The following is a 115,343-nucleotide window of genomic DNA, read 5'->3' as shown; positions in this document are numbered from 1 at the left end:
CAGCATGCGTTCGAGTATCCGTTTCAGGTCCGGCATCTGCAGCGGTTTGGCGAGGTAGGCATTCATGCCCAGGGCCAGACAGCGTTCGCCCTCGCCCAGCAGGGCGTTCGCGGTGATCGCAACGATGTTCAAAGGCGGGCGTCCGCCGGTGGCTTCGGCGTGGCGAATGCGTTCGGTCAGGGCATAGCCGTCCAGGCGCGGCATGTGGCAGTCGGTCAGCAACAGGCGATAACGCTCGGGCTGGGCCTGCAGGAGTTCCCAGGCCTGTTCGCCGTCGATCGCCACATCGCAGCCATAGCCGAGGCGCTGCAGCTGACGGGTGATCACGTCGCGGTTGGTGGCATTGTCCTCGGCAAGGAGGATCTGCGCTTCGGCGTGGTCGCTGCCGGGTATTGCCATGTCCGCGCTGGGCTCGGCCGCGACGGCAGGCACGATCGGGCTGGCCAGACCCAGCGCCTCCTGCATGCCGCGCAACAACGCGCCGCTGGTCAGCGGACTGCCGGTAACCACGGTAATCCCGGGCTCGTCGATGGGTGTCTTTCGTTGGAAATCGGCCCGCACCACGATGAGCGGCAGGCGCGCCGCCGAGGACTGCTGACGCAGCGGGCGCAGCAGCGTGTCGAGGTCTTCGGCGTAGCCTTTGTCGAGCAGGATCAGGCGACGTCGAGAGGGTTCGTCCCCGGCGGTCTCGGCCAGATCGATCCGGCCAAGCAGCTCGCCGAGCGAAGCGATGACGTCGATCCGCACGCCGATATCGGCGCACAGATTTGCCAGCAACATGGCTCGCTCGGCCGATTCGCATAGCGCGAGCGCATGTACATCAGGCAACACGTGTTCCTTGGCTTCGAGGTGCGCCATCGCTTCCATCGGAATGATGGCGCTGAAACGGCTGCCCGACGCGACCGCGCTGTCGCATTCGATCCTGCCGCCCATCAGGGTCGCCAGGTGTTGCACGATCGTCAGGCCCAGGCCGGTGCCGCCGAAGTGGCGGGTCGTGCTTGCGTCGGCTTGCTGGAAGGGCTGGAACAAACTGTCCAGCGTGCGGCGGTCCATGCCGATACCGGTGTCGATGATGTCGAAGCGGATCAGGTAGTGCCCACCGTTTCCGTTGCCGGCGTGCGAGGCGCTCACATACACCCGCACGCCTCCCGTCTCGGTGAACTTGACCGCGTTGCCGATCAAGTTGGTGAGGATTTGACGGACGCGTACGCGGTCGCCAAGCACTCGGCGCGGCACGTCCGCGGCGACGAACACATCGAGATCGGTGCCTTTCTGGGCGGCCTGGCCGCGCAGCGATTCGGCCACGGATTCGGTCAGGCGGCGCAACGACAACGGAGTGTAATCGAGCTTGAGTTTGTGGGCTTCGATCTTCGAAAAGTCGAGGATGTCGTTGATGATGGTCAGCAGCACATAGGCGGAATCCTTGCAGACCCCAAGCAACTGCTGTTGCTCCTGGTTCAACGGGGTTTCGAACAACAGCTCGACCATGCCGATCACGCCGTTAATGGGCGTGCGGATCTCGTGGCTCATCATCGCCAGGAAGCGGCCCTTCGCCTCGGTCGCGAGTTGGGCGTCGTGCCTGGACTGCTCCAGCTCGATCAGCTCGCGCTTTCGTTGTGTCGCGTCGCGGTTCACGCCGATCACATACGCGGATTTCCCGGGCCGCCGGTAGGGGACGGCATGGCCTTCTATCCAGCGCCATTGGTGCTCGTCATCGGTATCGGCCAGACGGAATTCGAAAGCGACGGGGGCATCGTCGCGCAATGCGCCGGCGATGACATCGCGGACGTGATTCAAATCGTCCGGATGTAAGCGCGCAAGCACGGTCTCGGCGGATTGGGCGCCGGCCGGGACGCCCAGGATCTTCGACGCGTGCACATCGAGCTCGGCGTCGTCCGTGGTTACGTCCCAGGCCCAGGTCCCAAAACCGGCTGCATGCAGGGCGACGGACAGACGAGCATTGCTTTCCTTGAGCTGCTCGCGCAAGGCGCGGTGCCGCCAAGCGACGAACGCACGCCCGATGCCGACCAGCAATGCGATGGCCGCGATGGAATAGAGCAGGTAGGCCCAGGCCGTGCGCCAAAGCGGCGGCGTGATTTCGATCGGCAGCGAGAGTTCGGGGCGACCCCAGCGGCCGTCTCGTTGCAACTGGCGGATTTGCAGCGAATAGTGGCCCGGCGGCAGCCGGTAAAAGCTGACCCTGAGGTCGCTGGGCATGTCGTGCCAGCCGTCTTCGAGGCCGTCGAGGCGATAAGACAGGCGACGCGCGTCGCCGAGCACAGCGATGCGGAAGGCCACGTGGCTGTCGCTGTACTGGGCCTTGATCGGCGACAAGCCCTTGCCCTGAAGGTTGATGGTGGAACGCCCGCCGACCTCGTAGCTGCTCAGCACGACCGGCACCGGGGCCGCAAGGCGTATCGTCTGCGGATCGATCCGCCACAGGCCCGTCCAGGTGCCCAGGTACAGGCTCCCATCCACGCTGCGCAGCATCGCCTTGGGATAGATGTCGCTGTCGGGAATGCCGTCCGCGGGCAGGTAACTCTGAAACCGATCGGCCTTCGGGTCCCAGCGCGCGATGCCGCGATAGGTGCCGACCCATAGCCCGCCTTGAGCGTCGTTGGCGACCGCCGAGGCGGTGATGTCGGGCAGCCCTTCGGCGAGGCCGTAACGCTTGAACGCCGGGCGACCGTCGGGGCCGGTGATCAGCCGATTCAGGCCCGCGCGAGTCGCGACCCACAAGCGGCCGTCCTTGTCGGTGTAGGCCTGCACCACATCGTTGTCCGACAGCGTGCTGGGATCGTTGGGCTTGTGCTCGAAGCGGCGCATCCGACCCGTATCGGGCTGGAAGTTGACCAGGCCGTTGACGGTGCCGAGCCAGAGCGACCCGTTCGGCCCTCCGGAAACGTCGTTGACGATGTAGAACCGGTCGCCTCCGACACTGCGCAGCTCTTGCGCTTCGCGATCGAGCAGCGCGAGCCCGCGCAGATGCGAAACCCAGACACGTTTGCGGTCGTCGATATAGATGCCGCTGATGAATAAATGCCGGTTTTCCCTGCCCTTGAGGAAGTAGCGGCTGGTGGATCCATCGGGGCGCCAATGGAGCAAGCCTTCGCGAAGGCTGCTGATCCACAAGCCGCCTTCGTTGTCGCCGATGATGGCGCGCGACCGCTCCGGCAACGGGGTCGAAGCCGTCAGCGGCCGTTGCTCTCCGGTTTGCCGGTCTACCTCGACGATGCCTCCCGGGCAAAGCCCCATGACCAATCTGCGCCGGTCGATCTCGCCCAGCGAGCAGATCTTCAGACCGCCCTTGATGCGGTAGTGGGCGGGGGGCGTCTGGCTCAGACGCAGGCGCGCCAGCCCGGCGCCGCCCATCGCGACCCACAGGTTGTTGCTTCGATCCAGGGTGATTCCGGTGATCGAGCCCGGACGCAGACTGCGCAGGTCGTTCGGGTCGTGGCGCGCGACCGACAGGGTGCCTCGCGCCGGATCGTAGCGATACAGTCCGCTGTCGTAGCCGCCGAACCAGAGTGCGCCGTCGTTCGCGCGGACCAGCCCCGTGGTGAGGGACATCGGCACCGGCATCTGCACGAACTGCGCGGAGCCCGATGCCCAGTGGATGCGCCAGATGCCGCGGTCGACCGCGACCCACAGGCCGTCCGCGTCGGCGGTCATCGCATTGACCGGGCCCTGAAACTGTTCGGGCAGCGCGAGCGACTGCGCGATCTTCGAAGGGGCCGCGGTGTCGATCGCGATCGCGCGCTCGGGGTAGATCACGAACGCTCGCGATCGGTCGGGATTGAGCGCCATCGCCAAGCCGGGTGGCCCGATGCGCGTGGCGACGCCGGTCCGCTCCACGCGCACCACTCCGTCCGGGTTGAGGTACCAGAATCGGCCTTGCGCGTCGGCTTCCAGCCATTCGATGTCGTTCAGCCGGGCGCCGCGCACGGCGAGCTTGGTCAGCTTGCCGGTGCTCGCATCGAGAACCTGCAGCGTGGTGTTGGGCGCAACGATCCACACCGCGTCCCTGGAGGGCGCCAGCAGGTAGTTGAAGCGACTCTCGAGAGTGTCCGGACGAGTGGGGTCGCGATCGAGATCGAAGAAGGTGTGACCGTCGAAGCGATGAATGCCGCGATCGCCTCCGAGCCAGATGAAGCCGTGCGGATCGCTGCGTATGTCGAACAGCTGCGTGCTCTGCAGGCCGTGGGTACGGTCGAAGTACTCGAATTCCGGCTCGCCGGCCGACACCATCTTGACCGGAGGGAGCTGTGCGCCGTTCGATGCCAGGCCCAGGCCGGGCATTGCCCCTGCCATGCACAGCGCGATGATCGGACCGAGCAGGAACCGTCGCATTCAACCTTCCAAGGCAACGCGGGCGACCCGCTCCACGTCGTCTGTTCGCTAGTTCGAGTGAGCCATCCCGGGCTCGCATCGCCGTCGCCAGATTGCGGGGTGGTTCGAGCCGATGTCAAGGTTAAAAGCACGAACAGGCCTTGATTTCAAGGCGTTTTCTGGTTGTTCGTCGCGACTCGGGAAGCTGCCTGCGGTGGCGTTGGATCGAAGCGGCGCCATGCGGATGGTCGGCGAGACCAGACGGCTAGTCGCCCGGGCCGGTGCGGCACAGGCAATCCGGCCGATGAGGGGCTGATGGAGAGGGTGCGCAGGTTTCGACGCCGATCGGGATCAAGGCTACGGCCTGTCCATCCGCCGCGAGATCCTCGGTGTTCGCCTGATCGGAACCACGAGGGGGCATGGAACAACCGATACGGTCGCATGCGAGCTGTGCGAGCTGTGCGAGCGCATATCGCGAATTCCGCGAACGCGAAATTGCCTTTGCAAATGCGTCGAATGGCACGAAAGGCGCCGCTCGTCGGAAACTTCATGCGGGCCTTATGAGCTGTCGGGTCGTGAAGCGTCGCTCGGTCGGCCGCGTACGGTTTGAAGGGCGGCGCAACGTGCAATCGCGCCTTGGCATTACTCGGGTCAGCCATCTCGCTTTGGCCATTGCCGGAGTTGGTGGTGCGAGCGCTTGCATTGGATAGCGATGGCAGGCCGGTCCATCGGCATCTTCTCTATGCCCTGCGCGCGAAACGCGAAGCGAAGTCTTCGCCATCGAGTCCCGCACAGCCCGGGCTGTGCGGAAGACTTCACCAGCGGCCGGCTGAACCGGCCGCGTCGAGATCGGCGGCCTTCGTGTACTCGCTAAGTCCGGAAGTACACGAAGGCGGCATGGCGCCGGTTACCAGATCTTGATGCGCTCGGCCGGCGCCAGGTACAGCTGCTCGCCCGGCTTTGCGCCCCAGGCGTCGTACCACGCGTCGATATTGCGCACGGTCTGTGCGCGCTGTGCCGCCGGCGCGTGGCCGTCGGTGAGCAGGCGCTGGCGCAACGCGGCGTCGCGGATCTTGCCGCGCCAGGTCTGGGCGTAGGCAAGGAAGAAGCGCTGGTCGCCGCTCAGGCCGTCGATCACCGGCGCGGGCTTGTCGCCGAGCGATTTGCGGTAGGCCATGTAGGCGATGGTCAGGCCCGACACGTCGGCGATGTTTTCGCCGGAGGTCTGCTTGCCGTTGACGTGTAGGCCGGGCAGCGGCTCATAGGCGCTGTACTGGGCGGCAAGCTTCTTGGTCGCTTCCTGGAAATGTTGCGTGTCCGACGGGGTCCACCAGTTGGCCAGGCGGCCCTGGGCGTCGAATTCCGCGCCGGTGTCGTCGAAGCCGTGGCTGATCTCGTGGCCGATGACCGCGCCGATCGAGCCGTAGTTCGCGGCCGGGTCGGCCTCGGGATCGAAGAACGGCTTGTCGAGGATCGCCGCGGGGAAGTTCATCGCGTTCTGCAGCGGCAACTGCACTGCGTTGACCGTCTGCGGCGTCATCCACCATTCGCCGCTGTCGACCGGTTGGCCGAGCTTGCCGAGTTGGTGTCGATACTCGTGCAGCTCCGCGCGCAGGCGGTTGCCCAGGGCATCGTCGGCGCGGACCTCGAGCTTGGCGTAGTCGCGCCAGCGCTCCGGGTAGCCGACGCTGACGCGCATCGACTTCGCCTTCTCGCGGGCCTTGGCCTTGGTCTGCGGCGTCATCCAGGCGAGCGAGTCTACCCGTTCGTCGAATGCGGCGAGGATGTTGTTCACCATTTCCTCGACCTTCGCCTTCGACGAGGCCGGGAAGTATTTCTCGGCGTACAGCTTGCCTACCGCGTCGCCGAGCGAGTGGCTGGTCGCGTCGAGCGCGCGCTTGCCGCGCGCGCGCGCCTGCGGCGTGCCCGCGAGGGTGGTGCCGTGGAAGCCGAAGGCGAGGTCGATGTAAGCCTTGGGCAGCTCGCCGGGGCCGCGCAGGGCCTCGTTCCAGGCGGCATGATTCAGGGCGTGGAAAGCGAGGTAGTCCTTCCATGCCGGCAAGGGTTCGCTGCCCACCAGGGCGGCGATGCCGGCGATCGCGCCCGGCTGCCAGACCACGATCTTCGGCTGCGCATCCAAGCCGGCCGCGGCGAAGAACGCGTTCCAGTCCATGCCCGGGGCGCGTTGCGCGAAGGCCACGGTTTCCCAGGGATTATTGGCCTTGTGCACGTTCTGCGAATCGATCAGCGGCGCATGCGCCTTCGCGATCTTCGTCTCCAGTGCGAGGATCGACTTCGCCTTGGTCTCGGCATCGGCGATGCCCGCCTGCTTCAGCAGCGCGGCCACGTAGGTTTCGTAGGCTTTGCGTGCGTCTGCCATCTCTTTGTCGGCAGACAGGTAATACTCGCGGTCGGGCATGCCCAGGCCGCCCTGCATCAGGGTGGCGACATAAGCCCGCTCCTGCAGGCCCTGGGCGACGAACACGCCGAACAGATTGGCGGTGTGGAAGTTGGTGGCGTTGAGCGGGTCGGTATCGGCACGCACGCTGGCGCCGAGCACGCGAGACAGGTCGCCGCGCGAGGCGATCGCCGCTACCGCATCCAACTGCGGTTGCAGCGCCTGCAGGCCGCGCTTCTCGATGCCGGCTTCGTCCAGATAGGCGGCGTGGAAATCGGCGATGCGGCGCGCGTCGCTGCCGGGTGCCGGTTTGGCGGCGGCCAGTTCTGCGATCAGCGCGGCGTTGCGTCGTTCGGCGGTCTCCAGCAGCACGGTGAACGCGCCGTAGTTGGAGCGGTCCGCGGGGATCTCGAAGGTCTTGCGCCAACCGCCGTTGGCGAACGCGTCGAAGTCGTCGCCCGGCTTCACCGCCTTGTCCAGGCCGGTCAGGTCGATGCCGGATTTCGCCGCCGCGGCCGCGGTCTTTGCCGGGGCAGGAGCGGAAGTGGTGTCGGTCGGGGCCGGTTTGCATGCGGTAAGGCTGGCGGCCAATGCGAGGGTCAATCCGAGGCACAGAACGTTCGGTCGGTAGGGCATCGTCGTTTTCCGAGGCGGAAGCTTGGAGGGATGGCCGACGTCATCGCCGGAACCCTAGTCGCCGCTCGCGGGGCGGCAGGTTCCGGCCGGCGATCGGCTGACGGTCGGCCGGCGATCCGGGATCGACGGCCGGCGGCCTTCGAATAGCGGCCCATTGTGCTTCAGCTTGTCCTCGGCTTGGAAGTGCGCGGATATTCATAACCGAGCGGAAGCCTCTGATGAGGTTCCACCCGAGCGCGCAAGCGCCGCATCCGGGCGATGAGCCCGTATGCCGGAATGCGCGAGCCGGCTTCGTCGCCCGACTTGCGCAGCGATCTATGAGCCTCGTCGAGTGCGGGCGGATCAGCCCGATTCAGGCCACGCCTCGACTACCATCGGGCATTCGGCGCAGAGCTCAGGTCTTCGTATAGCCCAAGCACGTCGTTGTCATCCACGCCCGGATCGCCGATGGCGTACAGCGTTCCGAAAACCGCCTCGTAGGTGGCGCTGCGATAGAGCAGGCACAGGTCGGCGGCCGAAACGCCGGCCGCCAGCGCCCGCTCGATGGCCGGGCCGACCTCGCCGAAGCTGCTATCGGGGCGACGCCTGCAGTTGGCGATGATGGTGTCGAGCCTGGAGGGATCTCCCCGCGGATTGATGATCTCCCGCCAAAGATGCTCGATCAGTTCTTCTCTCGTAGGCATGGGGAACTCCCGTCCGCGATCGGCCCAGGATGAATCATGGATGGGAGGGCGCACAGGACGCCCTCCTGCTATGTGCGAGCTCAGGGTGCGAACTCACGAGCGAGTTGATTGAGCCGCTGCGTTGAAGCTCGCGAGCGCGTCCACTACGGCGAGTGCATCAGCGGCGGCCAGGCGGTGTCGCTGCCGACGCCGCGCTGGTTCCATCAGCACGATTGCGTAGCCGCGGAAGTTCGGCGGCTACGGCTGTCATGGCGCCGTTCTTCGGATTGCCTGCCCGAAGAGGCGGTGCTGCACTACGACGCTGGCCTCAAGCCTTCGCTTCGACGTAGCGCCCGAAGTTGTCGAGGATGGCCTGCCAGCCGGCGCGTTGCATCTCGGCCGGGTTTTCCGACTCCGCATCGAAGGTGGACTTCACCCGGACGCCGTCGGGGCCGTCGATGAATTCGGATTGGACTTCGCGCCCGTCGTCCATGCGATAGGCGATGGTCCGGTAAGGCTCGATACGGGTGTAGGTGCCCTCGAAGTCGAAGCCGAAACTACCGTCCTTGGCTTCCATGCGCGACAGGAATCGACCGCCTTCGCGCAGGTCGACGGTGCTGCGCGTGGTGTGCCAGTCCTCCTGGGCGGTATTCCACTGTTTGATGTCTTCGGGGGTGTTCCAGGCGGTCCAGACCTGGTCCAGCTTTGCGTTCACGAGGGTCTCGATGGTGATCTTCATTGCATTCTCCTTTGATGCCCGGGGTGGGCTTTCATTACTACGTCGAACAGGGAAGGGTCAAAACGACACGCGCCCGAAAATTTTTTTCGGTCTCGATGAGGTGAGCCCCGACCCGTCGTCCCAGGGGTGAGCCCCTGTCGGCTTGATGTCCCGAGGCGCCGGATGGTTTATCCCGATGCAGGCCGCTTCCGGTTCGGTTCCACTCGGCCATCGACGGGTATCCGCCGGGGCAACGGCGGACGTCGGCCTGACTTGGATCGGGTGCTGCCATGCCTCGCCGGTCGTGGGCGGGCGGATACCATCCCGATCTCAGTCGAGTAGCATGGGCGCAACTACTCATTCGAGCCGAAGCCGCTTGCTGTCTCGGCTTAATTACGGAACTGGCGAGCATGGAAAGCGTTTGGCGCCCGGCAATGTGGGTCTTGGCCAGCATGCTGCTGGCGGGCTGCACCGATGAGGTAATGGATGCCGGTTACCCGGCGACCTCGGATGCGGTAGCGAGCGGTGCGGTAAGAAGGGGCTGGGTTCCTGCGTGGGTGCCGGCCTCGGCCAGGAACCTCCAGGAAGTCCATGACGTGGACACCAACCAAAGCGCGCTTTCGTTCACCCTGGAACGCTCCGGGTGGCGACCGCCCGCGCCGTGTCGACGGGCGGAAGCTGATGAGTTTTCGGAGCCCGCGTTCGATCGTTCCTGGATTCCCTCCGGGCAGGACCTCACCGCCGCCTATGACCTTTACGGCTGTCCGTCTGGTCATGATGAGCCCATGCTGGAGGCCGTGGCTGTGCAAAGGGAGGGGACGCATGTGCTGCACTGGCGCGTGTTTTCCCGCTAGCGATTCATCCAAGCCGATGCCGCCTCGCGGCTCGGCTGAACTCAGGCAGTAGCCTGCAGGAGACCATCATGCGCAGCTTATGTCCGACAGTCTTCTTATGCCTTGTCGCCGCATCGGCACTCGCGCAGGCGCGCGAGCCGATCGTTGGCCTGCCCTGCGAAGGCTGCGATGCGGTCTTCGACGGTTTGCCCGACCAGTTCGGTTCACGCGCTCGTATCGCGCCGATTTCGGAACCGGGCCAGCCGATGCTGGTCACAGGACGCGTGCTCGATCAAGGGGGCAAGCCGCAGCCTGGCGTCATTGTTTACGCCTACCAGACCAACAGCGGCGGGATCTACCCGGAGCCATCGGGCGCTCGCGCATCGCATCGGCATGGTGCGCTCCGTGCCTGGGTATCGAGCGACGCGCAAGGCCGCTACGCATTCGACACCATCCGTCCCGGCAGTTATCCAAGCAGGGACACTCCACAGCATATCCATATGCATGTGCTCGAGCGTGGCTGCGCCACCTACTACATCGATGACATCATGTTTCTGGACGATCCGCTTCTGGCCAAGGCGGAGGTCGCCGGCCGGCCCAAGCGCGGCGGAGCCGGCATCGGCGCGCCGCTGCGCCACAAAGGCGTCTGGCACATCACGCGCGACATCCATCTGGGCCAGAATATTCCGGGTTACGGGTCGTGTCGCAGCGGCCGTGAGGCCTGACAATCCATTCAAGCCGAAGCGCGTCCCGGCTCGACCTGACTCAGGTGTTCCGAGTCAGGCGCTGGTTGGAACGCTAACTTTCAAGGATGACTCGTATGCAAGTGCCGTACTTGATTGCAGCAATTCTTGCCGCGGTAACCGGCGTGGTGCACTCGGTGCTGGGCGAGATTCTCATCTTTCGACATCTCCGCGACGGCACTTTGGTACCGGCACTGCCTGCGCCACCGCTACGTGTGCGCAATGTCCGAATCATCTGGGCCACGTGGCACCTCGCCACCTTGTTCGGCTGGGCGTTCGCGGGCGTTCTGTTGCAGTTGGCGCTCGGTCATCCCATGTCCGCGCAGCTCGCCATCAGCGCGATCGTGTTCGCCTATCTTGGTGGAGCGGTCCTGGTGCTGGTCGGCACGAAAGGGCGGCATCCCGGCTGGGTGGCGCTTGCGGCTGTGGCGGCATTGACGGCCGCAGGTTCCACCTGAGCATCGATGGCTCCTCCCGCAGGCGCCCTGACCGATCGTGGGCTCCGCCAGCGGCATAGATTCGTCGATGTGCTTGCGATGCCAGGGGCCAGGCACTCGATCGCGCTGGCGCATTGCTCACGGGCAGGCGAAGGCCACGCTGTGGACGAGTTGTTGCGTTGGGTCGGGTTCGATCTGCAAAAAGCAGGCATCCTCGTCGACGCCATAGTGCCAGGTGCCTTTGTCGTCGCCTTGGTAGATTTCGCCCTCGCCCCAACGTTTGCGCGCTTCCGCCAGTGGCTGGCCCGGGCACAAGCCCGAAGGCGTGCAATAGTCCGGCGATGTGGATTCCAGCATGAGAACTCGACCGGGCTCGATCATCTCGATACGCAAGCCACGATAGATCAGTTGATAATCATGATCGCCGGAGGCGCCTATCGTGCTCTGGGGCTTGCCGAGCTTTTTGCGGACCAGGGCCAGAGAATCGCCCAGCTTCAAACCGGCCAAGCTCAGCTCGCCACGGGATGGCGCGGCGGGCGGTGTGCCGCAGGCGGGTCCGGCGAACAGCAACGACATCAGAACGATGGCGCGCCAGTTATGAATCTGCATGGTGTCTCCAGGTCGCGGGTTCATGATCGCCCTTGCTTCGGCGTGCAGTTCATTGAAGCCGGCTTAGCCGAACCCCGCGCGCAACCTTGAGCGGGTCGTACCCATCCTCGCCGAAAGTTATCCGATTTGCACGCCGGCCCAGGGCGTTTGTTCCAAGGAGCGATGCGCGGTCTCTCGCCATCCGATGCGGAAGTTCGTGCCCGCGCTGGCGTCCTGGCTGTCGTCGAGGCGCTTGCGGCCCGGGGGCTATCTTGGGGAGGCGGCGTTACGAGTAGCCATCCTGATGGCGGTGCCAGGGAATTTCGCCGCTCTACAGCACGGCCGCAGTATGTTTCAGAAAAGAATCGTCGGATTTGTAGTTGCGAATTCGCGATGCCGGACACGGCCCACCGCGGCCCTCGCTGTATCTTGCCCCTGCGGCAATCTGTCGCAAGCCAAGGAGAGGATGACGATGCGCAACATCAAGTTGATCGTGTTGGGAGCCCTGTTGGCGGTCTCCGCCGGTACCGGCGCGGCAACCGCTTCCGCCGGCTGTTACTGCTCCGTCGTCTACTACGACGCAGCCGGTACCGTCGTCGGCATACGGCAGCCGGCCGGATGCGGCGATCCGGGCTGGGGCATCATGACGATCCGATCGAAGGCCTACGCTGGCTGCATCATGTAGCGCGTAACGCTCGCGATACTGCGAAGCCGCCCAGCGCTTCCGGGCGGCTTCGCATCCCTTGAGTCGAGCGCTCGCCGCTGTGCATCAAGTCGTCGCGAGCGAGTCGTCGAAGTCCGTCTTTGACGGAGAAGCAGGTTGTCCGGCGCGGCTGGATCATCCGCTATGCCGGCCCTAATGCACCGGCCTGCGTTTTGCGCTGTTCCTGTTGAGGCTTGGGAAACATTGCCGGCAGGGCGCCGCGCTCACTTCGCATCCGGTCCTGAGCGGATGACTTGTCGGCTCAGCCCAATGACGTCGGCCACGGACCGAAAAAACGGGACCCGTGCAGGGCCCCGCCTGGAATCGCATCGTACGTAGGCGGCTGCGAATCCCTACATCTCCACGATCGGTCCACCCGGATCCGGTGCCGGTGGGCAACCCCGGTCAGGGCTGCACAGTCCGATCAAACGCCATGCGGCGCCGCGGCACTGATACAGCGAGCCGGGATCGTACGGATGATCGTACGCCACCTGGAATAACTCGCCCTCCCGTTCCACGGTGCAGGCGTAGGTCGGTTCCGCTGCCACGGGCGCAGCCGAGCCGATCAGTCCTGCGAAGAGAGCGAGCGCGGCTCCTTTGGCAATCCATCCCTTCATGCGGTGTTCCTCCATTGAAAGCCGCCTCGCTTGATTCCTCTCTGGGTTTGGGCGGTGACTGTAAGCACGGCCCATCGCGATGACGCGAGCTCCCCGGAAGCGGCGGCGGCCTCCGGAATTCCCTGGAAACGACGCTAGCACAGGGCGTTTCGCCAGTCGGTGCGCAGATGCCGGTACCGGCGAGTTCGAGCAGATCGGCCGTGCTGTCGCCTGGGGGCGCTTGAACGACGTTGCGGGCCGCCGGGCCCTTGGGGCGGGCGGTGGATGCGCTCGGTTGCTGCGCGTCCGATCCGCAAGCATTCGCGGGAGCGAACAGGCGATCGCGTTGCGCTACCCGACCACGCATGCGGTCCGGCGCGGGTGCTGGAGCGGGATGCGACTGTCGGCATGCAGCGACGATGCGGGTGCCGCGGCCGCGTGCTGTTTCGCGATGCGATGTCGGCGACCGCCCGCATCGAGCTCTGCTGGCCGAGGCCTTAGCGCATCAGCCGCAATGGACATCGTCGGCCGATAGCGCGGTTGCCGGTCTATCGAGCCGGGCCGGGTGTCGGTGGGGATGGCCGTGGCGGACCCGGCGGCAGCGGCACAAAGCATGCAGATAGGGACGGGCTGATCCGGCCTGCGGAGAGGCCCATGGACGCTGCATCACGCGCTCTGCCGCCCAGCATCAGGGTGTGCCAGGAAGGGCAATTAGTGACCAAGAATGAGGCCAAAAAGGTCACCTTTGCGGACTGTTAATGGAATTTAGCTAAATTTTGGAGAACTTAGCCGAATTTGCCATTACTTAGGCGCTGCCGACGACTGGCATGATTTTTGTGACGTAAGTCACATAAACTAGATTTGTCGTCCGCCGCCCCCCTCCGGCCGGACGTGACCCAGTTCTCCGCGATTACGGATGGCTGGGCGATGCAGTTTTGCTTTGCGACCTGAGCAAGGTCTGCGGGCACAAGTCTGAACGGGCAGGAAGCCCCGATAGCTTTAGGGGGAGGCTATGTCGACCATCCAGTCCGAGATCCTGCGTTGCCGATTCGTAATGCGGCTGACGCTGTCTACGCGATCCAGCTCGTTAAGCCCAAGTGTCGCGACGGCGGGCCGCAGGACGCAAGCTGCCGGTTCGCATGACGTTGCAGTGGCGCGTCGCACACGGCGCGCGTTCCCTTTACCGCCCTGGGCGGCCGGATTGGCGCTGATACTGGGCGCAGGCCAGGCATTGGCGGCCACGTATACGGTCACGATGCCGTCCACCGATATCGCCGGCGCGTGCACGGCCGTAGTGGCGGGCGCATCCACCTGCACCTCGCTGCGCGCCGCCATCACCGCAGCGAACCTGACCACGACGGTGGACGACACCATAGCGTTCAGCGCAGGCGGCAGCATCGCCATTGCCTCGGCGCTACCGCTCATCACCGATACCACCACGGTCAATGGCAGCGGCATCACCTTGAACGGCGGTGGCGGGGCGTATTCGGCCATCCAGTTCAGCGGTGCCGGTGCGATCAACAGCCAACTGCAAAGCATCTCGATCGCGAACTTCAATCAGTCGGCAGTCACGATCGGCAATGCGCCTAACGTCTTGTTGAACAACAACACGATCAGCATGCCCAGCGACAGTTCCGATGCCATTCGCTGCTTCAACAGCGACAACTGCAGCATCACCGGCAATAACATAAGCAACGGCTTTTATGGCATCAGCGTGTTCAACGGCACCGCGATCGCCGGCTACAACGCCACGGTCACCGGCAACATCATCACCGGCACGAACTACGGCGTCGGTGTGGCCAGCGTAGGCAACGTTACCGTCGGCAACAATACGATCACTAGCACCAATTTCGCCGGCATCCGCCTGGTGCCGCAGTTCAACCTCAGCAATACCGACAACAACAGCATCACCAACAACAGCCTGACCGGAGGCGCCGGCGCAGGCATCGTGTTCCAGGGGTTCGGCGGGATGGTCGGGCTGAGCACCCTCAGCAACAACCTGATCCAGGGCAACACGATCACCGGCAATAGCGGAGCAGGCATCAGCTTCCAGAGTTCGCCTGGGGTGCTGGCCATCGATGCCAATACCATCACCGGCAACACCGTCACCGGCAACGGCGGCGACGGTGTCGAGATCTCCGGCGCCAATGCCGCCAACAATGCGATCTACGCCAACCTCAATATTTCCGCCAATGCCGGCCTGGGCATCGACCTCAATGCCGACGGCGTGACCTTGAACGATGCGAGCGACGGCGACGCCGGCCCCAACGGCCTGCAGAACTTCCCGGTGGTGACCAGCATTGCCGGCAATACGGTCGGCTTCACCCTCGACACCAGCGCCAATGCGAGCGGCTATCGCATCGATTTCTACAACAATCCCGGCGGCCTGGACCCGACCGGTTACGGCGAAGGCCAGATCTGGCTGGGCAGTTGCATCGTCGCCAGCCCCAGCGCCGTTACCCCAAGCACCTGCACGATCGCCGGGGTCAGCACCACCACCTTGCGCATGACGGCGACACGATGCCTGACCGGGGCCTGCACCTCGGGCGCGACCTCCGAGTTCAACACCATCGTCCCCACGGTGACGCTGACCAAGGGCCTGAGCGGCAATCGCCTGAGCGACAGCGACCAATTCACGGTGCAGATCAAGAACGGTGCGAGCGTACTCACGACCCCGGGCAACGATACCTCCGCGGGCAACGGCAGCTCGGTGACCGCCGGTTCCGGCACCACCGGGGCCACCGCGGTCGCCATAGGCACCGCCTACACCCTGACCGAAATCGCTGCCGGCACGGCCAACCTGGCCGACTACGCACAAAGCATCGCCTGCACCAACGCCAACACCGGCTCGACCACGACGCTGCCGAGCGGCAGCGCCCAGCCGTTTACGGTCAACCCGACCAGCGCCGCCGACAACATCAGCTGCACGCTGACCAATGCGTCTCTTTCGAGGGTGACGGTGACGAAGGTGTCCAACGGCGGCACCGGCACGTTCGCGTTCTCGGGCAGCAACGGGGTGGCGAACCACAGCATCGTCACTGCCAGTCCAGGCTTGGGCGTGGCCGGCGCGACGCAGACGCTGACCACGGCCGGCGCCGCGACGACGATCACCGAGGCCGCGCCGCCGGCCGGGTTCGTACTGAGCGCGATCAGTTGCACGGGTTTGGGGGCGGGCGGCACGGCGACGCCCACCATCAATGGCGCCTCGGGCGGCAATATCGTGCTCGATGCGGCGGCGACCGCGGCGGGCAGCAACATCGCTTGCACCTTCACCAACACCAAGCTGGCGACCTTGCGCATCCAGAAGACCCGCATAGGCACCGTCGGCGGCCCGGTTGTCTTCAATTTCAGCGGCGACGGCCCCGGCACCGGCCTGCCCAACGACGACAGTTTCTTCTTCAGCCTCAGCACCACCAGCAGCCAGACCCACGACTACGGCACCGTCAACAGCACGCCCTCGCCGGGCACCAGCGCGCTGAACAATTTGGTGCCAGGCACCTACACCGTCGGCGAGAGCTTTACCGACGGCAACAACAACGACTTCGAATTGACCAACGTCAGTTGCATCAACCAGGCCGGCGGGATCACCGGCAGCACCGTCACGCCGACTTACGGGGCCAACGGCGGCAGTGCCGCGATCAACCTGGTGGCCGGCGCGAACTACTTGTGCACCTTCATCAACACCCGCGATCCGCACATCGTGCTGACCAAGGAAGTGCAGGGCGTCGGCGCGACCTTCGGCTACAGCATCACCGCGACCGGCAACGGTTCGATCACGCCGGCCGCTCCGGCCCTGTCGCCGGTCAGCAACAGCACGGCCTCGGTCGATGTGGATGTTTCGGTGCAGAACAACAACTCGCGCGACGTGACGATCACCGAGAACGCGCCGCCGGCCGGGTACGTGCTGGTCAGCGTGTCCTGCACCAAGATCAGGACCGCCGCCAACGGGTCGATGACGTCCACCACCTACACCGGCAACATCGCGACCCGCGCGGTCACGATCCTGGATTTCACCCCGGACGACACCGGCTCGTGCAACTTCGTCAACGCCCAGCAGTCGACCGTGACGATCCGCAAGCTGAGCACCGGCGGCGCCGGTACGTTCGCGTTCACCGGCGGCACCAATGGCCTGCCCGCCAGCTTGAGCCTGAATACCGCCACGTCCAATCCGCAGACCTCGGCCGTATTCGCGCTGTCCACACCCGGCCAGTCGGCGAGCCTGACCGAAACCGTGCCGGCGGGTTGGACTCTGACCGGCGTCGCCTGCGTGGATGCGAGCAACAACGGCGTGCCCGTCACGTTGACCGGCAGCACCTTGACCATTCCAGGCGGCTCGACCGGAGGCGGCGAAGCCCTTACCTGCACCTTCAGCAACAGCAAGGCGCCGCGCCTGCGCCTGCAGAAACAATTGCCGCTGGGCCGCTTTACGGGCACCGACCAGTTCACTCTGAACATCGGCAGCAGCGCCGTCACCACCACCGGCACGACCAACGCACCGACCGAAACGGCGACGGTGGACCCGGCCGCGATCGGCACCAGTTACACGTTCGCGGAAGCCGCGGCCGCAGGCGCGGACCTGGCGAAGTACGCCGTTACCTACGCCTGCAGCAACGCGCTCGGCGGAGGGCAGGCACCGAGCGGCAGCGTCGGCAGTTTCAGCCTGACCCCGGTCGCCGGCGACGACCTGCTGTGCACCTTCGTCAACACCCGCAATCCGATCGCCGACCTGAGCATCACCAAGACCAATACGCCGGGTTCGGGGCCGAGCGATCTGGCCAACGACAGCCTGAGCCGGGGTGCGAGCACCACCTACACGATCGTGGTCACCAACAACGGCCCGGATGGCGTCACCGGGGCGAACCTGCGGGACCTGGCTTCGGATCGCAGCAATCTGGATTGCACCGCGCCCGCGACGTGCAGCGGCACGGCTTGTCCCTCGGGAACGCTTACGCCGGCGCAACTGGATGCCGGTGTCGTGCTGGGCGCGATGGCGATGGGAAGTACGGTAACGGTTGCGCTGACCTGTGTCGTGCAATGAGAGCGGCCGGCCACTGGCCGCTCTCTACCCGATGCTCCGGGCCTCCGACCCCCGGAACTGCACGATGTCCGCGTGCTTCCGGGGAGTGTCGACTCGATGCGGCAGCGAGCGAGCGGAGCTGAGACTTCTACGGAACCTTCCGGCCGATAGCCCAGGCCGGAAGGTCGAACCTGCTGGAGCCGTCATCCATTCGGCTCTACCGGCCGGCGAAGATCGAATCGGCAATGAAGACAGAAATCGGTTTGATAGTCGGTGTACGCACGGTCGTCGGACGGATTGTCCGCCACCCACTGATGCGGGATCTTGGCGCAGGACGGGCAACGGAACTGATCGGCTTTGTCGAGCCGCTTGACCGTGCGCACTGCCAAGACGATCAGGATGAGGACGGAAGCGGCTATCGTAGCGACGGCGACCGTGGTCGAGTGCGCAAGGGAGCCGAGGAGCCCGAAGGCGATGGCGCCATAGGAAAACAGCAGGGTGGTATCGGAGGGCGCCCTCAGTCGGTTGTACTCGTCTAACGTCATGCTTCTAAGGCCCCGTTCCTTCGCGATCTGAGGGCTAAACGATAGCAGTGTCAGTGCCTCCCGGCCGGCGATCGGTGCGAGGGCTTCATACTGCATCGGCCGAGCCTTCGCCGATTCGCATTCCCGGCTCGGGTCGGAGTTGCTAGCGGCTCCCGACTTCACTGCTTGAATAACAACAGAGGAAAGCCATGCGTTACTTGATGTATGCGGCAGTACTGGTGTTGCTTGCTGTCGGCGATGCGAAGGCGGAGCCGGTGGCAACCGACATCGTCGTTCGGGCGAAGGCCCGGGACGGAAAGTTCATCGGCTCGTCGATCGGAGGCGCCTGGGTTCGCATCAAGGACGCGGACAGCGACAAAGTGCTGGCGGAAGGCTTGACCGAAGGCGGCACCGGCGACACCGAAGCCATCATGAGTACGCCCCGAACGCGTTACGGCGCGATAGCGGGGAACGCCGCCGCATTCAAGGCCAGGTTGTTACTCGACAGGCCGGTGTTTGCGACCGTGGAAGTGCTGGCGCCTTACATCAAGAAGCAGGCCAGGACCGTATCGCAGACGCAGCTCTGGCTCGTCCCCGGAAAGCCCATCGCGGGCGATGGCTTGATCGTCGAGGTGCCGGGCATGATCGTCGACATACTGAGCCCGGGCACCCACCTGTACACGCCGCTCAGCCAGGCGCCCTACGAGCTCAAGGCGAATGTGGTCATGATGTGCGGCTGCATCCTCACCGAAGGCGGCACCTGGGACGGCAAGAGCATGGACGTGGCTGCGATCGTCGAGAAGGATGGCCATCCCTATAAAACGATACCGCTGCAGATGCAGGCGACGATGAACACCTTCCGGGCGCTGTTGGAGCCCGATGCCCCCGGCAACTATCGCATCACCGTCTATGCCTACGATCCGAAGACCGGCAACACGGGGGTCGACCAAACCAGCTTCGTGGTAACGAAATAAGCGGAGTCGGCCTCCGCTCGCTAGCGACTCATCCCGTGCCGCGCGATAGACCCAGTCGCGCCATCGCGGCGCGTGGGTATGGCAAACTCGGTCGGCTATGGCGCCGGTCGCCTTCGAGCGACGACCGTACGGCAAGCGACATCGGTTGCGGGTAACGCCGCGGATTGCGAGAGGCCTGGGTGGGTATGGAGCGACACGCAAGGGATGGCTGGCGGGGCAAGGTCCTGATGGGAGCCTTGGTAGCGCTCGTGGCCGGGGTGGCGGCCTGGTGGGGATTGGGGCGCGACCGGCCGACGGACGACGAGCACCGCTCGGCCTCGCAAGCGACACCGGCCGATGCGCCGGGACGGAACTCCGTGCCTGCCGCTGCGCCGCTGCCCCAAGGCTCGTTTCTCGATACCCACCAAGAACTCGAAGTCCGCGCGCGCGCAGGCGACGTGCGGGCCGCCTATCGCTTGGGTCAGGTCATCAGCCGATGTCGTGAGTACCAGCCGATTCCCGGTGGCGCCTTTACCGAGATGCTGGCGCAAGCGATCGCCAAGGCCGGCAGCAGCATGCGCTTGGGCGGACGCAGAATGGACGATCCGGACGTGCTGGATGCGTTGCTGTACGGCAAAGACAGAATGGACGCGATCTGCGGCGATGTAGGGGACTTGCCGGCCTCGGTAAGCAAGGGCGATGCGCGCGCCTGGTTCGAACTGGCTGCGGAAGGCGGCCATACGAAAGCGATGGTCGACTATGCCGCTTTCGCGTTCGAGGAATTCCCCTCCGAGGCGGACCTGCTGGACAACGCCGCGGAGGTGGTCGCACGGCGCGAGCGGGCCCGTGGATACCTGCGCCGTGCGTTCGAGGCGGGCGAGCCCGAGGCGCTGCTGGCATTGGCCGCGTCCCATGGGCATAACGCGTATCTGGGCCGCAACATGACCGACGCGCTCGCGTACTGGAAAGCGTATCGACGTACGGGCGAAGGCAGCCAGCTGCCACAAGGGCTTGCGAGGATGATGGAATCGCAATTGCTGGAGCATGCGAACCCCCGGCAGATACGCGATTCCGAGCGACGCTCGCTCGAAATCCAGCAGGCATTTCAGCAAAGGAGGGCACCGCGATGAAACGAGGGGTCGGGTTGGGAGTGTTGGCATTGGCCCTGGGCGGGCTGGCCGCGTGGTTCTATGTGGGCCGAGCCACGTCAACGCAGGGCGGCGTTACAGCGCAGGTCGTGAGCGCCGAAGCGAAAACTTCCGAGAAGCGCGCAGCGCCGGCTGGGCAAGATGCCGCCGCCGTGCTTCGGCAACGCCTGTCGCAATTTCCTCAAGAGTCGGCCGCGGATCGCGCAGCCAGCAAGCGCTTCCTCGAGCAGATGTGGAGCAAGCATCCATCCGGTAAGTGGTGGCTCCCTCCGCTCGACGAAGTCTATGCCGAACTGCGCGCGGCAGCGGAACGAGGCGACGTCCAAGCCGCCTATATTTTGGGAAGCCGATCGGACCAGTGCCGCAAGACGGCGATGGAAGGCACGCCGGACAAACTGCTGGCCCGGCTGGAAGATGAGATGGAGTCCTCGGGGGCCGCCGAATATGCACAAGCGCGCATGACGACCGTCAACGATCGATTCACCAGGGAACTCGAGCAGTACGAGTCCTGTTCGCGGGTGGGCCAGGCCGCCCTGGACGAATCGTTGCTGTGGTTGGAGCGGGCAGGTCGGGGCGACGCGAAGGATGCGAGGCTCGCCTATGTGGCCACCTGGTCCGAACAAGCGGGTCGCGACCGGGGTGGATTGATCGCCGACATCGAGCGCGCGGCGCAGCAGCGGACATTGGCGCACGAGTGGCTGGCTCAAGGCCTGGCCGCCGGCGAGGACCGCGCTTTGGATATCTACATCGATGCGTATTCCGGGACCGGCGGACTATTCCCGCGCGACCGGGTGCAGGAGCTGGCGTATGGCTATGCCCGCGACCTGGTCCGGGGCCGCCGCGGTACGGGGTTCGAGGCGCTCTGGGCGAATGGCCCGACTCGCTTCGGCGACCTGTCATCGCAGCAATGGGACGCGATCGAGGCGCAAGGGCGGGAGATTTTCAAGGCTCACTACGAATCGCGCCCGGTGGGGCCGAATGGAGCGCCGTCTTCGCCGTTGCGGAAGCTCCAGCAACAGCGGCAGGAGCGCGCAGGGGCTGTCGATGACGAGCGCAAATAAGGGCGCAGATAAACTAGCCTGGTTTGCGTTCGGCGGCGCGGCCTTTGCGGCGAAGGCTCCAGGCATGTCCCTTGCGAAGGCCGCCGAGGCCGAGTGAAACGCGCCGGTGTTCATCGACGGCGAGAACCGGCTTGATGAACGAGGCGACGGAAGCGAGCGGTCGCTTCCGTTGTTGCCCGAATGCCTGCATTCGGGGCGAGGCTGCCGACCGGAGCGGGGCCAGCTCAGGTCAGCAGCTTGAGTTTGTCGCGATAGCTGCGCGACAGCTTCAGCTCGTGTCCGGAGTCGAGCAGAAGAAAGTACTCGCCATTGAGGTGGGGGCGCATTTCCTTGACGCGCGCCAGGTTGACGATGGCCGAACGGTGGATACGCGCGAACTTATGCGGATCGAGGCGGCGCTCCAGTTGTTGCATCGTGCCGCGCAGGACGTGGGTTTCGTCGTTGGCGTGGATGCACATGTAGTCGCCGGCGGCATCGATCCAGCGGATCGAGTCGGCATCGATGCGCAGCAGGCGATGGCCGTCCTTGATCGTCAGCTTGGAGCCGGCGCGCGGATCCTCGTCGCCCAGCAGGCCGTCGACCTTCGATCGATGCGTTCCGGGCAGGGTTGCGATGAACTTGAGCAGGCGCTCGTAGTGATCCTCGGTCTTGCGCGCGGCCAGGCGCGAACGCGCGCGCTCGACCGATTCGTCCAGGCGCGCGTCGTCGACCGGCTTGAGCAGGTAGTCGAGCGCGCTCGCGGCGAACGCGGCGATGGCGTAGTGGTCGTAGGCGGTGACGAAAACCGTCAGCGGGATTTGCGCCGCCGGCAGCATGCGCAACAGCTCGAAGCCGTCGATCCCGGGCATTTGCACGTCCAGGAACATCAACTGCGGACGCAAGGCGGAAATGGCGTGGAATGCTTCGCGGCCATTGCCGGCTTCACCGACGATCTCGATGTCCTCGTGGCGGCCCAGCCGCAGCTCCAGCCCCCGCCGCGCCAAGGCTTCATCGTCGACGATCAGGGTGCGGATCTTCTTCATGTCAGGGCTTCTTCATCTCATGGCTACTGCGCGGTCGCGAACGGCAGCCGGATATGCACGTCCACGCCGCGAGGTTCGCGGTTGCGGATGTCCAGTCGTTGGCGCTCGCCGTACAGCACGCGCAGGCGTTCGCGGGTGTTGGCCAGCCCGACGGGGGCATGCCCGCCGGCCATGGGATCGGCCTCGACGAAGCCGGGGCCGTCGTCGCGAAGATGCAGGTCGAGCATGTCGCCGTCGAGCCGAGCGACCAGTTCGATACGTCCGCCTTCCTCGCGTTTCGATACCGCGTACTTGATCGCGTTCTCGATCAGCGGTTGCAGGATCAGGCTCGGCACCAGCGCATTGCGTACGGCCGGTTCGATATCGACGGCCATCTGCAGGCGATCGCCGAAACGCACTTGTTCGATGCCCAGGTAAAGATCGAGCGCATCGACCTCTTGCGCCAGCGCGACCGGCTGCTCGGGATCGGAATCGAGGGAGCGACGCAGAAACGCCGACAGGCTTGCGACCATGCGATAGGCCGTATCCCGCTGGTCGTCGAGGACCAGGGTGGAGATGGCATTGAGCGTATTGAACAGAAAATGCGGATTGAGCTGGTAGCGCAGCATCTTGATCTGCGCCGCGTGCGCGGCGTTCTGCGCACGCAATGCGGTTTCCTTCTGTTGTTGCAGCTGCAGCGCGAACTTGATTCCGAAGTACAGCCCGCTCCACGACAGAAGGATGTAGAGGGTCGAGGTGAAGTACCACAGATAACCGAAGATGCTGCGGATCTCGCAGTTGTCGCAATAGCGGAACGCGATGGTCACGTAAAGCTTCATCTGCACCAGCGTGGCGAGCACGAGCAGCGCGATCGCGGCGGCGGTCATCTGCGGCACCGACAAGCCCCACAGGCGCCGATAGCCCAGGCGCAGCAGGCTGGTGACGGCGAAGCCGCAGACGGCTACGGAAAGCGAGGCGGACACATAGTGCAGCGGCTTGCCGTCGCCCATCGCGGTGGTGAAGTGGAGTATGAAATAGCCGAACCAGCCGATGCTCTGCAAAGGCCAGAACAAACGCTTCGAGGCTGCCGACATCGAATCGGGCAAGACGATGGAGCTCATATGGGGATTCTTCGTGGCAGGCGGCCACTATGAATTACTCGATGCCCAGTGTGAAGGAGGCCCCTTGGGTCCAACGCCTCGTCGCATCTTAGCAACGCTCTGCCGCACGGCAGGCAGACTTCCGCTTTCGGGTCCTGCCTAATGGCCGAATCGATCCGACTCGGCGACAGAGACAACCATGCTGACATTTTCCTTGATCATGGCGGCGGCAGGCGCAGCGGCGCCCGCCCCGGCGAACGTCGATCCGGCGACGGTCGCGGCTATCGAAGCGACCTGCTTCGATTATGTGGACGGCCAGCTCGAGGCCGATCCGGATCGCGTCGCGCGCGCATTGCACCCGGACCTGGCCAAGCGCGCGGTGATCGGGGACACGCCTTACGAGCGGCTCGGCTTGCGGCGCATGTCCAAGGAAGAGCTGGTGGCGTTGACCAAGAAAGGGGGGTTGAAGACGCCGAAGGAACAGTGGAAGCGCAGCTGCCGTGTGCTCGACGTGGTCGGCAACGCCGCGTCGGTGCGCCTGGAAACCCAGTGGTTCGTCGATTATTTCCATATGGGGAAATTCGACGGTCGGTGGATCATCGTCAATGCCTTGTGGTACAGCAAGCCGAAGTGAGTCGCGCGCCGTCGATAAGGCCGTTGTCGCGAAATCCATAGGGGATATGTAATGAGAAATACGGTCCTAATGGCGCTCTGCGTGCTGGCGCCGGCCTGCACGCCGATGAATCCTGCCGAACCTGCGGCAGCTTCAGCCCAACCCTCGGTGGCCGTGCAGAAGCCGGGTGCCGCGCTGGGCGGCCAGCGTCAGCTGGTTTCGCCGCAGGCCGATGCCCCGCGCCTGCTCGGTGCGGATTGGTTGTCGGGCATGCGCAACGATTACAACCTCAGCACCGATTCCGTGCAGCGCGCGATGGTGTTCGCGCGTTCGGCGGCGAACTTCAAGGACAGTCGGATCTGGTTTGCGCGACGGGACGGCAGCGGCTGGGGAGAGGCTGCCGAGGCGCCGTTCACCGACCCGCGCTACCGCGACTCCGATCCCTGGTTGACGCCCGACGGTCGAACGCTCTATTTCGTTTCCAACCGTCCGCTCAGCGGCGAGGTGCCTAATGCCAGCCTGGACATCTGGCGCGTAGGCCTGGAGGACGGAAGTTTCGGCGTGCCCGAACGCCTCGCTACGCTGGCCAGCGATGGCGAGGAACTCGGTCCGGAGTTGCACGATGGTTGGCTGTACTTCAACAGCTCGCGCAAGGGCGGGCCGGCGAAACTGGCGCTCTACCGAGCGCGCGTGAACGGTAGTGGCTTCGATGCGCCGCAGCCATTGGGTGCCCCGTTCAACGACGGCGCGATTCAAGGCGACTTCACCCTTTCGTCGGATGGCGGCCTGGCCGTGTTCTGGAGCCAGCGCGGCGGCTCCGCCGATGCGGATCTGTTCGCCGCCTGTCGAACGAACGACGGCTGGTCGGCGGCGGTGCGCTTGCCGTCACCGATCAACGCAGCCGGCATGGACTTCACCCCGTCCCTCACCGCCGACGGCAAGGAACTGCGTTTCGCCAGCATGCGCACCTCGGCGCACGCCGACGATGCCGCTCAGGTGTTGAACGGACAAGCCAATATCTATGTGGTCCCGACGGCATTGGCGACTCAGGCACTCGCCGGAGAACTGAGCCAGGCAGGCTGCAGTCCGGCGGCCGCGCGCGAATTCTCCGCGGCGGCGCGGCCCGTCGGGGCAGGGCGTCGCTCGTAAGCAGCGCCTGCCCGGGCGGTTTCGCCCCTGCGCCCTCGTGCCGCCGAGCCCCGGAGCCACCGCCGCGGAGATCGGCCCGTCTCGTGGAGCCTCAGCCGCGCCGAGCCGCCTCGATCGTCGCGATGTCGATCTTGGTCATTTCCATCATGGCGTCGAACGCCCGCTTGGCGGCCGCCGGGTCGGGATCGGTGATCGCCGCGGTCAGGGCGCGCGGCGTGATCTGCCAGTTCAGCCCCCACTTGTCCTTGCACCAACCGCAGGCGCTGGTCTGGCCGCCGTTATCGACGATCGCATTCCACAGACGGTCGGTCTCGGCCTGGTCGTCGGTTGCGACCTGAAACGAGAAGGCCTCGTTGTGCTTGAAGGCTGGCCCGCCGTTCAAGCCGAGGCAGGGGATGCCCATCACCGTGAACTCGACGGTCAGCACATCGCCTTGCTTGCCGGACGGAAAGTCGCCGGGCGCGCGATGGACGGCTCCCACCGCACTGTCGGGAAACGTCTCGGCATAGAACTTCGCGGCGTCCAGTGCGGTGCCGTCGTACCACAGGCAGATCGTGTTTTTGTTGGCCATTCCGATTCTCCTAAGTTCAGTGGCATGCATCGTTCAACGGTGTGCATCGGGTTGCGCGGGAACTCGAACTGCGTCGTCGTCTTATCGGCCCGGGGCGCACGCGATCGTGGCGCACCTCAAGAGGCCGGGCAGGGATCGGCCCGGGGCAGCCGTTCGAGGATCGTACTCTTGTGGGGGAAGCATCCGCTGGTCGGACGCCAATGATCGATCCCGGGATATTCCGGCGCTCTGAAACGCTCGTTAAAAAAGCATGGAGCCGCAGCGCCAGGCACCCGAGGCAGCCGCGTGAGCGCCTCGTAACGCCGTCCTTTCGATTACCCTGTCGCCCTTCAAGGAGGAATGCGATGAAGCTTTATCACCGGATCAGTCTCGTCATCAGTCTGCTGTGCCTGGGGGCTTGGGTTTACGCCCACCTGGGCTATCGCTCGCCCGGGGCTCACGACGGCCAGGGCCCCGATCCACTGGGCATACTGCTGTACCTCGCGGTGTGGGTGGTGGGCGGCTTGCTGCTGCATTCGACCCTGGTCTCGACGTGGTTGGCGACGAGCAAGCGCAACGCGGAGCGGGTGCGCGAAGGTCGCATCGGCCTGTGGATCCAGGCGGCGGCATGGGCGGTGCTGGCGTTCTGCGTCTGGCCTTGGGTGTCGCAGTAAGTCCCGCTGCAGGCCCCGACCATGCGTGCCAAGACCGCATTCTCCACTGCCTTCCTTGCGACGATCTTCATCGCGTTCCTGGCCAATGCGGTTCCTTATTTCCTGACCCGTCGCGCCTATCAACGCGATGGCCAGGAAGTGGCCGGCTTTCCCTTCCTGTTCCGCAAGGTCGGAGGGGACTGCGGCGTATCGGCCTGCGACAGCTACGGCTTTCATGTCCTTCATTTCGCTGCCGACGCGGGGCTTGCGCTGGTCTGCGCCCTGTTTGCCGGATACATTGCGCTGCGATGGGCCCGGCGCGTTCGCGCAGGGGCTTAGCGATTCATTCAAGCCGTAGCCGTTTCGCTGTTGGCTTCAATCCGGGCGTTGGGGGCGCTGAAATCCGCATGGCCAAGCTCAAGATCACCTCCGTGCCTCCGGGCGAAGCGCCCGATTGGGTGCGGCAGCATTGGGTGGGGCTCGCTTTGCCGCTGCCCGACGGTTGCGAAGCGCCGGTGACGCTGCCCACCTTCGGCGTGCTTAGCGCTCCCAAGACTCGGATCGGTCAATACCTGGCTCGCTTCCTCGGCCGGGCTCGCACCGAGACCGGATACTTGGTCGAATCTCTTCCCGCGTTCGACCTGCTGGCTCAATCCAGTCGCGAAGCCGCCGACTGGTGGCGCGCCCATACGCCGGAGCTGGCGCAGCCCGGACAGTATTTGTTGTTCCAAATCGGCGTCGGCCATGTGCAGCCTTCGGATGCGTCCGAGCAGTCCATTCAAGCCGAATCGGTTCCACAAGCCAGCCTTACTCGGGCGTAACGCCAGAGGCGGACGACTTCATGGCAATCGCGCTTAGGCCAACCCATATTTTGCTGTGGTCTGCGGCGATCGCCGGATCGGCAGTGCTGGGCATTGCTCTGCTCATGCAAGACGCGAGACCACTTCAAGTCGTGGCTGAACCGTCGTGCCTGGCGCTACCGTCCAACCTCAGGAGGCTTGGGCCGGCTTTGGCGTCGAAGGAGATCGTCCGCGCTCACGTAAACCCGGAGTGGGAGGCGCTCAAGGCCGGGATGCATCCCGGAGATACCGTTCACGAGTTCGAGACTGGAGTGACAGGCGGCTTGCTCATCTTGCGGGGTAATTGCTACCTCGGGCAGACCGTGGACTCGATACGCTGATCTCCGGTATGCGGAACTGCGGTAAGCTTGCCCCAGGCCTCAGATAGCCGAACGCAATGTCCTTACCCAGGATCTACGCCGACTTCAATGGACTCGTACGCGGCGTCAGGAATTCGAAACGAACCGCTGTGGTGCTCGACACCTTCGGTTCTCTCCGGGATCTGGCCAATGCCGGCATCGTGCTGCGCGAAGGACTGCCGCTTGTCGTATTCGATGAGTCCGACGATGAGGAAGACCTCGAAGGTCACGGAACGGCGCAGTACGACCTGGCCAGAGGCTGGTGGGTGGTAGAGTTCGATGAGCTGGGCGTCAGGTATGTGCCCGCCGGTGACAGGCACCAAGTAGATCATTTCATGTGCGTGGTCTGTCGAGAAGATCTGCCCCAATGGAACAGTGTGCCGGCGGTTTTCACGAAAGGCGCTGCTTGTTCGAGGTGCGGTGCAAAGGTGACGCTTCCAGTGGCCCCTCCCGGATCGGCCACCTGACAATCGATTCGAGCCGAGGCAGCTTCGCGGCCCGACCTAACTCAAGCCCTGGATCCCGCCACCACTTCTACAGCGCTTACGAGTAAAGCCATGGTCAATGCACTTTCCTTGATCGTTGCTGCGATCATCCTGGCCACGTTCCTGTTTCTGGTCGTGTATGTAACCCGGCTCTTCATAATCCGCCTTCGTTCCAAAGAGTCCCGGCCAAAATCGCTGCTGCGCTGGCTGAGGGATCTTTTCGATCTGGCGCAGGGGCTGTAGGCCGCGGCCATGTTGCAGTAGCCGCGGGCTAGGTCTTGGCCATTGGGCTTAAGAGAGAGCAGGTCTGATGATTCGCTCGGGCCGGGCCGCTTCGGGGTTCGGCTTAATCAATTCTCGAATCGTAGGAGCATTCTATGAAGCGCACCTGGACCATCATCGGCGTCGCCGACGTCGCTCGCAGTTTCGGCTGGTATCAGTCCTTGTTCGGCCATGCCAAGACCGCTCCCGCTCACGACTTCTTCGGGCAAATCCGCGATGCGGACGGAACGGTCCTGATTTGTCTGCACCGATGGGGCGCTCACGACCATCCGTCCCTGGCCAGTCCCGAGCATGCCCAGCCCGGTAACGGGCTGCTGCTGTTCTTCCGTGTCGACGATTTCGACGAGACCTTGACCAGGGCGCGTGCGCTCGTCGCGACGCTGGAGGAAGAGCCCGGTCTCAATCCCAGCACCGGAACGCAAGAGTTCGCGTTGCGCGACCCCGATGGGTACTACGTGATGGTCAGCGCGCTTTCGGCCGATTGACACCCGCAGTCGCCAAGTTTCGCCGGCCTGTTTATCGAGCCGGCGAATCTCATGCCTCCGGCCGTATCCGTTGAAGGCGCCCTTCGATCCCGCCGACACAGGAGCGCCAGCGCATCTTGCAATGAAGCAGGGATACGGACTGGTTCGCGGTGGTGCCGAATCAAACGGCGATCGCAGCGGGGGACCAAACGGTCGGGCTGCGACGACTGTGATTTCTTTACTTCAGTTCTTAATTTCATAAGCAAGAATCAGGATCCGGCATGCATTTCTGAGTAGCCTGGGTTTGCCGTTGGCGTCGATGCCGATGCGGTCGAAGACAGATCGCCGAGGCCGGGAAATCGGGCGTCCGGGCGAACTTCGACCGGCGTAATCCACTGCCGGCACGGACCGTGACAGGTGCGCTTGCAGGAAAGAAGCCGCCGCGAGCGGTTCCTAACAGGATGAACAGTATGAAACGAACCCTATTGGGCTTGGCTCTGGCGATGCTCGCGTTCGGCGCGAACGCGCAGGGACGAACCGCAAACATGGCGGCGGCCGCCTACGTCTCGCCTTACGCACCGGTGGATCCGTCCAAGATGAGCGACGCCGCGATGCGAGTCGCCGCCTCGATCGACCGGGGCGGCATGGCCGACATGTGGGATGGCGCCTCGAAAGCGATGCAAAGCCGGGTCAAGAAGAAGGACTTCGTCGAGCGGATCGGCGAACTGCGAAAGAAGCTTGGGCCGGTCGTCGGCCGGTCGTGGATCGTCGTGCATCGGGAAAAGGGGGGCGCCGGCACGACGCTGCCCGCAGGTCAGTATGCCAGCGTGGAATTCGAGTTGGCCGCCGCCAGCGGGGTAAAAGCCAAGGAGCTGGTGTCCTTTACGTTGGATGCCGATGGGGTGTGGCGCGTGGTGGGCTACACGCTCAGATAAGCATGCGCAGGGCGGCGGCGCGCGCGAACCTGCGTAGCGCCGATCGTCGAACCTCACGGGTCGGCCTACGGTCGGGATCGGCCGCAGTCGCGCACGAAATCGACGATCAGCTCCGCGCCAGCTTCGGCGCGGGTCTCGAGTAGGAAATGCGGGCCGTCGAGCACGTGCGCTTGCATGCGCGGCAGGTCGCGCAATCAGGACAGAACTTCGGCGCGGTCGAAGACGCTGTCGTGCCGCCGTTACAGCATGGGCGCGGGCGGCCGCATGGCCTGGCGAAGATCGCTCGCCGACGATGCGGCCGCAAGCCGAAGCGGTCAGTGCTTGGTCGAGTCCGCAGGGCTTTCCGTGTGCATCACGCAACGCCACTGGTCGCCTACCTTGACCCAGGTCGAGGTGTCGTAGACATCCATCTCCGTGGTTTTGCCTTCCATCTCCACCTTCTGGAGCACGCGATAGCTGGCGACGGCCACATCGTCCGTAGGCAACAGGACGTCCATCGCGGATATCTTGTAGTCGAGCAGCTTGACTCGGTCGTCGCTCGCCATCTTGGTGTAGGTGGCATGGTCGAACTTGTGCGCACCATGCCCGCTGACCATGAGGGCCGGCTCGGTCAGCATTCCGGTGGCCACTTGCGGCGATCCCTCCAGTATCGACTGCCAGAACGCTTTCTCCAGCCGCTCGATCTCGCCTTTCTGTTTCGTCGTGCTCATGGCATTGCTCCCTAGTCGGGCCAGGAGTGCACAGGGATAAGTGCGAGCGCGTTATCCCGTCGTGAGAGGGATGCGGTCGCCGTATAACAATTCGTTCCAACCGCATCGCGGCTTGCTGGCTTTGGACAATGAATGCGCCGGTCCGAGCGCCGCCAAACCAGAGGGGCGTCACGTTTCTGGCCGGCTCATGGCGTCGAGCAGTGCGAGCGATATGGCGCGAACGCTCTTGTTGCCGCCGGGCCGAGTCGCTACACGACCCAGCATGCGCCATGCATGACGGATGGAACTGGCGCTGCGGCTTGGGCATGCGGATCTTCGGATGAACCGGGGCGGTCGACCTGCCGCAACCTTCGACGTCCATCAGAGGAGATCCTTATGAAAGCCGGTATTTTATTTCTGGCCTTGACCGGCCTGTCGATCGGCTGCGCCGTAGCGGCACCGCCGGCCGTCAAGGGCGACGCGGAGCCCTTGCGTTCCCGGCTCGTCGGTACCTGGCAAGTCATGGAAGTGGTCGATACCGATCCCGCCGGAAAGATCCAGCATCCTTATGGCGAGCGCCCCACGGGATACATCGTCTACGACCCGACCGGCCATCTGCATGTGCAGCTCATGCGCACGCCGGCGACGACGCCGTTCGCCGAGGGCGACCAGAAAGGCAGCGACCGCGAAGTCCGCGCCGCTTACGACGGCTATGTGGCCTACTTCGGCACTTACCGGGTCGACGAAGCGCAGAGCAGGGTGATCCATGAGGTGCAGGGCAGCCTGATGCCGAGCTACACCGGCACCGACCAGCCCCGTCCATTCAAGCTGAGCGGGGATGATCTGATCATCGAAGGGAAAACCCAGGAAGGCGGTTTCTACCGGCGGTTCCGCAGAGTCAAATAGGTCGCAGGTCCGGCCGAGTCTGCAGCGAATGCGGCGCCGGGCGGGACCGGTGCCGTAGCGGGTGTCATGCCGAATCGTGATTGCCTGCGTGCTTTTTCGAAGGCGCCGTGGATTCATGGGGTAGGGGGTAGGCGAAAAGCCGGGCTTGGTTGCCAAAGCCGCCTGCGCGGGGCAACGTATGCGCCGTTTGCATGCGTATCGATCGTGCATCGACGCGGCGCGCTCCCCTCCACCGTCAAGAAGTAAGTAGTAGGCGCCATGAAAAATCACTGTTTTGCAATGCTCCTCGCGGCAGCGGCACTGTCTCCCGTCACGGCAATCGCCGCATCGCGCAGCTACACCTATCTGGATGCGGGCTATGGAAAGCAGACGATCGAGTCGGCCGACTCCGATCCCTTGCTGCGCCTGGACGATATCGATGCCGACGGCGGCTATGTCGGCGGCTCGGTCGAGCTGGGGCGCGGGATGTTTCTGACCGGCGCCTTCCACCGGGGCAATGGCGATGTCGACGTGAGCTCCGGATCGCAGGTGCTGACCCGGTTGGACGTGGACGTGCAGCAAGTCGCGCTCGGCCTGGGCTACCACTACGAGATCAACGAGCGCCTCGATTGGACCGCGGAGCTGGGTTATCTCAACACCCGCTTCGAGTACGAGAACCGCGCCCTGTCGTTCACCGAGAAGCAGGATGGCGACGATGCCCGCGCATCGGTCGGACTGCGCGGCAACCTGAGCGAGCGCCTGGAGGCCTGGGGCAAGCTCAGGTACACCGACGGCGATACCTACGACGGCGAAGTCAGCGGCGCGGTAGGCGCTTTGCTGAAGTTCAACGAGCTGTGGGGCCTGACGGCCGAAGCCGGGGCGGGCGCGGGCAATCGCCAGTACACGCTCGGCGTTCGCGCTTCGTTCTAAGCCAGGCCTTGAATGCTGGGCGAGTATCCAAGCGGTGCCGCAAAGTATCTCGGCCTATTCAGCAAGCAGCGGGTCAGTCTGGCGGTGGGGCGCGTTGGTATCTGCTCCAGGCTCAGGCGTTCGTCCCGAGGCGGACGCTTGAGCGAGTAGTCGGAGGCGGGAGTCCATGATTCCTTGTCTGTTGCGGTTATCGGCTGCGGTGGAACCGGGCCCTGTTCGTATCGCCGGTTCTGGGGGTTCTGGTCGATAGTGCCTGCCGGTAGGATGTAGATGGTGCGAGCACTGTACGAAGTGCTTGCTGCCTCGGAGGCATTAATCCGCCAGACAATTCGATAGGGTCGTTACTGTGGGAGCGGTTCTGAAGCGAATGCCCGCGGTCTTCTGGATGGTCATCATCTGGTGGGCGGGCTACGCAATTGCGTTTGCCGCCCAGATCGTTCGCATGGGCGGTCCAGAAGGCATGCCGATGTCCTGGCCGCAGGCGCTTCGCTTCAGCTTCGGCAGTTGGATGATGTGGGTGCCGGTAACCTTGGGATTGTACTGGCTGGTGCGGCGCAGTCCGATTGAGCGCGGCCGGATACTGCGATCCTTGGCGATCCTGCTCGGTGCGTCCGTTCTGACGGTGTTGCTCCGGGGGGGCTATATCTATGCGACAAGCTCCGTCTTCCAGTGGTTCGGTCATCACCCGCGTCCAGGATTCACCGAGGTTTTGACGAGCAGCTTGAGTTACAACTTTATGCTCGCATGGGTCGTGATCGGATTAGCGCACGCGCTCGTCTTCTATCAGAGGAGCATGGAGAGGGGGCAGCAGATCGCGAGGTTGCAAGCGGGCCTGACCACGGCAAAGCTGGAAGCGCTGCGCGCGCAAATGAACCCCCACTTCCTTTTCAATACATTGAACTCCGTCGCCGAAATGGTTCATCAGGATGCGGAACTGGCTGACCGAATGCTGGTTTCGCTCTCGGTCCTGCTTCAAGCGGGGCTGTCCGTCGATAGCGTTCAATTTCGGACCCTCGGTGATGAGATCGAGCTGGTCAATAGCTACTTGATGATCGAGAAGGTTCGTTTGAACGATCGGCTAAGGGTCGAATGGAGCGTCGAGGCGGAAGCCTTGGGCGTTTCAGTGCCGGCGTTGATCCTGCAACCCTTGGTCGAGAATGCCGTAGTGCACGGTATTTCGCGACGGCGAGCGCCGGGCGTGCTGAGCATCAGCTGTGAATTGCGTGGCGAGACCTTGGTCGTCGAAGTGTCTAACTGTGTCTCCCCCGAGGGAGCGGCGCCTCATGGTTCGGGCATCGGCTTGGGAAGTGCGCGCAGCCGTCTGCAGCTCTTGTATGGAGCGCGAGCGGCCATCCAGCAATGCGCGACGGAATCCGGGAGATACCTCGTTCGAGTAACCATGCCGGTGGAAAAGCATGGGGCTGCCAGTCTTCCGGGCAGGTCTGCGGCATGACCTTGATGCGCGCGGCCATCGTCGATGACGAGCCTATGGCACGGGTCAGGTTGCGTCGTCTGTTGGACAGAGTCGGTCGGGACCTGGTATCTGTCGTGGCCGAGTGTGTCGACATCGGGGAGCTATCGGCAGTGGCGGTAAATCTGGACATCGATGTTCTCTTTCTGGACATCGAGATGCCGGGTGGAGATGGATTCCAGGCTCTGGCCCGGTGGCCTGGGCCCCGGCCGCAAGTGGTGTTCGTGACGGCATACCCGCAGCACGGCGCCCGCGCCTTCGACGTGCGTGCCGTCGATTACCTGATAAAGCCGGTATCGGGCGAGCGTTTGCGAGATACGCTGGAAAGACTGAGTGGGACTCGGCCGAAAGATGGCGTTGTCAACGAAGTCGTCGGCGACGCCGATCGCATTCCGTTGAAGGTAGGAAGCCGAGTTCATCTGGTGCAAGCCAACAAGATCGATCTTGTCGTTTCGATAGGAAATTATCTCGAAGTTCATGCGGACGGGGCGGTCTACACCGTGCGTGGAACCTTGACGGATTTTCACTCGCGGCTCGGTCATGTCGAGTTCGCCCGGTTGCACCGCTCGGCCGTTGTACGCATAGCGGCCATTCGCCAGATCGTCCCCGCCGGTTCGGCCAGGTTCCGGATCGTGCTCCTCTCGGGGCAGCATCTGTTCTCCGGACGTCAGTTCCGCAGCAAGGTGGACGAGCTGCTGGTATAGCGCGAGCCCAGGAAGTCTGCCTGCAAAGAGCCGGCCGAGTCGACGATCAGGCACCTATTCGTGTCGTTCGTCCGATGGCGCTTCACCGGGTAACTTCGAGTCGACGCCATGGCTCGGCCACAACGTCGTCGATGATGGCGATGGCACCCTCAGGCGAGCCGTGCGTCGTCGGGGGGGATAAGGTGTGCGGATGCGCATGAATATTTGGCGCTGTCACACCCCTCCATGGAGGACTACCGATGCCCTTCCGAACCCGTCGAGTGATCCTGTTCGGCGATTGCGACCCGGGTGGGGTCGTGTACACGCCGCGCATCGCCCACTTCGTCGTCGAGGCGGGGCTCGATTTTCTGTCCCACGCGCTCGGCGGACCTGCGGCCAGGCGCTTGTTCGCCATGGGCATCCTGCCGCCCGCGCGCGCCCTGTCGATCGAATTTCTGCATCCGATGGCCTGGGACGATGCGATCGATATCGAGGTCTCGGTCGACAAGATCGGCGAGCATTCATTCGCTCTCTTGGTCAGCGCGTTCAACGCCGCAGGCGACAATACTTTCCGCGCCACGATCACGCAGGTCACCATATCGCCCGAGACGCGACGGCCGGTGCCGCTGCCGGCTGAACTGAAGGCCGCGCTCGATGGGGCGCGCGACGGCTGACGGGTCCGATGTCAGCTGGATGACGCCATCAAGACGGGTTGTACGCAACCCAGCCCTTGAAGGTAAAGCCGGCGTAGAACAACTCGACCTCGTCGAAGCCCGCCTCTTGCAGCAAGGCCAGGTCCTGTTCGGGTGAAAGCGCCGGCAGTCGGCTGCCGATCGCGGCGATGGCATTGCCCGCATCCGCGGCGGGAATCCCGGACGCCACCGCGAAGGCCGCGTAGCGATTCAGCCAGCGCGCCTTTTGCTGTTCGTCTTGGGGAAAGCTGTGGTGCGCCACGATCAACGGCGCGCCGGGCTTCAGGCGTCGCCTGAGTTCGATCAAGGTATGCAGGCGTTGCTCGGCCGGAAGAAAATGCAAGGTCAGCAGGCAGGCGGCGCCGTCGTAAGGCCCCTCGGGGGCGGTGTCGATGTAACCCTCGACGAGGTCGGCGCGCGAGGCGAGCGGCCCCAAGGTGGCGCTTGCGAGTTTCAGCATCTCGGACGACGGGTCCACGCCGACGAAACGCCACTGAGGCTGCGCTTCGGCAAACACCTTCAACTCCAGGCCGCCGCCGGCGCCGAGGACGAGTACCCGGCCATCGTGGGGTACGCTCTCGGCGAGTAGCAGTCTGGCCATCTGTTGCAGCGCATGAAAGCCCGGCACCTGTCTGACCGGGCCGAGCGCGTAGCGGGCAACCGCCTGGGGGTCGGAGAACGACAAGGCAAGGCTCCTGCGCGGATGATGGCGACTGATGCTACTGCAGATGCCCCCCGACCCGACCTGGAGGCAGACCGAGGCAGCCGCCTTCGATGAGGCGTGGCGCTTCTGGCTGCGTCCCATAGCCGTCATAGTCAGACCTTGAGGCATGGAGAGCCGGGTGTCGCACTGCTGCGGTGCACGGAATCGATGCGACAAACGATAATGCGAAGCCGCTTTGCGCAGCGGATCGACCGAAAACGTTGGACTTCATTGGAGAGTTTTATGCGATGGATCGTTGTCTTCGCCGCCGCCGGCCTGCTCGCTGGCTGCGCGACCAACCGCCTCGCCGGGCTCAGCAGCCAGTCTTTGGCAGGCACCTGGCGCTGTGGGCCGATCGCGATACCCGACCCGAATTACGACTTGGTCGTCAGCACGGAGACGATCAATCGGGCCGATGGCCGTTACACCAGCCTGACCACCTCGGTGATCACGCCGCATGGCAAGTCGCCGGTCGTCATCCAGGACCGGGCATCGGGCACCTGGCTGCTCGAGGGCGACATCCTCGTCTCCAAGATAGAGGAGGTGAAGTTCCTGTCGTCGTCCGATTCGTGGATCAGCAACGAGCGCGGGCAGAAAGTACAAGACGACATGCTCAAGAAGAAGTCGGTGTACCGGTCGCGCATACTGAAGTTCACCGGGCGGACGCTCCGCATCGTTCCGGTGGAACCGACGTACAAGGAGGCCGAGGTCGAGTCGCTCTGCAAGCGGGTTTGAGGATGCAGATTCGTTGCTCGCCCCACTCGGGGCTCCGCTCGACCTTGGCGGCCTTCGACCTTTGAGCTAGTCGAAATCGTCGGGCGTTCCGCTCACGATGTCGCCAGGCTTCTTCGCGCGGGAGCGGTGCAGCCGGAGCAGAGCGTCAAGGGGAGGGTGTTGGATTTCCAAGCCCCTGAGCTACGGAAGTTCTGGCTGGCGCTGTGTCGGTCGGGCGGCCTGCGTGCGTTCGGGTTTGCACAAACGCGCGATTGATTCTCGGTAAGGCATCCGCGCTACCGCGGCCGGCCGGCCGGTGTGACAATTATCACGAAAGCAGGTTCGTCGTCGTCGGCTCGAAGAACGCGATGCTACTTTGACTCCTGCGCGCAAAGCGGGTCGGGCTCCCCGCGTTTTTCGCAAGCTGGCCCGGATTTCCTTGGGGGGAAAACGATGGACGCTCGCTCGATGGAGGCCGCGCGGCGGCTGCCCACGCTGGCGGTGGTGGAAGACGACCGGACATTCCGAGAAGACGTTCTTTTGCCGGTGTTGGCCCATTCCGGGTTCTCCGTCTTCGGGATGGCGGGCGCGCTTGATCTGTACCGGTCGATGACGCTTCGCTCATACGACCTGGTGCTGCTCGATGTCGGCCTGCCCGATGAGGATGGCGTCAGCATCGCAGCGCATCTGCGCAAGCTGTCCCCGCGTGTCGGCATCGTCATGTTGACCGGATACGATTCCGGCCCGGACCGGATGCGCGGGCTGCGCGCGGGTGCGGACGCTTATCTGTCCAAGCCGGTCGATATGGAAGAGGTGGTAACGACTTTGCATAATCTGGCGCGATGGGTCGTGCCGGAGACGAACCCCACGCATGCGCGTACGAAGTGGCGTCTGGACGACAGGGGCTGGTGCATCCTGACTCCCGGCGGCGTCGAGATCGAGATGAACCTGGCCGAGCGACAAGTGATGGCCATGCTGGCCGCGGCGGCCGGCATTCCGGTGCAGCGCGAGACCCTGATCGCGAGCCTGGTCAAGAATGCCTACGACTTCGATCCGCACCGGTTGGAAATGCTGGTGCATCGCCTGCGCAAGAAATGCCAGCAGATGGCGGAAGAGGAGCTTCCGCTGCGCGCGGTACGCGGCATCGGCTATGTGCTCAACTGGTAGCCGGTCGCCTCGGCGCCCTGCCGGCGAAGGGAAGACCCAGGGTGAGTAGTCTCAAGGCCGGCTTGCGCCTGAGCTTGTCGGCGCTCGCTCTGTGGGTCCTGTGCGGTTCGGCTTTGGCGTCAGCGGAAGTGCAGCCGCGCTATCGGGTGGGCGTGCATGCCTTCACCGGGGACGATGGCTTGCCGCAAGGCGGCGTCAATGCAGTGCTGCAGACCCGCGATGGTTATCTGTGGATCGGTACCTTCGGCGGTCTGGCGCGTTTCGACGGCCTGAGCTCCAGGATATTCCGCGCCGAGCCGTCGCTCGATGCCTCCGGTCCACGACACGGTCCGCAGGCCGGGCCCGCCAGCGATCGCATCCTGGCGCTGCATGAAGACGAACGCCAGCAACTGTGGATCGGAACCCAGGACGCCGGTTTGAGCGTGTACCGGCAGGGGACGTTTCGCCATTTGCCGATCTGCGGCGGCACCTGCCAGATCAATGCGATCGTGCAGACGCCCGACCGGACGTTGTGGATTCTCAGCAATGTCGGCCTGTTCACCCTGGATCCTCTGCGCCGGCAGCCGACTTGGGTCGATGCGCAACGCACCGGGCACACCCATTTGGTGCGCGACCGGCAGGGGCGCATCTACGTCGGCGGTGGGGAGGGCTTGTTCGTCCTCGACGATGGGCGACTGCGCCGTCTTGCATTGCCGGCCGGGGACGGCTGGGTGCAGGTGTTGAAAACCAACGGCGACGACTTGCTGGTCGGCACCAACCGCGCGCTGTATCGCTACCGGCCCGGATCGGGGCAATGGCAGCCCTTGGGTGTGGCAAGCCCAACCGCGGCGGTAGAGGATGCCGATGGCCGATGGTGGGTGGCGACGGCGTCCGGGCGAATGCTGAGGGAAGACGACAGCGGCTGGCGGGATCTTCCGGAACTGTTCGGCATGGGCGTGATCAGCCTGGCGCGGGACGACGAAGGCAATCTGTGGTTGGGCACCGGCAGCAAGGGGCTGTTGCGCGTGCGCAAGCCGGTGTTCGGCTCGATCCCGGCTTCTCTCGGCGGCGTCGACATGGCCGGCCGCGCCGTCGTTGCCGACGGACAGGGCGGCCTGTGGTTCGGTTCGGCTTGCGGCGGGCTGCGTCATTGGCGACAGGACGGCAGCCTGCTGCGGCAGCCGGTGCTGCGGGCCGCGGGCGACGAATGCGTCGCCAGCCTGGCCTTGGATGGCGATGGCGCGCTCTGGGTCGGTACCGCGGAGGGGCTGCTGGTGCGCATCGCCGACGGCCGGCCGACGCTCGTGGGGCAATGGCCCGGGGGCGGGGCGGTCAATGTCTGGCGACGCAGCGAGGGACGTTTGTTCGTCAGCTCGGGCCGCTCCGTGCTCGCGGTCGAGATCGATGGCGAGCGACGTATTTCCGCGCAGCGGCGCATCGAAGCGCTGCGCGACATGAGCATCAATGCCATCGTCCCTGCGGCGAGCGGCGGCGACTGGTTCGTCGGCGACCGCGGCGTGTGGCGTCTGCTCGGCGAGCGGGTGGTCGAGCGATGGACGCCGCGCGAGGGCTTGTCCTCGCGCTTCGCACGCGCCGTGTACGAGGACCGTGCCACCGCCACGCTGTGGGTGGGCACCTACGGCGGCGGTCTCAACCGGATCCGCAACGGCCAGGTGCAGCGTTACGACAGCCGCAACGGCCTGTTCGACGATACCGTGTCGTGCATCCTGCCCGACGGCCAAGGGCGCCTATGGCTGGGCGGCAACCGCGGCATCACCGTGTTGCCGGCGCCGGGCGACGCCGGCGCCAAGATCGAATCGGTCGGCTACGCCGCGGGCGACGGCCTGGTCCCGGCCGAAATCAATGGCGGCCATTCGACCGCCTGCCACCGCGACAGCCGGGGCCGGCTGTGGTTTTCGCTGGTCGAAGGGTTCGCGGTCGTCGACCCCAAGGATTTTCCGGTGGTGGCGCCGGTGCCGCTGAGGGCTCGCATCGAACAGGTGGCGGTCGCCGGACGCAGCCAGCAGATCGCAGGAGATTCCCTGGCCCTGGAGCCGTTCGCGCGCAGTCTGGAAATTCATTACACCGCCATCAATCTGAGCCGGCCGCGCGAAACTTATTTCCGTTTTCGCCTGCTCGGATTCGATCACGGTTGGGTGGATGCCGGACAGAACCGCAGCATTCTGTATCCGCTGATCCCGTGGGGAGAGCACCGCTTCGAAGTGCAGGCGCGCACCCTGGGGGGACGTTGGTCGCCGGTATCGGCCCGTCTGAGCGTGCTCAACCCGCAGCCCTGGTATCTGCGGCCGTGGGCGCTGATCCTGGCGACGGCCCTGGGCTTGCTGGTATTGGTCGCCGCCACCCACATCGGCACGAGCCAGGACAGGATGCCGGCGAAGCCTCCGGATTGAGCGACTGAGCGAGTGGCGACTAAACGCGTGCCGATGAGCGCGCTGCGCGGTCGCGGCGATCAGGGGGCGGCGGCGTGGCGCGTCATGGCCGACTCCGCCGCTACCGCTGTCGAGATCTCGTCAGGGCCCGTCCTGTGCGGTGTCTGCGCAAGCTCCCAACCGGCCTCGTCCCGAAGGCCGTCTTCGGGCTCGGCCAGCGGCAAACGGATTCGGATGCGGGTGCCCGCGCCGGGGGCGCTGTCGGCCGTTATCGCGCCGCCGTGGTCGGCGACGAAGCGATGCACGGTCGCCATGCCGATGCCGGTGCCCTGGTCCCGGGGCTTGGTGGTGAAGAACGGCTCGTACAAGCGCGCGAGCACTTCCGGCGTCATGCCGATGCCGGTGTCTTCCAAGCCGATGCAGGCGTGATCGCCGTCGGCCTGAAGCGACAACGTGAAACGGCCGCCCTGCGGCATCGCATCGCTGGCGTTGCTGGCCACGTTCAACAGCGCCAGTACCAGTTCGTCGCGGTCGGCCTTGACCCACAGGCCCGAGACCGAGGTATCCAGCGATACTTCGATCGCGCGCGGGAATATCGGCAGGATCAACGGCCGCACTTCTTCGATCGCTTCGGCGAGATCGAAGGTGGACAGGTGTCGCGTGTGCGTGCGGCTGAAGCTCAGCAGGCGCCGGGTGAGGGTGGCGCCGCTGCGCGCCGCCTGGCGTATGCCCGGCAGCACCGCGTCGATGTCGCCGCGCCGGCCCACCGAGGTGGCGTGGCCCAGGATCACGCTGAGGATGGCATTGAAGTCGTGGGCGATGCCGGTCGAAAGCCGGCCGATGGTTTCCATTTTCTGCGTCTGCACCAGACGCTCGTAGGCGCGTTCTTTCTCTTCCACTTGGCGCTGCAGCTCCAGGCACAGCGCGTTGAGTTCTTCGCTGCGGCTGATCGCCCGTCGCGACGACAGGATCAAGCGGTCCAGGATCGCCACCAGGACGAGAAAATTCATCCCCGACAAAAGCAGGTTGGTCGAGGCTTCCGAGGCCTGCATGGAATCGGTCGCGAGTTGCAGGTCGGTGCGCGCCCCGATCGCGAGTGCGGCCGCATAGGCCAGAGCGGTCCACCAGACCGCGGTCCTGCCCAGGAACAATCCCGACAACAACAGGGGCAGCAGGTGGGTGATCTGCAGCCCGGACTGCGAGCGCAATCCGTAGGCGTGGTAACTCACGGCCATCAGGATCACGCCGCCGATGACGGTCAGGCTGGTCGACAAGCGGAACAGCCCGTGGCGCAGCAGATAGAAACACGCCCAGGTGTAGGCGCTGACGATCAGCAGCAGCCAGTGCTCCGTATAGCCCGCCAGGTCCGGCGCGGCGGCGCAGGAGCCGATCGCCATCAACAGCGTGGTGACCGCGACGACGGCGAGTATCGCTTGCAGCGCCATCGCGTTGCGTTTGTCGCGCGCCGCGCGGATGGGCACGCGTTGCATCCAGCCGATGAAGCGATGCCAGAGGAGAGGAAGCGATTTGCGAGCGGTCATCGATACGGTTGATGCAGGACAGCGGTTGAAGGCCGGGGCACTCGGGCGTCGCGACGGGGCGGCCGAGCAGCGGTCGGACCGTTCCGATCCGGCGCCTGCGCGGTCGCTGCGCCGGGCCCGGCAGGACGGGTCCCCTTCCTTGTATGACTACCGCTAGGCAGCCTAGCACCGCGATCAGACAGGACGCGGACAACCACCGCTTCCGGCGAAGAACTGCGATCCGTATCACCCTTCATGCGGCTCCGGGCGGCCGAATCGCGCAAACCCGGCGATCGAATCCTCACCGTGGGTGAGGATTCGAATTCGCCGATGGATACCGCGGCGTGTCGGCCCGGCTCGTGTCGGTGGCGGCCGCCCTGCGCAAACCGGCCGACGATGGCCGGCAGGGCTTCGACGAACGCCCCCTTGGCCAAGCGCTGTGCCGTCGCGACCCGAACGCACACGATCCTTGGTCGTCTGTCCGTCATGGACATCGGGCCGCGTACTCGCGTTACGGCGGGTCGATGCGTCGACGCGCTCAACGCTGGGATGGCGCGCGGCCTGGATGCGATGCCGACGGCCGTCGTCGCCCGCATACGCCCCGCGGCATCGCGGCGGCGATGTCGAAACAGCCGCGCAAAGTCGACGCACGCTCCGATGCAGACGAGACGGATATCGCGATCCCGCCTGTGACGCAAGGGCGAAAGGCTGAAATTTTTCGTGAAGCCTGGTGCGTGTAATCGCCATGCCCGGTCACTAGTGTTTGCCACGCAGCGCGCCGCTCCATGCAACACGAGTGCAGGCTTCGGGCCGCCAGGACCGGGTCGTGCATCAAGCAGCCAAGCGGCGCACGGGTCGTCACCACGACGCAGGAATCCGGCGCTTGGGTCTGCTTTGTCGGCGGTCGCGGAGCGCGCAAGCCCTCGGGGTCCGGCACGACGCGCTTAGCGATGGCGCCTCATCCGGAATCCGGCCGAACTTCGTCGAGGGCGCAGCCGTACCGGTCGCACGAGCAGCGCACGAGCACTGCTGCGCCGGCACTGCGTCGCCACGACGGCCCTCGCGATGCCTCTCGAAACACTTCACAGGCGACACCGCATCACCTTCATCCCGCGGCCCATCGGATTGGCGTGCAACTGGGGAAACGAGTAATGAACAAAATCTACAGCGTGGTATGGAGCCGGTCGCTCAATCGGCTGGTGGTCGCTTCGGAACTGGCCGCGCCGCGTGGCCAGGCCGCCGGCAGCGGTAACAGGGCTTCGTATTCGGCGGGAACGTTGTGCGCCGGGATCCTGGCCGCGCTGGCGACGATGGGCGCGGTGGGGTGGGCTCCGACCGCGCAGGCGCAGGCCGTGGATTGCAGCGGGCCGCCTTACAATCTGTACAACGGTACCGCCTCGTGCATGGGCTTGGGCTCGCGCGCTTCCGGCATCGGCGCCACCGCGCTGGGCTCTCTGGCCACCTCCGACGTGCTTGGCGGGCTCGCCGTCGGCTATGCCTCGCACAGCGCCGCGCAGAATTCGATCTCGGTCGGGTTCGGGGCCTATACCACCGGCGTCAATTCCATCTACCTCGGTGCGCGCACCGCGGCCGGTACCGGCTCGCTCGGCGGCGGCTCGATCGGCATCGGCACCGACGCGACCTCGGGCGCCGACGGCTCCATCGCCATCGGCACCGTGGCCCGCGCGACCGGGGTCGCCGCGGTTTCCTTCGGCGGCAGCTCGACCGCGGCCGGATTGCGCAGCGTCGCCCTGGGCTATCAAGCGAACGCGGCGGTGCTCGACACCATCGCCCAGGGCACCGGCACCTTCGCCGGCGGCCAGAACGCCATCGCGATCGGTTTCCAATCCATCGCGTCCAATCTCAATTCGCTCTACCTGGGCTCGCGCACCGTCGCGGGTACCGGAGCCACCGGCTTCGGCGCCGTCGCCATCGGCACCGACGTCACCGCGTCCGAGCAATACGCCATCGCAGTCGGGCGGCTGAGCGCGGCCACGGGCGTCGACTCGGCCGCGATCGGGCCGAGCGCGCGCGCCAGCGGGCCGAGTTCGGTCGCGTTCGGCGCACAGGCCAATGCCTCTGCGCAGTCGGCGATCGCGCTCGGCCTGAATGCGGCCGCGTCGGGCCTGAGCTCGATGGCGCTGGGCAGCGGCACGGTCGCCAACAACATCAATGCCGTCGCGCTCGGCGCCAGCGCCAGCGCCACCGGGGCCGGCGCGAGCGCCCTGGGCACCTTGTCCAGCGCGACCGGCGGCAACGCCACCGCGGTCGGCGTCAGTTCCAGCGCCGGCGGCAACTTCGCCTTCGCCGCCGGTTCGGGCGCCAACGCCAGCGCGGAGAACGCTTTCGCCGCCGGCCGCAACGCGGTCGCCGATGCCGCCGACGCGGTCGCGATCGGCACCAACTCGACCGCCACCGGCGGCCGCGCGGTCGCCATCGGCGCCGGCAATTTCGCCAGCGGCGACGGCGCAGTGGCGATCGGCGATCCGAACACCGCCACCGGCAACGGCGCGATCGCGCAAGGCCTCGACAACACCGCCACCGGCAACGGCTCGGTGGCGATGGGCAACACCAACATGGTCGGCGGCGGCGGCCAGGCCGTGGGTGTGGCCGGCGTCGCCGCGCAAGGCGCGGTCGGCATCGGCTTCCAGAACACGGTGGTCGGCCAGGGCAGCGTCGCCATCGGCCACACCAGCAGCGCGCTGGCGGCCGGCGCGGTGGCATTCGGCGATAGCGCCGTGGCCAACAACGCACGCGACGTGGCGCTGGGCTCGGGATCGACGACGGCGGTCGCGGTCGCCACCCCGAGCACGACCATCGACGGGGTGACCTACAACTTCGCCGGTGTCGCACCAACCAGCACGGTCAGCGTGGGCACGGCCGGCAACGAGCGGACCCTCACCAACGTGGCGGCGGGTCGGATCTCCGGTGCCTCGACCGATGCCATCAACGGCTCGCAGTTGTTCGCGACCAATCAGGCGATCGAGGCAGTCGCCACCACCGCCAGCGCCGGATGGAACCTCAGCGCACAGGGCGCCAACGCCAGCAACGTGGCGCCCGGCGAAGCCGTCGACTTGCGCAACACCGACGGCAACATCGTGGTCGCGAAGGCCGCGACCGACGACAACGTCAACTTCGACCTGGCCGACGACATCACCGTCGACAGCGTCACCGCCGGCAACAGCCTGCTCAACAGCAACGGCCTGACCATCACCGGCGGGCCCAGCATCACCACGACCGGCATCAATGCCGGCGGCCTGGTCATCGCCAACGTGGCGCCCGGCGTGGCCGGTACGGATGCGGTCAACGTCAGTCAATTGACCGACGCGACGACGGCGGTGCGGACGCACTACTACAGCGTCAACGACAACGGTGCGATCGGCGGCAACTACAACAACGACGGCGCAACAGGCATCAATGCCCTGGCCGCCGGCGTCGGTGCGGTGGCCGGCACTGGTGCGGCCACCGCGGTGGGTTTCGGCGCGACCGCCGCCGCCCAGGCCGGCGACGTGGCCCTGGGCTCGGGCTCGATCACCGACACCGTGGTGGCGACCGCCGGCGACAGCATCGACGGCGTCGCCTACAGCTACGCCGGCACCGCGCCGACCAGCACGGTCAGCGTCGGCGCAGCGGGTGCCGAGCGCACCATCACCCATGTCGCCGCAGGCAGGGTCTCGTCCGCGTCCACCGATGCGATCAACGGCTCGCAGTTGTTCGCCACCAACCAGGCAGTGGGCGCGCTCGGCGGCAATCTGGACCAACTCGGCAACAGCACCGCCGCCTCGCTCGGCGGCAGCTCGGTCTACAACCCGGTCACCCATACCGTGACCGCCGGGCTCGCGGTGGGCGGCAACACCTACAACAACGTGCAGGACGCGCTGACCCAGATCAACGACAGCGCGAGCGCCGGCTGGAACATCGCGGCCGGCGGCAACGGCGGCAACATCGGCCCGGGCGAAACCCTGACCGTGGCCGCCGGCAGCAACGCGACGGTCGCCTACGACGACGCCACCGGTACCCTGACGGTGGGCGTGGTGCCGGACCCGAGCTTCAACAGCGTGGTGGTCGGCAACACCACGATCACCACCAACGGCCTGACCATCGCCGGCGGCCCCAGCATCACCAACGTCGGCATCAATGCCGGGGGCACCACCATCACCAACGTGGCGGCCGGCATCAACGGCGGCGATGCGGTGAACCTGGACCAGTTGAACCAGGCGATCACCGCAGGCTCCACCCATTACTACAGCGTCAACGACGGCGGCATCGCCGGCGGCAACTACGCCAACAACGGCGCCACCGCGACCGGCGCCATCGCATCGGGCGTCAACGCCAGCGCTACCGCGGCGAACGCAGTGGCGATGGGCACCGGCGCGACCGCGGGCGACGCCAACAGCGTGGCACTCGGCGCGGGCTCGACCACCGCCGCCGCGGTGGGCACCGCCAGCGCCACCATCGCCGGTACGACCTATAACTTCGCCGGCGGCGCGCCGGTCGGAACGGTGAGCGTGGGCAGTGTGGGCGCCGAGCGCACCCTCACCAACGTCGCCGCGGGACGGTTGTCGGAGACGTCGACCGATGCCGTCAACGGCTCGCAGTTGCATGCGACCAATCAGGCGGTCAACGCGCTGGATGGCCGAGTGACCAACGTCGAAGGCGACATCGCCAATCTGACCGGTACCATCAACGGCTTCGACGGCCGCATCACCCAGGTCGAAGGCAACGTGGCCAACCTGACCAACACCGTCAATACCTTCGACGGCCGCATCAGCGGGGTGCAGAACGGCTCCGACGGCATGTTCCAGGTCAGTCAGGAGGACGCCGTGGTCAAGCCGCGCCCGACCGGCACCAACGCATCGGCCGGTGGCGACGGTGCGGTCGCGAGCGGCAACAACGCGCTGGCGGTGGGCAACCAGAGCACGGCCAGCGGCAGCGCCAGCACCGCCGTGGGCACCGGCGCGACCGCGAGCCACGCCAACAGCGTCGCGCTGGGCGCCGGGTCGGCAACCACGGTGGGTGCGCAGCGCGGCTACAACGCCGCTTATGTAGGCAGCAGCACCTCTACCGGCGAGGTCAACATGGGCGGCCGCACCCTGACCGGTGTGGCGCCCGGCATCGCCGGCACCGATGCGGTCAACGTGAGCCAGCTCAACTCCGGCGTGAACCATGCCATCGATCAGTCGAAGGCCTATACCGACGCTCGTTTCGAGCAGTTCGACAACGACGTGTGGGCCCTGCGCAAGGACTTCCGTGCCGGCACTTCCTCGGCGATGGCGATGGCGGGCCTGCCGCAGGCCTATCTGCCGGGCAAGAGCATGCTCGCGGTGGCGGCCGGCGGTTATCAGGGCGAATACGGCATGGCGGTCGGCCTGTCGGGCATCACCGAGAACGGCCGCTGGGTCTACAAGGCCCAGGCCAGCGGAAACACCGCGCGCGACTGGGGCTTCTCGGTCGGTGCCGGCATCCAGTGGTGAGGGCAGGCGCGCCCCGCTTTCGGGCGGGGCGCGATAGCCGATGGCGAGCGACCGAGCGCCGCTGCGGCCACCGATCCGAAACGTATCAAAACGCCGTCCGGTAGCGCGGATCCAAACGCGCGCGACGATGGCCATCCGTCAAAGCGAGGAATCATCTATGGAAGCCAAACGGTTCGCTGGCGTCGCGATCGTATGCAGCGTCGCGATGGGACTGCTATCGGCATGCGGCACCCGCCATGTCAGCCGCGATATTTCCGCCGACGGCGTGCCGGGCGAGGTGGTCTTCCCGGCGGTCGAACGCGCTGTGCTCAAGGAAGGAACGTTTCCGAACCTGGACGACCTGCGTCAGGTGGCGCCGGGCGTCAGCAAGGAGCAGCTCTATCATCTGCTGGGGCGCCCGCACTTTCGCGAAGGCTATGCCGGCGTGCGGGAATGGGACTACCTGTTTCACTTCCGCCGCGAGGGCGGGGTGACCACCTGCCAATACAAGGTCGTCTTCGATCAGAACTATCTGGCGCGAAGTTTCTACTGGCTGCCGGAAGCATGCGGCGATGTGTTGCGCGAGCCTGTCGCGGCCGGGCCGTCGTCGTCGCCAGCCGCGGCTGCGTCGCGTCGTTTCACCCTGTCCGCCGATGCCTTGTTCGCGTTCGGCCGGGCCGGGTTGGACGATCTGCAGCCGGAAGGCCGGGCCGAGGTCGCGCGCGTGGCCAAGGCCTTGCTCGATGCCAAGGACCTGCGCGAGGTGCGGGTGACAGGGCATACCGATCGGATCGGCAGCGACGCGGCCAACCAGTCGCTGTCGCGCGAACGCGCCGAAACGGTGCGCCGGCTGCTGATTGCCGAAGGCGTGCCGGCGCAGCGTATCTCGGCGGAAGGTCGGGGCGAGTCGGAACCGGTGGTCGGCCACTGCGAAGCCGCGAAGGGGCGGGACGCGTTGATCGCCTGCCTGCAACCCAACCGCCGCGTCGAGATTTCAGCCGACGTGGAGCAGTGACCGGACGCGGCCCGCGCGCCGTCGGACCGCTGCTGCATCCGCCTTTCCCCAGCGTACGAGAGATCGAGATCAGGCCCATGAAACGCATTCTGCTGACGATGGCCATCGGCCTGCTGTCCACGACGGCGCTCGCCCAGGCGCCGGCGCAAGCGCAGCGACCGGCGCCGGCAGCGCAAAAGGCCGCTGCGCGCGACGTCGATCCGAATACCTTGGCCAATACCGCGTTGCAACTTCTGCAGGCGATCGACCGCGACCAGGCCGGTGCGCTCTGGGACGCCTCATCGAACGTGACCAAGCGCTCGGCCAAGCGCGAGGACTTCGTCGCTTATGTCGGCAGGACCCGCAAGCCCCTGGGCACGGCGAGTTTGCGCAGTTGGATAGGAGTGCGTCGCGAAGTGGTCGGCAACGGCGCCCAGCTTCCGCCCGGCCTGTACGCCAGCATCGAGTTCTCCAGCCAGTTCCAGGGCAAGCGAACGGCGAAAGAGCTGATCTCCCTGCGCCGGGACGAAGACGGCTTGTGGCGGTTCTCCGGCTACGTCATTCAGTGATGCGCCCGATGCGGTCCGCAAGGGGATGCGGATCGCGTCCTCGCACCCTTGCGCCCTGAGATGTACCGGTCGCCCTGTCCGGCTGACCCCAACCTTCGGATCTGCATTGCGGTGAGTCGGGCCGCGATGTTTCCGGCCTGAATGCACCAGTCAGAGCTCGAGGCCTTGTCCGACGGGCTAGACTAGGTCGTCCAGTCGCAAGGGAATGCGTGTGATGAAACGGGAAATCGCAACCGAGGTCGCGCGGCTGGGCGGCGCGCCGTCCGATGGCGCATCGCAGCGCGAATCGGCCCGGCTCTTGGCATGATGACTTCGAAACTAGGCAGCACCGCAGCTGCCATTGCGCTGCGCGTCTTTCTCGCAAGCACCCCGCTGGTCGCCCTGTATGCCTACGCCCAATACGCATTCGCGCAGGCCCGAGAGCAGGAGCATCGAGGCGACACCGGGCTCGGCATCGCGATCTTGCTCGCCTTCGTCTGCGTCACCCTGATAGTTTCGTTTCTGGTCGATCTCATCGTCCAGATCGCCAGGAAACGCATTGCGGCGTCGACGACGAGCCTGCTGATCCTTGCAGTCCTGTGCGTCCCGCTCGGTTGGTTCGGCTGCAACTGGTCCGATCTGCGCGCGAGCATGGCCTGCGAGCAGGTCGGCAATGCATTCGGGGCGTTTCTCGGATTCTTTGAGAAAGGAAGCTAAGGTTTCCAGTAAACGTCTGTGAATCGATGGCGAGGATCGCGGCATGGATCAATGTGCGACCGGACCCCGGGCTTTCGTTGGGTCGCATCGATCCGCCCCAGGTCAGACTGCTGCACATCCTGAAATTCAGCGGGTCGGTTCAGCACGGTTCCGCGCTATTCCGCCGGGCGGTCCATATCTAAACCCAGAGCGTCGACTCTGAAGCCGGATGGAGGCGCTACTGCGCGGCCATATGCCGGGCCATGATCTGGCGATTGCGCCAGATTCCGTGCGGTTCAACCACTGGGTCGTGCTGTTCGTCCCAGGTCGCTCGACCAACCCTTTGGATACCGGTCTGATGGTCCTCGGCTGTATGAGAGGGGAATGGATGCCTATCACGCATGATTCTGAACCGATTTTGCGTACAGATAAGCCGAAGTCGTTGCCGTATCCGCCGTTGCAGCGGAGGGGCGGGTCGCCGGTCTGCCTCGCCGGGCATTGCGAGCGGTCATGAGGCCGTTGGTAACGCCTCCATCATCGGTGGAACTGCGAAGGAGTTCGTCTGCGACGCCACCGATGGCCAGACTGAGCTTCGGCAAGTCGGCGTGTTAGAGCCCGCTATCGCGACAGCGCCGTCGGCGAGCGAGCCACGGCTCCGGCCGGTACCACCGGTACAGTCGCGCCAGTGGGCTGTGCGACGATAGCGGGAACTCGATCGGCGACTATGGCGCAACTGTTGCGGCCAAGCGGTGAGCGATCTGGCTCGGTGGTTGCAGGCGGATCTGCTGGTCGGGAGCGGCTCAACGCAACTTTCCAAAGGACTCGTTGCTTTTGCGCCTGCAACCCGTCTCTGGACGATCGCTGATCTGTCATCGGCTTTGCGATTTCTATGTTTCCGCTCCGACTTCTCTAATGATCTTCAGGTGGGAAAGATTGGTCTCCAAGGGGGAGGCAAGGATTATCCTTCGGTGCGGGAAAAGAGGTTTCTCCCGGAGGCGTCAGCGCAGCTCCATGGCTGGCAATGCCATTTCGAAGAACGCCGCAAATACGCTTTAACCATAATCAAAGATGAGCGATCCGTTCGCTACGATCGCCCGAACAGGGAAGGGGATTGCATGTGGTTTTCCGTTGTGGCCATGACGGCCTTACGTCGTGCCTCTGTTGTGTCCGTGCTTGTGTGTTGCACGCTTGGGTTGGCCTGGTTTCCTGTCTGTGCCGCCGACTCTAAGCCTCCGACGCATCGAGAGGATCCGTCGGGCAGTGGAATCAGGACTGAAGAAACCATAACGGTAAACGGGATAAGAGGGCCGGAATTCTTCAATCCGGGTCTTTCTGTCGTCGATACGACGCGGAACGTAGACAGCACGGAGTTGCGCCTCAACGACGGCGGTGCGCAAGCGACCGACGACAAGAAGGCTAATGACAAAAAGTGCCCAAAGCACGGCAATCCCATCATCCTGGCGACCGGCAACAAGACCGAGTCCGAACTGGACTTTACGGCGGCCGGTGAAATGCCTCTGCAGCTGCGGCGCGTATGGAACCAGCATTGGGACGGGATCGGGCTATTCGGCTACAAGTGGGTCAGCAGCTTCGACTATCGCCTCAGTTTTGGCGGGAGCTACTGGAACGCCACCTGTTACGCCCGCCCCAGCATCGCGCAATGCAGCGACACCGCATCGGCAGTCGAAATCTGGGCGCACAAGCCTGACGGTCGCAAGATGCGATACCTGAAGGCGGCCGATGGCGTGTTCTACGAGGACAAGGCCAGCCCGGTGTCGACGATTATCCGGCAGTCCGATGGCACCTGGGCGCTGCACGGCGAGGAAGACGAAGCCGAGGTTTACTCCGCCGGTGGCTACCCCGTTTCGGTAAAGAATGCGCAGGGCGTAGGCTGGATTTTCTCCCACGGCGGTCTCAACGGCACGCAGTTGCAGCGAGTAACGCACAGTTCGGGCCGATACGTGCAGTTAGTCTGGAGCGGCGATGAGTTGGTGGAGATTCAAGACCCGATAGGCAATGCGTACCGCTATTCGTACACGCAGCAGAAGGTCTACGACGGCATGCATCTGCTTGCCTCCACCACGCTGGCCGGGGCGCCTGCGACCGTCTTGACCTATCACTACAGCGGCATCGATGGCGAGCCGGACTATGGTGGTTATGCACTGACCGGGAAATCCTATAACGGCGTTCGCTATTCTCGGTTCTCTTACACCAGCGATGGGGACTTCCTGGCCACGAGCACGCAACACGCTGGCGGCGTGGAGAGTCATACCTACGTTTACCAGTTCGACACGAGTGGGGCGTTGGACGTCACCGAGACCAACCCGCTGGGCAAGCAGGCGATCTACAAATTCAATCCGGAGGGCCAGTTGTTGGAGGTGACCGGAGTCGCCAGTACGAACTGCCCGGCCAGCGGGCGCAGCAGTACATTCGATGCGAATGGCAACCCGGATCAGGTGCTCGATTTCAAGGGCAACTTCGTCGATTTCGACTACAGCGCAAAAGGTCGCCTGACCAGGAAGGTTGAGGCGCAGGGACGTCCCGAGGCACGGACGACGGTCTACACCTGGGACCCTGTACGTACGCGGATCGACAGCGTGACCGTGGAGGGCCTGAACCGTGTGGATTATGTCTACAACACCGGCCACCGGCTGTCCTCGGTATCCATGACCAATCTTTCTAGCCATGGCGCACCGGGGCAAAGTCGAACAACGACGTACTCCTATACCAGCCATGCCAATGGCTTGTTGGCGACGATCACGGTCGATGGTCCCTTGAGTAGCGATACCGTTACCCAGGCCTTCAATGTGACCGGCGACCTGATCGAGTCCAAGAATGGCCTGGGCCACGCGACGACTTACACGAATTACAACGCCTTGGGGCAACCCGGCCGCGTGACTGGTCCCAACGGTGATGTGACTGAGTTTATCTATGATGCTCGGGGGCGGTTGGTAGCTAGAAAGGCCGTGATCGCCGGGGTTTCGCAGGCCACGACATATACCTACGACGGCTTTGGACGACTGTCTTCGGTTCAGGCGCCGGACGGACGGCTACGAACGTTCGAGTACGATGCGGCCTGGCGAATTGCGCGTGAGTACGAGAACGAGCCTGCGGGTACCTACGCGGTAAAGCGCTACACCTACAACAACGCTTCCCTGGTCACCTCGGCGGTGACCGAAAGGACCACGGCGGTGCATCCGCCGGTATCTACCCCCACTCTTACCTTGCCTGCGACCGGTGCGGACGGCAGCTACTCGGCGAGTTGGACGGCGGTGGCTGGTGCTGAAAGCTATTTTCTCAGCGAGAGCTACAACGGTGGGCCTTGGGTCGCCTCCTATATCGGGCCTGATCTGGCCAAGGCCTTCACCGGCCGGCCAGCCGGCATCTACCATCACGGAATCACTGCCTGCAATGCGGCCGGCTGCGCTGCCTGGTCTCCGGCGACCGCTATCCATGTGATCTATCGGCCCAGCGGCGCTCCGCTACTAACAGCGCCAGCGCAGAGCACGTCCGGCAGCTATACCGTGAGTTGGGCCGCCATCTCCGGCGCAAGCAGTTATCGACTCGAGGAAGGCACCGCAGGTGGCTGGACGCTGCTCGAGGACGGTGCGGCAACCAGCAAGCTCATCGTGGGCAAGAATGCGGGTACTTACAGCTATCGCGCCACGGCTTGCAACGCGGCCGGTTGCGGCCCAGTGTCGGCCATCGTCACGGTGACAGAGGTCGATCCTCCCGGTTCTCCGCCGAGTGTGTTCGCGCCGGCAGTGAACGCCAACGGAAGTTACACGGTCAGTTGGACTGCAGTCGGCGGCTCTAGCAGCTATCAGCTGGAGGAGAGTGTCAATGCAGGGCCGTGGATGCAGATGAGCAACGACGCTTCCACCAGTCGCGCTTTCAGTGGCAAGCCCACCCATGTCGATCATGCTTACCGCGTGCGTGCGTGCAACACGGCCGGTTGTGGCGCGATATCCGCGGCGGCGACCGTGCAGCATGTCATCTACGGTGCGCAGTACGTCGCACAATCGGTTCCAAGCAGCATCCTGCCTGGGCAAACGATCGGCGTTTCGGTGCAGATGCGGAACACCGGCAACGCCCCATGGACGAACGCGGACGCCTATCGGCTTGGCTCGCAATCGCCAGTCGATAACTCGGATTGGGGGCTTAGCCGGGTGGCCGTATCCGGAAGTGTCGCGCCCGGCGAGGTGGCGACCTTTACGTTCAACATCATCGGCCCTGCATCGGACTTCGGCCAGACCCGCTACTTCCAATGGCGAATGGTGCGCGATGGCGTGACCTGGTTCGGTGACCCGACGCCGTTCACCGGGATATGGCTGGAAGGCCCGGATCCGAACAACTGCGGTGGCGATCCGAACTGCCATCAGAACTGAGGGCGGTTTGTTCGAATGGAGTTTGGGTTGCACTGTGCCCTTTAGGGCGGGGAATTCAGGGAATTGCCATGTTGAAAGCTTGGAGTCTTACGACGTTGATGCTGTTGCCCCTGCCTGTCGTGGCCGGGACGGAAGTCAGCAGTCGCATTCATTACGACTACGATGAGCTCGGCCATGTCATTGCGGTGCGCGGTGCATACGCTAACAGCCGTCTGATCACTTACACCTACGATGCCAACGGCAACGTCGAGTCGATCACGGAGGGGCCGCAAGGACAGGAGCGCGTCACGATCTATGCCTACGATGCCCTCGATCGGCCGATCTCTACGACCGACGCTTTGCAGAAGATCACCCGATTCGAGTACGACCGCGGCGACAACCTGACCAAGGTGACCGACCCGCGATTAAAAGTAACGGCCTATGCCTACGATGGTTTCGGCCAACTCTTATCGCAGGTCAGCCCGGATACCGGCACGACCGCGTTCGCTTACGACGCCAAGGGCTTGCGGACGTCCATGACCCGCGCCGACGGCCAGGTCACGAACTTTGGTTACGATGGGATGGGGCGGACCACCTCCATTTCCTCAGGCGGGCAGACGCAGGCCTACACCTACGACACCTGCAGCAACGGCAAAGGGCGTTTGTGCGCGGCCGCCGATGCCGCCTCGCGCGGGGTTCTGGAGTACACCTACACCCCTGAGGGCTGGCCATCAACCCGGAAACAAAGGATCGGTACCAGCACCACGGTATTCGATCAGTCTTATACCTATGACGATCTAGGGCGCCTGATCCGTATCGGCTATCCCAGCGGCGTGGTCGTCGACTACGCGTATCAGCACGGCCAACTGATGGGCATGACGGCGACAATTGGGGGCAACACGATCGATGTGGCCACGGGGTTCAGTTATCGCCCCTTCGGTGCGGTGACGGGGTGGACCTATGGCAACGGCTTCAAGCGCAGCCACAGCTACAATGAGGACGGCCAATTGCTGGGGGTAAGTACGGTCGAGGGCTCGGATGTCCGGCAGAGCCTGACCTTCGGCTATAACCAGGCCAATGAAATTACGGCGATCACCAATGCGGCCAATAGCGCGCTGACTCAGGTGTTCACGTACGACAAGCTTTCGAGATTGACCGCCGTGACCGCCAGCGGAGCGGATCAGGCCTTTGCCTACGACGATAATGGCAATAGAACCAGCCACACCTGGGGCGGCCAGACAGATACCTACGCCGTATCGAGTGCGAGCAATAGGCTTCAAGCCATCACTGGAACACGTCCGAAATCGTTCGCATTGGATGCGAACGGTAACGTGATCGCTGGACCGGATGCGACCTATACGTACGACGCATTCAATCGCCTGGGGAGTGTCGCCAGAGGCGGAGTCACCACTAATTATTGGGTCAACGCGCTTGGGCAACGGGTGCGCAAGGATCAAGGCACGGATGCCACGGCGGTGAACTACGTGTACGGGATCGACGGCCAACTCGCCGTCGAGCACAACGCAGCGGCGAATGCTTGGAAGACCTATCTGCGCCTTGGCGGCGAGATCGTTGGCTTGGTCAAGTCGGGCGGCGATCAAGTCTATTCTGTCCACACCGATCATATCGGCCGGCCGGAGTTGATTACCGACGCCGCCCGAACGAACGTATGGAGAGCGAGTAACTACGCTTTTGACCGAGTCGTCACTCTGGATCAGATCGGTGGGTTCAACCTCGGGTTCCCAGGACAGTACTACGACACGGAATCTGGTCTTTGGCAGAACGGCTTCCGCGATTACGACGCCAGTATTGGACGGTATGTGCAATCGGATCCGATAGGGCTCGATGGTGGATTGAATACTTACGCCTATGTGGGAGCGAACCCAATCAGCTTCGTTGATATCAATGGATTGGAAAAAAAATGCATCGACTATGTTGGCGCAGCTTTTGGCGTCGCAGATATGGTGGTGGGAACCGTAGAGGCGGTCGAAGGAACCGCGGGAGTTTTGTTTGGGATATCGACCGGACAGCCGTATGTAGTGGGCGGCAGTGCGGCAGCGGCCGGCACAGGTCTGGCTACGACCTACGATGGTCTGGCGGGTATCGCTACCGCGATCGATGGCAAGGAAAGATCGTCGGCCTTCCATAACGTTGGGGATTTTCTCATGGGACCGCTTGGCTCCTATGCAGGTGATCAGGCCTCCGTCGCAATGACTTTTAAGGGCAAGTTACGCGCATACCGTCAGTTCATACAGCGCCAGGCGACGGGAAGCGAAGCCCTGGAAGTTGCGCGGAATACGGCAGATATGTCGGCGAAACCTTGCAAATGCGACTGAATCAAACGGCAATAAGTTGGGCTAACTTTCCTCCCAGCACAGAAAGAATCCCGGCTTGGCCGGGATTTTTTATTTCTACCTCAGCGAGATCTGATTAGGCCGCTAGCATTCCGAGGCGATGTCCACGCCGTCGACGCAGTCGCAGCGACACCCGCTTGCTTGGCGCGATGCGGCCAATGCAATATGGAGCTACGACTTCGTTACTGTTTGATTGGATGAGAATCCGTGCGCACGTCAGGGCGTCTCCTGCCGATGCGCGAGCCGTGAAACTACAACCCCGCTCTCGTCGGCGTCTAGTTGCCGGGTGCAGTGCCTGACGTTGAGGTCGTCGAACAATGCTTGCACGACGCATTTCTCGTCTGGCGGCAGATTGAGCGACGACTTCAAACAAGAACACGAGGCGTTCGCCCTGTGGCCCGCATTCGTGCAGATCGAACACCGGATCATAGTTCGGCCCGCTACAGCACCGGGCAACTCCGGGTACACGTCACCATATCGTCGTTCACCATGGCGCCGAGCGATACGTTGGGGCTCTGCAGCCGCGCCTGCGGTACGATGGGACCAGGACAAGCCGTTCCCGTGCAAGGTAATGGCTTGCCGCAGGACAGGTTGACCGGAGGCAGATCGCAGACGACGGCTCTCAGGTGTCGTTTGCCTGGTCAGGGGGGCTAGCTGCCTTCGATCTCGGCGACTACGTAGATCTCTCCCGGCTCGCTGGGGTGTTCTTCGATGGTCATGTCGATGGAATGAGCATCCGCGTGCTTCTGGATCGCGGCCACATACTTGTTCGACTTGACGCTCCAAAACCGCAACGTTTCGACGAAGCATTGAGCGCCGTCGGATCCCAGGAGTGTCTGCTCGTAGATCGCTCGGCCTTTGATGCGGCTTTTCCGGGGCATTGGAAAAGTGGAAATGGCATAACTGAGAGGACGATAGAAATCGTCGGGCCGTTCGGACGAACGCAGCCAGGAGCCCTCTCTCGAAACGTACCAACAGTTCGTACATATCTGTCCGCCCTTTTCCCCGATGGCCAGGCAATCGGCTGCCCGACTCCAGACCTCCAGGTTCCTGCTGGGGCGGCCCAGGTCATCTGCAAGTGAGGCCGAGTCGACGAGGTGTCCCTTCTTGCAAATCGGGCAGGCGGAAAATGCATCGCTGGCCAGCAGCGGCACAGACAAGGACGTGAGTATCAATCCTGCGACAAATCGACGTCGATCCATGCGCCTTGTCTCGGAGTCGAGGCATACCGCCTTCGGGGTAGGGGATCATCTCGTGCCTTAGCGGACCGGGCAAGCGAGGGGCTTGCCACGAGCTCACGCCGCCGCAGGTGCGCCAAACCGGCACGTAGAGGCCACCGAAAGCGCTGCGATGGATCATCCTCCGGGCCGCTAGCGCCCTGCCCAGGGCATGGCACACATCATCGTGAATCGGCTGAATCGGCCGCCGGGGCCGTATTCAGGCCTCCGCGGCTGCCCTCCTTCGCGGCTTGTCAAGCGGTGGGGCATTTCCAATTACGTGTAAAATGGCGATCTTTTAGCCAGTAGTAATGATGGAAGCACCCCGACGGGCGACGGTACGTGGCCCGACGTTCATCCGCTCGCTCGCTCGCCTGACGGCTGCAGACCTTCCCCAGCCCACGCGATCGTTGTCGGATCAACTGAGTCTATGGATCGATTGGACTCACGCGGTGGCGTTGTCCACTGCGCTGGACGGCAAGCCGCCCGTGGCGGTCCTCGACGAACGTACCCTGACCCGCATCGACGAAGACGAATGCGTCCGCGTGCGCAACGCCTTGGCGCAGGCCATCGCCGGCGATCGTGCGTTCGGCCCCAGGCCGAGCGGGTCCGGCTTGTCCGCGGCGGAGCAGGCGTTCGCCGAGGAAAGCCTGGATTACCCGTTCTATCGCCAGCGCTATCTGGCGATGCAGCAGGGCATCGAGGCCGGCGTCGGCCGCCTGCGCGAGCGGCTGCGCGCGCGGCTGGCGCTGCGCAGCGACGGCCTGGAGCGGCTCGCGGCGGTGGATACGGTCATGGAACGGGCACTGAGCCGGCGCGAGCGGACGCTGTGGTCGGCCGGGCCGGTCTTGCTCGGCCAGCATTTCGAGCGCCTGCGTCAGGCCGCGGCCGACGCGCAAACCTCGGGCGATACGTCGGCGCCCGCCTCCGACGTCTGGCTGGAGGCGTTCCGCAACGACATGCACAAGGTGCTGCTCGCCGAATTGGATGTTCGCCTACAACCTGCGCAGGGCCTGCTTGCGGCCCTTTGCACCAGTCCCCACGGATAACATGTTCAGAAATTCGCTCTATCCCGTTGTCTTTCTCGCAGGTTTGCTCGCCGTAGTCTGGGTCGGTGCCGGCTACGTCGGTTCGAATGCCCTGGCGCTGTCGGTCGCGATGTTGATCGCCGCCTGCTATCTCGCCGGCGGATTCGAGCTGTACCGCTATCGGCAAGCCACCGCCACGCTGACGCGCGCGGTCGCCGAGTTGTCGGCGCCGCCGTCCAACCTCGGCGACTGGCTCGGGCGCCTGCATCCTTCGCTGCGCAATGCCGCGCGTCTGCGCATCGAGGGCGAGCGCACGGCCCTGCCGGCGCCGGCGCTGACGCCGTATCTGGTCGGCCTGCTGGTGTTGCTGGGCATGCTGGGCACCTTGCTCGGCATGATGACGACCCTGCGCGGCACCGGCCTGGCGCTGCAAAGCGCGACCGACCTGCAGGCCATACGCGACTCGATCGCCGCCCCGGTCACCGGCCTGGCGTTCGCGTTCGGCACCTCGATCGCGGGCGTCGCCGCCTCGGCGATGCTCGGCCTGTTGTCCGCGCTGTGCCGGCGCGAACGCGGCCAGGCGGTGCAAGGCTTGGACCTCGCCATCGCGACGACCTTGCGCAGCCATTCGCAGGTCCATCAGCGCGAGGAGGCCTTCAAGCTGCTGCAGCGCCAGACCGAGACGATGCCGGCGCTGGTCGATCGCCTGCAGGCGATGATGGCGGCCATCGAGCAACAAAGCCTGCTCGCGCACGAGCGCCAGCTCGCCGGTCAGGACGCGTTCCATGCCAAGACCGAAGCGACCTATGCCCGCCTGGCGACGTCGGTCGAGCAGTCGCTGAAGCAGAGCATCGACGAGAGCGCGCGCGTCAACGGCGCGGCGTTGCAACCGATCCTCGACACCACGATGGCGGCGATCGCGCGCGAGACCGCGACGATGGCGGCCATCGAGCAGCAGAGCCTGCTCGCACACGAGCGCCAGGTCGCCGGCCAGAACGCGTTCCATGCCAGGACCGAAGCGGCCTATGCCCAACTGGCGGAGTCGGTGGAGCGGTCGTTGAAAGAGAGCATCGGCGAGAGCGTGCGTGTCACCAGCGCGGTGCTGCAGCCGGTCGTGGAAACCACGATGGCGGCGATCGCGCGCGAGACGGGCGCGCTGCACCAGACCCTCACCCGCGAGACGGGCGTGTTGCACGAGACCGTTACCCGCGAGACCGGAGCGCTGCGCGAGAGCGTGGCTCAGGCCGTGCAGCAGCAGGTCGATGGGCTGTCGGCGGGCTTCGCCACCGCCACCGCCACCGCCGCGGCCAGTTGGAGCCAGGCGCTGCTCGAACAGCGACAGTCCAACGCAGGCCTGATCGAGGAGCTCGGCAACACCTTGCAAGGCTTCAGCAGCCGCTTCGACCAAGGGGCCGCCGGCCTGCTGGAAAGCTTGTCGACGCGTTTCGACGCCAGCACCGGCCAGGCTGCGGACGCCTGGAAACAAGCCTTGTCGCAGCAGCTCAGCGCCAACGACGAGATGGCGGCGCGCAACCAGCAGGCGCTGGTCGCCGCCGCGGCGACGTTCGAGGACCATGCCGTGTCCCTGGTGGGCGCGCTGCAGGATGCGCATAAGCAACTGCAGGACGCGCTGGAATCGCGCGATCAACAGCGCCTGGCGGCCTGGGCCGAGAACTTCGGTTCGATGACCGCCGCTCTGGGCGAGCGCTGGCAGCAAACCGGCGAACAAGTCGCGAGCCGGCAGCAGGAAATCTGCGACACGTTGGCGCGCACCGCGCAGGATATCTCGACGCGGACCCAGGCCCAGGCCCAGGACACGATCGCCGAGATCGCCCGTCTCGTCGACGCCGCCTCGGAAGCGCCTAAAGCGGCGGCCGAGGTCATCGCCGAACTACGCCAGAAGCTGTCCGACAGCATGGTCCGCGACACCGCGATGCTGGACGAACGCAATCGCCTGCTGGCCACCCTGGAAACCCTGCTCGACGCAGTCAACCATGCCTCCACCGAGCAGCGCACCGCGGTCGATGCCCTGGTGGCGACCTCGGCGGATCTGCTCGATCGCGTCGGCACCCGTTTCACCGATCACATCGAAGCCGAGACCGGCAAGCTCGGCACGGTCGGCGCGCAGATCGCCGCCGGCGCAGTCGAAGTGGCCAGCCTGGGCGATGCCTTCGGCGCGGCCGTGCAGTTGTTCGGCGAGACCAACGACAAACTGGCCGAGCGCCTGCAAGGCGTCGAGGTCGCGCTGGACAAGTCGCTCGCGCGCAGCGACGAGCAACTGGCCTATTACGTGGCCCAGGCCAAGGAAGTCATCGACCTGAGCATGCTGGCGCAGAAACAGATCATCGACGACATCCATCGGCTGGCCGACCGGCAGACTTCGGTCGGAGCGCAGGCGGCATGAACGTGGAGATCGACGGCGACGCCGAATCCAACGCGCCGATCTGGGCCGCGTTCGGCGACCTGATGTCGGTGCTGGTCGGCGTGTTCGTGCTGATCCTGGTCGGCGTGATCGGCGTGCAACTGCAGCTTTCGAACAAGCTCGGCGAGGAAGTGAAGCAGCGCCAGCTCGAAGCGCAACGCCGCAAGACCCTGGAGCAGGCGCTGGCCGTGCCGCTGGCGGCGGGCCGGGTGACCCTGATCAACGGCCGCATCGGCATCAGCGGCAGCGTCTTGTTCGCGCTGAACTCCGAGCACCTGCAGCCGGAAGGCCGCGAACTGTTGAAGACCCTCGCCGGCCCGCTGTCCGAATATCTGCAATCGCGCGACGAAATCCTGATGGTGAGCGGCTTCACCGACGACCGCCAGGTGCGCGACGGCAACCGCCAGTTCCTCGACAACTGGGAGCTGTCGGCACGGCGCGCGCTGACCGTGACCCGCACCCTGATCGCCGAAGGCGTGCCCGCCTCGTCGGTGTTCGCCGCCGCGTTCGGCTCCGAGCAGCCGGTGAGTTCGAACGCGCAGGAAGAGGGGCGGGCCAAGAACCGCCGCGTGGAAATCGCCCCGATCCCGAAGCCGTCCAAGGCGACGTGACACGCCGTGAGCCGTAATCCTCCACTGCAGGCCCGGGCGATGCTCGATGCCTGGCGCGAACAGGGCGCCGATCGCATGAGCCCGATGCGCTTTCGTCGCATCGATGCCCTGGCGCGCCGTGCCGCCGCCCATGGCGGCGAAGTGCGGCGTCTGCTCGATGGCCGTTTGGCCGAACTGATCGGCGCCTACGCCGGCGATCTCGAACAGGCCGCGTCCAAGACCGTAGGCGCCGGTGCCGCATCAGCGGATGCATGCGCTGGTGCCGGCTTGAGCAGTCTGGTCGACTACATCGCCGATCGGGCCACGCTGCGCGATGGCCTCGCAATCGGGGGGGCTTCAAGCGGCGCATCGTTTCCCGAGCTCGGCGTGCTCGATGAGTTCCGTACGCTGTGGTCGAAGCTCCGCGTCGAGAGTCAGTTGCGCCAGTCGCTGGAGCAGTCGCCCGCGAATGCCGGTCCGCTCAATTCCGGCAGGCTCGTGCACCGCTCGCTGACCCTGATGAGCGAGCTGTCGCCGGGGTACCTGCAGCAATTCCTGGCCTACGTCGACGCCCTGACCTGGATCGAGCAGATGAGCGACAGCGGCCTGCTGGCCCTGGAAGACACCCAGCGCAGCGGCAGCGGCAGCAAACGCGTGCGGGAAAAGCCGCGCAAGCGGCGCGAGTGAGCGCGGCTCGGGTCGCAGCTATCGGCGGCGCGGTGTACCGGCGGAGTTCAACGCCCACTGCCTGATGCAGGCGCCGAGGCGCCGCGGTTCGGGCGGAGCCGCTTCCGGATCGCGACGAAACCGAGGCGCAGCGCAGCCGACAGACCCGCGAACAAGACCGCGAAGATGCAGGGCAGGATCGCGCCGAAGGTAAAGGTCATGCCCGCGACGAAGCCGAGCATGCACTCGGCGCGATAGATCGGGGCGATGATCGCCAGCGGCAGCAGGCCGAAGAAGATCGCTTTAGTGATGTCGGTGGCGCCGAGCTCGAAGCTGGTGGCCAGGGCCGCGCCGTACGCCAACGACGCGACCAATCCGACCCAGATGCTCCGGCGCGCGCCGGGACGATTACGGAGCCGGACGCCGAAAGCCCAGCCGAGCGCGGGCAGGATGATCAAGCCGAACCAGTTGGAGATCTCGGGCAGGTCGGCCCGGTTCAACACATGATGGCTGCGTACGCCGCCATCGAAGTATTCGAAGCCGAGGTGCATGCCGGCGAAGGCCAGGGCGGCGAGCGCTCCGGCCAGCGGCAGGCGATAGGAAGATGTCATCGGTGCGGCCTCATCGACTGAACGCCGACGAATATCCTCCCAGAGCCGTTGCCGGGCCATAGGTAGGAAGTGGGCATGACCATCGGTTGGGGCCGCGGTGCCCGGTTGCCGCGCCGCGAGACAGAAGCTGAGACCGCGGATGTCCAGGAGCAACAACGCCGATGTCATTCATCGAAGTGGCGTGTTTTCGCGGGGGTAGGAGCGGCGCAAGCCGCGACCGCGCTGTAACGGGTTTGCGGCGTTTCGCTCAAGCAAGATCAATATCTAGATCAAACGATAAGAGCTTCCGCCACTAAAGCGGCGGGTTACTTTCTTTTGTCATAAGCAACAAAAGTCCGTCTGGATTCCCTTCGGTCAAAGGTAACCAAAGAAAAATGCTTTTCTTTGAATCAAGGGCCCGCACGAGCGATGCATACGCAGGGCTTTTTCATACGGGACATCCATGTCCCGATGAAAAACGGCCCGCATCCTTGCGGGCCGCCCTCCGGGTCTTCGTCTGCCTTCGCGAGTCTTAAGCTACGCACAGCAACAGCAACAGCAACAGCAACAGCAACAGCGACAGCGACAGCCAAAGAAAAGGCCCGAGCCGAAGGCTCGGGCCTTTGCAGGCAGCTCACTGGCGACCGCAAGCGCGCGGTCGCCTACGGCTTCGAATCAGGGCTGGACGAGTTCGACGAAGCCCAGCATCTCGCCGGCGCGCGGTTGCAGGCGCACGACGCGCAGCGAACCGGTGTCGAGCTTCAGCTCGCCGTCGCGGGCGATGTCGTGGCGGTGGACCTTGACGGCATCGACCACGTCGCGCGGATGCAGCTTCGGCCAGGTCTCGACGCTGACGTTGTCGCGATCGAGGGCGACGATGCGCAGGGCCTGCTCGCCGATGACCAGTTCGCCGCCTTCGACCAGGACCAGCGACTTGTTCGCGGGTGCATCGATGCCCGGCGCGCTGAATTCGACCAGCGACACGTTGTCGCGCTGGCCGTCGTTGCCCACGTCCTGCACGCGCAGGAAACCGCCGGCCACCGGGAATACGTCCGAACGCTTGAGCTTGAGTTTGCCGAGCCAGCGCTTGTCCTCGCTCCATACGTCCAGGCGCACGTCATGGCGGTCGAAGACGTTGACCAGGCCGAGTCGCGTAGTGCTGTGCGAGGCGGTGCGGCCCTGGATGATCTGGATGCTGTCGCTCATGCTGGCTCCTGCCTTCTTGGCGGCGTGTGGATACTCGTGCGCGTCGACGCGGGATAACAGCGCAAGACCCAGTATCGCGGCCGTGACGGCCAGGAAAAGTCTGTTGTTCATCTGCGTGATCGCCTGGATGGGAACGGCAACGGCATGTAAGCACTTGGCCCAGGAACGCGCAAGCCGCACGGGTGTGCGGCTTGCGCGCGGATTCAGCAGGGGTGCTTACTTGGTCGGCGTCGAATTCACTTCGTGGTACAGCTTCTGGTAATCGCTGTACGGCATGTCGACGTCGCTGTGTCCCCAGGGATTGTCGAGCTTGATGCGGGTGTTGCCGTCGGCGTCGGTGTAGACGTCCTCGACCCGGTAAGCGTGACCGCCGACCGCGCCGTAGTCGGCGGCCAGCTTCTTCTGTTCGTCGTTCCAGCCGTCCGAGCCGGCGGTCCAGGCGACCACGGCATCGCCGTTCTTCAGCTTGTCGCTGAGCTCGCTGGAGTCGTACTCGGACGGGCTTTCGGTGCTCGAGTCGCGGCCCAGGATGGCTTCCTGCACGTCGGCCGGGCTCTCGCCGTCGTCGTAGGTCTTGTAGCCGCCATCGGCATACTGCGCGTAGGCCTTCTCGATGATCGCCGGCCACACTTCGCCCTGACCGTCCTTGCCCATGTCGCCGATGTCGGCGGCCTTGCCGTCGAACGGGCCGGCGACGGTCACTTCCTTCTTATCCCAACCGGAGCCGATGCCGAAGAAGCCGTTGTCGTATTCCTTGAAGGTGACGGTATAGGTGCCGTCGCCGTTGTCGCGGATCATGTTCTTGAGCACGTCCGGGTTCTGCGCCGCGATCGACTTGATCGTCGACAACACCGCGCAGCTGCCGTAGCCGTCCTGATTGACGTCGTTGGGATCGATGGCGTTGCTGTCGCCCTCGCCTTGCACGAACGGCGTTTCGGTGGCGTTGGCCTTGGCGGCCTTCTCGTGATCGATTTCGGCCGGCAGGTTGACCGGCTGGTAGGCGTAGAAATTGGCGTTGCTCAGTTCCATGAGTCTGCTCCGGGGGAAGCTGTCGAGGATTCCGGCGCAGGTTACGTAATGATGAAGGCTCGCAAAACTAGGGCCTACCCCAGTAGGGATTGCCCCAGGATGCGTTGCCGACGCGCGCCGGATCGACGATGAGTCGGTGCGCCGTGCAGCGCTCGTTTCTGCCGCGAATCGCCCGCGGTGCTTGCGATTCGGCGACGCGGGCCAGGGGCCGCGCGACTGCGGTAAGCATCGATGCGGCGGATAGGGAGCGCCGCATCGGCGAACGCCCGCGGCGCCGATGCCCGCGATGGAGACTGCCGCCGAACAGGGAGTATCGCCGGTCCCTGTTCGGCGCGGCCGAGATCAGCCGCCGCCCGATTGGCCGCGGCCCTTGGTGGCGGTGGCGACTCCCCACACGGCGTAGCCCGATGCCAACAGCCAGCCGCCGGCGATGTAGCCGACCACGGCTTCTTGCGTCGTGGCGAGTTTCTGCGCGCTCTGCAGCAGGTTGTTCCAGGAGTTGCTGGCCTTGACCAGACGGCTGGACTCGCTGGTGATCGCGCTGTTGGCGGGGCTGAGGCTGGTGAAGCCGTTGTACATGCTCACCGCGGCGCCTTCGACCATGCCCTCGGCCGCGCTCAGCAGCACGTCGCTGGCGGTGATCTTCTTGCCGGTGACGGCATCGGTGATGACCTCCGAAACCGCCGAGCCGACGAACCCGGTCGCGGCGCGGGTCAGGGTGCGGAAGGCGATCGTCTTGGCCGTGCCCCAGGCGGCGGCATCGCCCATCGCCGCCGGCATCGACGCCAGGCCGTTGAACCCGCCGGTGACCGCGCCGCTGAGCGCGCCGACGCCCATCGCCGAGAAAAAGCCTTTGGCGGTGAAGTCGCGGCCGTGCATGGCGTCGTACTCCAGCCCCTGCATGCCGGCGCCGGAGATGGCGCTGGACGCGGAATTGACGACCACGCTGAGCGCGTTGCGGGCCACCGCGGTGGCGGTCTTGAGCGGGACCGAGGCATCGACGGCATCGGCGCCGGCGCCCGCGGCGACATCGGTGGCGCCGCCGGCGCCGGCCAGGTCGATCTCGGCATCGATCGCCTCCGGCGCGGCGGCGCCGTCGGTCACCACGCTGAGCGCCAGTCCGCCCACGGCGACGGCGACCATGGCCACGCCGATGCCGACCTGGGCCCACAGCGAGATGTTGCCGGTCGGGTCGACGTAGTTGAGCGGGTTGTCGCTGGCGAACAGGTAGGGGCTGGCGAACTGGCGCGCCGCATCCGGGGCGAGGAAACGCATCAGCGACGGGTCGTACAGGCGTGCGCCGAAGTCGTAGAGACCGCTGTCGGAGTCGTATCGCTTGCCGGCGAACAACAGGTTCCACTCACTCGCAGCGGAGCTCGCACTGGACAACACCGCGCCGAACGGCGCGTAGTCGAATGCGTGCTGTGCGTTGCCGGCGGCGTCGAATACCGCCCAGACGCTTTGCTGATAATCGTTGACCGGATAGCGCAGGGCGCCGTCGTGCACCGCGACCAGTCCGCCCGGACCCCAGACGCAGACCTGCAGCGCGTCGCCGTTCCAGACCATCAGCGGGGCCGAGCCGGCGCCGTAGAAGCAGATCTGGCGCGTGGCGCCTTGTTGCCGCAGCGCGCAATGGTTGTTCATGCCGCGTGCGTAGCGGATGGTGTCGAAACCCGGCGAGGCGACGGTTGCGGTCGAGAACAAGCAGGGGTCGTAGCCGATGTCCAGGCCGCGCCATTGCGAGGGCGCGCCGTCGGCGTGGTACTGGAAGGCCGCGGCGGGGCCGCTGCCGAAAGTCGCCGCGGCCAGCCGGTTGTTGCCGGGGGTGCACGGTGTCGACAGCGTTACCCCATCGGCGGTGGAGGCCCAGATGTTGCCGTTCGCGTCGATGCTGTCGATGCTCAGGTTGCCGGTGTCGCCCGACACCACCGTGGCCGTCGCCAGGCGTTGCTGGCCGTCGTAGACGTAGTTGGTCTGGCGCGTGCCCGTAGCGATCGCGGTGGCCAACTGGGTGGTGCGCTGTTGCACCAGGCGGTCGGGGGTGTAGCTGAAGGATTGCGCGAATGCGACCGCGCCGCCGACGCTGGCCTGGTGCAGGGTCACGCAGCCGGGCGAATCGTAGTTCCACAGTTCCGACAGCGCGCCGCGGACCGCCGTCTGCAACTGGCCGTTGGCGGTCCAGGTGTAGCGGGCGATGGCATCGGGCGCGTCGGGGGTGCCGATCGAGACGATGCGGCCGAGGTCGTCGTAGACGTAGACGATGGCCGGCAGCGGCGCGCCGTCGGGCAGGTCGATGCGCACCACTTCGTTGAGGTTGTTGTAGGCGAAGCCCACCGTCGCATCCTGGCTCGCGGCGCCGTCGATCTGCAGGCGCGCGGTGATCGCGCGACCGAGCCCGTCGTAGCTCCAGGACTCGACCACGGTGCAGGCGCCCAGGCCATCGCCGGGATCCGGGTTATAGGTGGTCGTTTCCACCAACTGCCCGAGTGCATTGGGGTCGCTGCCATCGCCGTCATAACGATAGACGCGTCCGGGCACGGCACCGTCGGCCGCGGCGGGCCAGGCGGGGTCATCGAGGTAGGGGCTCAACGCGGCCGGATCCCAGGCCGCTTCGAGCACGCCTTCTTCGAGCACGCGGCCGAGCGAGTCGTAGCGGCGATACAGCAAATACTGTTGACCGGAATCGAGCGCAGGCTGGACGAACCGCAGTTGGCCCTTGCCGTTGTAGAGCACCTGGGTCTGGCCGGTGTCGGAGTCCTGATAGCTCGCCACTTGTCCGAGCGGATCGACCACGGTGGTGCGCACATAAGCGCTCGGGTCCGATTGCGGCGCCGTGGTGAATGCGTTCGGCAGTTGCAGCGAGATCGTCGTCGCCGCGGCGCCGGCATCGGCATAGCCGGGCAAGGCGAGGCTCTGTCCGGCCTGCTGGCCCGACTGCCCCGATTGCACCATCGCGGTCGCGCGCTGGCTGGTGTCGACCAATTGCCGCGCGCTGTATCCGCCGGGCGAGAGGCTGGTGGTCGCGTAGAAACTTCCCGGCGGAACCGGATCGGTCACAGTGCTGGCGCCGTAGGCGGTGCGTATGGTCTGGCGCTGCGATTCCGGAATGCTGAGGAGGTCGTGGATGGCCAGTTGCAATCCCGGCTGGCCGCCCTCCACCGCGCGCGAGGTCGCCGCCGTTTCGTAGCGCGAGCCGTAGTACGGATAGCCTTGATCGTTCGAGCGCGTGCCGCCGTTGTCGCTTTGCCCGGCGTAGTAATCGGCCACGTCGCCTTGCATGAGCCAGCTGTCCGAGGTTGCCGCAAGGAAGGCCGCGACATCCAGGAAGGCGGGCCGGTAGGTCAGCATCGGCGCCTGCGCGCCGCTGCCGAAGCTGCCCGGTGCCGCCTTGGTGCCGGCGAGCAGACGGTCCAGCCCGTCGTACACGGAGGCGGCGACGAGGCTGTCGCCGCCGTTGCGCTGCTGGGTCTGGCGCAGCCGCGCGGCGCCGTCGTTGTACGTCAGCAGCGTGCGTGGATCGGCGCCGAATCCGAGTTGGCTGATGCGCAGCGCGTTGGGGCCGGTGTCGAACGCGAACCCTTGCGCGGGTGTGGTGGCGGCGGCCGCGCTGAACACCACTTGGCCGTCGACGAAGAACAGGGATTGGCCGCCGCCGAGCAGCAGCAACCATTGCCGGCCCAGGCCCGGCGCCGATGCCAGCGGCGCGGGCCCCGCGCTGCCGTCGGCCAGCGTCCAGGTCCAGCCCGCGGCGGCGCTCCAGGCGATGCGTTCGCCGCCGCCGAATTGCAGCGCCAGGGTGCCGGCGGGCGCGGCCAGGGGCTTGAGTTCGATGAAGAAGGCCACCGAGTCGGGCTGGTTTCCGCCCTGCCAGGTCAGGGTCGCGGGCGTGGTGTTTTGTTTCAGCAGGGTGCCGTTGCTGCATTGCCAGTCGGCGGCATCGCTGGGCGCCCAACGGGTCTGCCAATCGTTGCCGTTGCGGAAGGTTTCGGTGTTGCCGCCCTGGGCGAACTGCAAGGTGAGTTCGCAATTGGGGCTGGCGTCGTCGAAAACGTCCTCGGCATTGCCCAGGCGCGACAGGAAACGCAGGTCCAATTCCTGCCATTGGCCGTCGGCACCGACCGCGCCGAGGGTCTGGGCGAAGCGGTCGTAACGGATGAAATCGCAGGCGCCGGCGAGGTTCATGCTCGCGAGCAACAGCCGCGTAGAGGCCTGCCAGGATTGCACGGTGATATCGCAGCCCACCGGAATCAGCAGCACGCCGTCGAGCAGTACCGCGCCGTTGCCTGGATTGGCGATCGCCAAGCCGACGCTGTCGCAGCCCTGGGGCAAAGCGACGATGTCGCTGAGGTAGCTCCATTCGCCCTGGGTGTCGGGCAAATCGAAGGAAGACGAAGTCGCGCCCGCGGTGACGGTGATCGCGCCGCTGCCGCCGTCGTAACCGGGTGCGGTCAGATAGCGCAGCGCGAACCGGTAAGCGGTTCGGCCAGCGCTCGGCGTCACCGTGGTGGAGACGCTGCCGGCGACCGCCAGCGACAGGCTTTGTTCGCCGAGCCAGGCTTGTTGCGGATCGGCCTGCGTGCCGCTCAACTGCCAGCCATCGGTGCTTTCGTACGTCTGGAAGCCGCACCAGGCGCACTCGCCGGCGACGGCGCCACGGAACACGGCGATCGGCAGGCCGTCGCCATCGGCGGAATAGGTGGTGGCACTGGTGACGCCTGCACCGTCGGCGTTCTGCAACACCGTGCCGTCGGCCGCGCGCGTCTGGATCAGGCTCAGCGCCTGCCAACCCGCCGGTATCTGTCCCGGCGTCCAATCGGCGAACGGAAACGCATCGCTGCCGGCGGTCCAGCCGAAATCGGCGGCTTCGGCGAGCGTGCTCACGCCATCCCACAGCGTCGGCCAGGTCGACAACGCCATCGCCGAGACCGAGGTGGTGACGCCTGCCTGGGTGGTGCGTTGTTCGATCTTGGAGGTCAGATCGTTGAGCGTGCAGCTGACCGCATAGGCGTCGCAGGCATAACGGTAGTCGATGGTGTCGACCTCGCTGTTGCCGGAGCCGTCGACGACGCTGGACTGGACGCTGACCGGTTGGCCGGAATAGGGCGCGGACAGACCCGCGGGGACATAGGAGGTGGTCCGGCTGGAGGCCACGCCGTCGGCCAGTTTCTGCTGCGCGGTCTGCACCACGTAGGCGCCGTACAGCGTTCGCACCGGCACGCCCGGATCGGTCGGGTCGCCGGCGCGTTGCACATAGGCGGTCCATTGATTGGTGATCGAGCCGACCTCGCTGCCGCTCGCGTCGAGCGCGGTCACGCTGTAGAGCAGGCCGTCGAGCATGCCGTACCAGTCGTCGCCGGTGACGATCTGGTTGCCGTTCAAGTAACGGCTGACGACGCAGCCGTTGGCGCTGTCGGCCGCGTCGCCATCGGGATAGACCGTGGATTGGTAGTACTTGACGATGCTGCCGGTGGCGTCGCAGGCGGCGCTGCTCGCATCGAACACGTAGGCCGTGGTCGAAGACTCCGACAGGCCGTCGTCGAGGGCGATGCTGCCGACCGGCCAATCCTGGATCGGGCCGAGAATGCCGTTGCCGGCATAGCGATTGAGGTTGACGCTGGTGGCGGCGTCGAGGCTGCCGGCGCTGCCCGGATAAGTGAAGAACGCCATCGGCCCGCCGGGCCAGGTGCCGGCGCCCTCGCCCTGCTGTTGCGCGGTCCACATCGCCTGTTCGCCGAGCACCTGGGCACCGCCGAAGACTGCGCCGTTGCGCAACACGAAGGCCGAGGTGGCGCTTGCGGTGCCGCCCGGAACGCCCTGGTCGTAGAGCGAGCAGGCGATGAAGGTCGGTCCCTGGTTGAGCAGCGAGGCCGAATTGAGCACATACGGGCCCTGCCCCGGCGCCGCGGTGTCGATCAGGGTTTGCAGGTCGGCGATGCTGGTGGCGACGGCGTCGCCCCAATCGGTGGCGACGCCGCGGAAGAACAGCTGGGTGCCGATCGCCAGATAGTCCGGACTGCCGGCGCCGACCCAGTTGGCGGTCGCGGCATGGCTGTTCGGAATGCTGAGTCCGCCGACGCTGGCGGGTGCGCCGAAGGCGTCGGCGGTGGGGTCGTAGCCGAGCACCTGCGCCGAGGGCATGCCATTGCTCTGCACCAACACCTGCACGACGTAGTCGGGGCCGTAGCCGTAGCGCTGTTCGGCGTTGGTGGTGCCCACCGGCACCATCGCGCTGTTGATCGACCAGCTGGCGCCGTCGAAGCGGGCCACGTTCGCGGCCACGCAGACCATCGAATTGGCGACGGTGGTCGGTGCCCACGAGGTCGGGTGCTGGGCGGAAAAATTATCCGTGCACGAGAACTTCGTCGCCGGCTGGGCGAACTGGTATTGATCGTTCCACTGCACCAGCCACAGGTCGTAGTTGTTGCGGTTGGTGCCGGCGACCAACAGATGCGAGATCGCCAGCAGGGAGGCGTCGCCGGCCAGCGCGATCGAATCGATGCTGGAGATGGAGAAGCCGAGTGCCAGCGGCGTTGCCGAGTGCCACTGGCCGCTGGCGTCGAGCCAATCCAGATTGACGTTGGCGCCGATGTCCACGCTGGCGACGTAGTCGTGGCCGCTGGCGAACCAGCGGTAGCTCAAGCCGGACTGCTGCTGGTAGTTCCAGTTCTGCCCCGGCCAGTACCAGCTGAACCTCACCGTATCGCAGGTCTGTTTGGCGGAGTTGGACTGCACCGCGAAGGCGAAGGAATCGCCGGCCAGGATCTGCACGCTGCCGTTGCTGTTGTTCCAGCTCCAGGTCGGCGAGTTGAGGCCGCCCGAGCCCTGGCCGCCCGAAGCGGCGATCCATCGGCCGGGGCTCGCCATGTCCTGGCGGAACAAATGCAGATTGGTGGTGGTGCTGGTCAGATACGAAACGGCGATGAAGTCCTGGCTCGCCTGCACCGACAATCGGTTCGAGGTGGTCTGCCCCTGGCTACCGTCGAGCAGCAGCGGCGAGTTGCCCTCCGGCGGCCACACCGTCCATTGGCCGTTCCAGGTGTAGACCTGCATCGACAGACTGCCTTGGCCGTCGTTGCACCACAGCACCACGGCGTAGTCGGGGCCGAACCACACCCGCGCGTTGGAACCGTTCGGCATCTGCGGCGGCGGGCCGGCGGGCAGGGTGCGGTCGCAGATCGCCAGCGCTTGCTGGGTGTACTCGTAGCTCGCGCTGCCGCCGCTGGGCCAGACGATGCGGTTGAGCGCGCCGAGATTGCCGTCCGACCCGCCGTCGAGCACGTAGCCGTAGCGATAGCCCGGCAAGGAGTCGCCGTCGGCGTTGCTGAGCGTCATCGAAGTGAGCAGGCGCTTGCAGGTATCTCCGGAGGTGCCTGCGACATTGGCCACCGGCGAGCCGGGCAAGGGCTGGTACTCGAACTCGACCGCGAACAACGGCGCGCCGCTCGGCTGCAACACGTCGATGGATGCCAGATACAAGGTCTCGTAGCAGTCCTGGAAACCGTTAGGGTCGGTATTGGGGACAGCCTTGTGCGGGTCGTCGTACTCGCGAGGGCTGGAAGGCGTGGCATCGCTCCACAGTTTTTGCCCGTAGTTGAACACCACGCTGCGGCCGAACACGTCGTTGATCAGGCCGAGGTAGCAGGCCTTGGTGTAGGGCTTGCCGCCCTCGGCCACCAGTTGTTCGACCTGGTCGAGCAAGCCCGCGGCGTTGCGCTCGAAACAGTTGTACGCGTAGGTCACCGACTCGCCGAAGATGCTGTAGACGCGCTGCAGGTGCCAGGCGCGGGCGAACTGGCGCTGGCCTTGGGCGAGGCTGCTGTTGCCCTGCCACAGCGCGTGACCGTTGGCGTCGGTCCACTGCACGCCCCATTCGATGCTGTTGCCGGCGCTGGTCGCGTAGCCGGCGTCGGTCGCGGCGACGCCGCCGCCGAACGACATGCGCTGGCCCGAATCGTTGGTGACGCACCAGCGCTCGTAGCGAGGGTAATACAGCACCTTCCAGAATCGGTAGCTGGCCAGTTGGTAGGCCTCGCCGCCGTCGGCGGCGACTAGGGCATCGCCCAGGCTGAGCGCGAACTCCTGCTCCAGCGCATCGTCCTGCAAGGTCCACGCATCGTTGCCGTCGACGACGACCACGGCCGTGGCGGACAAGGGCAATCCGCGCGAGACGAACTCGTTGCGGATCGCCGCCGGCACGGCCTGGCCGCCCTGGAGCTGGGAGGCCAGGGTCGGGTCCATGGAGAACAACGGCGGTGCGGTCGGGTCGAACACGATCGCGCTGGCGTTGCCGCTCACCGACAAGGTGTAATTGCGCTGGCCCGGGGTGGGGCAGTTGCCGTCGTCCATGCGGATCTGCGCCAACGGCAGCGTCCAACCCATGCCGAGCACGCCGGTGGGCTGGTCGCGGTTCCAGGTCATCGCCTGTTGATTGACGTTGCTCTGGTACTGCATCGTCAGCTGGATCTGCAGGCCGTCGTTGTTGCTGCGCCCCGGCAGCGAGAACAGGTCCTGGGTGTAGTTCACGTCGCCGCGAAACAGGTTGACGCTGTTCTTGAGCACGCCGACGCTGCTGGCGTCCATCTGGAAGGTGCGAATGCTCGGTGCGCTGGTGCCGGACGGACTGGCCATGGTGTTCTCCCTGGAGGTGCGCGCGGCCAGCGTTCGCGGCGTGGCGCGAGACGGTTTCGGTTAGTGCGTGGCGGGCGAGGCGACGGCCGGTGTGCTGTCCGCAGACGCCCTGCAGTGAGTAGGGCGCCTGCGGCGGGCCGTACGAGCTGTCGTCGCGAACGGCCGCTCGGCGCGCGCGTGGCGCGCCGCGGATCTCACGAGATGGTGCTGGTGTAACCGATGATGATGCCGCTGGCGTAGCTGTTGCCGTCGCTCTGGTGATTGCCGCTGTTGTCCTGCATCCAGGCCGAACCGTTGACCTCGGCATAGCCCTGGCCGGAGTTGCCCAGGATCAAGCCGGCGCCGAACGAGCGGACGTTGTGATCGGTGCTGCCATTGAACTGCACCTGGAAGCCGGTGAGCAGCAACAGGAAGCTGTTGTAGTTATTGTTGAATGAAATCCGCGTATCGCTGGAATCGTTCTGCAGGTTCGGCAGGGTGACCGCTTGGATGTTCAGCGAGGAATCGCAATTGACGATCAGGCCGCCGTCGACGGTCGCGGTGGATACGTTGTTGCCGTGGCCGTCGTACATCGAGGCGGCGGAGGTCACCGCTACGCCGTTGGAGGATGTCGATACGCCGGCGCGCGCGGCGATGTGCAGGATCTGGTGATTCGAGTTGCCGTACGACAGATCGAAGCCGGCCAGCGCCGCGGTGTCGATCAGCGTGGTCGTGCCCGGGATCGGATAGGACTGGCTGCTGCTGCCGTTGGACACGCCGTCGACGTTGGTGAACAACAGTTGCGAATCGGCCGCGCCGGTCCAGGCCAGCGCCACCAGTTCGATATAGGAATCGTCGACGTCCATGCTGTTGCCGCTGGAGTCGACCAAGGTCGCGTCGACGTTGACCGACAGCTGTTGCCCGCTGGCGCTCGGCGACAGGCTGATGCTGGCGGTGCGGATCCAGTGATCGCTGCTGGTGCCGTAGCTGAGGTTGAACGAGCGGATGCCCACCACGTAGGCGGCGATGTTGTTGGCGAACTGGTGGGCGAAGGTCTTGCCGGGGCGCACGGTTCCGGAAGCGATCTCTAAAGCCATGGGACTCTCCTTGGCAGGGGCGGCCCTCGGCGAGGGCCGCGTTCACGCTGTGTGGAAAACAAGCGATTACCGCACCGGGATCGGACGCTGCTCGGGCGGTAGGAGACAGGCGCAATCTCCATGCATCGGGGATCGGCGCCGGACGACGGTTGCAACGGCGGTTGGCTGTCGGATCCTCCGCGGGCCGGCGATTGTCAAGGTGAAACGCCGCCGCAACGGCGAGGCGGCCATGGTCGCGCCAGCGGGATTCGAAACTGCAAGCGATTCACCGGAACGAACTTGCGTTCGGTCAAATATCGGGCGAATCGGTGGGCCGCGAAGCGACGTAATCCGCGTTTGCGGCAGGCGACGAGCGGTCGAGTAATCGCAAACGCTCGCATCGATTCTGGTCGATACGCTCGACGACAGCGACGAAAAATCCGATGGCGGTGAGCCGGGAAAGCGATTCGCTATCGTTGTCTCGTGCGCTCGTTTCCGCGGTGCCGGCGTGTGCTCGAAACGATGGCCATTCGACCGGGTGAAGGTCGACGCCGCGAAATGACGGCCGTGATTGAGGCACTGATGGATGCCGATGGTCTACGTTGTCGCGCAAGCAAATCCCTCGCGCTGACGAAGCGGTCGACCTCGTGCTTGCGTCGGGCGCTTGCCCCTTCTTCAAAGGGGGCAATGGATTGCGCGCTCGTTGTTGAATACGCCTTTGCAGGCGTAGCCGCACGCGGCGGCCGCTGCCCATTCAGAAACGCCGGACCGCGAGTGCCGAGACCTGCGGCCAGCAAGCGCTCACCGCGTCGATGGCGGACGTTGGCCGGCCTGCGCTCGGTTTTGCGTAATTGAGGTCGTTCAGCTGTGGCCGGGGCCTGCGCCCGGTTCGCGGCGCGGGCGCTGGGGCGCCCCCCGACCAGGAGAGGCGAGATGGGCTTTCGATTAGAAGAAAAGACCTTGAGCAGCGGCGAAAAGGTCACGCTCGTGCATTGGGAAAACGAGTCGCCGACCAAACACGGGGACACCTTGCAGAACCGGACCTGGAAGGACAGCGATACGCGCTCCGGCCTCGGTTTCTACGACTCGACCTCGGAGTACATGCACAACGACTGGGCGCAGAAAAACATGTCGCCGCAGGGCGTGACCGTGCCCGACGCCGGTTCGTTGCTGCTGTACCACCATGCCGAGACCGACACCTGGCACAGCGCGGATGCCTTGGATATCGACCATGTCGATCAATGGAAGGACCACTTCGATACCTTGAAAGTGGCCAGCCACGCCGACGCGCACATGGCCTACAACGACACCAGCAACCTGCGCCTGCTGCCGGCGCCGGTCAACCGTGCGCGCGAGGCCGCGTTCCGGATCCTCGAAGAACACGGCGCCGATTCGCCGCAGTGGCAGGGCTGGGTCGAGAAGCGCTTCGGTTTCGATGCCGACGCCGACCGCCCCGGTTTCGATCCCGACAACGACGGCGCCAAGCGCAAGCGCACGACCATGGAGCAGCCGTGGTCGGCCGACGACGGCCGCAAGGGCCTGAGTTTCGACGCTGCGGTGTTGGGCAAGTGGTATGAGTCGAAACTGGAGGAGTCGCATGTCGACACGGTGACCTTGAAGAGCCCGACCAGCGGCAAGATGGTCCCGGTGCCGCTGTTCTACTGCGCCGCCTCCGGACAGTTGTGCACCCGCGACGCGCTGGATATCGACCACGAGATTCCGTTCGAGCTGCTTGCCAGGAAGATGGAAGAGCACGGCGGACCCGACGGGCTCAGCAAGGCCGACGCGCTGGACGGCTACAACGAGACCAGCAACCTGCGTCTGGTCGGCCGCAGCGTCAACAGCTCGCACGAATACGAGATGAGCGAGGATGGCGGCTACCGCGACGACGAAGAGCCCGAGCAGCCGGGAGAGTTCGACGGTCTGATCGCCAGCGACGACGAAGACGAGGAGCTGTCGGCCGAGACGATCAGCGAGTTGCAGTCGCTGGGTCGGAACTATCGGGTGCCGGAGACGCGGGTGGACCAACCGGGCCATCGCGACAACGATCTGTACCAGCAAGCCTTGGGCTGCCTGGAGAACTCGAACGTGGGCCAGGGCATGAGCGAATCCGAACGCAAGAACGCCGCGGGCACGCTGACCTTGGCGGCGAAGAATTTCAATCTTGCCTGCATCGACGCGGTAGCGACCGACAACCAGGACAGGTCCAAGCTGTTCGCGATCGAAGGCGATCCCCGAAACGCCAACTACGTCTGGGTGCCGGTCGAAGGCGCGAAACAGCAGAGCCTGGAGCAGAGCACCGTGGGCTTGAACCAGTTGGCCTACGAGCGCGAGCAGCAGGGCCAGCAGCAGACCCAGCAGCGGACTCAGAACGCGATGACGATGTGATAGTGCGAGGGTAAGGCGGCCCGGCAAGCCTCGGTGCGGTCGCATCGAGGCCGCGATGCCCCGGCATGCCCTGGCAGGCCGCCCGGCGATGTCCTGTGATCCTGGGTTCGTCCCTTCCCACCCCGCTTTCGTCGCCAAGGGCCCGGTTTCGTCGCATCGGCCGATCCGGACCCGGCGATAGCTCCTATGCTCCACCGCATCGACGATGACGGGTCCGGCAAACGCCCGCGACCGCGTGCGGGTCCGGCCGGGGAGGCCGGGTCATCGAGGCGAATGCCAGCGATCTTCCTGGACGGAGCGGCTACGGCCCAGCCCGCTCGAATGCCCAGGCCGTCAACCTACTGCAAGGACTTGCGTGAGAATTATCGGAAAACTGATCGGCGCCTTCATGGTCGCCGCGACGATGACGCTGTCGGCGCCTGCGGCTTCGAGCGACGCGCAGCCTGCGGACAGTCGCTTGCTCGGCACGATCATGGCTTTGGACTGGGCCGTATTCGACGCCTTCAATCACTGCAGTGCGCCCGATAAGCTGCAGAAGCACGCCGACTATTTCTCGCAGGACGTCGAGTTCTATCACGACACCGGAGGCGTGACTTGGTCCCGGCAGGAGATGCTGGCAAATACCGAGAAGTACGTCTGCGGCAAATTCCGGCGCGAACTCATTCCCGGTTCGGTGACGGTCTATCCGATCAAGGATTTCGGCGCCATCGAAATGGGCTCGCACCGGTTCTGCCAGTTTTCCAGCGGCAACTGCGACGGCCTGGCCGATTTCACCATCGTCTGGAGCAAGCAGGGCGGCGACTGGAAGATCACCCGCGTCCTCAGCTACGGCCATCGGTCCAGCAAGTAGGTCGCTTCCGCTCCGGCGTGTATCGGGGCGGAACGACAGCGTGTTGTGCCCGCGGTGATCGGGTTCGCGGCGCCCTGTTTTCCAGGCGGCGGCCACCGCGTTGTCGACAGCCGAAGCGCACTGGTTCGTCGTCGAGTCGGCAGTGAGCAGGAGAGACCTACGGGCATCTCCCCGTTCGCCCCTCAACCATGCACCGCCGGATGCCTTGCCAGCACGGCATCGAGCAGGCTCATGCGCAGGCGGATCATGTCTTCGCCGACGGCGACGACCTTGGCGCGGCGGTGCGGGTGGTCCTGCAGCAGGCGGTTGATGATGTCGCGCATGACCAGGGCGTGGTCTTCGTCCTCGCTGACGTGCAGGACGAAGAAGTGCAGTTGCTCGTTGCTGTAGCCGGCCGCGCGCAGGCCGTCGAGGATGCCGCCGTATAAGGTCGGCACGATCGCTTCGGCGCCCAGGCACAGGGCCGCCAGGCCGTCGAGCGGGTCGGGCGAGCGGCAATAGTGGAACATGCTTTCGATCAGCGCCGTGGTTTCCCCCAGGATCGGCGCACTGCGCGGCTGCACGCTGATCTCGCCCAGGCAGCGGCGGTACAACTCGGCGTGGGTGACCGCATGGGGCCGGTCGAGACCGGTTTCCTCGACCAGGTTCATCGCCAGCGCGCGCACGTCCTCGTTGCTCGGCATGCGCGACATCAGCGCGCACAGATAGCGGGTGAAGTTTTCCGAGTAATAGCTGTGCTGGACCAGGAACGCACGCAGCATTTCCAGTGCGCGCTCGCCTTCGCGGCAACGGCGCAGAAAGGGATGGCGCTCCAGTTCGAGCAGCAGGCCCGGCGGGAACAGGTCGTCCCACAGCGCGGGCGGCGCGTCCGGGCGGGCATGGATGTCTTCGATGACGTGCATGGCGTTCCTTTAGGATCGTTGCGTTGTGTGGGAAGGGCGGTGGACGGGCGGCCAGGCCGCACCGGTGCGTTTGCGGACGAGGTCGGCATAGGCCGCGCCGAGGCGGCGCGTGATCGGCCCGGGGGCCCATTCGGCCACGGTGCCGCGCGCGTCGACGACGCGGCGGATCGGCGCCAGGCCGATCAGGGAATTGGTCATGAAGGCTTCTTCAGTGTCGCCGAGCCGCGCGTAGGCCAGCGGACGTTCGGCATGGCGCAGGCCCAGCGCGGCGGCCAGTGACAGCACGCAGGCGCGGGCGATGCCGGCGAGCGGGCCCTCGCTCAAGGGCGGGGTGATCAGTTCGCCGTCGAGCACGAAGAACAGGTTGCTGTAGGCGCCTTCGCAGACCTGGCCGCGCGCGTTGCACAGCAGCGCTTCGTCGGCGGCGTGGGTCTGCGCCTCGTCGAAGGCCAGGATCGAGCCGAGGTAGTTCGCGTGCTTGCAGGCGGTCGGTGACTGATCCGGCAGGAGGTGAATGCGCTCGCTCGCGAACAGGGTCGTGCCCTGCTCGTGGATATGCGGCTCGTAGTAACGCGCCGGCAGGCAGGCGGCGACCCAGGTCGGCCGATGCGCGCCGCTGCAGGACAAGCCGGCGCTGCGGCCGCGGCTCATCCACAGGCGCAGGGTCGAGGACGGCTCCTTGCAGGCGCCGATCACCGCGGCCGCGGCCGCGCGCCAGTGCTGTTCGGACGGTGGGTCGAGGTAGCGCAAGGCGCGCGCGCCGTCCTGGAGCCGCCGCAGATGTTCGTCGAGCAAGAAGGGCATGCCGTCGTAGACCGGCAAGGTTTCGAACAAGCCGTCGCCATAGAGAAAGCCGCGGTCGAACACCGAGACCTTGGCGTGCTCGGCATCCACCAGATGGCCGTCGAGCCAGATCATCGTTGCCAACCCCAGGTGCGGCGCAGTTCCAGCAGCATCAGGCGGTCCTTGCGCAGCGCGCCGAGATCGGAGTCGGCCGGGCCGGTGAAGTGTTGCCAGCGCGCGAGCAGGCTCCAGCGATCGTCGAGTCGGTATTCGAGATTGGCGAACCAGGCGCGGCCGCGACCGTGGGTGGTCTGCAGCAAGCCGATGTCGCCGCTGAGGTCGCCTTCCAGCGGCGCGCGGGTCAGGCCGAGGTAGAGCGCATCGCTGTCGGCGTGGTTCTGGAACCAGACTGCGCGATTGGCGCGCAGTACGAAGTCCGGCTGCGCGACGGGCGAACGGGTTCGCTCGGCGCGCCGGTGTACGTACTGGGCCAGGCCGAGCCAGCCGCCGTCGAAATGGCGCTCGAGGCCGAGCACGGCATAGAAATGATCGCCGAGGCCCGGCGGCGGTGGCCCCTCGAAGCGAGTGTCGGCCAGTTCGCCGCGCAGCCCCCAATGCTCGCCGAGCGAAACGCTGAAGTCGGCGCCGAGCACGCGCACTTCCGCCTGCGCCAACTGCGGGCCGGCGGCATAGGCGAAGGCGGGCAGGATGGAGTAACCGCGCACGACGCTGAGCGAGGCATCGAGGCCGTTGCCGGCGTAGTCCAGGCGCAGCGCATCGGTCGACCCCGGCGCGCGGATGCGGTCGCCATGCAACGAAGGGACCGGCTTCCACAGCGAGGCCGGCAGGATGCTCGCGCGCAACTTCGGTAGGTGCAGCGCCGCCAGCGACCAGCGTTCGTGCAACTGCAGGCGCGCCGAGAGCAGATCGGTGCCGATACGGTCTTCGTCGATGTCGCTGACCAGCGCGCGCATATCACGCGGGGAAAGATTGTCGGTCGGGTTGAGGCGGTCGGCGCGCCCCCAGACGACGATTTGCCGCCCTGCGCGTAGCTGCAGCGGGCCGTGGGTGTATTCGACGAAGCCCTGGCGCAACACCGGCGCGTCGTCATAAGCGAGCTGACGGGTGCCGCCCACGGCTTCGATCAAGCCGCGCCAGGCCTCGCCGCGCAGTTCGCTGCGCAGCCGCGCCGCCAGGCCGAGGCGCGAGCCGACATCGTCGAGGTCGCGGCTGCCGCTGGCGGCCAGCGCGGCGCCGGAGGCGGTCCCGCTCCAGCGCACGCCGTCGACAGCATTCTCGGGAACGTCTTCGGTGGCGGCTTGCTCTGGCGCGGACTCTGCGGCGGCCTCGGCCGGCGCGACGACGTCCACGCCGGCCTGCGCCATCGCCGGCAGCGAAGCGCAGGACGCAGCGGCGACGGCGGCGGCGAGGGTCATACGGCGCATCACTGGCCCAGGCGCGATTCGATGAAGAGGTCTTCGCGCAGGGCGCGGTTGCTGTTGACGTTCTTCAGGGTCAACACCGAGCTGCGGCCGCCCTTGGCCGCGACCATCTCGCGGCGGGTGGCGATGAGCTTGCCGGGCTGGTTGGCGACGGCGACATGGCCGGAGATGGTCTGGCGCTTGAACTCCTGCCCGGACTTGTCGAAGTAACGTACCGATACTGCGGCGAAATCGCTTTTGCGCACGGTCGCGACGAGCTTGGAATAGCCGAGCGAGGCCGCAGTCTTGGCATCGCGCGGCACCGACTGCACCACGTAGCAGGTCGCGTTGGCGCAGGGCTCGTCGGCGAGCAGGGTATGGGTGAAATCGGCGCTATCCTGGGCCATCAGGTCGGCGTAGGCGAAGTCCGAGCCCATGAAGCTGTCTTTCTTGTTCGAGGCCAGGATGCGCCGGGTCTTGCCCATGCTGGGGAAATAGATCCACAGGTCGTCCTGGCTGGCGGCGTTCTCGTGCACCAGCACCGCGGTGCCGGCGACGTCGGCCGGCGTGGCGAAGCGGAACAGGCGATGGCTGTCGACCGCGTCGGTTTGCAGCTTGTTGTAGACCACGCCGCCGCGGTTGCGCACGCGTTCGCCCTGGCGGATGCCGAGCTGGCTGTCGGCCTGCCAGTCGGCGACTTTCTCGGTCGCGCTGCTGCGTTCGAAGATCTGTTGCGCGCTCGGTTTGGCGCCGTCCTGGGCCGGCGCGGCCAAGGAAATAATTGCAGCAGCGACGCCCGCGAGCGCCGCGCCGGCAAGGCGCAGGGTGAGGGGACGGATCATGGGGTCTCCTGGATCGTGTGGGTCGACGAGGCGCCGTCGGCTTCGCGCGGCAACAGGTGGCGCAACAGGCCGACGCGCTCCAGGCCCATCAGCACCGCGGGCGTGAACAGGAACTCGCACAGCGCGCCGACGCCGATCGCCAGCGCGGTGACGCCGCCGAACTTGGCCAGGCTTTGCACTTCCGACAGCATGTAGATGACGAAGCCGAGCACCAGCACGCTCGACAGCAGCAGCATCGCCAGGCCGGTGCTGGCGAAGGTGTCGCGCAAGGCCGCGGCCATGTCGTGCTTGCGGCGGTAGTGGTCGACGACGGTCTTGACGAAATGCAGGGTGTCGTCGTCGAGGATGCCGATTGCGATCGCCGACACCAGCAGGGTGAACGGGTCCAGGAACACGCCGCCGAAGCCCATCACCGCCAGGGCGATGGCCACCGGCACCAGGTTGCACAAGGCCATGGTCAGGCCGAGCGTGGCCGAGCGGAACACCAGCACCATCACCGTCAGCACCACGAAGAACGACAGGCCGATGCTGCGGATCTCGTTGCTGGCCAGGTAGTTGGTCAGGCGCGACCACAGCGGCACCACGCCGGTGGTTTCGATCGATCTGATCTGCGGCGTCTCGCGCAGGATCCGTTCGGCTTCGGCCTGGATGTCGCGGAACAGCGGCTGGTACTGCGAATCGGGCCGGTACTTCATGCGCAGGTTGATGCGCGCCTTGGCGTAGTCGCCGGTGACCAGACGGGTCAGCTCGTCGGTGCCGGAGGACTCGAACAGGATCAGCGACTCGGCCACCTCGGCGCGCGAGTCCGGGATGCGGTAGGCGGCCTTGTCGCCTTCGTGCAGGGCCTGGCTGATCTCCATCACCACGTCGGCGATGCTGTAAGTCTTCAGGCCGAGGGCGCCGTAGCGCGCTTCCAGCCGGTCCTGCAGCTCGCGCATGCGCTTGAGCACCGCCGGGTCCTTGATCGACTCGCCGCCGACGCCGGCGCTGTCGACGATCAGCTCCATCGAGGCGGCGCCGCGCAGGGTCTGGTCGACGTAAGTGTAGGAGCGGTAGATGTCGGTGTGGGGCTTGAACAGGCCGACGTAGTAGTAGTCGGTGGTGACGCGGGCGACGCCGAAGCCGGCGACCGCGATCAGCCCGGCCAGCACCAGCAACAGCAGGCGCCAGCGCCGGGTCACGAAGTCGGCGAGCCAGTGCATGCCGCGCACGCGGCCGTCGAGCAAACGCGCCGCGCGCTGCGCATCCGGCAATAAACGAAAACGGCTCAGCGCCAGCGGGATCAGCAGCCAGCCGATCAGCAAGGACGCGACCAACCCCGCCGCCATCGAGATGCCGATGCCCTGCACCGGCCGGATCTCCGACCACGAGAACGACAGCAGCGCGCCGGCAGTGGTCAGCACCGACAAGGCGCTGGCGCCTGCCGAGTGGCTGAAGCCTTCGACGATAGCCGCGCGCAGGTCGCCGCCGGCGGCGTACTGGCGATAGACCTCGGCGAGCAGGAAGATGCTGGAACCGACTCCGACCGAGATCAGGAACGAGGGAATGATCGCGGTGAGCATGCCGATCGGCGCGCCGATCACGGCGCTGACTGCCATCGCCACCACGATCGACAAGGACGCAACCACCAGCGGCAGCAAGGCGACCGCCCAAGAGCGGAAGATCAGCCAGAACCCGACCGAGACCAGGATGAAGGACAGCGTGCCGAAGATCGCGCTTTCGCGGTTGATGATGGTGAACACGTCGGCGTCGATGATCGGCGCGCCGACCACGCGCATGTTCAAGCGCTTGAACTCCGGAGCCTGCGCCAGCGCGCGGATCTTCTTGGCCAGCTCGATCTTGTAGACGATCTCGCCAGGCCTGACCCCGGTCTCGGCCAGGATGCCGAGGTGACGGCCGTTGCCGCTGATCAGGAAGTTGCGGTAGTAGGGATGGGCCAGGGCCTCGCTGCGCTTGGCCGCCAGAGCCGCCGCGTCGAGGTCTTCGCCGAGGAAGGGGCCGACGTCGAGGCCGCCGCCGTCGACGCTGGCGATGTGGCGCACGTTGGCGAGGGTGGTGACCTTGTTGACGTTGTCCATCGCCTCGATGCGCGCGCCGAGATCGCGCACGTTGGCGATGAAGGCCGGCGTCCACTGCACCGGCGCATCGAGCACCAGGAAGCTGTATTCGTCGCTGCCGAAGTCCGCCTTGTACTGGGTGTACTTGATCAGCTCCGGGTCGTCTTGCATGAAGAACGAGTCGGGCGTGTTGTCGAAGCGCAGCTGGGTCAGGGCCAGGCCGGACAACACCAGCAACGCCAGCAACAGGATCAGGCAGGTGCGCGGGTAGGCGAGGATGCGGAGGATCAGGGGGCGCATGGGGGCTCAGCCGTGGGCGGCGATGTGTTCGGGAAGGGAGCTCGCACCGGTGATCCGGCTCAGCTCGGCGATCAGCGGATAGACGAAGCGCTCGCGCATCTGCGCCTCGTTCATCTGGCCCTTGTCGTAGAGGTAGACCAGGCGCAGATGGCCGCGGAAGGCGCTGACCTGCACCATCACCTCGCCCGGCGGGAACAACTGCGGGAACGAGTAATAGGTGCGCACCGGGATCGGGCCGAAGTGCTCCAGGCGGGTGTCGATCGGGCCGACGTTGGTGCAGATCAGGTTGGCCCGGGTCAGCACGTTGGCGGCGAAACGGATCGTCGCCGCCTTCGGCAGCAGCAGCGAGCTTTGGAACAGCAGGCGGAAGCGGTACAGCTCGGACAGGATCTCGCCGCTCTTGAGTGCGTCCAGGCGCGTGTTGGCGCGCTGGATCACCGCCTCGTCGTCTTCGTTCGGGTCCAGTTCCAGCGTATACGGCACGGCCACGCAGTCGTACAGCTTGTGCACGCGCGGGTCGTCGACGAAGCGGCGCAGGCTGAAGTTGTCGACGATGCGCAGGCCGTGCTTGAGGCGCTTGCCCTGGCGGCCGGCATCGGCCTGCGCGGTGCGCAGCAGAGCGAGCAACAACAGCGGATGGATGGTGCTGCCGCGGCGCGCGCCGGCGGCCTTGAGCGCCTCCAGCATCGGCGCCGGCAACTCGATCATCAGCACGTCGGTCTCGCCGCTGCGCTTGCCGGAGATGAGCAGACGCCCTGCCGGCATGACCAGGTCGTGGAAGAAACCGGCCACACCCTTCCAGGCCAGGCGCAGCGCCTCGGCGCCGCGCAGCTTGGCCAGGAACAGGCGGTCGTGGTTGTGCTCGGGCAGGTCGATCACTTCCGGGTCGAGCGGCAGCCCCGCCGAGAGGCGGCCGTAGGCCTCGGCGATGTCGCCGGAGAACAACTGCGCGGCCTTGCCGTCGGTGAAGGTGTGGCTGGTGAGGAACTGCAGGATGTGTTTCTCGGGCGTGCGGGTGTAGATGAAGCGGAACGGGTGGCCGCCGCGGGTCGGCACGCGTTCGTTCCAGGCATTGCCGAGCAACTCCGCGCGCAGCCGCGCCGGCTCGACGTTGATGCTGCTGCGCTGTTCGATTTCGATCGGCAACCGCTGGGCCAGATGACGCCAGCCCAGGATCACGCCGCGCTGGTACTGGACCGAGCGCGCGCGCGGATGACGGTCGATGGTGTGCTCGATCGCCCGCTTCAGCAGGGCGAGGTCGGGCGCCGAGTCCAGCTCGATCCAGTCGCAGGAATTGGCGTTGCAGATCAGGTTGAGTTGAGCGTAGATCTGATTGAAGCGTCCAAGGCGAAAGTCGCGAGAGGTCGTCGGCGCCATGGGCTCAGCCCTCGTTGCCGGAGCGGTAGGGGAAGTCGTTCTTCTCCAGCTCGATCAAGTCCTGGCGGCCGAGTTCGTTGAACACGTCCTCGACTTCGGCGCGGAACTCGTTGCGCAGAGTCTCGTTGTCCTTGCGCTTGAGGCCGTAAGCGCTGAGCCGCGCGCCGCGCGAGGTCGACGGCGGGCCGAAGAAGTTCAGGCCCTTGGCGTACCAGTTGGAGATCTTGATCCGCGCTTCGTTGGTCTCGCCCTTTTCGGCCAGGTAGGTGCGCAGCTCGGCGAAGCCGAAGCCGATGTGGCCGCGCTCCTCGCGCAGGATGGTCTGGTTGGCTTCGGCCCAGGGCTTGAAGCTGGCTTCGCAGAAGTTGCCGACCATGAACTTGCCGGCGCGGTCCAGGAACATGTGGTTCAACATGATGTCGATCCACTCGTTGCTCTCGTCGCCGACGCTGAGCGGGCCCTCCAGCGAGGCGTCGTGCATCGGCCGGTGGGCGCGGCCTTCGGCGATGGCGATGGCCTGCTTTTCCGGAACGCCCATGCGCTCGAGCAGGTTATAGATCAGATAACTATGGCGCGCTTCCTCGGCGATGATCTTGGCGAACACGCGGCGACGCTTGTAGTCGGGCGCGTTGGCGATCCACTCGATGCCTTCGGTGGCGGCCTTTTCTTCGGAATAGGCCTGGATCGCCATCAGCCGGATCAGCTCGTGGCGATACTCTTCCGGCACGTTGGGCAGGTCGGGGAAGTCGATCGAGCCGGGGGCGTAGTCGAACGGCGCGGCGTGGGCGTCGGCGATGGCGGTAACGGTGCTGCTCATGCGGAAGTCCTTGTCGGTGAAGTGATGGGAAGGTCAGATCGAGGCGGGGGCTGTGGCGGGCGTTACGGCGGGCGCCGTGGCAGGCACGGACGCGTAGCGTTCGCGGACGTGGCGCTTGAGCACCTTGCCGGTGAGCCCGCGCGGCAGTTGCTCGCCGGGCGGCAGCACTTCGATACGCAGGCCGTCGTAGCCGGGCACCTGTTGGCGCAGCCAGGCCTCGAAGGCGCTGGCGTCGGTCGGCTGGCCGGGGCGGCATTCGATGACCGCGCCGGCGCCGGTGCTGCGGTCGGCACGGCTCAGCTCGACCACCGCCACGTCGGCCACCGCCGGGTGCTTGAGGATGCGTTCCTCCCACTGCAGCGAATAGACGCGGCCGTCGCCGACGCGGATCGAATCCACTTCGCGGTCGAGGTGGTAGTAACCGCCGCCGCGGGTCTTGACCGCGACGTCGCCGGTCCACCACCAGCCGTCGAAATGCACGCCGTGCAAACGGTCGTGGGCGTTCCAATAGCCCTTGAACAGGGTCGGGCCCTTGACCATCAGGCGGCCCGGTTGGCCGACCGGCAGCGCGCGGCCGTCTTCGTCGGCGATCTTGACCTTGGGGCTGACCATGGTCGGCTTGCCGACATAACGGTCGAAGCGCTTGGTGAAGGAAAAGCTGACCTTCATCAAGGCGGCGAAGCCGACCTCGGAGGTGCCGAAGAACTCCAGGTACATCGAGCTCAGCAGGCGCTTGCCGAACACCCGCGCCATCGCGCCGTGCGCGGTGAGCTGGCGGATGTGCACTTCGTGGCTGGAGTCGCCGCCGGCCATCCAGGCCTTGACGTGGGACAGGTCGAAGCGCGACAGGCCGGCGTCGCACATGCCCTGGTAGACGTCGGGGAAGGACAGGATCAGCGAGCAGCGCTCGCGTTCGATGATCGACAGCAGTTGCTCGGGGGTTTCCTTCGCCGGCACGTAACCGGGCACGCCGGCGGCGAGGCAGCTGACGATGCTGGCCTGGGTGATGTGGTGGTTGGTCGGCGAGGCCAGCAGGATGCGGTTGTTGCGGGTGATCGGCTGGATCATCAGCTGGCCCTTGGTGGCGCGGACCAGGCTGTAGGAACCGTGCAGCACGCCCTTGGGGAAGCCGGTGGTGCCGGAGGTGTGGACGATCATCACATCGTCGTGCTGATGCATTCGCACCGGCGCGAAGCCGTCGGCGCGCGGCGCCAGGCAGTCGCTGAGGGCCACGCTGCCGGCGTCACCGGCTTGCACCGCGTCGGTGACGATGGCGACGCGGCGGCCCTGCGCCAGTGCGCCCGCGTCCAGTCGCGGCAGCCGCTCGCGGTCGATGAAGACCAGGCGCGCGCCGGTGTAGTCGAGGTAGGCGTTGAGGTCTTCGGCGCGCATGCCGCCGTTGATCGGCACGGTGATCGCGCCGGCGCGCATAATCGCCAGCGAATAGATCAGGTACTCGACGCCGTTGTCGAGATAGATCGCGACCCGGTCGTAGCGTTTCAGGCCCAGGTCGAGCAGGGTCTGCGACAGCCGGTCCGACAGCCGGCGCAGCTGTCCGGCGGTGATGGCCCGTCCGCCGACGCCGAAACGCTCCAGCGAGCCGGAGAAACGCAGCACTTCGAAATCTTCGCCGTAGACGGCGATCGACTTCTCCAGCGCATTGGCGACGGTCAGGCCGCCATCGAAGATGAACTTCAATCGGGACAGCATGGGGTCTACCTCAGGCGGGGATGGTTTCGGCGGCGTGCGCAGCGGCCGACTGTTCCTCGGCGCGTCTGCGCAGCGGAGCGCGCTGCAGCTTTCCGGTGCTGGTGCGCGGCAGCGCATCGACGAACTCGACCAGGTGCGGATAGCGCCGCGCATCCAGGCGGGTCTTGCACAGGGTGCGCAATTCTTCGGCGAGGTCCGGCGAGGCCTGGTCGGACACCACCCAGGCCTTGGTGCGCAGGGTGCTGGAGTCCTCGGTGGCGACGCCGTCGGCGCTGGAGGTGATCGCCGCCTCGCGCACCAGCGGATGGCTCAGCAGCACTTCCTCCAGGTCGAGCGGCGACACCCATTGCCCGGCGACCTTGAACATCTCGTCGTGGCGGCCGCAGAAGTGGAAGTAGCCGTCGCCGTCGCGCCAGAACACGTCGTTGGTGCAGTACCAACCGCCGTGGAATCGGCTGCCGGCGTTGCGGTCCTGGCGCGATACCGACAGCGACGGCCCGCGCAGCCACATCACCCCGCGTTCGCCCTTGCGGCAGGGACGGCCGTCGTGGTGGCGCAGCACCGCATCGAAGCCGGGCACGAGCTTGCCGGTCGAACCCTGGTAGTCGCCGTCGGCGACATTGCTGAGGTAGGTCGAGAAGGCTTCGGTGGAGCCGAGACTGTCGAGCAGGCGGATGCCGTGGCGCTGCAACCAGCGCGTCGCCACCGCCTGCGGCAGGCGTTCGCCGGCGGCGATGCACAGACGCAGGCTGTTGCGGCCCTCGATCCGGTTCGACAGCGCCTCGTCGTCGAGCAGGTATTGATAGACGGTAGGCACCGCGAACATGACGGTCGGGCGCGCGGCGACGATCAGCTCGGCGACCACCGCGGCCGAGATCTTCTGTGGTGCGATCACCGCGGTCGCGCCCTTGAGCAGGGCGATCAACAGGTTCTGCAGGCCGAAGGCGAAGCTGGTGCGCGAGGCCGAGAACAGCACGTCGCTGACGCGCAGATCGAGCAGGTGGGCGGCATAGCGCTCGGTGGCGACGATCGGATCCAGGTGCCGGTGCTCGATCAGCTTGGGCTGGCCGACCGAGCCGGAAGTGAATACCGCGAAGGCATGGTCCAGCGGCCCGGTCGGCGAGGCCAACAGCGGCTCGCGTTCGGGGCCGCTCGGTGCGGCGCAGACCGCTTCCAGCGGCAGCAGCGGCGCGCCGGCATCGATCTCGTTCAGGCGCTGGCGGGCCGTGACGTCGGCGACCACCAGGCTCACCTCGGCCTGTTCGAGCAAGGCGGCGATGTCGCGCGCCGGCAGCAGCGGGTTGATCAGCGTGCAGACCGCGCCGAGATGCATCACCGCGAGCAAGGCAGCGACATGCTCGATGCCGTCGTGCGAGATCAGCGCGACCCGCTGTTGGTAATGCACGCCGGCCGCCGACAAACGCCGTGCGCAGGCGGCGATGCGCTCGGCGAGTTCGGCGTAGCGGATCTCGCCGCCTTCGTGGCGGATGGCGATCTTGTCCGGGTAGGCCCGCGCCGCACCCTGCAGCAGATGCTCGGTGACGTTGAAGTGCGCCGGTAACGCACGCTGCTGGGTGAACAGCCGCGCTTCCGGCGAAGCGTCGCTATGCACCCGGCTGCGCTTGAGGAAGGCCTGCAGCCACGACAGCACCGCTTGGCGATCGATACGACGCGCGGTTTGCAGGTCGCTGCCGCACGCACGCACGCTGGCGGCGCGCTCGAAGCGCTTGTCGCCATACAGATAGGGGCGGTAATGGGCGACACGGCGCGCGAACTCGACTTCGCGCCGCGACAGCGGTTGTTCGGCCAGCTCCTGCGCGCTTGCCATCGTCAGCGGGATGCCGGTGGCCGCGGCGACGCTGGACAGGAAGTCGGCGGTCGGCACCGTGCTGGCCGAGACCAGGTGATAGATGCCCTTGCGGCTGTGCGTATTGGCGTCGATGGCGAGCATTTCGGCCACGCACACGTCGACCGGCACCAAGTTAAGGTGCGCGTTCTCCGGTGCGGCGAAGCGCAGGCTGCGCGGCGCCGCCGCGCCGCGCTGCGACGACCAGAACTCTTCCAGCAGTTCGCAGAACTTGTAGAGGCCGCTGTCGCTGGCGCTGAGCCAGGTGCGCGAATGGCCGACGATGATGCTCGGGCGCAGGATCCGCCAGGCCAGGCCGGCGGCCTCGGCGCGCGCGACGATGCGGCGCTCGGCTTCGAACTTGCTGCGCTCATAGGGGTTGGAGAAGTTGGCCGGCGCCTGCGGCTCGAGCTGTTCTGCGATCTCGCCGCTGCGGTCGCCGCAGACGTAGGCGGTGCTGACGTAGTTGTAGTCCGAGCAGCCTGCGGCGATCGCCAGTTCCAGCGCGTGGGTCGCGCCCTGGGTGTTGATGCGTTCGAGCTCGCCGGCTTCGGATTCGGTGAAGCGCACGGTCGCGGCGACGTGCCAGAAGGTGGCGTCGCCGCGGCCGGCGACGGCCTGGGCGAAGCGTTCGGCGAGACCGGCCTCGGGCCGCAAGGGATTGCCGCTCACCACCTGCAGGCGCGCCAGTGCTTCGGCCTGCAAGGCCTGGCCGCAGGTCTGCGCGGCCAGGCGCACGGCGGTGACGACCCGCTGCCGCGCGTCGCCGCCATCGCTGCGGGCGATGCAGACGACCTGCGCTTCGGGCTGGCCGAGCAACAGTTCGAGCACGAGGTGGGAGCCCAGGTAGCCATTGGCCCCGGTGACGATATGGCTGCGTTGCATGCTTAAGTCCCTAGCTGCGCGACGGGAACGGCGGGTGCGTCGGTGTGCGGCGAGAGTTCGCCGGGAATTCGCCAGGCCTCGGCGTCGCCGCTGGCGCAGCGCGCTACCGCACGCATCGGCGCGCGTGCCTTGACCAGGAGTTCCTCGAATTCGCCGTCGGCATCCGACAGCGCGATCACCGCGCCGCCGACGCCGAGCTCCAGACTGCCGTCCTGGTGGACCAGGGTGCGGATCACCATGCTCAGGTCGGCGGCGCCGTTGAGCGACAGATAGCCGATCGCGCCGGAATAGATGCCGCGCGCCGAGGCTTCGAGGGTGTCGATGATTTCCAGGGTGCGGCGCTTCGGCGCACCGGTCATCGAACCGCCCGGGAAGGTGGCCTGGAGCAGGTCGATCACGTCCAACCCGGCGCGCAGCTGCGCGCGCACCGTCGACACCAGTTGATGCACCGAGGCATAGCTCTCGACCTGCATCAGCTTGGGCACCCACACCGAGCCGACCTCGCAGACGCGGGCCAGGTCGTTGCGGGTCAGGTCGACGATCATCAGGTTCTCGGCGCGGTCCTTCTCGCAGTGCTTGAGTTCGGCCAGGACCGCGCGGTCGTCCTCGTCGCGGGCCGAGCGCGGGCGAGTGCCCTTGATCGGCTTGATCTCGACCACGCCGTTCGGGCTCAGGCGCAGGAAGCGCTCCGGCGAAGAACTCAGCACGTCGAAACCGTTGTGGCGCAGCAAGGCGGAATAGGGCGCGGGGTTGATCTGACGCAGGTGGCGATACAGCTCGACCGGGTCCAGGTCGACCTGTGCGCGCAGGCGATTAGTCAGGCAGACCTCGTAGGTTTCGCCGTCGCCGATCTGTTCGAAACAGCGGCCGATGCGTTCGCTGTAAGCGGCGCGGTCGAGTTCGAGGTGGAACTCCACCGGCGTTGCGCGCTCGCCGTGGCGCAACGCCGGCGCGGGCGGCACCTGGTCCAGGCGCGCGGCCATGCGTTCGAGCCAGGCGGCGTCTTCGCTTGCGCGCTCGGCCGGGCCGGTGGCGACCGCATGCCAGCAGCGTTCCAGGTGATCGTAGGCGAGGAAGCGATTGATGAAGCGCAGGAACAGGTCCGGCTGGCGCGAGCGATGCGGGCCGCCGACTTCGGTCAAGGCCTTGAGCTCGTAGCCGAAGTAGCCGACCCAGCCGCCGACGAAATCGAACGGCAGGGTTTCGCCGCCGTGCAGCGCGACCGCCAGGCCGTCGCGGATCCGGCCGAACAAGCGCTCGCCTTCGCCGGCGTCGCCGCTGCCCTGGCCGACCCGATGCACCAGGCTGTGCGCGCCCGGCTCGTTGCCGTCGCCCATGAAGCTGAAACGCGAATAGCCCGGACGCACCGCGCTGGAGTCGAGCCAGAACGCGGCATCGCTGGCGGCGAAGCACTCCAGGAACACCGACTGCGGATCGGCTTCGGCGCCGATGCGGCGCGACTGGATGCGCCAGGCTTGCGTCGGTGCCGGCCGTGCCGTCTCCGGCTCGCTGCCGACGGCGCTGTCGCCACTGCGGCGTCTGCGCTTGCGCAAGGTGTGGCTGCGCGCCAATTCGATGAAGTTGTCGATGATCTGGTGGCCGAATTCGGTGTGGATCGACTCGGGATGGAACTGAACGCCCCACAGGGGGCGGCTGACGTGCTCGAGCGCCATCACCAGGCCGTCGGCGGTGCGCGCGGTAACGCGCAGCCCTTCCGGCAAAGGCTCGGCCGCCATCAACGAGTGATAACGCACCACGTCGAACGGCGAGGGAATGTGGGCGAACAGCGCGCTGCCGTCGTGCTCGACCGCGCTCAGCCGCCCGTGCATCGGTTGTGGCGCGTGCACGATGCTGCCGCCGAAGGCATGCACCAGCGCCTGGTGGCCCAGACAGATGCCGAGCACCGGCACGGCGGCCATGGCGAGCACGTCGTTGCTCACACCCATGTCGCCGGCGCGTTCCGGGCGGCCCGGGCCCGGGGAAATCACGATCGCGTCGTAATCGGCGGCGTCGATCTGCGCCCATTCGATGCGATCGTTGGCGACCACCGTGGGCGGCGTGCCGTTGGCCTCGCCCAGGTAGTGCGCGATGTTGTGGGTGAAGCTGTCGTAGTTATCGACCAGAAGCACTCTCAACTTTTCCACTGCGCTTGGCTCCTTGCTGATCGGCTGGGGGCGGATGTTCGTAGAGAGTCGGTCGATGCGCGCTTGCGCACGGCGGCGCGACGCGCTGTCGAGTCGATGAAAACGGTCGGTTCGATGAAAGCTTGGGCAAAAACTCACCCGGACCGCATTCGCATGCGGCGACAGGTCTGCTGCGTTTGTCCCCTGAAACCAGCGGCTGCGCAGAGGCGAAGCCTTCGGTGGCCGCTATCGGCGGCATGCCGTCGGCTTCGCGCATTGATGCGCGAGATCGTGGAGAAGGGTGGCGTTACAGAAGCACTTTCGATCTATCCCTGTGCGTTGCACTCCATGTCGATTCACTATCGATTATCCAAAGCAACAACGTCAACATGCGTTGTTCGATGCAGTTGACTAAATTTTGTGATCCGAACTGAGGAAACGAATCTACGCAAAAAAAGGACTATTCGCGTGTTTCATAACTGATCGATCGCTTGTGCGAAAGCCGTGAAAAATACGGATTTTCATTAGTCGAAGGTCGATATAAGACTTTCGGCGTAAGGCCCGCGTGTGACTGTCGTCTTGCGCGTTCGGAGATCGCCGAGCACGAAGAAACGTGAGGGCGGCGTGTTCGAAAGTGATCGATTGCCGGCTTCGCAGCAAGCGTTCGAAAGATAGAAGCGTCGATGTTTCAACTTGATGTGGGTTGCCTTTTGCATCGCGAATCTGTGATTGCATTCATCGACGATGGATAACGCCGATCATGTTTACGATGCGCACGCCGGATGCGCCCGGCGGCTTCGCGAGCCGAGTGCATGGTGCGTTCGGACCGACGTGTCCGTTGCATGTGCCCAGATATAAGAAAGCCTCGTCGCAGCGGACGACATCGCGTCTTGTTATCGGTGTCGATGTGATGGGGTCGGCATCGCATCGCCGGTGCAGTGCGGAAACCACAGGCTCGGCACAGGTTTCCGTACGCCAAAGTTCGGAATCGGCACCGATGGCGATACGCGATCGAAGCGTCCGCTATGCGCGGCGCCAGCGATTTCGACCGAGCCGTAAGGCAGCCACGTCACTCGCGTCTCGCGAAGCGGCGAACCGCCGGTCTATGCCGTCAGCGTGCACGCCCTTGTGGCGCGTGTTGGATACGCGATCGAATGGACGGAGCAATGGACGAAGCGACGCTATGCGTCCTCCGGCCGACGCGTGCGGCATCGGCCGGAGCCGGATCGGTAGGCTGGATCAGCCGGCGGCGTCGAGACAGTCGCCGTGCTGCTTGAGCGCGCGACGGGCGTAGTAGGCGAAGGCGACCTGGCTGCGCTTCGGGGTGGAGATCCAGTCGTGGGCTTCGCGTGCCAGCGCCGGCGGCAGCGGCTTGATCTCGCCGGCCGCCATCGCCAGCAACTGCATCTTGGCGGCGCGCTCGAACAGCGCGGCTAGCACGCAGGCTTCTTCCACGCTGGCGCAGGCGACGAGTTGGCCGTGGTGGGCGAGCAGGATCGAGCGCTTGTCGCCGAGGGCTTGGGAGATGATCTCGCCTTCTTCGTTGCCGACCGGGATGCCCGGCCAGTCCTTGAGGAAGGCGCAGTCGTCGAACAACGGACAGATGTCCATGTGCGAGACCATCAGCGGCACCTCCAGCATCGACAGGGCCGCGATGTGCAGCGGATGGGTATGGATGATGCAGTTGACGTCCGGACGCGCGCGGTAGATCCAACTGTGGAAACGGTTGGCCGGGTTGGCCATGCCGTCGCCTTCGAGCACGTTCAAGTCCTCGTCGACCAGCAGCAGGTTGCGCTCGCTGATCTCGTCGAAGCCCAGACCGAGCCGCTGGGTGTAGTAGGTGCCCGGGACTTCGGCGCGGGCGGTGATCTGGCCGGCCAGGCCGGAGTCGTGACCGGCGTCGAACAGGATCCGGCAGGTCAGGGCGAGCTTCTGGCGGGTGGTCCAGCTGTTGTCCGGCAGCAGGTGTTGCATGCTGCGCAGCGCTTTCGCGACCAGTTCGTCCTTGCCTAACTGCAGGGTGGTGGCCATGGGCTTCCTTTGCGTGCTGCCGTTCGCGTCGCTTCGTGCGACAGATGAGCTGGCGTGTTCGAACAAGCGCCGTCGAATGCCAGGGCGCAGAACATACCGAGTGCGGCCTCAGCTGTCACCCGACGGGCCGGGCGGCGTGCCCTGTGCGCTGAGTTTGTATATATAGGCGTCGACCGAACGGCCGTCCTTGCGCTTTGCCGCGGTCAGCACGCGCTCGTAGCCTTCGCCCTCGAAGGCATCCAGGCGCGCCCAATGTTCGGGCAGGCGCTCCGATTCGAACAGCAGGCCATCGACCTCGGCGCCGTCCGAGTCGAGGACGATGCCGGGATAGCCGACGGCCGCGCCCCAGCCTTCCTGCAACAAGGTGCCGGTGACGCTGGCCGGCTCCCACGTACCGGGGATGCCGGCAAGGACGTGCTCGTTCGGCCGTCCCGGCGCGAGCGTTCCATAAACGAAAAGTCGGTGGGTCATGGTTCGGTCGGGTTCGGTCGGGTCTTGGGGAACGCCAAGCTTCGCACGCCTGCGCCGGCCGGTCGCGTCCGCCTCGATGCCTCAGGCGTTCGCACCTGTCGCGACCGAGGTCGTCGAGGCGGCCGGGGTTTGAAGTTCGTTTCACATCGGCCGCCTAAGGTGCGTGCGACGGCAATCATGAGATGGCGGCGATGCGCACCGGCTATTGGAAGAAATTGAAGACCGCACTGTTGGCGACGTTGTGCACGCTGTCGCTGCTGGCCCTCGCCGGCTATTGGTATGCCGACGGCTTCCGCCTGGACGAGCAAGCGCTGGCCGATCCCGCCAGCCGGTCGACCGATCTGGCTTTCATGCGGGCCGGCGTCGGCGAATCGCGTGGCCGCATCCTGGCCGTGCTGACCAGCACCGCCGCCATCGGCGCCTCGGGCAAGAAGGCCGGGTTCGAACTGACCGAGTTGTCGCGCGCCTATTACGTGTTCGTCGCGAACGGATTCGAGGTCGACATCGCCAGTCCGCTAGGCGGCAAGCCGCCGATGCGGCTCGACGACGAACTGGTCGCCGCCGACTACGCCTTTCTCAACGATGCGCAGGCCATCGCCAAGCTGGATCGCTCCGTGCCGTTGGCGCAGGTCGACCCGTCCCGTTACGCCGCGGTGTACTTCGTCGGCGGCAAGGGCGCGATGTTCGACTTCCCCGGCCATCGCGAGATACAGCGCATCGTCGGCGCGGTGTACGACCGTGGCGGCATCGTCGGCGCGGTCTGTCACGGACCCGCCGCGCTGTTGGAGGTGCGTCTCGGCAACGGCCGACGCCTGATCGAGGGCAAGCGCATGACCGGGTTCAGCAACGACGAAGAACTGTTCCTGCTGAAGGATGCGCGCCGTCTGTTTCCGTTCCTGTTGCAGGAGCGCATCGCCGGCCACGGCGCCCGCTACGTCGAAGGCCCGATCTATCTCGACAACACCGTCGTCGATGGTCGTCTCGTCACTGGGCAGAACCCGTGGTCGACCTGGTCGGTGGCCGAGTCGATGGTCGCCGCGCTGGGCCACGCGCCGGTGCCGCGCGAGCGCACCAGCGAAGAAGTCGGTGTACGACTGTTGAGCGTCTATTACCGGGACGGCCGAGATGCGGCCGATCGCGCCAAGGCCCAGGGCGCGCAGGCGGATCGCAGGATCCTGTTGATGCATGCGCTGGTCGCCGCCATGCAGTACCGATGGCGCGATGCCGTCCATATCCAGCGTCTGGCCCGGCCGTGATGCTTGCCTGACGCGATGCAGGCGGTCGCGAATGATCGATGCGCCGGACTCGCCATGCAGTTTGTGATGCAGTTTGCGATGAAGTTTGCGGATTCCCGCCGTTCGGCGCCATCGTCCACATGCGATGGCCGTTGCGCTTACGCTCTTGCGTTGTTATAGGACTGCTGTCGAAGCCCGCCGCCGAAGCCCAACCGCATGGCGCCGGAACCGATGACGGTGCAAATCGAACAGCGCAAAGGAGATCGAACACGTGAGCACGGGCGCGCAACTGAAAGTTCTGTTGGACGGGTCGAGTGGGTTTTACTTCAGCGATAAGAAAGTCGTCAGCGACATCAATAATTACTTGAAGAAGAACGACCCCGATCTGCTCAAGCAACTGCTGCCGGACAGGGACAGGGAGCTGAAGATAGGCAGGAACTATCCTGCGGCCCTGCTCGACGGCGCCAGCGAAGCAGACCGCGATGCCAGACAGGCGAAGCTGGCGAAGCTGTCCGAGCGGCTGTCCGGCATGGTCGAGGCCAAGGCGCATGGAGGGGAAGCGCTGGCCAAGAACCTCTTCGCGGCCGCTCGTTTCCCGGATGGCGACTCCGATGGCAAGCTGACGCGCGGCCAGGTCGAGTCCAAGCTGTACGCGGCCTACGCGCCCGCGCACAACCCGGATACGGATGCGGCCACCCTGGTCGCCAGCCCGATGCTGAAAGGCCATCCGGCAACGCGTGAACCGGGGTTCAAGAAGTTGGGGGCGCAGGAGCAACTCACTGCGATTTCCGCGAAGAACCTGGAAGGGCTCGCCTCCGAACTCGACAAGTATCAGAAGCTGTTCGCCGCCGATCCCAAGTTGGCCACCTACGACAAATTGGTCGGTGCCGCGTCGGAGGATGTCTGGAAGCGTTACGGCGGCGGTCTGGCCACGCATGCGACCAACGGCGATATCGCCAGCCATATCCTGCCCACCGCCGACCGTCATGCGATCCAGGGTTTCGCCAAGGGCCTGACCGGCGATACGAGTCGCGCGGCCAAGGTCACCCACACCTCGGACACCAATACCCAGCATCTGGCGACGCACGATTACGCATTCTTCAATGTCTATCCGCAGACCAACGATGCCTTGAAGCGCGAGATGCTCGGGGCCACCCGCTATCTGCGCGAGACGCCGGAAGTGGCGTCCTCGGCGATGGCGGCCAAGGCGCAGTCCTTCACCTTCGGGCTGGGCGATTTCACCGCGCCGGAACGGCTAAGCGTGATGACGCTGCGCGACCCGGTATATCCCGCCGGCGGCACGACCGCAGCGGATGCGAGAAAGCGCATGGAGGGCGCCGACGGATTCGCCACCTACGGCGGCGCCGAACCGTCGGCGGGCAAGGCGAAACGTCATTTCGGCACGGAGGTCGACGAGTACGAAACCTCCAGCCGATTGTTCGCCGGCCAAGACGCGAAGAAGGCGTTGACCATGAATGTCCATGTCGGCTTGTACAAGACCTACTATGGTTTGTATCAAGACGTCTTGGCGAACTCGAGCAAAGACCCGACTTCGTCGGGAACGAGCCAGGAGGGCGAGGCGGCGAGAGAAAAAAGGCTGGAGCAAGCGAAGGACAAGCTGGAACGATTCAGTCATCTGGTCAACGACATCACCGCAGGGCCGCGCCCGAAGACGGACGGGCAGATGGAAACCGCGGAAGATTGCTCGCACCGCCAGGACAAGGCGGCATTGGCGGCGATCAAGTTGTACCAGTACCCGCAGTTGATGGTGTCCGGCCCGGTCGATATCAGCCGGGCGGAGAAGTTCACTCCGACCCAAGGCCTGGAGCGGGCGCCGACCGTCGCGCAGGTGGCGCCGGCGGAGACGCAGGTCCAGGCCGGCAACGAGCAGACCCGGCGCGCGATCACGCAGTGAGGCGTGGACGGCCGCGACCCGATTGGGTCGCGGCCATTGCGCTGCTATCGCTATGCGGCGTCGTCGACGGGCCGGGCTCGCGCCCGGCTCGTCGTCCGCGCCGTTCGCCGCGTTCAGGTCGGCGGCTTACTCAAGGCGCTTACTTCAGGCCCTTACTTCAGGACCTGGCCCGCATCGACGATCTCCACGCCCTGCATCTGTCCCAGCAGGTCGTCGAACCAGGGCTTGTGGGTGCGGCCGACGATCGACAGTACGCGCGCGCCGGGGCGTTCGCGGAACGCGGCGCGGATGTTGGCGACCATGCGCAGGTTGCGGGTTTCCCAGCCGGCCACATACAACTGGCCGTAGTGCTCGGGCGAAGTGTCGCGCAAGGCGGAGCCGAAATCGCCGTCGACGACGGTGCGCAAGACGTCCGGGCGGTTGGCGTAGCGGTACAGCGCCAGCATGTCGCCGCTCTTGATCAAGGCTTCTTCGCGTTCGAGAATCTGGCCCATCGGTGCGGCAGCCGCTTCCCAGGCGGTCTGGACCGCCTTTCCGTACGCGGCCTCATCGGCGATAGCGACGTTGTCGCCGGTATGGTCGTCGGCCGCATACAGGCGCTGCAGGCCCAGGCGCGCGGCCAGGCGTGCGCCGATCAGCAGGCTTTCGTCGTTGTGCAGCATCGCCTTTTCGAGCGACGCGACCAGGACATCGTCGAGGCCTTCGCCGCTGTGGCGCTCGGCCTGCGGCAGTTGCAGCCATTGCACCAGGGCCGAGGCCTCGTCGTTGGCGGCCATGAACACCGCGGCGAGACGGCGGCGCTGTGCGGGCGAGGGCGCCGCCGGCCAGTCCTTCAGTATCTTGTGCGCTTCGGCGATCGCCGCCGGCGCGTCCAGCCCGGTCGCGGCCTTCGCCGCGTCGGTCTTGCGGCAGTACGGCGCCAGCCCTTCCGCACCGTAGATCGCCGGATGGCGCGCGGCCAGATCGCATTGCTCGCCCGAAATCGCCTCGATGGTGATGACGTCGGGCTTGAACGCGGCCAGACGATCGATCACCGGCGCCAGAGAGTCGTGTTTGAAGTCCTTCGGCAGGCCGCTGAGATGCACCGAGCCCAATACCAGCACCTGCGTGGACGGTCCAGCCATGCGCCGGTCGAGCGTGGACAGGTCGACTTGCGCGAAGGCATCGCCGCAACCGAACAGGCCGATCAACAAACCACAGACAGCAAATGACTTTTGCAAGGTCTTACTCCTGGTGACGACAGTCGGGACGACGAGCCGGCATGGTACTCAGGCGCCGTGGGAGGTACCAGGGAGCGGATCGGCGCGAGCTTGCGTGCGAGACGCGGTGGGCCGAAGGCGATGGCTGCAGCCCCTCCCGGCCCGCTTCGGTGGCCGCCTTCGCTTGCCACTGTCACGGACGCTCGTGTATCTATGCGCCTCGGTTACATCAAGGAAGGATGCGATGCGTATTTCAGGATGGGCATTGGCGCTCGCATGCGCGCTGGCCGCCGCCTGCGGCCAGGATCGGGCCGCGGACGTCGCGGCCGCGACAACGCCGGATCGAGCAGCGACGACCGCCGCCCCGGCAACCGACAGCGAAACCGATGACGAGGCCCGCGCCGATCGTGCGGCCGCCGATGCGTTCCCGGCGATTCCGGTGATCGTGGTGCCGGAGATCGTCGGCGTGACGCCGGCACAGCGGGCATTGGAATCGTCGATGCAGGAGATTCTCGACCCGATCGCCGGGATCAGCGTGAGCCCGGCCCGCTGCGACGCCGGCGGCGGTCTGGTGCGCGACGCCGGCATCACCAGCGTCGACGCGCAGGGCAATCTGAGCCGCAACGGCGATGCCGGCATCTTCCGTATCGCCGCCGACGGCAGCGGCAGCGCCAACTTCGAAGGCGGGCTGGTCGTGGTCAACCGCGACGGCAGCGGCAGCATCAACGGCAGCGAAGACGGCGAAGACGATGCCATCGTCCGGGTCGAGGCCGACGGTTCCGGCAGCTACAACGGGCCGGCGGGCATGATCACCCTGGATGCCAAGGGCGCCGGCACCTGGAACGGCGAGGGCAGCCTGATCCGCAACAACGGCGACGGCAGCGGTACCTGGAACGGGCCCCTGGGCCTGGTCACGATCGACAAGGACGGTTCGGGCACGTGGAATGGTCCGCAGGGATTGATCCGCAACAACGGCGACGGCACCGGCCAGGTCGGCACGCCGGCGCGCACCATCAAGATGGAACCGCTGGCTAAGGTGCCGCCGGCCGGGCGCTTCCCGCCGATCAAGAAGTTCGCCCCGCCGGGCGCACCTTGCGGTTATCTGGTCACCCTCAACGACCGGGTTTTGTTCGACTTCGACAAATCCGATATCCGCGCCGACGCGGCCAAGGTGCTCGATGCGCTTGCGGGCGCGCTCAAGGACATCGAGTCCGACGGCATGGAGATCGGCGGCCATACCGATGCCAAGGGCAGCGACGATTACAACCAGTCCCTGTCGGCGCGTCGCGCCGATGCCGTGGTCCAGGCCTTGCGGCAGCGCGGCGCCGCCGCCGACGCCTCGGCCAGGGGCTATGGCGAATCCTTGCCGGTGGCGCCCAACGAAATCGGCGGCCAGGACAATCCAGGCGGCCGTCAGCTCAACCGCCGGGTCGAGATCTTCGTGCGCAGCTGAGGCTGCCGGTGAGCATGGTCGGGCGCGTTCTTATCAGTGCTGCCGACCTGTCGTATCCTTCGCGCTTCTTCCAGCGGAGCTAGACAGTGGACTTTGAGACGATCGGAGAAGTGGTGCAGACCGACGAGTTGTCGGACGTCAACCAGCGTCTGCAGGACGGCTGGGTGATTCTCGCGATCGCCACCGGACATCGCGCGGACGGCGAGCCGCGCTTCGCGTATTCGATGGGGCTGCCCTACGAAGACGACGAGGAAGAAGAGGACGAAGACGAGGAAGAAGAAGGCGACGAGTAAACCCTCGCACCTGCTTCGCGTTGCGCTGCGGAGGGCCTCGGCCCTCCGCAGTCGTTTTGGGCCAGGTCGATCGCAGATGCGTCCGGGCAATGGCGCCGCGCATCGGTCCGCCGGGATTGAGCCGTGGACATCCGAATACATGCCTTCGGGGCGGCGTGGTTATGCGTGCAGAACCGCAATGATGGCTTTGTCTTGCGCTTCGGTTTGGCACCATCGAAATACGTGCTGAAAAGGAACCTCTTTCAGGGTGTTCCCTAGGTGCCGGAAGTATCGGGAAGGACTGGAATCGAGCCACACCCACTCGACGAGGCCTCCCCCATGTATCCCGACGGCATACGCCCCAACCGCCTGGCGATTCCGCCGCAGAGCGAACCCGAGACCGTGCCGAATCGAGTGCCTTCGGTTCCGGGAGACGCGCCCGCGCCCGCGCAGGCATCGTCGCCGACCGCAGTCGACCTCGCCGGTCGCGGCTATCATCAGGCGCAAGACAATCTCGATGTATTCAATCGTACTTTCAGCAGCCAGGAGGTCAGGAACGATCCCGTCCTGCTGGAGATGCGCGCCGGCTACGAGCAATCGGTAAAGCAGGCCCGGACCGGGCTCAAACAGGCGGTCGAGGCAGAGATCAAGGCCGGTTATCAGCGCGAATTCGAGGCGCGGCCGACCGGCGCGGTCTACGACGAGAGCACCATCGACAGTCACGGCAAGGCGATGGCTGCGCGTTACGGCGACGATCCGCAGATGAAGCGGGACGTCGAGACGATACTCGCCGAGGTCCGGCTCGACTTCGAGGTGAACTCGACCCTGGATACGGCGCGTGCGATGGGCGACCCGCGCAAGGCGCTGGACTACCTGCGCAGCGAGACGCCCAAACTGTCGCCGGAGGCGCAGAAGAGCCTGGCGGGCAACGACGAAGTGCTCGGCTGGAAGCGGGAACTCGGAAACGCAGACGGTAAAGCGGTCGCAAGCGCCTGGGACGATTTCAAGGCCACCCAGCCGGGTGCACTGGACTATGAGGCCAAGCGTGAGGCCTTGCATGCCGCGCTCGAGAATCTGCGCGCGAACGGTGCGGACCCGGCCTACGCCGAGGCCGCGCTGAAGGGGCTTGGCGCCGCCAAGCTCAACGAATTCGTCGGTGGCTTCTATCGCATCGACAGTGGGAATCCGAACATAGCGCCCCGCGACTTCGATGTCCTCAAGGGCTACTTCGGCCCGCTCGCACAAGTGGTGGCAACCGCCGACCATGCCGGTGTGTTGCCTGCCGATACCAAGAAGGCCTTGTTCGAGTGCGGCCCGGCCCAACTGGCGCTGTTCCTTCGTTCCGCCCCGCAGACCGAGGGGATGATGCGCGATGCGATGCAGATGCTCCTAGACGGCCCGGGTTACACCCCGGCCGGCAACTTCGCGATCCAGCAGCTTATGGTCGGCATGGACCAGCACCCAAGGTTGATGCAGGAACTCTTGGCGGATCCGAAATCGAGCGGACTGTTGTTCAGCGCCAGCATGTTCGCTCCGAGCACCGGGACCGATTATGAGCAGGATTTCGCCCGCGCCTTGAACGTGGCGCTGACCCCGGGGCAGGGAGATCCGGCGACCCAGCAGAAAGCCTGGACGGCCCTGATCAGAGCTTGCATGGAAAAGGAAAAGGATTTCGCTGCCAAGTTGATGGACCCGTTCGACCAGGGAGAGAGCTTCCGTTCCACGATCGACGCCCATCCCTTATTGGCCCAGGCGATGGCCGAACAGTTCAAGTACTACTTGCCGTGGGCTGCAAACAAGCAGGCGCAGGTGGACAGCGACGATTTCCAGATACCGCCGCTGCCCCAGAGCGCGCCCAGGTTGGACAATACGTTGACGCTCGACGAGCTTACAAATTTCATGGCGGCGCTGTGCTCGGACCCCAAGGCGATGAAAAGCCTGGTCGACGAGACCATGCGCCTGTTGTCGCAAGGAGGTTTGGCGGGCATGACGCCGGAACTGGTGAGGTCCAACAATAGACTGCCGCTGCAAAGCAGCTTGCAGACCGATTTCGCCTTGTTTGCGCTCGTTCTGGCCGGCATTACCCGCGCCGACCTCGATGAGCAGGTCCGGCGCGACCAGACGGCCGAAGCGCTGAAAACCATCGTCATGGGCTACGCGCTGGCGGTGATTCCGCCTGGCGCTGCACCGCTCGTCGACGGGGCCCTGTCGCCATGGTCGACGGTGATCTTCAAGAAGCTGGCCGACGACCTGCAGCGCGCTACCGGCGGCGAGCAGATCAAGGGCGACGATATCCTCAAAGAGATCGTCAATGTCATTGAGGCTGCCGTCAAATTGAAGGTTCAGGAACTCGCGCCCGAGTTGAATGCCGCGGGCGTGGCGAACGATATCGCCAGGCAGTTCGAATCGACCTCGCTACGGGAAATGCTGCAGGAGTTCTGGAAAGCAAAAAATTCCTGATCTGTCGGCCCTAAAACGGCTGACGGCCCGATCCGCCGTCGGCCGATGCGAAACGCGTCCGCGACCGGATGCAGCTATTCGCCCAATGTCAGGCTCAGCATGATCCGGCGCTCGGGCTCGTAAGTCTGGATGCCGCTGGTGCCCGCCGCCCAGGCGTAGCGGTTGCCGGCGTTGTAGACGCGCACGCGCAGCGCCGCCGGGGTGCCGTGCCAATCGAAACGGTAGCGCGCACCGAGGTTGAGCAAGGTGTAGCCGGGCGTGCGGAAACGGTTCAGCGCATCGGCGGGGCGCGCGCCGTAGTAGTTGGCATCGGCGTCGAGCGACAAGCCCGGCAGGCCGGCGACACGATAGTTGAGACTCAGCAGCGCCTGCTCCGCGCTGCGTCCCAGCGGGCGTTTGCCGATCTTCGCATCGTCGACGAGTTCGCCGCGCAGCCGCAATCGCATCCGGGTGAGGCCGGCGACCAGGCTCAAGCGCTCGCTGAGGTGGCCGGCCAGCGACAGCTCGATGCCGCGATGCGAGACCTCGGTGAGGTAGCGATAAGCGGAAGTGCCGTCGAAACCGGGAGACGGCTTCTCGATCTCGAACGCCATCGCCAACAAGGCCAGGTCCGGGCGAGCCTGCCAGCGCAGTCCCAGTTCGTTCTGCCGCGCCAGGATCGGCGCCAGCACTTCGAAGCGGTTGCTGGCGTTCTCCGGCGCGGTCACGCCCTCTTCGATGCCGCGAGTGGTCGCGACGAAACCCGTCCATCGCTCGCCGAGCGGCGCGACCGCGGACGCGTTGTACAGCCAGGCCTGCGATGAACGCGATTGGCCGGGACCCAAGGCCGGCCGCGCGATCTGGTCGATGGCGGCGCGGCGGGCGCCGAGGTTCAAGGCGAAACCGCGTTGGTCGAGGTACTGCCAGCCCAGGCCGAGTTCGTACTGATCGATCGCCGCACGCGACTGCGCGGTCGATGTCGCTGCGTCGGCCAGGACCACCGGCATGCGGCCGTCGAGGATCGAGACCGGCCCGATAGCGAGATAGTCGACGCGCGGGTTGCGATAGCTCGATCGACGCAGGCGCGCGAGCAAGGTCAGTTCGTGGCGGCGCCGCTCGCCGGTCCAGTCGTAGCTGGCCATGGCTTCATGGCCCCAGGCGTCGATCCTGCGTCCGCGCGCGACGACGATGGCGGCATCGGCGTGGCCTTGCGGGGTAACGGCGTCGAACAGATTCAAGTCGGAGCGAGGCCGGTTCACCCCGGAGAACAGGCTCGACACTCGATAGTCCCAGGCGTTGTCGCGTGCGGCGGTGGCGGCGATGAGGCCGTAGGCGCTGTTGCGGGTGTCGTAGCGCGACCACGGCTGGCCGAGATACTTGAGGCGATCGGGCTCAGGCAACGGTTGCGTACCGGCGGGCGTGAAACCGACGTCGCCCTGATATCGATGCTCGTAACGCGTGAGCAGGCCGGTGAGTTGCCAGCGATCGCCCATCTGCAGCCGCGGCACCAGGCCGAGGCCGTAGTGCTCGGCCTCGTTGCCGAAGATGTAGCGCGCGCTGTGCGTGCCGATGAAGCCGACGGCAAGCGAAGCGTCGCGGTCTTTCGATTGCCGCGCCGCATGGAAGCGTAGATACGGGCGCGGATTGCTGTCGCTGAGGTGCTGGAAGCCGAGTTCGAGCTTGGTCCGCTCGCGCTCGCCCGGGATCAGGCGATACTCGACCAGGCCCGAGGGCGCGGGGAAGTCGAGGTCGAGGGCGTTCGGCCCGACCTTGACCTGCACGCCTTCGACGACCGCGTCGGAAGGATTGGCGGCACGCACGAAATAGGCGCCGTCGAGGCGGTAGTTGCCGGCTTCCTGCAGATTGAAGCCGCGCACCAGCGATTCGGAATACAGCCCGATGCTTTCCTGGCCGATGCGCTGGCCGAAGGCGTCGGCGGCTTTCTGCGCCGTTGCCTGCTGCGCCTCGGCGGCGGCGCTGCAAAACAGGCCGGCCATGACGAGCAAGCGGCGGGGCGAGCGCCGACCGGGCCGGGCCTGCAGCAGCCGGGGTTGCAGCAAGGGCAGTGAGCGCATGGCGGGAGGCTGGAGCGGGAAGGCCTCCATTGAAGCGATACGGCGCTCGTTGACATAGCGCGGCGATCGGTGATGAGCTGTGCGCCATATGCACAGCTCGAAGTCGCTGCCGCCCCTGGACGGCCTGAACGCAGTGATCGCCGCCCGCGATACCGGCTCGTTCACCGCGGCCGCGGAACGGCTCGGCCTGACCCATGGCGCGGTCAGCCGGCGCGTGCATGCGGTCGAGCACTGGCTGGGCACCGCGGTGTTCGAGCGGCACGGCCGCGGCGTTCGGGCGACCCCGGCCGGGCAGCGCTTCATCGCCCAGGTCGAGCAGGCCTTGAGCGCGATCAGCGACTCCGCCGATCGCTGGCGCCCGCGGCGCGAGCTGCCGGTGATCCGCCTGAGCGTGGTGCCGTCGTTCGCACGCCTGTGGTTGCTGCCGCGCATGCGCCTGCTGCAGGACGTGCCGGCGCAGCGCCGGGTCGAATTGATGATCGAACATCGTCTGGCCGATTTGTCCGGCGGCGAGGTCGACTTGGCCGTGCGCTATGGCAAGGGCCCGTGGCGTGACGCCTGCGCACAGTTGCTGTTCAAGGAACGCCTGCTGCCGGTGGCATCGCCCGACCTGGTCGCCGAACTCGGCGGCCACCCGGGCGCGAGCCGTCTGGCCGATGCGCCGCTGTTGCACGACTCCGATACCAGCCAGTGGCGTGCATGGCTGAAGGCGCAAGGCGTGGCTTATCGCAGTAAGGCCGCGGACCGGCGCTTCGAGGACTACGACCTGGTACTGGCCGTGGCCAAGTCCGGTCTCGGCGTCGCGTTATTGCGCTCGCCCTTGGCCGACGAAGCGCTCGCCTCCGGGCAGTTGGTGCGCCTATCGAAGGCGTGGCTGGCCAATCCGGCCTCGCACTACCTGGTCATGCGTTCGGGCGAAAGCCGCGGCATGGTGTTGGAAGCGGCGGCGAAACTGCTGGCCTTGTCGGCGCCGTTGCGGCGTTGAGCCGGGACGGCGTTTCAAAGCAGTTTGGTCACCGACAGCACCACCGGCCCGCCGACCGATTCGACGCCGGTGGTGGAGCAGGCATCCAACTGCGTCTGCAGCAAGGTCACCGTGCGTACCGTGGCGGCGCCGAGAAAGCGGCCGCTGACGATCTGGCCGGATTCGATCCGCACCACTTCGCCGACCGGCCGTTGCGTAACCACGGTGGTGGGTTGGATCAGGCTGGTCGTGCCGTCGCTCCATAGCACGGTCAGCGGCGGCGTCGGCGCCACACCGGAGAGGATTTCGCAGGAGAGGTTGGCGGTGCCAGAGGTGCCGTAGCTCGCGCTGGTCACGCCGAGCGGAATGCCGGCGCACGGAGCCAACAGTCCGCTCACCGAGAACGCGACCGGCTGCGGCGTGAAGGTCATGCCCGGATCGTACTCGGCGGTTTCGGTGCCGAGGCAAGTCAGGCTGACGGTTTGCGCGGTCGCCGTCGACGGCAGCCCGAGGGCCGACAGAACGAGTAGGGAAATCACGGCATCGGCGAGTGTCTTGCGGAAATTCATGACGGCTCCTCGGCGGATAGGTAGGTCTACGGCTTGCTTCATGGCGGTGCGGTTTCGACTTGCGATCGGTCGATCGGCGAGGCGATGACTGTCCGCCATGCCGCTGCGCAAGGCCACTCACCCTCATTCACACTGCGACCGTCATCGGGCCCGCGGCCATGCCGCATGCGCGGATTCACGCACACCTCATCCTGCTGAAGGATCGCTGCACGCCGTGCGCGCCATCACCCGTCTGTAACCGGTCGCGACCGAGGATCGATGCACATCGGCGTTGCTGCCGATCCGGTCCGAACCTGTGGAGGTCACGATGCTTCGTTACACGGTCATCTTCTTCATCATCGCCATCATCGCCGCGGTGCTCGGCTTCTCCGGCATCGCCGGCGCGGCGAGCAACATCGCATGGATCCTGTTCATCGCCTTCCTGATCCTAGCGGTCGTCTCGTTCTTCCGCGGGCGCCGAGTCTAGAGTCCGCGTTCGCCCGAAGTGTGCGAGGTCAGAGCGGGCGAATGAGGATGTTGCGGTAGGCGACTTCGTCGCCATGATCCTGCAGGCCGATGACGCCGCTGCGCGCAGCGGCGAACTCGGGCCAGTCCTTGAACTTGCTTTGCCTCAGTCGCGCCTTCCAGTCGGGCGAGTCGAGCCGATAGGCGACCACCTTGACCCCGTTCAACCAGTGCTCGACCTCCGCGCCGCGCACGCGGATGCGGGCCTGGTTCCATTCGCCGGCCGGTCGTGCGACGACCGTGCTCGGCGGATACAGGTCGTAGGCGGCCGCGGCCCAGCGCGTGCGGCCGTTGCCGGCGTCGGGATGGCGCTGGTCGTCGAGCACTTGGTATTCGATGGCGCTGCGATAGATCGGGGCCTGGGTTTCCGCGGCGCGGTAGAAAATGCCGCTGTTGCCGCCGGGCGCGATCTTCCACTCGATGCGCAGCTCGAAGTCGCGGTAAGCGCGGTCGCTGACCAGATCGCCGCCGGGCCCGCTGCGCACGATCGCGCCGTCGATCACGCGCCAGCCGGCAATCGGTTGGCCGCGCTGAGCGTACAGATGCCAGCCTTCGAGGCTGCGGCCGTCGAACAAACGCACGAAGCCCTTCTCGCGTTCGGTCTTCCTCGGAGCGTCTGTGCCGGGCCGGGCCTCGGCGGGAGGCACGGCCGGCGACGGCAGGGCCGATAACAGGATGAGCGCGGCGACGATGACAGACAGTCTCGGCATGATGGGCAACTCCGGTGATACAGAAGTGTCGGTGGCGCAGTGTCGGCGGCGCGCAGCGGTGTCGTGCCCGTCGGCGCCAGCGCGGCAGCGCCGATAGGCGACGGCGCCGGGTCAGGCCTCGGCTTTGAGCATGCCGGTCTTCCACGCGCGCGGCGACAGCCCGGTGGAGGCCTTGAACGCGCGCGACAGCGCGGCCTCGCTGCCGTAGCCCACGTCCATCGCGATCGTCTTCAACGGCCGGCCGCCTAGCAAGGCTTGCTGGGCCAGTCCGACGCGCCATTGCTGCAGATAAGTGCCGGGCGTGCAGCCGACGCTGTCGCGGAAGGCATTGGCGAACACGCTGCGCGACATGCCGGCGCGTGCAGCCAGCGTGTCCAGGGTCCAGTCGTGCTCGGGCGTTTCGTGGATCGCGACCACGGCATGCCGCAGTTGCGGATGCGATAGCCCGGCCAGCATGCCGACGCGGGTGCCGCCGCTCTCCATCAGGTGGCGCAGCACCTGGATCAGCACCACCTCGAACAGACGGTTGATCAGGGCCTGTCGGCCGCAGCGCCGTTCGAAGGCTTCCTCGAACAACAGCGCCAGCACCGGCTGGCTGCCGTCGATCTGGTCCAGCCCGATGCAGACGAAGGCCGGCAAGGCGGTGGCGATCGGGTTGGCGGCGCCGCCTTCGAACTGCAGGTTGGCGCAGGCCAGGTCGGCGCCGCGCTCGGCGTCGGTGATGAAGCGATGCGCGAGCGGACGAGGGTAGAGCAGCAGGCTCGGCACCTCGACGCGCAGCCCGGGCTCGCCTTCGTGCACCACCTCGACGGTGCCCTCGCGCACCAGATGCAGCTGGCCGGCGCCGTGCTCCGGCGTGAGGTCGTTGATGCCGCACAGGGCACCGGCCTGGAACAGCCGGGCGCTGGCGGAGAAGCGTTCGAGCAGGGCTTCGAGGCGGTCGGTCATGAAAATACGATGGGTAAAGTTTTACGGACTATACGTCACGTGGAGTCCTGGCTGAGCCGGCAAAGTATCTCCCACGGGCCCAACGCCCACCCAACAAACCGGAGACCGCCATGACCACCCTGCAACGCTCGCTCGCCCTGTCCCTGCTGACCTTCGGCATCGCCACCTCGGCCCAGGCCGCCGGCCGCGTCGCTACCGCCACTGCCGCCTCGACCGAGCAGGCCGCTGCGCTGCGGCAGTCGTCCAACATCATCGTCACCCAGGACGGGGTCCAGCTGTACTACAAGGACTGGGGCCCGAAGGACGGCCCGGTCGTCGCCTTCAGCCACGGCTGGCCGTTGAGCTCGGACAGCTGGGAATCGCAGATGCTGTTCCTGGCCGAGCACGGCTACCGGGTGATCGCCCACGACCGCCGCGGCCACGGCCGTTCCAGCCAGCCCTGGGACGGCAACGACATGGATCACTACGCCGCCGACCTCAAGGCGGTGCTGGACACCCTCGACGTCCGCGATGCGGTGTTGGTCGGCTTCTCCACCGGCGGCGGCGAAGTCGCACGCTATCTCGGCCGCTACGGCAGCGAACGGGTGCGCAAGGCGGTGTTGGTCAGCGCGGTGCCGCCGCTGATGCTGAAGACCGCGGCCAACCCCGGCGGCCTGCCGCTCGAAGTGTTCGACGGACTGCGCAAGGCCTCGCGCGAAAACCGCGCGCAGTTGTACCTCGACATCGCCTCGGGCCCGTTCTACGGCTACAACCGTCCCGGCGCCAAGCCCTCGCCCGGCCTGATCGAATCGTTCCGCTCGCAGGGCATGCAGGCCGGCCACAAGAACACCTACGACTCGATCGCCGCGTTCTCGGCGACCGACTTCACCGAAGACCTCAAGCGCATCGACGTGCCGGTGCTGGTGATCCACGGCGACGACGACCAGATCGTGCCGATCGATGCCTCCGCACACGCCGCGGCCAAGCTGATCAAGAACGCGAAGCTGATCGTGTACCCGGGCGCGCCGCACGGTCTGCCGGATTCGCACAAAGACCGGCTCGACCGCGATCTGCTGGAGTTCGCCGGCAAATGATCGACGGCGGTGGCCCACGGCCACCGACGAGCGCAAGGCCCCGGTCGATCCGGGGCCTTGCGCGTTTTGTAGAAGCGAAACCGCAGCAGGGAGGGCTGCCCGCAAGCGGTCTGCGGCCGAGCGTGGAACCCTTGCCGCGACCATGGCCGAATTGTATTTTTTGTCGGTTCTGCCCGTCGGCGAATCGCAGAAAAAATCCTGGGAACTTAGCGCGGGGAGCGGATGCGGACAGGCGGCGACCGGAGCATTGGCCGTCTGCGCACGCGACGGCCGGGGCCGCCATCGAGCGGCATCAGCGCTGCTTGCGCACGGCTTTCGCTTTGGGCGCGCGCGAGCTCCGGCCGAGTTCGGTCAGTCGTTGCGGCGAGCCCTCGCCGTTGAGTTCGTCGAGCACGGCCGCCGGATAGTCGGCATACACGTTGCCCCACCAGCGCTTCGATTTGCTGTCCCAGACGCGCCAGCCGTCGGCGGGGACGGGTTTGCCGACGTAGCGTCGCTTGCGGGCTCCCATGCGTCACCTCCAAGCAGTTGCGGAGCGGCAGCGTAGGTCCGCCGCCCAGGCAAAGACAGATTCTGTTCTCGAAACCGTGATCCGATTCGCCAAGTCGAAAACCGGCGCTGGGGAATTTCTCGAAACTGGATGTCGCACGACGCGGTTCCGGATTTTTCCATTGGGCGCGCGCCGTAGACAACGGCAACCTGATGCCGCGATTACCGCACCAGGAGAGATCATGAAAGAAGCATGCTTATTGCCGCGCACGGGCAAACCGAGCCTGCGGCTGCTGTTGACGCGCGCCGCATTGTTGGCCGGCGGCTCGCTCGCATTGGCGGGCTGCCCCCAGCAGGAGGCCGCACCGCCCGCTACGGCAGCGCCGCTCGAAAACGCCACGCCCGCCGCGGCGCTGACGGTCGGTTCGGCGCCGCCCGCGTCGGTATCGCCGCAGGCCGCCGCGACCGCCCGTCCGGATTCGTCGGTAGCGGCCCCGACCCGCAGCGCGCTCGTCGCGTCGTGCACGCAGGTGAAGCAATACGAAGTCACCTTCGTCCTCGACCGGGCCTATCCCTGCGGCCAGTTCGCCAACGGCGACTACTGGGTCGCGCCGACCGCCGACAGCCTGGGCAAGGTCAAGGTGGTGTCGATCTCGCCGGCCTTCTCCAGCGGCCGCAACGGCTTCGAGGTGAACCCGACCCAGGTCGACCGCCAAGGCTTCGACTCGCGCGCAAGCAACTACCTCCGCTCGCTGGTGCCGGCGTTGCCCTATTCGGCCTCGCCGAACCAATCCATCGTCAAGGCGAAATCGCTCTCCACCTTCAACAAGACCGCGCTCGATACCGCGGTGGTGCTGACGGTGTTGGCCGCGCCTCCGGCCGATGGCGGCAGCACCTCGTTCCGTCCGCCGTACTTCGGCCGCAGCAAGCCGTTGTACTCGACCAACCGGCTGCGCCTGGATCGCTTGCCCTCGCTCGCGCCGCTGGCGTCGGCGCCGACCCTGAGTGCACTGTCGGCGAGGTACCAGCGTCTGCAACTGGATCACCAGTTGCATTGGAGCGCCGACGAGATCCATCCGCTCAAGAACATGCCGGACTACGGCGCCTGGATCGCGATGAACTTCGCCGAGGCATCGCTGCGCCTGATGGTCGACGGCGATGCGGCCGAGCGCCGCAAGCTGGCGATCAACATGGTGCAGTACGGCATCGACCTCGATGCCGGGATGCAGGGCGGCTTGCATTTCAATGCCGACGGCGGTCACCGCCACGGCCGCAAGTTGGTGTTGGCCTTGTCGGCGCTGTTGCTCGACGATCCGGCGATGGCCGCGCGCGTGCGCGACTTCCAGCAGGGGACCTTCCAGGAAGACGGGCAGCTGTATGTCGGCGCCGGCGCCGGGCAGGTGTTGTTCGGCGGCCTGTGTTCGGCCGAGGACTACTGGGACAACCAGAACACCGGCGGCAACTCGCGCGATTGCCGCGATCCTTATGGCTACATCGACGGCGGCCAGGAACCCGGCGCCTACTATCAGATGTGTTGCACGGCCAAGGGCTACAAGGCCATCGCGCTGGCGCTGCGCTTGATGCCGTCGCTGCGCTGCATCTGGACCGACGACAAGATCCTGCGTTACGCCGACCGTTGGGTGAACCACGGTGCCTGGACCCAGCCCGACCCCTACCAGCCCAACGGCAACGGTGCGCTCGACAACAACCCCTCCGACGGCACCGGGCGCTGGCCGGCGCTGCACGGCGCCGCTCGCGACGGGGGCTACTACGGCAGCGAGTTCGCCGATGCGATGTGGACCGCCTACCGCGCGCAGGCCAGCGATACCTATAGCTGTCCCTGATCGAGGTATCTCGGCATAGCGCCCGACGATAGCGGTCGGGTGCGAAACCATCGAAGGGCCGCTCCATTCGTGGAGCGGCCCTTCTTGTTTCGGGCGGGCCGCTCGATACCGCAGTGCGATGTTTGCGCCGGCCGGGACCGCGGGCGGCGCGGCGAGCGCAAGGCTAAGCTGGTGGCCGCCGACCGACCGGCGGCCTCGCCGCGATCACATGAAAATTCCGACTCTCATCGTCTGCGCTTTACTCGCCGTGACCGGTTGCGCCAGCTTCTCGGGCAGCGGTCGCGACGATGCCTTCTGCGGTGAAATGGTCAAGTTCGCGAATGCGACTCCCCTGAGCAGCCAACATTCGGTCGAATTGCTGACGAACTGGCCGGAGTGGAGCAAAAGCTGCCAGCACGAGGGCTACCAGCCCGGCAAAGATTTCTGCAAATGGCTGGTGCATAACACCTCGACCGAATTCGCTTACGGCAATATCCGCAGAGCACTGTCCTGCCTCGATCCAGGCGCGAATTATGCCGGCGGTGGGCATGCTGTCCCGAGCTACCTGACCGGAAAGATCGAGTCCTACCGCGTGAAAGGCGCCGACGAGAACGTGCGCATCGAAGTGGAATACGCGGACCGCATCGAGGGGCAACCCTCCAAGCTCAAGATCACCGCCGAGCGTTGGGTGTTGGACGAGTGATTCCGGCTTGTTTCCGTTTCGTCCTGCAGTGCCCCCATCGATGGAGCTGCGGCCCGGTGGATTGAGGGGGGAGCCGGACCTTGCCGATGCGTGGGCCGTCTCGACTGCGAAATCGCCGGGATTCTTGCTATGTTGCCGGCACCGAGGGCCGCGCCGCAGCGAAGCCGAAAGCCACATTCGCGGGCAGGCCACCGGTCTTTCAGGGGGGGAGGGCGCAGCAGCGCCTTGCCGATATGGAACATCCAGGGGGCAGTATCCAATGAAGCAGTCGATGCAATCGGCCCGTCGCGGGCCGGTAGGTTTCTTTCGTGCGCGGATCGCAGTGGCGGTCGCGCTGGCCGCCCACGGCGCGGTCGCCGCGGCCAAGCCGCCGGAGCCTTTGCCGTATCCCTTGGCGCCTGAGCTCGCGGTCGAGTTGCACCTGACCCAGACCGAGCTGACGCCGGTCAGCGGTGTTTCCAGCCCCGTCGTCGACCCGGTGATGATGAACAGCCTGGTCACGAATCACGGCACGGCCGGATTGGTCGGCGGCCTGATCGGCGGCCTGATCGTCGGTGCCATCATCCAGAAAGGCGCGAACGACGGCGCCAAGTGGGGCAATGAAGTCATCGGTCCCTACGATTACCGGACCTCGATGGAGGCCAGCCTGCGCGCGGCGCTGGTGTCCGGCGGCATCACCCCGTCGCCGATCGTCAAGGTGGTGTTGCCCGAGCCCAAGCCCGAATCCAATACCGAACCCGGAGCGGCCGCCGCCAAGCCGGCGCCGGTCAGCAAGGGCCCGGTGGCATGCACGAACCCGGTGCTGCGGCTGCGCCCACTGCGCTGGGCGCCAGTGAACAGCACGCTGGTGACCGGGCTCAATGCCAGCTTCTACGATTGCGTTCCCGGCAAGAAGGGCGGGCTCGAAGAGAAGCTGGCCTGGTCGCGGGGCTACCAGGTGTCGATGGTCGCGGACGCCGAGGCGATGCCGCGCAAGCAGCAGAAGGGCTATATCGAGGGGCTGGATGCGGCGCGTGTGCATCAACTGCTCGACCATGCCGCGGTCGAAGTGGCGGCGATGTTCGCTTACGAGTTTTCGCAGGAAGGCCGGGTCGAGCGCGAGCAGAAGGTCAGCGTATGGAACGGTCTGCGGCAGATACGCGCCGGAGAGTACTGGGTCTGGAACCGCCATCGTCACGCGATGTTGCCGGACATCCTGGGTACCTACCGCCTCAACGACGCTTCGATCGTCGCCTTCAGCGCCGCCACCGCAGCGCCGGCGACCGCCGTTGCGGCGCCCGCGACGCCTGTCGTCAGCGACGCCGTGGCTGGGCCGGCTGCGGCGGTCGCTCCTGCGGCACCCGCAAGTGCTGCGCCTTCCGCTCCTGCGGGTGCCGCAGCTCCCGCGGCCCCGCTCGTGCCTGCGGCACCCGCGCCGGCCACGCCCGAAGCCTCGGGCCCGGCCACCGGCGGCGATGCCGTGCAGGGAGGCTGACCGAGGGCATGGCGGTGCCCGGCCGTCGGCCGGTCTCGCTTGCCGCGATAACAGCAAAGGCCCGCAATGCGGGCCTTTGCTGTTTGCGGATGCCGCATTGAAACGCGTTACTCGCTCGGCGATGCGTATCCGTCGAGGTTGCTGACGATGTTCATGCACTTGCCGGTGCTGTCGCAGGCGGCGTGGGCGATGTTCTTGTTGTTGCAGTTGCCGTAGGTCTTGGTGGTCTGGCTGGTCGCCGGCAGGTTGCCGT

88 protein-coding genes (2 of these 88 only partly in view) are annotated in these 115,343 nt (G+C 65.7%); 49 read left to right on the top strand and 39 right to left on the bottom strand.

From position 1 onward, the window contains the following. A protein-coding gene (locus tag LC490_RS16355; RefSeq protein WP_223620876.1) for an ATP-binding protein crosses the window boundary here: on the bottom strand, positions 1-3,945 show its 5' portion. The gene continues 393 nt to the left of window position 1, outside the view; only the first 3,945 of its 4,338 coding nucleotides appear in the window; its start codon is at positions 3,943-3,945; its stop codon lies off the left edge, out of view. Here LC490_RS16355 and LC490_RS16350 point away from each other — a divergent pair. Then, a complete protein-coding gene (locus tag LC490_RS16350; RefSeq protein ID WP_223620875.1) occupies positions 3,895-4,494 on the top strand; it encodes a hypothetical protein in 600 nt (199 codons plus the stop codon). The genes LC490_RS16355 and LC490_RS16350 overlap by 51 nt on opposite strands. A 742-nt stretch (positions 4,495-5,236) precedes the next feature. Here the strand turns inward: LC490_RS16350 and LC490_RS16345 are convergent. The 3 genes from LC490_RS16345 to LC490_RS16335 all read right to left on the bottom strand — a co-directional run bounded on the left by LC490_RS16345 (position 5,237) and on the right by LC490_RS16335 (position 8,764). Beyond that, entirely contained in the window at positions 5,237-7,363 is a 2,127-nt protein-coding gene (locus LC490_RS16345; RefSeq protein WP_223620874.1) for a M13 family metallopeptidase, read from the bottom strand. A gap of 368 nt (positions 7,364-7,731) precedes the next feature. Further along, a complete protein-coding gene (locus LC490_RS16340) occupies positions 7,732-8,100 on the bottom strand; it encodes a hypothetical protein (protein WP_223620873.1) in 369 nt (122 codons plus the stop codon). A 253-nt stretch (positions 8,101-8,353) separates the two neighbouring features. Then, positions 8,354-8,764, bottom strand: coding sequence for an SRPBCC family protein (locus LC490_RS16335; RefSeq protein WP_223620872.1), 411 nt, complete (start codon positions 8,762-8,764; stop codon positions 8,354-8,356). A gap of 389 nt (positions 8,765-9,153) precedes the next feature. Between LC490_RS16335 and LC490_RS16330 the strand changes: the two genes are divergently transcribed. The 3 genes from LC490_RS16330 to LC490_RS16320 all read left to right on the top strand — a co-directional run bounded on the left by LC490_RS16330 (position 9,154) and on the right by LC490_RS16320 (position 10,777). Continuing rightward, entirely contained in the window at positions 9,154-9,597 is a 444-nt protein-coding gene (locus tag LC490_RS16330; protein WP_223620871.1) for a hypothetical protein, read from the top strand. Between the two features lie 68 nt (positions 9,598-9,665). Continuing rightward, complete coding sequence (locus LC490_RS16325) at positions 9,666-10,301, top strand: hypothetical protein (protein ID WP_223620870.1); 636 nt, start codon at positions 9,666-9,668, stop codon at positions 10,299-10,301. A gap of 95 nt (positions 10,302-10,396) precedes the next feature. Further along, complete coding sequence (locus LC490_RS16320) at positions 10,397-10,777, top strand: hypothetical protein (RefSeq protein WP_223620869.1); 381 nt, start codon at positions 10,397-10,399, stop codon at positions 10,775-10,777. Between the two features lie 117 nt (positions 10,778-10,894). On the opposite strand, the gene LC490_RS16315 is transcribed toward LC490_RS16320, so the two are convergent. Further along, a complete protein-coding gene (locus tag LC490_RS16315) occupies positions 10,895-11,365 on the bottom strand; it encodes a hypothetical protein (protein ID WP_223620868.1) in 471 nt (156 codons plus the stop codon). A 451-nt stretch (positions 11,366-11,816) separates the two neighbouring features. Between LC490_RS16315 and LC490_RS16310 the strand changes: the two genes are divergently transcribed. Beyond that, the gene (locus tag LC490_RS16310) at positions 11,817-12,029 is read left to right on the top strand and encodes a DUF6289 family protein (RefSeq protein ID WP_057916470.1); all 213 of its coding nucleotides are present in this window, start codon (positions 11,817-11,819) and stop codon (positions 12,027-12,029) included. A gap of 371 nt (positions 12,030-12,400) precedes the next feature. Here LC490_RS16310 and LC490_RS16305 read toward each other — a convergent pair whose 3' ends face one another. Further along, a complete protein-coding gene (locus LC490_RS16305; RefSeq protein ID WP_223620867.1) occupies positions 12,401-12,664 on the bottom strand; it encodes a hypothetical protein in 264 nt (87 codons plus the stop codon). A 1,234-nt stretch (positions 12,665-13,898) separates the two neighbouring features. Here LC490_RS16305 and LC490_RS16300 point away from each other — a divergent pair. Next, positions 13,899-17,681, top strand: coding sequence for a right-handed parallel beta-helix repeat-containing protein (locus tag LC490_RS16300; protein WP_223620866.1), 3,783 nt, complete (start codon positions 13,899-13,901; stop codon positions 17,679-17,681). Between the two features lie 182 nt (positions 17,682-17,863). On the opposite strand, the gene LC490_RS16295 is transcribed toward LC490_RS16300, so the two are convergent. Next, positions 17,864-18,301 carry a hypothetical protein gene (locus LC490_RS16295; protein ID WP_223620865.1) on the bottom strand — a complete coding sequence of 146 codons (438 nt, stop codon included), beginning with the start codon at positions 18,299-18,301 and terminating at the stop codon, positions 17,864-17,866. 92 nt (positions 18,302-18,393) lie between these two features. On the opposite strand from LC490_RS16295, the gene LC490_RS16290 reads away from it, so the two are divergent. The 3 genes from LC490_RS16290 to LC490_RS16280 all read left to right on the top strand — a co-directional run bounded on the left by LC490_RS16290 (position 18,394) and on the right by LC490_RS16280 (position 21,346). Beyond that, a complete protein-coding gene (locus tag LC490_RS16290; protein ID WP_223620864.1) occupies positions 18,394-19,158 on the top strand; it encodes a hypothetical protein in 765 nt (254 codons plus the stop codon). Positions 19,159-19,385: 227 nt separating this feature from the next. Beyond that, the gene (locus tag LC490_RS16285) at positions 19,386-20,267 is read left to right on the top strand and encodes a hypothetical protein (protein WP_223620863.1); all 882 of its coding nucleotides are present in this window, start codon (positions 19,386-19,388) and stop codon (positions 20,265-20,267) included. After that, complete coding sequence (locus LC490_RS16280; RefSeq protein WP_223620862.1) at positions 20,264-21,346, top strand: hypothetical protein; 1,083 nt, start codon at positions 20,264-20,266, stop codon at positions 21,344-21,346. The genes LC490_RS16285 and LC490_RS16280 overlap by 4 nt, the downstream gene beginning before the upstream one ends. A 224-nt stretch (positions 21,347-21,570) precedes the next feature. Here LC490_RS16280 and LC490_RS16275 read toward each other — a convergent pair whose 3' ends face one another. Next, a complete protein-coding gene (locus LC490_RS16275) occupies positions 21,571-22,368 on the bottom strand; it encodes a LytTR family DNA-binding domain-containing protein (RefSeq protein ID WP_223620861.1) in 798 nt (265 codons plus the stop codon). 23 nt (positions 22,369-22,391) lie between these two features. After that, complete coding sequence (locus tag LC490_RS16270) at positions 22,392-23,468, bottom strand: histidine kinase (RefSeq protein WP_223620860.1); 1,077 nt, start codon at positions 23,466-23,468, stop codon at positions 22,392-22,394. A gap of 178 nt (positions 23,469-23,646) precedes the next feature. Between LC490_RS16270 and LC490_RS16265 the strand changes: the two genes are divergently transcribed. Both LC490_RS16265 and LC490_RS16260 read left to right on the top strand, forming a co-directional pair. Further along, positions 23,647-24,081, top strand: a complete 435-nt coding sequence (locus LC490_RS16265) for a nuclear transport factor 2 family protein (protein ID WP_223620859.1) — start codon at positions 23,647-23,649, stop codon at positions 24,079-24,081. Between the two features lie 51 nt (positions 24,082-24,132). Further along, positions 24,133-25,209, top strand: a complete 1,077-nt coding sequence (locus LC490_RS16260) for a hypothetical protein (RefSeq protein ID WP_223620858.1) — start codon at positions 24,133-24,135, stop codon at positions 25,207-25,209. 91 nt (positions 25,210-25,300) lie between these two features. On the opposite strand, the gene LC490_RS16255 is transcribed toward LC490_RS16260, so the two are convergent. Continuing rightward, a complete protein-coding gene (locus tag LC490_RS16255) occupies positions 25,301-25,780 on the bottom strand; it encodes a VOC family protein (protein ID WP_031371840.1) in 480 nt (159 codons plus the stop codon). Between the two features lie 344 nt (positions 25,781-26,124). On the opposite strand from LC490_RS16255, the gene LC490_RS16250 reads away from it, so the two are divergent. From LC490_RS16250 to LC490_RS16240, 3 genes are all read left to right on the top strand, one after another. After that, positions 26,125-26,433: a hypothetical protein gene (locus LC490_RS16250; RefSeq protein WP_031371841.1), complete on the top strand. Its 309-nt coding sequence runs from the start codon at positions 26,125-26,127 to the stop codon at positions 26,431-26,433. A 21-nt stretch (positions 26,434-26,454) separates the two neighbouring features. Next, positions 26,455-26,751: a hypothetical protein gene (locus LC490_RS16245; RefSeq protein WP_223620857.1), complete on the top strand. Its 297-nt coding sequence runs from the start codon at positions 26,455-26,457 to the stop codon at positions 26,749-26,751. A gap of 68 nt (positions 26,752-26,819) precedes the next feature. Then, positions 26,820-27,233: a hypothetical protein gene (locus LC490_RS16240; protein WP_223620856.1), complete on the top strand. Its 414-nt coding sequence runs from the start codon at positions 26,820-26,822 to the stop codon at positions 27,231-27,233. 421 nt (positions 27,234-27,654) lie between these two features. On the opposite strand, the gene LC490_RS16235 is transcribed toward LC490_RS16240, so the two are convergent. Next, positions 27,655-27,942 (bottom strand): hypothetical protein, encoded by a 288-nt coding sequence (locus tag LC490_RS16235; protein WP_223620855.1) that lies wholly within the window; start codon positions 27,940-27,942, stop codon positions 27,655-27,657. Between the two features lie 225 nt (positions 27,943-28,167). On the opposite strand from LC490_RS16235, the gene LC490_RS16230 reads away from it, so the two are divergent. The 3 genes from LC490_RS16230 to LC490_RS16220 all read left to right on the top strand — a co-directional run bounded on the left by LC490_RS16230 (position 28,168) and on the right by LC490_RS16220 (position 29,776). Further along, positions 28,168-28,338: a hypothetical protein gene (locus LC490_RS16230; protein ID WP_223620854.1), complete on the top strand. Its 171-nt coding sequence runs from the start codon at positions 28,168-28,170 to the stop codon at positions 28,336-28,338. A gap of 134 nt (positions 28,339-28,472) precedes the next feature. Continuing rightward, positions 28,473-28,862, top strand: a complete 390-nt coding sequence (locus LC490_RS16225; protein ID WP_031371844.1) for a VOC family protein — start codon at positions 28,473-28,475, stop codon at positions 28,860-28,862. A gap of 449 nt (positions 28,863-29,311) precedes the next feature. Further along, on the top strand, positions 29,312-29,776 hold the full coding sequence (locus tag LC490_RS16220; protein ID WP_223620853.1) for a DUF4019 domain-containing protein: 465 nt from the start codon (positions 29,312-29,314) through the stop codon (positions 29,774-29,776). Positions 29,777-30,090: 314 nt separating this feature from the next. Here LC490_RS16220 and LC490_RS16215 read toward each other — a convergent pair whose 3' ends face one another. Next, the gene (locus LC490_RS16215) at positions 30,091-30,486 is read right to left on the bottom strand and encodes a nuclear transport factor 2 family protein (RefSeq protein ID WP_223620852.1); all 396 of its coding nucleotides are present in this window, start codon (positions 30,484-30,486) and stop codon (positions 30,091-30,093) included. Positions 30,487-30,861: 375 nt separating this feature from the next. Here LC490_RS16215 and LC490_RS16210 point away from each other — a divergent pair, with 375 nt between their 5' ends. The 5 genes from LC490_RS16210 (at position 30,862) to LC490_RS16190 (ending at position 35,108) form a co-directional block, all read left to right on the top strand. Further along, complete coding sequence (locus LC490_RS16210; RefSeq protein WP_223620851.1) at positions 30,862-31,371, top strand: lipocalin-like domain-containing protein; 510 nt, start codon at positions 30,862-30,864, stop codon at positions 31,369-31,371. Between the two features lie 258 nt (positions 31,372-31,629). Next, on the top strand, positions 31,630-32,280 hold the full coding sequence (locus LC490_RS16205) for an outer membrane beta-barrel protein (protein ID WP_081930832.1): 651 nt from the start codon (positions 31,630-31,632) through the stop codon (positions 32,278-32,280). A 367-nt stretch (positions 32,281-32,647) separates the two neighbouring features. After that, positions 32,648-33,733: a histidine kinase gene (locus tag LC490_RS16200; RefSeq protein ID WP_223620850.1), complete on the top strand. Its 1,086-nt coding sequence runs from the start codon at positions 32,648-32,650 to the stop codon at positions 33,731-33,733. Then, a complete protein-coding gene (locus tag LC490_RS16195) occupies positions 33,730-34,455 on the top strand; it encodes a LytTR family DNA-binding domain-containing protein (RefSeq protein WP_031371850.1) in 726 nt (241 codons plus the stop codon). Before LC490_RS16200 ends, LC490_RS16195 begins: the two co-directional genes overlap by 4 nt. A 260-nt stretch (positions 34,456-34,715) precedes the next feature. Further along, positions 34,716-35,108, top strand: a complete 393-nt coding sequence (locus tag LC490_RS16190; protein ID WP_223620849.1) for a thioesterase family protein — start codon at positions 34,716-34,718, stop codon at positions 35,106-35,108. Positions 35,109-35,136: 28 nt separating this feature from the next. Here LC490_RS16190 and LC490_RS16185 read toward each other — a convergent pair whose 3' ends face one another. Beyond that, positions 35,137-35,811, bottom strand: coding sequence for a class I SAM-dependent methyltransferase (locus LC490_RS16185; RefSeq protein WP_223620848.1), 675 nt, complete (start codon positions 35,809-35,811; stop codon positions 35,137-35,139). Between the two features lie 261 nt (positions 35,812-36,072). Here LC490_RS16185 and LC490_RS16180 point away from each other — a divergent pair, with 261 nt between their 5' ends. The 3 genes from LC490_RS16180 to LC490_RS16170 all read left to right on the top strand — a co-directional run bounded on the left by LC490_RS16180 (position 36,073) and on the right by LC490_RS16170 (position 40,100). Next, the gene (locus tag LC490_RS16180; protein WP_223620847.1) at positions 36,073-36,564 is read left to right on the top strand and encodes a hypothetical protein; all 492 of its coding nucleotides are present in this window, start codon (positions 36,073-36,075) and stop codon (positions 36,562-36,564) included. A gap of 432 nt (positions 36,565-36,996) precedes the next feature. Further along, positions 36,997-37,710, top strand: coding sequence for a response regulator transcription factor (locus LC490_RS16175; protein ID WP_036148500.1), 714 nt, complete (start codon positions 36,997-36,999; stop codon positions 37,708-37,710). A 41-nt stretch (positions 37,711-37,751) separates the two neighbouring features. Continuing rightward, positions 37,752-40,100: a two-component regulator propeller domain-containing protein gene (locus LC490_RS16170; protein ID WP_223620846.1), complete on the top strand. Its 2,349-nt coding sequence runs from the start codon at positions 37,752-37,754 to the stop codon at positions 40,098-40,100. A 59-nt stretch (positions 40,101-40,159) separates the two neighbouring features. On the opposite strand, the gene LC490_RS24595 is transcribed toward LC490_RS16170, so the two are convergent. Next, a complete protein-coding gene (locus tag LC490_RS24595) occupies positions 40,160-41,560 on the bottom strand; it encodes an ATP-binding protein (RefSeq protein ID WP_161786102.1) in 1,401 nt (466 codons plus the stop codon). 383 nt (positions 41,561-41,943) lie between these two features. Between LC490_RS24595 and LC490_RS16160 the strand changes: the two genes are divergently transcribed. The 7 genes from LC490_RS16160 to LC490_RS16130 all read left to right on the top strand — a co-directional run bounded on the left by LC490_RS16160 (position 41,944) and on the right by LC490_RS16130 (position 55,993). After that, positions 41,944-42,339, top strand: a complete 396-nt coding sequence (locus tag LC490_RS16160) for a hypothetical protein (RefSeq protein WP_223620845.1) — start codon at positions 41,944-41,946, stop codon at positions 42,337-42,339. Positions 42,340-42,750: 411 nt separating this feature from the next. Continuing rightward, the gene (locus tag LC490_RS16155; protein ID WP_223620844.1) at positions 42,751-47,073 is read left to right on the top strand and encodes a YadA-like family protein; all 4,323 of its coding nucleotides are present in this window, start codon (positions 42,751-42,753) and stop codon (positions 47,071-47,073) included. A 127-nt stretch (positions 47,074-47,200) separates the two neighbouring features. Next, complete coding sequence (locus LC490_RS16150) at positions 47,201-48,067, top strand: OmpA family protein (RefSeq protein ID WP_223620843.1); 867 nt, start codon at positions 47,201-47,203, stop codon at positions 48,065-48,067. 77 nt (positions 48,068-48,144) lie between these two features. After that, positions 48,145-48,615, top strand: a complete 471-nt coding sequence (locus LC490_RS16145) for a DUF4019 domain-containing protein (protein WP_223620842.1) — start codon at positions 48,145-48,147, stop codon at positions 48,613-48,615. 303 nt (positions 48,616-48,918) lie between these two features. After that, entirely contained in the window at positions 48,919-49,311 is a 393-nt protein-coding gene (locus LC490_RS16140; protein WP_223620841.1) for a hypothetical protein, read from the top strand. 728 nt (positions 49,312-50,039) lie between these two features. Next, on the top strand, positions 50,040-53,678 hold the full coding sequence (locus LC490_RS16135) for a DUF6531 domain-containing protein (RefSeq protein ID WP_223620840.1): 3,639 nt from the start codon (positions 50,040-50,042) through the stop codon (positions 53,676-53,678). 98 nt (positions 53,679-53,776) lie between these two features. Next, positions 53,777-55,993 (top strand): RHS repeat-associated core domain-containing protein, encoded by a 2,217-nt coding sequence (locus LC490_RS16130; protein ID WP_223620839.1) that lies wholly within the window; start codon positions 53,777-53,779, stop codon positions 55,991-55,993. A 668-nt stretch (positions 55,994-56,661) separates the two neighbouring features. Here LC490_RS16130 and LC490_RS16125 read toward each other — a convergent pair. Beyond that, positions 56,662-57,213 (bottom strand): hypothetical protein, encoded by a 552-nt coding sequence (locus tag LC490_RS16125; protein ID WP_223620838.1) that lies wholly within the window; start codon positions 57,211-57,213, stop codon positions 56,662-56,664. Positions 57,214-57,539: 326 nt separating this feature from the next. Here LC490_RS16125 and LC490_RS16120 point away from each other — a divergent pair, with 326 nt between their 5' ends. The 4 genes from LC490_RS16120 to LC490_RS16105 are packed head-to-tail and all read left to right on the top strand — an operon-like array spanning position 57,540 to position 61,955. Continuing rightward, positions 57,540-58,277 carry a DUF3348 domain-containing protein gene (locus tag LC490_RS16120; RefSeq protein ID WP_223620837.1) on the top strand — a complete coding sequence of 246 codons (738 nt, stop codon included), beginning with the start codon at positions 57,540-57,542 and terminating at the stop codon, positions 58,275-58,277. Position 58,278: 1 nt separating this feature from the next. Beyond that, positions 58,279-60,660 carry a DUF802 domain-containing protein gene (locus LC490_RS16115; protein WP_223620836.1) on the top strand — a complete coding sequence of 794 codons (2,382 nt, stop codon included), beginning with the start codon at positions 58,279-58,281 and terminating at the stop codon, positions 60,658-60,660. Then, positions 60,657-61,289 carry an OmpA family protein gene (locus tag LC490_RS16110; RefSeq protein ID WP_031371865.1) on the top strand — a complete coding sequence of 211 codons (633 nt, stop codon included), beginning with the start codon at positions 60,657-60,659 and terminating at the stop codon, positions 61,287-61,289. The genes LC490_RS16115 and LC490_RS16110 overlap by 4 nt, the downstream gene beginning before the upstream one ends. A 6-nt stretch (positions 61,290-61,295) precedes the next feature. Continuing rightward, positions 61,296-61,955: a DUF2894 domain-containing protein gene (locus LC490_RS16105; RefSeq protein ID WP_223620835.1), complete on the top strand. Its 660-nt coding sequence runs from the start codon at positions 61,296-61,298 to the stop codon at positions 61,953-61,955. 47 nt (positions 61,956-62,002) lie between these two features. On the opposite strand, the gene LC490_RS16100 is transcribed toward LC490_RS16105, so the two are convergent. From LC490_RS16100 to LC490_RS16080, 5 genes are all read right to left on the bottom strand, one after another. Next, the gene (locus tag LC490_RS16100; RefSeq protein ID WP_223620834.1) at positions 62,003-62,701 is read right to left on the bottom strand and encodes a hypothetical protein; all 699 of its coding nucleotides are present in this window, start codon (positions 62,699-62,701) and stop codon (positions 62,003-62,005) included. A gap of 498 nt (positions 62,702-63,199) precedes the next feature. Then, complete coding sequence (locus tag LC490_RS16095; protein ID WP_223620833.1) at positions 63,200-63,730, bottom strand: hypothetical protein; 531 nt, start codon at positions 63,728-63,730, stop codon at positions 63,200-63,202. Positions 63,731-63,946: 216 nt separating this feature from the next. After that, positions 63,947-64,759, bottom strand: a complete 813-nt coding sequence (locus LC490_RS16090) for a C2 family cysteine protease (protein ID WP_031371226.1) — start codon at positions 64,757-64,759, stop codon at positions 63,947-63,949. 342 nt (positions 64,760-65,101) lie between these two features. Beyond that, positions 65,102-73,387 carry an RHS repeat-associated core domain-containing protein gene (locus LC490_RS16085; protein WP_223620832.1) on the bottom strand — a complete coding sequence of 2,762 codons (8,286 nt, stop codon included), beginning with the start codon at positions 73,385-73,387 and terminating at the stop codon, positions 65,102-65,104. Positions 73,388-73,581: 194 nt separating this feature from the next. Beyond that, positions 73,582-74,463: a hypothetical protein gene (locus LC490_RS16080; RefSeq protein ID WP_152566134.1), complete on the bottom strand. Its 882-nt coding sequence runs from the start codon at positions 74,461-74,463 to the stop codon at positions 73,582-73,584. 912 nt (positions 74,464-75,375) lie between these two features. On the opposite strand from LC490_RS16080, the gene LC490_RS16075 reads away from it, so the two are divergent. Both LC490_RS16075 and LC490_RS16070 read left to right on the top strand, forming a co-directional pair. Next, positions 75,376-76,830 (top strand): HNH/ENDO VII family nuclease, encoded by a 1,455-nt coding sequence (locus LC490_RS16075; protein WP_223620831.1) that lies wholly within the window; start codon positions 75,376-75,378, stop codon positions 76,828-76,830. A 355-nt stretch (positions 76,831-77,185) separates the two neighbouring features. After that, a complete protein-coding gene (locus LC490_RS16070) occupies positions 77,186-77,680 on the top strand; it encodes a nuclear transport factor 2 family protein (RefSeq protein WP_223620830.1) in 495 nt (164 codons plus the stop codon). A 182-nt stretch (positions 77,681-77,862) separates the two neighbouring features. On the opposite strand, the gene LC490_RS16065 is transcribed toward LC490_RS16070, so the two are convergent. The 12 genes from LC490_RS16065 to LC490_RS16010 all read right to left on the bottom strand — a co-directional run bounded on the left by LC490_RS16065 (position 77,863) and on the right by LC490_RS16010 (position 95,245). Continuing rightward, positions 77,863-78,582 carry an iron-containing redox enzyme family protein gene (locus LC490_RS16065; protein WP_223620829.1) on the bottom strand — a complete coding sequence of 240 codons (720 nt, stop codon included), beginning with the start codon at positions 78,580-78,582 and terminating at the stop codon, positions 77,863-77,865. A gap of 9 nt (positions 78,583-78,591) precedes the next feature. Further along, entirely contained in the window at positions 78,592-79,500 is a 909-nt protein-coding gene (locus LC490_RS16060; protein ID WP_031371220.1) for an aminotransferase class IV, read from the bottom strand. Further along, positions 79,497-80,801, bottom strand: a complete 1,305-nt coding sequence (locus LC490_RS16055) for a DUF1302 family protein (RefSeq protein WP_223620828.1) — start codon at positions 80,799-80,801, stop codon at positions 79,497-79,499. Before LC490_RS16055 ends, LC490_RS16060 begins: the two co-directional genes overlap by 4 nt. Positions 80,802-80,809: 8 nt before the next feature. Continuing rightward, positions 80,810-81,628: an outer membrane lipoprotein-sorting protein gene (locus LC490_RS16050; protein WP_223620827.1), complete on the bottom strand. Its 819-nt coding sequence runs from the start codon at positions 81,626-81,628 to the stop codon at positions 80,810-80,812. Then, the gene (locus LC490_RS16045; RefSeq protein WP_223620826.1) at positions 81,625-83,985 is read right to left on the bottom strand and encodes an MMPL family transporter; all 2,361 of its coding nucleotides are present in this window, start codon (positions 83,983-83,985) and stop codon (positions 81,625-81,627) included. Before LC490_RS16045 ends, LC490_RS16050 begins: the two co-directional genes overlap by 4 nt. Positions 83,986-83,991: 6 nt before the next feature. Continuing rightward, positions 83,992-85,362: a hypothetical protein gene (locus LC490_RS16040; protein WP_223620825.1), complete on the bottom strand. Its 1,371-nt coding sequence runs from the start codon at positions 85,360-85,362 to the stop codon at positions 83,992-83,994. A 4-nt stretch (positions 85,363-85,366) separates the two neighbouring features. Next, complete coding sequence (locus LC490_RS16035; RefSeq protein ID WP_031371215.1) at positions 85,367-86,179, bottom strand: Phenylacetic acid catabolic protein; 813 nt, start codon at positions 86,177-86,179, stop codon at positions 85,367-85,369. A 33-nt stretch (positions 86,180-86,212) separates the two neighbouring features. Beyond that, on the bottom strand, positions 86,213-87,889 hold the full coding sequence (locus LC490_RS16030; protein WP_223620824.1) for a class I adenylate-forming enzyme family protein: 1,677 nt from the start codon (positions 87,887-87,889) through the stop codon (positions 86,213-86,215). Positions 87,890-87,899: 10 nt separating this feature from the next. Further along, complete coding sequence (locus tag LC490_RS16025; RefSeq protein ID WP_223620823.1) at positions 87,900-90,620, bottom strand: AMP-binding protein; 2,721 nt, start codon at positions 90,618-90,620, stop codon at positions 87,900-87,902. A gap of 2 nt (positions 90,621-90,622) precedes the next feature. Further along, positions 90,623-92,764: an aminodeoxychorismate synthase component I gene (gene pabB, locus LC490_RS16020; RefSeq protein WP_223620822.1), complete on the bottom strand. Its 2,142-nt coding sequence runs from the start codon at positions 92,762-92,764 to the stop codon at positions 90,623-90,625. Between the two features lie 1,218 nt (positions 92,765-93,982). After that, positions 93,983-94,774, bottom strand: a complete 792-nt coding sequence (locus tag LC490_RS16015; protein WP_031371211.1) for an aldolase — start codon at positions 94,772-94,774, stop codon at positions 93,983-93,985. Between the two features lie 108 nt (positions 94,775-94,882). Next, positions 94,883-95,245, bottom strand: coding sequence for a gamma-glutamylcyclotransferase family protein (locus tag LC490_RS16010; protein WP_223620821.1), 363 nt, complete (start codon positions 95,243-95,245; stop codon positions 94,883-94,885). Between the two features lie 191 nt (positions 95,246-95,436). Between LC490_RS16010 and LC490_RS16005 the strand changes: the two genes are divergently transcribed. Then, complete coding sequence (locus tag LC490_RS16005) at positions 95,437-96,501, top strand: type 1 glutamine amidotransferase domain-containing protein (protein ID WP_051884640.1); 1,065 nt, start codon at positions 95,437-95,439, stop codon at positions 96,499-96,501. Between the two features lie 250 nt (positions 96,502-96,751). After that, positions 96,752-98,395, top strand: a complete 1,644-nt coding sequence (locus LC490_RS16000) for a hypothetical protein (protein ID WP_223620820.1) — start codon at positions 96,752-96,754, stop codon at positions 98,393-98,395. A gap of 152 nt (positions 98,396-98,547) precedes the next feature. Here the strand turns inward: LC490_RS16000 and LC490_RS15995 are convergent, their stop codons facing one another. Then, positions 98,548-99,615 carry a DUF5694 domain-containing protein gene (locus LC490_RS15995; RefSeq protein ID WP_223620819.1) on the bottom strand — a complete coding sequence of 356 codons (1,068 nt, stop codon included), beginning with the start codon at positions 99,613-99,615 and terminating at the stop codon, positions 98,548-98,550. 223 nt (positions 99,616-99,838) lie between these two features. On the opposite strand from LC490_RS15995, the gene LC490_RS15990 reads away from it, so the two are divergent. The 3 genes from LC490_RS15990 to LC490_RS15980 all read left to right on the top strand — a co-directional run bounded on the left by LC490_RS15990 (position 99,839) and on the right by LC490_RS15980 (position 103,779). Continuing rightward, entirely contained in the window at positions 99,839-101,047 is a 1,209-nt protein-coding gene (locus LC490_RS15990) for an OmpA family protein (RefSeq protein WP_223620818.1), read from the top strand. 86 nt (positions 101,048-101,133) lie between these two features. Then, positions 101,134-101,340 (top strand): hypothetical protein, encoded by a 207-nt coding sequence (locus tag LC490_RS15985; protein ID WP_144436486.1) that lies wholly within the window; start codon positions 101,134-101,136, stop codon positions 101,338-101,340. A 318-nt stretch (positions 101,341-101,658) separates the two neighbouring features. Then, positions 101,659-103,779, top strand: coding sequence for a hypothetical protein (locus LC490_RS15980; RefSeq protein WP_223620817.1), 2,121 nt, complete (start codon positions 101,659-101,661; stop codon positions 103,777-103,779). A gap of 74 nt (positions 103,780-103,853) precedes the next feature. Here the strand turns inward: LC490_RS15980 and LC490_RS15975 are convergent, their stop codons facing one another. Further along, entirely contained in the window at positions 103,854-105,833 is a 1,980-nt protein-coding gene (locus LC490_RS15975; RefSeq protein ID WP_223620816.1) for a TonB-dependent receptor, read from the bottom strand. 88 nt (positions 105,834-105,921) lie between these two features. On the opposite strand from LC490_RS15975, the gene LC490_RS15970 reads away from it, so the two are divergent. After that, positions 105,922-106,818 carry a LysR substrate-binding domain-containing protein gene (locus LC490_RS15970; protein WP_223620815.1) on the top strand — a complete coding sequence of 299 codons (897 nt, stop codon included), beginning with the start codon at positions 105,922-105,924 and terminating at the stop codon, positions 106,816-106,818. Positions 106,819-106,832: 14 nt separating this feature from the next. On the opposite strand, the gene LC490_RS15965 is transcribed toward LC490_RS15970, so the two are convergent. Further along, the gene (locus tag LC490_RS15965) at positions 106,833-107,366 is read right to left on the bottom strand and encodes a hypothetical protein (RefSeq protein ID WP_223620814.1); all 534 of its coding nucleotides are present in this window, start codon (positions 107,364-107,366) and stop codon (positions 106,833-106,835) included. A gap of 307 nt (positions 107,367-107,673) precedes the next feature. On the opposite strand from LC490_RS15965, the gene LC490_RS15960 reads away from it, so the two are divergent. Beyond that, positions 107,674-107,832, top strand: coding sequence for a DUF1328 domain-containing protein (locus LC490_RS15960; protein ID WP_031371200.1), 159 nt, complete (start codon positions 107,674-107,676; stop codon positions 107,830-107,832). A gap of 28 nt (positions 107,833-107,860) precedes the next feature. On the opposite strand, the gene LC490_RS15955 is transcribed toward LC490_RS15960, so the two are convergent. Continuing rightward, positions 107,861-108,580 carry a DUF1080 domain-containing protein gene (locus tag LC490_RS15955; protein ID WP_223620813.1) on the bottom strand — a complete coding sequence of 240 codons (720 nt, stop codon included), beginning with the start codon at positions 108,578-108,580 and terminating at the stop codon, positions 107,861-107,863. Positions 108,581-108,691: 111 nt separating this feature from the next. After that, complete coding sequence (locus tag LC490_RS15950) at positions 108,692-109,528, bottom strand: AraC family transcriptional regulator (RefSeq protein WP_031371198.1); 837 nt, start codon at positions 109,526-109,528, stop codon at positions 108,692-108,694. 110 nt (positions 109,529-109,638) lie between these two features. Between LC490_RS15950 and LC490_RS15945 the strand changes: the two genes are divergently transcribed. Further along, a complete protein-coding gene (locus LC490_RS15945; protein ID WP_223620812.1) occupies positions 109,639-110,601 on the top strand; it encodes an alpha/beta hydrolase in 963 nt (320 codons plus the stop codon). 292 nt (positions 110,602-110,893) lie between these two features. On the opposite strand, the gene LC490_RS15940 is transcribed toward LC490_RS15945, so the two are convergent. Beyond that, the gene (locus tag LC490_RS15940; RefSeq protein WP_031371196.1) at positions 110,894-111,112 is read right to left on the bottom strand and encodes a hypothetical protein; all 219 of its coding nucleotides are present in this window, start codon (positions 111,110-111,112) and stop codon (positions 110,894-110,896) included. Positions 111,113-111,332: 220 nt separating this feature from the next. On the opposite strand from LC490_RS15940, the gene LC490_RS15935 reads away from it, so the two are divergent. The 3 genes from LC490_RS15935 (at position 111,333) to LC490_RS15925 (ending at position 115,090) form a co-directional block, all read left to right on the top strand. Further along, a complete protein-coding gene (locus LC490_RS15935; RefSeq protein ID WP_223620811.1) occupies positions 111,333-112,934 on the top strand; it encodes a hypothetical protein in 1,602 nt (533 codons plus the stop codon). Between the two features lie 118 nt (positions 112,935-113,052). Beyond that, positions 113,053-113,616 (top strand): hypothetical protein, encoded by a 564-nt coding sequence (locus tag LC490_RS15930; RefSeq protein ID WP_223620810.1) that lies wholly within the window; start codon positions 113,053-113,055, stop codon positions 113,614-113,616. Between the two features lie 271 nt (positions 113,617-113,887). Continuing rightward, complete coding sequence (locus LC490_RS15925; RefSeq protein ID WP_152566128.1) at positions 113,888-115,090, top strand: hypothetical protein; 1,203 nt, start codon at positions 113,888-113,890, stop codon at positions 115,088-115,090. 107 nt (positions 115,091-115,197) lie between these two features. Here LC490_RS15925 and LC490_RS15920 read toward each other — a convergent pair whose 3' ends face one another. Continuing rightward, on the bottom strand, positions 115,198-115,343 hold the 3' portion of the coding sequence (locus tag LC490_RS15920) for a DUF3472 domain-containing protein (RefSeq protein WP_081930673.1). It continues 616 nt past the right edge of the window; 146 of the gene's 762 nt are visible here — the last part of the coding sequence; its start codon lies beyond the right edge, outside the window; the stop codon is at positions 115,198-115,200.

Origin of the sequence: Lysobacter sp. ESA13C (assembly GCF_019970005.1) — a bacterium.
GTDB classification, from domain to species: Bacteria; Pseudomonadota; Gammaproteobacteria; order Xanthomonadales; family Xanthomonadaceae; genus Lysobacter; species Lysobacter antibioticus_B.
This window is presented reverse-complemented; position numbering and strand designations above follow the sequence as displayed.

Bases quoted from the DNA above. Each gene is read 5' to 3' on its own strand.
- LC490_RS16120 (WP_223620837.1), top strand. From the start codon at position 57,540: ATGATGGAAGCACCCCGACGGGCGACGGTACGTGGCCCGACGTTCATC.
- LC490_RS16010 (WP_223620821.1), bottom strand. From the start codon at position 95,245: ATGACCCACCGACTTTTCGTTTATGGAACGCTCGCGCCGGGACGGCCG.
- LC490_RS16255 (WP_031371840.1), bottom strand. From the start codon at position 25,780: ATGGCCAACAAAAACACGATCTGCCTGTGGTACGACGGCACCGCACTG.
- LC490_RS16145 (WP_223620842.1), top strand. From the start codon at position 48,145: ATGAAACGCATTCTGCTGACGATGGCCATCGGCCTGCTGTCCACGACG.
- LC490_RS16325 (WP_223620870.1), top strand. From the start codon at position 9,666: ATGCGCAGCTTATGTCCGACAGTCTTCTTATGCCTTGTCGCCGCATCG.
- LC490_RS15980 (WP_223620817.1), top strand. From the start codon at position 101,659: ATGTATCCCGACGGCATACGCCCCAACCGCCTGGCGATTCCGCCGCAG.
- LC490_RS16230 (WP_223620854.1), top strand. From the start codon at position 28,168: ATGGTCAATGCACTTTCCTTGATCGTTGCTGCGATCATCCTGGCCACG.
- LC490_RS16080 (WP_152566134.1), bottom strand. From the start codon at position 74,463: ATGGCTTTAGAGATCGCTTCCGGAACCGTGCGCCCCGGCAAGACCTTC.
- LC490_RS16025 (WP_223620823.1), bottom strand. From the start codon at position 90,620: ATGCAACGCAGCCATATCGTCACCGGGGCCAATGGCTACCTGGGCTCC.
- LC490_RS15935 (WP_223620811.1), top strand. From the start codon at position 111,333: ATGAAAGAAGCATGCTTATTGCCGCGCACGGGCAAACCGAGCCTGCGG.
- LC490_RS16250 (WP_031371841.1), top strand. From the start codon at position 26,125: ATGAAGCTTTATCACCGGATCAGTCTCGTCATCAGTCTGCTGTGCCTG.
- LC490_RS15945 (WP_223620812.1), top strand. From the start codon at position 109,639: ATGACCACCCTGCAACGCTCGCTCGCCCTGTCCCTGCTGACCTTCGGC.
- LC490_RS16205 (WP_081930832.1), top strand. From the start codon at position 31,630: ATGAAAAATCACTGTTTTGCAATGCTCCTCGCGGCAGCGGCACTGTCT.
- LC490_RS16295 (WP_223620865.1), bottom strand. From the start codon at position 18,301: ATGCAGTATGAAGCCCTCGCACCGATCGCCGGCCGGGAGGCACTGACA.
- LC490_RS16150 (WP_223620843.1), top strand. From the start codon at position 47,201: ATGGCCATCCGTCAAAGCGAGGAATCATCTATGGAAGCCAAACGGTTC.
- LC490_RS16310 (WP_057916470.1), top strand. From the start codon at position 11,817: ATGCGCAACATCAAGTTGATCGTGTTGGGAGCCCTGTTGGCGGTCTCC.
- LC490_RS16300 (WP_223620866.1), top strand. From the start codon at position 13,899: ATGCCGTCCACCGATATCGCCGGCGCGTGCACGGCCGTAGTGGCGGGC.
- LC490_RS16110 (WP_031371865.1), top strand. From the start codon at position 60,657: ATGAACGTGGAGATCGACGGCGACGCCGAATCCAACGCGCCGATCTGG.
- LC490_RS16125 (WP_223620838.1), bottom strand. From the start codon at position 57,213: ATGGATCGACGTCGATTTGTCGCAGGATTGATACTCACGTCCTTGTCT.
- LC490_RS16275 (WP_223620861.1), bottom strand. From the start codon at position 22,368: ATGAAGAAGATCCGCACCCTGATCGTCGACGATGAAGCCTTGGCGCGG.
- LC490_RS16140 (WP_223620841.1), top strand. From the start codon at position 48,919: ATGATGACTTCGAAACTAGGCAGCACCGCAGCTGCCATTGCGCTGCGC.
- LC490_RS16115 (WP_223620836.1), top strand. From the start codon at position 58,279: ATGTTCAGAAATTCGCTCTATCCCGTTGTCTTTCTCGCAGGTTTGCTC.
- LC490_RS16195 (WP_031371850.1), top strand. From the start codon at position 33,730: ATGACCTTGATGCGCGCGGCCATCGTCGATGACGAGCCTATGGCACGG.
- LC490_RS15955 (WP_223620813.1), bottom strand. From the start codon at position 108,580: ATGCCGAGACTGTCTGTCATCGTCGCCGCGCTCATCCTGTTATCGGCC.
- LC490_RS16220 (WP_223620853.1), top strand. From the start codon at position 29,312: ATGAAACGAACCCTATTGGGCTTGGCTCTGGCGATGCTCGCGTTCGGC.
- LC490_RS16265 (WP_223620859.1), top strand. From the start codon at position 23,647: ATGCTGACATTTTCCTTGATCATGGCGGCGGCAGGCGCAGCGGCGCCC.
- LC490_RS16215 (WP_223620852.1), bottom strand. From the start codon at position 30,486: ATGAGCACGACGAAACAGAAAGGCGAGATCGAGCGGCTGGAGAAAGCG.
- LC490_RS15930 (WP_223620810.1), top strand. From the start codon at position 113,053: ATGTTTGCGCCGGCCGGGACCGCGGGCGGCGCGGCGAGCGCAAGGCTA.
- LC490_RS16015 (WP_031371211.1), bottom strand. From the start codon at position 94,774: ATGGCCACCACCCTGCAGTTAGGCAAGGACGAACTGGTCGCGAAAGCG.
- LC490_RS16280 (WP_223620862.1), top strand. From the start codon at position 20,264: ATGAAACGAGGGGTCGGGTTGGGAGTGTTGGCATTGGCCCTGGGCGGG.
- LC490_RS16180 (WP_223620847.1), top strand. From the start codon at position 36,073: ATGCGATGGATCGTTGTCTTCGCCGCCGCCGGCCTGCTCGCTGGCTGC.
- LC490_RS16210 (WP_223620851.1), top strand. From the start codon at position 30,862: ATGAAAGCCGGTATTTTATTTCTGGCCTTGACCGGCCTGTCGATCGGC.
- LC490_RS15950 (WP_031371198.1), bottom strand. From the start codon at position 109,528: ATGACCGACCGCCTCGAAGCCCTGCTCGAACGCTTCTCCGCCAGCGCC.
- LC490_RS16095 (WP_223620833.1), bottom strand. From the start codon at position 63,730: ATGAGCGACAGCATCCAGATCATCCAGGGCCGCACCGCCTCGCACAGC.
- LC490_RS16225 (WP_031371844.1), top strand. From the start codon at position 28,473: ATGAAGCGCACCTGGACCATCATCGGCGTCGCCGACGTCGCTCGCAGT.
- LC490_RS15990 (WP_223620818.1), top strand. From the start codon at position 99,839: ATGCGTATTTCAGGATGGGCATTGGCGCTCGCATGCGCGCTGGCCGCC.
- LC490_RS16175 (WP_036148500.1), top strand. From the start codon at position 36,997: ATGGACGCTCGCTCGATGGAGGCCGCGCGGCGGCTGCCCACGCTGGCG.
- LC490_RS15970 (WP_223620815.1), top strand. From the start codon at position 105,922: ATGCACAGCTCGAAGTCGCTGCCGCCCCTGGACGGCCTGAACGCAGTG.
- LC490_RS16060 (WP_031371220.1), bottom strand. From the start codon at position 79,500: ATGATCTGGCTCGACGGCCATCTGGTGGATGCCGAGCACGCCAAGGTC.
- LC490_RS15925 (WP_152566128.1), top strand. From the start codon at position 113,888: ATGCAATCGGCCCGTCGCGGGCCGGTAGGTTTCTTTCGTGCGCGGATC.
- LC490_RS16235 (WP_223620855.1), bottom strand. From the start codon at position 27,942: ATGATCTACTTGGTGCCTGTCACCGGCGGGCACATACCTGACGCCCAG.
- LC490_RS16085 (WP_223620832.1), bottom strand. From the start codon at position 73,387: ATGGCCAGTCCGTCCGGCACCAGCGCACCGAGCATTCGCACCTTCCAG.
- LC490_RS16335 (WP_223620872.1), bottom strand. From the start codon at position 8,764: ATGAAGATCACCATCGAGACCCTCGTGAACGCAAAGCTGGACCAGGTC.
- LC490_RS15965 (WP_223620814.1), bottom strand. From the start codon at position 107,366: ATGAATTTCCGCAAGACACTCGCCGATGCCGTGATTTCCCTACTCGTT.
- LC490_RS16285 (WP_223620863.1), top strand. From the start codon at position 19,386: ATGGGAGCCTTGGTAGCGCTCGTGGCCGGGGTGGCGGCCTGGTGGGGA.
- LC490_RS16260 (WP_223620858.1), top strand. From the start codon at position 24,133: ATGAGAAATACGGTCCTAATGGCGCTCTGCGTGCTGGCGCCGGCCTGC.
- LC490_RS16240 (WP_223620856.1), top strand. From the start codon at position 26,820: ATGGCCAAGCTCAAGATCACCTCCGTGCCTCCGGGCGAAGCGCCCGAT.
- LC490_RS16075 (WP_223620831.1), top strand. From the start codon at position 75,376: ATGGGCTTTCGATTAGAAGAAAAGACCTTGAGCAGCGGCGAAAAGGTC.
- LC490_RS16030 (WP_223620824.1), bottom strand. From the start codon at position 87,889: ATGCTGTCCCGATTGAAGTTCATCTTCGATGGCGGCCTGACCGTCGCC.
- LC490_RS16005 (WP_051884640.1), top strand. From the start codon at position 95,437: ATGCGCACCGGCTATTGGAAGAAATTGAAGACCGCACTGTTGGCGACG.
- LC490_RS16035 (WP_031371215.1), bottom strand. From the start codon at position 86,179: ATGAGCAGCACCGTTACCGCCATCGCCGACGCCCACGCCGCGCCGTTC.
- LC490_RS16055 (WP_223620828.1), bottom strand. From the start codon at position 80,801: ATGACCCTCGCCGCCGCCGTCGCCGCTGCGTCCTGCGCTTCGCTGCCG.
- LC490_RS16155 (WP_223620844.1), top strand. From the start codon at position 42,751: ATGAACAAAATCTACAGCGTGGTATGGAGCCGGTCGCTCAATCGGCTG.
- LC490_RS16130 (WP_223620839.1), top strand. From the start codon at position 53,777: ATGCTGTTGCCCCTGCCTGTCGTGGCCGGGACGGAAGTCAGCAGTCGC.
- LC490_RS15940 (WP_031371196.1), bottom strand. From the start codon at position 111,112: ATGGGAGCCCGCAAGCGACGCTACGTCGGCAAACCCGTCCCCGCCGAC.
- LC490_RS16245 (WP_223620857.1), top strand. From the start codon at position 26,455: ATGCGTGCCAAGACCGCATTCTCCACTGCCTTCCTTGCGACGATCTTC.
- LC490_RS16065 (WP_223620829.1), bottom strand. From the start codon at position 78,582: ATGCACGTCATCGAAGACATCCATGCCCGCCCGGACGCGCCGCCCGCG.
- LC490_RS16320 (WP_223620869.1), top strand. From the start codon at position 10,397: ATGCAAGTGCCGTACTTGATTGCAGCAATTCTTGCCGCGGTAACCGGC.
- LC490_RS15975 (WP_223620816.1), bottom strand. From the start codon at position 105,833: ATGCGCTCACTGCCCTTGCTGCAACCCCGGCTGCTGCAGGCCCGGCCC.
- LC490_RS16045 (WP_223620826.1), bottom strand. From the start codon at position 83,985: ATGCGCCCCCTGATCCTCCGCATCCTCGCCTACCCGCGCACCTGCCTG.
- LC490_RS16040 (WP_223620825.1), bottom strand. From the start codon at position 85,362: ATGGCGCCGACGACCTCTCGCGACTTTCGCCTTGGACGCTTCAATCAG.
- LC490_RS16345 (WP_223620874.1), bottom strand. From the start codon at position 7,363: ATGCCCTACCGACCGAACGTTCTGTGCCTCGGATTGACCCTCGCATTG.
- LC490_RS16050 (WP_223620827.1), bottom strand. From the start codon at position 81,628: ATGATCCGTCCCCTCACCCTGCGCCTTGCCGGCGCGGCGCTCGCGGGC.
- LC490_RS15960 (WP_031371200.1), top strand. From the start codon at position 107,674: ATGCTTCGTTACACGGTCATCTTCTTCATCATCGCCATCATCGCCGCG.
- LC490_RS16305 (WP_223620867.1), bottom strand. From the start codon at position 12,664: ATGAAGGGATGGATTGCCAAAGGAGCCGCGCTCGCTCTCTTCGCAGGA.
- LC490_RS16200 (WP_223620850.1), top strand. From the start codon at position 32,648: ATGCCCGCGGTCTTCTGGATGGTCATCATCTGGTGGGCGGGCTACGCA.
- LC490_RS16330 (WP_223620871.1), top strand. From the start codon at position 9,154: ATGGAAAGCGTTTGGCGCCCGGCAATGTGGGTCTTGGCCAGCATGCTG.
- LC490_RS16315 (WP_223620868.1), bottom strand. From the start codon at position 11,365: ATGCAGATTCATAACTGGCGCGCCATCGTTCTGATGTCGTTGCTGTTC.
- LC490_RS16090 (WP_031371226.1), bottom strand. From the start codon at position 64,759: ATGGAACTGAGCAACGCCAATTTCTACGCCTACCAGCCGGTCAACCTG.
- LC490_RS16270 (WP_223620860.1), bottom strand. From the start codon at position 23,468: ATGAGCTCCATCGTCTTGCCCGATTCGATGTCGGCAGCCTCGAAGCGT.
- LC490_RS16290 (WP_223620864.1), top strand. From the start codon at position 18,394: ATGCGTTACTTGATGTATGCGGCAGTACTGGTGTTGCTTGCTGTCGGC.